This is a genomic window from Rhizobium sp. NZLR11 (assembly GCF_019685115.1).
Classification (GTDB): Bacteria; Pseudomonadota; Alphaproteobacteria; order Rhizobiales; family Rhizobiaceae; genus Rhizobium.
Genome location: NZ_JABDWD010000004.1, coordinates 245,896 through 358,098 on the forward strand (window position 1 = coordinate 245,896; position 112,203 = coordinate 358,098).

At 61.6% G+C, this 112,203-nt stretch carries 105 protein-coding genes, 1 tRNA gene, 1 other RNA gene, 3 pseudogenes and 1 riboswitch (1 of these 111 only partly in view); of the genes and pseudogenes, 52 read left to right on the top strand and 58 right to left on the bottom strand.

The genetic code is table 11. The annotated features are described in order from the left end of the window. From HJB83_RS09790 to HJB83_RS09805, 4 genes are all read left to right on the top strand, one after another. Positions 1-868: methyl-accepting chemotaxis protein (locus HJB83_RS09790; protein WP_259671313.1), on the top strand; the 868-nt coding region annotated here is incomplete at its 5' end. Then, complete coding sequence (locus HJB83_RS09795) at positions 865-1,347, top strand: chemotaxis protein CheW (protein WP_207581720.1); 483 nt, start codon at positions 865-867, stop codon at positions 1,345-1,347. The genes HJB83_RS09790 and HJB83_RS09795, both read left to right, overlap by 4 nt. A 30-nt stretch (positions 1,348-1,377) precedes the next feature. After that, entirely contained in the window at positions 1,378-2,235 is an 858-nt protein-coding gene (locus HJB83_RS09800; RefSeq protein WP_207581719.1) for a protein-glutamate O-methyltransferase CheR, read from the top strand. Positions 2,236-2,242: 7 nt separating this feature from the next. Beyond that, complete coding sequence (locus HJB83_RS09805; RefSeq protein WP_207581718.1) at positions 2,243-3,340, top strand: chemotaxis response regulator protein-glutamate methylesterase; 1,098 nt, start codon at positions 2,243-2,245, stop codon at positions 3,338-3,340. A gap of 72 nt (positions 3,341-3,412) precedes the next feature. Here the strand turns inward: HJB83_RS09805 and HJB83_RS09810 are convergent, their stop codons facing one another. Together HJB83_RS09810 and HJB83_RS09815 are read right to left on the bottom strand one after the other, a co-directional pair. Further along, positions 3,413-4,153 carry a 3-oxoacyl-ACP reductase family protein gene (locus HJB83_RS09810; protein WP_207581717.1) on the bottom strand — a complete coding sequence of 247 codons (741 nt, stop codon included), beginning with the start codon at positions 4,151-4,153 and terminating at the stop codon, positions 3,413-3,415. Positions 4,154-4,227: 74 nt separating this feature from the next. Further along, positions 4,228-4,806: a TetR/AcrR family transcriptional regulator gene (locus HJB83_RS09815; protein ID WP_207581716.1), complete on the bottom strand. Its 579-nt coding sequence runs from the start codon at positions 4,804-4,806 to the stop codon at positions 4,228-4,230. A 214-nt stretch (positions 4,807-5,020) separates the two neighbouring features. Between HJB83_RS09815 and HJB83_RS09820 the strand changes: the two genes are divergently transcribed. From HJB83_RS09820 to HJB83_RS09830, 3 genes are all read left to right on the top strand, one after another. Beyond that, positions 5,021-5,821 (top strand): inositol monophosphatase family protein, encoded by an 801-nt coding sequence (locus tag HJB83_RS09820; RefSeq protein WP_207581715.1) that lies wholly within the window; start codon positions 5,021-5,023, stop codon positions 5,819-5,821. A gap of 112 nt (positions 5,822-5,933) precedes the next feature. Further along, positions 5,934-7,031 (top strand): flagellar motor protein MotA, encoded by a 1,098-nt coding sequence (locus HJB83_RS09825; RefSeq protein ID WP_207581714.1) that lies wholly within the window; start codon positions 5,934-5,936, stop codon positions 7,029-7,031. 3 nt (positions 7,032-7,034) lie between these two features. Beyond that, positions 7,035-8,066 (top strand): peptidoglycan -binding protein, encoded by a 1,032-nt coding sequence (locus HJB83_RS09830; protein WP_207581713.1) that lies wholly within the window; start codon positions 7,035-7,037, stop codon positions 8,064-8,066. Here the strand turns inward: HJB83_RS09830 and HJB83_RS09835 are convergent, their stop codons facing one another. The 5 genes from HJB83_RS09835 to HJB83_RS09860 form a co-directional block, all read right to left on the bottom strand. Then, entirely contained in the window at positions 8,067-9,317 is a 1,251-nt protein-coding gene (locus HJB83_RS09835; protein ID WP_207581712.1) for an RNA polymerase sigma factor, read from the bottom strand. It lies immediately after the preceding gene. Positions 9,318-9,324: 7 nt separating this feature from the next. Beyond that, positions 9,325-9,663: a YciI family protein gene (locus tag HJB83_RS09840; RefSeq protein WP_207581711.1), complete on the bottom strand. Its 339-nt coding sequence runs from the start codon at positions 9,661-9,663 to the stop codon at positions 9,325-9,327. Between the two features lie 268 nt (positions 9,664-9,931). Next, positions 9,932-10,120 (bottom strand): YegP family protein, encoded by a 189-nt coding sequence (locus tag HJB83_RS09845; RefSeq protein WP_007631484.1) that lies wholly within the window; start codon positions 10,118-10,120, stop codon positions 9,932-9,934. 155 nt (positions 10,121-10,275) lie between these two features. Then, positions 10,276-11,268: a tripartite tricarboxylate transporter substrate binding protein gene (locus HJB83_RS09850; protein ID WP_207581710.1), complete on the bottom strand. Its 993-nt coding sequence runs from the start codon at positions 11,266-11,268 to the stop codon at positions 10,276-10,278. Positions 11,269-11,572: 304 nt separating this feature from the next. Continuing rightward, the gene (locus HJB83_RS09860) at positions 11,573-12,454 is read right to left on the bottom strand and encodes an NmrA family NAD(P)-binding protein (protein ID WP_221131776.1); all 882 of its coding nucleotides are present in this window, start codon (positions 12,452-12,454) and stop codon (positions 11,573-11,575) included. A gap of 228 nt (positions 12,455-12,682) precedes the next feature. On the opposite strand from HJB83_RS09860, the pseudogene HJB83_RS09865 reads away from it, so the two are divergent. After that, positions 12,683-13,583, top strand: a pseudogene (locus tag HJB83_RS09865) (LysR family transcriptional regulator). A 37-nt stretch (positions 13,584-13,620) separates the two neighbouring features. On the opposite strand, the gene HJB83_RS09870 reads toward HJB83_RS09865, so the two are convergent. Further along, complete coding sequence (locus HJB83_RS09870) at positions 13,621-15,423, bottom strand: ABC transporter transmembrane domain-containing protein (protein ID WP_221116404.1); 1,803 nt, start codon at positions 15,421-15,423, stop codon at positions 13,621-13,623. A 193-nt stretch (positions 15,424-15,616) separates the two neighbouring features. On the opposite strand from HJB83_RS09870, the gene rpmE reads away from it, so the two are divergent. Continuing rightward, complete coding sequence (gene rpmE, locus HJB83_RS09875) at positions 15,617-15,838, top strand: 50S ribosomal protein L31 (protein ID WP_003542805.1); 222 nt, start codon at positions 15,617-15,619, stop codon at positions 15,836-15,838. Positions 15,839-15,982: 144 nt separating this feature from the next. Here the strand turns inward: rpmE and HJB83_RS09880 are convergent, their stop codons facing one another. The 3 genes from HJB83_RS09880 to HJB83_RS09890 form a co-directional block, all read right to left on the bottom strand. After that, positions 15,983-16,498 carry a DUF1465 family protein gene (locus tag HJB83_RS09880; RefSeq protein WP_003542804.1) on the bottom strand — a complete coding sequence of 172 codons (516 nt, stop codon included), beginning with the start codon at positions 16,496-16,498 and terminating at the stop codon, positions 15,983-15,985. A 389-nt stretch (positions 16,499-16,887) separates the two neighbouring features. Beyond that, complete coding sequence (locus HJB83_RS09885; RefSeq protein WP_207581706.1) at positions 16,888-17,079, bottom strand: DUF1192 domain-containing protein; 192 nt, start codon at positions 17,077-17,079, stop codon at positions 16,888-16,890. 145 nt (positions 17,080-17,224) lie between these two features. Continuing rightward, the gene (locus HJB83_RS09890) at positions 17,225-18,523 is read right to left on the bottom strand and encodes an MFS transporter (protein WP_221131777.1); all 1,299 of its coding nucleotides are present in this window, start codon (positions 18,521-18,523) and stop codon (positions 17,225-17,227) included. Between the two features lie 173 nt (positions 18,524-18,696). Here HJB83_RS09890 and HJB83_RS09895 point away from each other — a divergent pair, with 173 nt between their 5' ends. Beyond that, positions 18,697-18,861 carry a hypothetical protein gene (locus HJB83_RS09895; RefSeq protein ID WP_207581704.1) on the top strand — a complete coding sequence of 55 codons (165 nt, stop codon included), beginning with the start codon at positions 18,697-18,699 and terminating at the stop codon, positions 18,859-18,861. A 44-nt stretch (positions 18,862-18,905) separates the two neighbouring features. Here the strand turns inward: HJB83_RS09895 and HJB83_RS09900 are convergent, their stop codons facing one another. The 8 genes from HJB83_RS09900 to tkt form a co-directional block, all read right to left on the bottom strand. Beyond that, a complete protein-coding gene (locus tag HJB83_RS09900; RefSeq protein ID WP_221131778.1) occupies positions 18,906-19,829 on the bottom strand; it encodes a PhzF family phenazine biosynthesis protein in 924 nt (307 codons plus the stop codon). Positions 19,830-19,974: 145 nt separating this feature from the next. Continuing rightward, a complete protein-coding gene (locus tag HJB83_RS09905; RefSeq protein ID WP_207581702.1) occupies positions 19,975-21,000 on the bottom strand; it encodes a class I fructose-bisphosphate aldolase in 1,026 nt (341 codons plus the stop codon). A 224-nt stretch (positions 21,001-21,224) separates the two neighbouring features. Further along, complete coding sequence (locus HJB83_RS09910; RefSeq protein WP_207581701.1) at positions 21,225-22,427, bottom strand: phosphoglycerate kinase; 1,203 nt, start codon at positions 22,425-22,427, stop codon at positions 21,225-21,227. 69 nt (positions 22,428-22,496) lie between these two features. Continuing rightward, complete coding sequence (locus HJB83_RS09915; RefSeq protein ID WP_207581700.1) at positions 22,497-24,371, bottom strand: potassium/proton antiporter; 1,875 nt, start codon at positions 24,369-24,371, stop codon at positions 22,497-22,499. 396 nt (positions 24,372-24,767) lie between these two features. Next, positions 24,768-24,947 carry a hypothetical protein gene (locus HJB83_RS09920; RefSeq protein ID WP_221116401.1) on the bottom strand — a complete coding sequence of 60 codons (180 nt, stop codon included), beginning with the start codon at positions 24,945-24,947 and terminating at the stop codon, positions 24,768-24,770. Positions 24,948-25,123: 176 nt separating this feature from the next. Then, on the bottom strand, positions 25,124-25,438 hold the full coding sequence (locus HJB83_RS09925; protein ID WP_207581698.1) for a hypothetical protein: 315 nt from the start codon (positions 25,436-25,438) through the stop codon (positions 25,124-25,126). Positions 25,439-25,680: 242 nt separating this feature from the next. Then, positions 25,681-26,691: a type I glyceraldehyde-3-phosphate dehydrogenase gene (gene gap, locus HJB83_RS09930; RefSeq protein WP_207581697.1), complete on the bottom strand. Its 1,011-nt coding sequence runs from the start codon at positions 26,689-26,691 to the stop codon at positions 25,681-25,683. A gap of 82 nt (positions 26,692-26,773) precedes the next feature. Then, on the bottom strand, positions 26,774-28,747 hold the full coding sequence (tkt, locus tag HJB83_RS09935; RefSeq protein ID WP_221131780.1) for a transketolase: 1,974 nt from the start codon (positions 28,745-28,747) through the stop codon (positions 26,774-26,776). A 333-nt stretch (positions 28,748-29,080) separates the two neighbouring features. Between tkt and HJB83_RS09940 the strand changes: the two genes are divergently transcribed. The 3 genes from HJB83_RS09940 (at position 29,081) to ssrS (ending at position 30,088) form a co-directional block, all read left to right on the top strand. Then, a complete protein-coding gene (locus HJB83_RS09940; protein ID WP_037078920.1) occupies positions 29,081-29,356 on the top strand; it encodes a DUF4164 domain-containing protein in 276 nt (91 codons plus the stop codon). A gap of 127 nt (positions 29,357-29,483) precedes the next feature. Beyond that, positions 29,484-29,870, top strand: a complete 387-nt coding sequence (locus tag HJB83_RS09945; protein WP_207581695.1) for a cell division protein ZapA — start codon at positions 29,484-29,486, stop codon at positions 29,868-29,870. A 59-nt stretch (positions 29,871-29,929) separates the two neighbouring features. Next, positions 29,930-30,088, top strand: a non-coding RNA gene (gene ssrS, locus HJB83_RS09950) — 6S RNA. Positions 30,089-30,168: 80 nt separating this feature from the next. Here the strand turns inward: ssrS and HJB83_RS09955 are convergent. The 3 genes from HJB83_RS09955 to HJB83_RS09965 form a co-directional block, all read right to left on the bottom strand. Continuing rightward, positions 30,169-31,656, bottom strand: coding sequence for an esterase-like activity of phytase family protein (locus tag HJB83_RS09955; protein WP_221131781.1), 1,488 nt, complete (start codon positions 31,654-31,656; stop codon positions 30,169-30,171). Between the two features lie 166 nt (positions 31,657-31,822). Then, positions 31,823-32,806: an NAD(P)-dependent oxidoreductase gene (locus HJB83_RS09960; RefSeq protein WP_221131782.1), complete on the bottom strand. Its 984-nt coding sequence runs from the start codon at positions 32,804-32,806 to the stop codon at positions 31,823-31,825. Between the two features lie 145 nt (positions 32,807-32,951). Beyond that, positions 32,952-33,284, bottom strand: coding sequence for a helix-turn-helix transcriptional regulator (locus HJB83_RS09965; protein WP_207581692.1), 333 nt, complete (start codon positions 33,282-33,284; stop codon positions 32,952-32,954). Positions 33,285-33,355: 71 nt separating this feature from the next. Here HJB83_RS09965 and HJB83_RS09970 point away from each other — a divergent pair, with 71 nt between their 5' ends. The 3 genes from HJB83_RS09970 (at position 33,356) to HJB83_RS09980 (ending at position 37,306) form a co-directional block, all read left to right on the top strand. After that, positions 33,356-33,883, top strand: a complete 528-nt coding sequence (locus HJB83_RS09970) for an SRPBCC domain-containing protein (RefSeq protein ID WP_221131783.1) — start codon at positions 33,356-33,358, stop codon at positions 33,881-33,883. An 83-nt stretch (positions 33,884-33,966) separates the two neighbouring features. Further along, entirely contained in the window at positions 33,967-34,998 is a 1,032-nt protein-coding gene (gnd, locus tag HJB83_RS09975; protein ID WP_221131784.1) for a phosphogluconate dehydrogenase (NAD(+)-dependent, decarboxylating), read from the top strand. Positions 34,999-35,194: 196 nt separating this feature from the next. After that, positions 35,195-37,306, top strand: a complete 2,112-nt coding sequence (locus HJB83_RS09980; RefSeq protein ID WP_221131785.1) for a mechanosensitive ion channel family protein — start codon at positions 35,195-35,197, stop codon at positions 37,304-37,306. Positions 37,307-37,311: 5 nt separating this feature from the next. On the opposite strand, the gene HJB83_RS09985 is transcribed toward HJB83_RS09980, so the two are convergent. Continuing rightward, positions 37,312-37,689 (bottom strand): DoxX family protein, encoded by a 378-nt coding sequence (locus tag HJB83_RS09985; RefSeq protein WP_221131786.1) that lies wholly within the window; start codon positions 37,687-37,689, stop codon positions 37,312-37,314. Positions 37,690-37,926: 237 nt separating this feature from the next. On the opposite strand from HJB83_RS09985, the gene mprF reads away from it, so the two are divergent. Together mprF and HJB83_RS09995 are read left to right on the top strand one after the other, a co-directional pair. Beyond that, a complete protein-coding gene (gene mprF / locus HJB83_RS09990) occupies positions 37,927-40,530 on the top strand; it encodes a bifunctional lysylphosphatidylglycerol flippase/synthetase MprF (RefSeq protein ID WP_221131787.1) in 2,604 nt (867 codons plus the stop codon). Next, positions 40,527-41,909, top strand: coding sequence for a virulence factor family protein (locus HJB83_RS09995; RefSeq protein WP_207581686.1), 1,383 nt, complete (start codon positions 40,527-40,529; stop codon positions 41,907-41,909). The genes mprF and HJB83_RS09995 overlap by 4 nt, the downstream gene beginning before the upstream one ends. On the opposite strand, the gene HJB83_RS10000 is transcribed toward HJB83_RS09995, so the two are convergent. The 10 genes from HJB83_RS10000 to ruvC form a co-directional block, all read right to left on the bottom strand. Beyond that, the gene (locus tag HJB83_RS10000; protein WP_207581685.1) at positions 41,906-42,469 is read right to left on the bottom strand and encodes a DinB family protein; all 564 of its coding nucleotides are present in this window, start codon (positions 42,467-42,469) and stop codon (positions 41,906-41,908) included. The genes HJB83_RS09995 and HJB83_RS10000 overlap by 4 nt on opposite strands. Positions 42,470-42,624: 155 nt before the next feature. Beyond that, positions 42,625-43,131: an NUDIX hydrolase gene (locus tag HJB83_RS10005; RefSeq protein ID WP_207581684.1), complete on the bottom strand. Its 507-nt coding sequence runs from the start codon at positions 43,129-43,131 to the stop codon at positions 42,625-42,627. A 6-nt stretch (positions 43,132-43,137) separates the two neighbouring features. Beyond that, the gene (locus HJB83_RS10010) at positions 43,138-44,040 is read right to left on the bottom strand and encodes a metallophosphoesterase (protein ID WP_221116393.1); all 903 of its coding nucleotides are present in this window, start codon (positions 44,038-44,040) and stop codon (positions 43,138-43,140) included. Continuing rightward, the gene (gene ruvB, locus HJB83_RS10015; protein WP_130678301.1) at positions 44,041-45,081 is read right to left on the bottom strand and encodes a Holliday junction branch migration DNA helicase RuvB; all 1,041 of its coding nucleotides are present in this window, start codon (positions 45,079-45,081) and stop codon (positions 44,041-44,043) included. It abuts the gene before it with no gap. Further along, entirely contained in the window at positions 45,078-45,482 is a 405-nt protein-coding gene (locus HJB83_RS10020) for a PIN domain-containing protein (RefSeq protein ID WP_221131788.1), read from the bottom strand. The genes ruvB and HJB83_RS10020 overlap by 4 nt, the downstream gene beginning before the upstream one ends. Then, the gene (locus tag HJB83_RS10025; RefSeq protein ID WP_207581681.1) at positions 45,479-45,763 is read right to left on the bottom strand and encodes an AbrB/MazE/SpoVT family DNA-binding domain-containing protein; all 285 of its coding nucleotides are present in this window, start codon (positions 45,761-45,763) and stop codon (positions 45,479-45,481) included. The genes HJB83_RS10020 and HJB83_RS10025 overlap by 4 nt, the downstream gene beginning before the upstream one ends. Positions 45,764-45,837: 74 nt before the next feature. Further along, entirely contained in the window at positions 45,838-46,452 is a 615-nt protein-coding gene (gene ruvA / locus HJB83_RS10030) for a Holliday junction branch migration protein RuvA (RefSeq protein ID WP_221131789.1), read from the bottom strand. Positions 46,453-46,465: 13 nt separating this feature from the next. Continuing rightward, a complete protein-coding gene (locus HJB83_RS10035) occupies positions 46,466-46,879 on the bottom strand; it encodes a type II toxin-antitoxin system VapC family toxin (protein WP_207581679.1) in 414 nt (137 codons plus the stop codon). Continuing rightward, the gene (locus tag HJB83_RS10040; RefSeq protein ID WP_221131790.1) at positions 46,879-47,130 is read right to left on the bottom strand and encodes an AbrB/MazE/SpoVT family DNA-binding domain-containing protein; all 252 of its coding nucleotides are present in this window, start codon (positions 47,128-47,130) and stop codon (positions 46,879-46,881) included. Before HJB83_RS10040 ends, HJB83_RS10035 begins: the two co-directional genes overlap by 1 nt. Positions 47,131-47,187: 57 nt before the next feature. Further along, complete coding sequence (ruvC, locus tag HJB83_RS10045) at positions 47,188-47,697, bottom strand: crossover junction endodeoxyribonuclease RuvC (RefSeq protein WP_207581677.1); 510 nt, start codon at positions 47,695-47,697, stop codon at positions 47,188-47,190. 243 nt (positions 47,698-47,940) lie between these two features. Between ruvC and HJB83_RS10050 the strand changes: the two genes are divergently transcribed. Beyond that, a complete protein-coding gene (locus HJB83_RS10050) occupies positions 47,941-50,256 on the top strand; it encodes a methyl-accepting chemotaxis protein (RefSeq protein ID WP_221131791.1) in 2,316 nt (771 codons plus the stop codon). Between the two features lie 126 nt (positions 50,257-50,382). Then, positions 50,383-51,384 (top strand): LLM class flavin-dependent oxidoreductase, encoded by a 1,002-nt coding sequence (locus tag HJB83_RS10055; protein ID WP_221116437.1) that lies wholly within the window; start codon positions 50,383-50,385, stop codon positions 51,382-51,384. A gap of 111 nt (positions 51,385-51,495) precedes the next feature. Here the strand turns inward: HJB83_RS10055 and HJB83_RS10060 are convergent, their stop codons facing one another. Continuing rightward, complete coding sequence (locus HJB83_RS10060; RefSeq protein ID WP_207581675.1) at positions 51,496-52,242, bottom strand: YebC/PmpR family DNA-binding transcriptional regulator; 747 nt, start codon at positions 52,240-52,242, stop codon at positions 51,496-51,498. Positions 52,243-52,381: 139 nt separating this feature from the next. Between HJB83_RS10060 and HJB83_RS10065 the strand changes: the two genes are divergently transcribed. Next, positions 52,382-52,885 carry a pyridoxamine 5'-phosphate oxidase family protein gene (locus tag HJB83_RS10065; RefSeq protein WP_207581674.1) on the top strand — a complete coding sequence of 168 codons (504 nt, stop codon included), beginning with the start codon at positions 52,382-52,384 and terminating at the stop codon, positions 52,883-52,885. Positions 52,886-52,933: 48 nt separating this feature from the next. Here HJB83_RS10065 and HJB83_RS10070 read toward each other — a convergent pair whose 3' ends face one another. From HJB83_RS10070 to HJB83_RS10100, 7 genes are all read right to left on the bottom strand, one after another. Beyond that, positions 52,934-53,779, bottom strand: coding sequence for an MBL fold metallo-hydrolase (locus HJB83_RS10070; RefSeq protein ID WP_207581673.1), 846 nt, complete (start codon positions 53,777-53,779; stop codon positions 52,934-52,936). A gap of 230 nt (positions 53,780-54,009) precedes the next feature. Then, on the bottom strand, positions 54,010-54,834 hold the full coding sequence (locus HJB83_RS10075) for a TIGR00282 family metallophosphoesterase (protein ID WP_164008083.1): 825 nt from the start codon (positions 54,832-54,834) through the stop codon (positions 54,010-54,012). A 3-nt stretch (positions 54,835-54,837) separates the two neighbouring features. Beyond that, positions 54,838-55,425: a 5-formyltetrahydrofolate cyclo-ligase gene (locus HJB83_RS10080; protein ID WP_221116386.1), complete on the bottom strand. Its 588-nt coding sequence runs from the start codon at positions 55,423-55,425 to the stop codon at positions 54,838-54,840. Between the two features lie 116 nt (positions 55,426-55,541). Then, the gene (locus HJB83_RS10085; protein WP_221131792.1) at positions 55,542-56,240 is read right to left on the bottom strand and encodes a hypothetical protein; all 699 of its coding nucleotides are present in this window, start codon (positions 56,238-56,240) and stop codon (positions 55,542-55,544) included. Between the two features lie 46 nt (positions 56,241-56,286). After that, positions 56,287-57,204: an NAD(P)-dependent oxidoreductase gene (locus HJB83_RS10090; protein ID WP_207581670.1), complete on the bottom strand. Its 918-nt coding sequence runs from the start codon at positions 57,202-57,204 to the stop codon at positions 56,287-56,289. Beyond that, a complete protein-coding gene (locus HJB83_RS10095) occupies positions 57,201-58,037 on the bottom strand; it encodes a glycosyltransferase (protein WP_221116384.1) in 837 nt (278 codons plus the stop codon). The genes HJB83_RS10090 and HJB83_RS10095 overlap by 4 nt, the downstream gene beginning before the upstream one ends. 8 nt (positions 58,038-58,045) lie before the next feature. Then, on the bottom strand, positions 58,046-59,266 hold the full coding sequence (locus HJB83_RS10100; protein ID WP_221116383.1) for an NAD-dependent epimerase/dehydratase family protein: 1,221 nt from the start codon (positions 59,264-59,266) through the stop codon (positions 58,046-58,048). 119 nt (positions 59,267-59,385) lie between these two features. Between HJB83_RS10100 and ybgC the strand changes: the two genes are divergently transcribed. The 13 genes from ybgC to serA all read left to right on the top strand — a co-directional run bounded on the left by ybgC (position 59,386) and on the right by serA (position 74,973). After that, entirely contained in the window at positions 59,386-59,841 is a 456-nt protein-coding gene (gene ybgC, locus HJB83_RS10105; RefSeq protein WP_012758853.1) for a tol-pal system-associated acyl-CoA thioesterase, read from the top strand. A gap of 376 nt (positions 59,842-60,217) precedes the next feature. Continuing rightward, positions 60,218-60,937 carry a protein TolQ gene (tolQ, locus tag HJB83_RS10110; RefSeq protein WP_221116382.1) on the top strand — a complete coding sequence of 240 codons (720 nt, stop codon included), beginning with the start codon at positions 60,218-60,220 and terminating at the stop codon, positions 60,935-60,937. Between the two features lie 18 nt (positions 60,938-60,955). Further along, positions 60,956-61,411, top strand: coding sequence for a protein TolR (tolR, locus tag HJB83_RS10115; protein ID WP_207581667.1), 456 nt, complete (start codon positions 60,956-60,958; stop codon positions 61,409-61,411). A gap of 8 nt (positions 61,412-61,419) precedes the next feature. Further along, positions 61,420-62,565, top strand: coding sequence for a hypothetical protein (locus HJB83_RS10120; RefSeq protein WP_207581666.1), 1,146 nt, complete (start codon positions 61,420-61,422; stop codon positions 62,563-62,565). Positions 62,566-62,674: 109 nt separating this feature from the next. Continuing rightward, positions 62,675-63,982, top strand: a complete 1,308-nt coding sequence (gene tolB, locus HJB83_RS10125) for a Tol-Pal system beta propeller repeat protein TolB (RefSeq protein ID WP_207581665.1) — start codon at positions 62,675-62,677, stop codon at positions 63,980-63,982. Positions 63,983-64,134: 152 nt separating this feature from the next. After that, positions 64,135-64,668 (top strand): peptidoglycan-associated lipoprotein Pal, encoded by a 534-nt coding sequence (gene pal / locus HJB83_RS10130; RefSeq protein ID WP_207581664.1) that lies wholly within the window; start codon positions 64,135-64,137, stop codon positions 64,666-64,668. A gap of 159 nt (positions 64,669-64,827) precedes the next feature. Then, the gene (gene ybgF, locus HJB83_RS10135; protein ID WP_221131793.1) at positions 64,828-65,811 is read left to right on the top strand and encodes a tol-pal system protein YbgF; all 984 of its coding nucleotides are present in this window, start codon (positions 64,828-64,830) and stop codon (positions 65,809-65,811) included. 11 nt (positions 65,812-65,822) lie between these two features. Next, positions 65,823-67,190, top strand: a complete 1,368-nt coding sequence (tilS, locus tag HJB83_RS10140; protein WP_207581662.1) for a tRNA lysidine(34) synthetase TilS — start codon at positions 65,823-65,825, stop codon at positions 67,188-67,190. Between the two features lie 97 nt (positions 67,191-67,287). Further along, on the top strand, positions 67,288-69,216 hold the full coding sequence (gene ftsH / locus HJB83_RS10145; protein ID WP_207581661.1) for an ATP-dependent zinc metalloprotease FtsH: 1,929 nt from the start codon (positions 67,288-67,290) through the stop codon (positions 69,214-69,216). 243 nt (positions 69,217-69,459) lie between these two features. After that, positions 69,460-70,812 (top strand): phosphoglucosamine mutase, encoded by a 1,353-nt coding sequence (glmM, locus tag HJB83_RS10150; RefSeq protein ID WP_003582103.1) that lies wholly within the window; start codon positions 69,460-69,462, stop codon positions 70,810-70,812. A gap of 283 nt (positions 70,813-71,095) precedes the next feature. Then, positions 71,096-71,932 (top strand): outer membrane protein, encoded by an 837-nt coding sequence (locus HJB83_RS10155; protein WP_221131794.1) that lies wholly within the window; start codon positions 71,096-71,098, stop codon positions 71,930-71,932. Between the two features lie 183 nt (positions 71,933-72,115). Beyond that, positions 72,116-73,294 (top strand): phosphoserine transaminase, encoded by a 1,179-nt coding sequence (locus tag HJB83_RS10160; RefSeq protein ID WP_221131795.1) that lies wholly within the window; start codon positions 72,116-72,118, stop codon positions 73,292-73,294. Between the two features lie 83 nt (positions 73,295-73,377). After that, positions 73,378-74,973 carry a phosphoglycerate dehydrogenase gene (gene serA / locus HJB83_RS10165; protein WP_221116375.1) on the top strand — a complete coding sequence of 532 codons (1,596 nt, stop codon included), beginning with the start codon at positions 73,378-73,380 and terminating at the stop codon, positions 74,971-74,973. Positions 74,974-75,052: 79 nt separating this feature from the next. Here serA and HJB83_RS10170 read toward each other — a convergent pair whose 3' ends face one another. Beyond that, positions 75,053-75,316 (bottom strand): hypothetical protein, encoded by a 264-nt coding sequence (locus HJB83_RS10170; RefSeq protein ID WP_207581657.1) that lies wholly within the window; start codon positions 75,314-75,316, stop codon positions 75,053-75,055. Between the two features lie 231 nt (positions 75,317-75,547). Here HJB83_RS10170 and HJB83_RS10175 point away from each other — a divergent pair, with 231 nt between their 5' ends. The 5 genes from HJB83_RS10175 (at position 75,548) to HJB83_RS10195 (ending at position 80,435) form a co-directional block, all read left to right on the top strand. Then, positions 75,548-77,632 (top strand): bifunctional diguanylate cyclase/phosphodiesterase, encoded by a 2,085-nt coding sequence (locus HJB83_RS10175; protein ID WP_221131796.1) that lies wholly within the window; start codon positions 75,548-75,550, stop codon positions 77,630-77,632. 132 nt (positions 77,633-77,764) lie between these two features. Further along, positions 77,765-78,115, top strand: coding sequence for a helix-turn-helix transcriptional regulator (locus HJB83_RS10180; protein ID WP_207584371.1), 351 nt, complete (start codon positions 77,765-77,767; stop codon positions 78,113-78,115). Then, complete coding sequence (locus tag HJB83_RS10185; RefSeq protein ID WP_207581655.1) at positions 78,115-78,606, top strand: SRPBCC family protein; 492 nt, start codon at positions 78,115-78,117, stop codon at positions 78,604-78,606. Before HJB83_RS10180 ends, HJB83_RS10185 begins: the two co-directional genes overlap by 1 nt. 417 nt (positions 78,607-79,023) lie before the next feature. Further along, positions 79,024-80,223: a tRNA 2-thiouridine(34) synthase MnmA gene (mnmA, locus tag HJB83_RS10190; protein WP_221116372.1), complete on the top strand. Its 1,200-nt coding sequence runs from the start codon at positions 79,024-79,026 to the stop codon at positions 80,221-80,223. A 135-nt stretch (positions 80,224-80,358) separates the two neighbouring features. Continuing rightward, positions 80,359-80,435, top strand: a tRNA-Met gene (locus HJB83_RS10195). Between the two features lie 104 nt (positions 80,436-80,539). Here the strand turns inward: HJB83_RS10195 and HJB83_RS10200 are convergent. From HJB83_RS10200 to pobA, 3 genes and pseudogenes are all read right to left on the bottom strand, one after another. Continuing rightward, positions 80,540-81,373 (bottom strand): VCBS domain-containing protein, encoded by an 834-nt coding sequence (locus tag HJB83_RS10200; RefSeq protein ID WP_221116371.1) that lies wholly within the window; start codon positions 81,371-81,373, stop codon positions 80,540-80,542. 356 nt (positions 81,374-81,729) lie between these two features. Beyond that, positions 81,730-81,867 (bottom strand): annotated as a pseudogene (locus tag HJB83_RS34700) (ABC transporter ATP-binding protein); the annotation flags it as partial. Between the two features lie 52 nt (positions 81,868-81,919). Then, positions 81,920-83,092 carry a 4-hydroxybenzoate 3-monooxygenase gene (gene pobA, locus HJB83_RS10205; RefSeq protein WP_221116370.1) on the bottom strand — a complete coding sequence of 391 codons (1,173 nt, stop codon included), beginning with the start codon at positions 83,090-83,092 and terminating at the stop codon, positions 81,920-81,922. Positions 83,093-83,208: 116 nt separating this feature from the next. Here pobA and HJB83_RS10210 point away from each other — a divergent pair, with 116 nt between their 5' ends. Next, positions 83,209-84,099, top strand: a complete 891-nt coding sequence (locus HJB83_RS10210; RefSeq protein ID WP_207581644.1) for a helix-turn-helix domain-containing protein — start codon at positions 83,209-83,211, stop codon at positions 84,097-84,099. Between the two features lie 34 nt (positions 84,100-84,133). Here the strand turns inward: HJB83_RS10210 and HJB83_RS34060 are convergent. Further along, a pseudogene (locus HJB83_RS34060) lies at positions 84,134-84,451 on the bottom strand (acetate/propionate family kinase); the annotation flags it as partial. A 138-nt stretch (positions 84,452-84,589) separates the two neighbouring features. Here HJB83_RS34060 and HJB83_RS10220 point away from each other — a divergent pair. Beyond that, positions 84,590-86,191, top strand: coding sequence for an inorganic phosphate transporter (locus HJB83_RS10220; protein WP_221116368.1), 1,602 nt, complete (start codon positions 84,590-84,592; stop codon positions 86,189-86,191). Positions 86,192-86,258: 67 nt separating this feature from the next. Here the strand turns inward: HJB83_RS10220 and HJB83_RS10225 are convergent, their stop codons facing one another. Both HJB83_RS10225 and HJB83_RS10230 read right to left on the bottom strand, forming a co-directional pair. After that, positions 86,259-87,830, bottom strand: coding sequence for a bifunctional diguanylate cyclase/phosphodiesterase (locus tag HJB83_RS10225; RefSeq protein ID WP_221131797.1), 1,572 nt, complete (start codon positions 87,828-87,830; stop codon positions 86,259-86,261). A 452-nt stretch (positions 87,831-88,282) separates the two neighbouring features. Continuing rightward, a complete protein-coding gene (locus HJB83_RS10230; protein ID WP_221131798.1) occupies positions 88,283-88,837 on the bottom strand; it encodes a histidine phosphatase family protein in 555 nt (184 codons plus the stop codon). Between the two features lie 77 nt (positions 88,838-88,914). Next, positions 88,915-89,057, top strand: a riboswitch (adenosylcobalamin (AdoCbl) riboswitch). Between the two features lie 13 nt (positions 89,058-89,070). Between HJB83_RS10230 and HJB83_RS10235 the strand changes: the two genes are divergently transcribed. The 3 genes from HJB83_RS10235 to HJB83_RS10245 are packed head-to-tail and all read left to right on the top strand — an operon-like array spanning position 89,071 to position 90,724. Next, positions 89,071-89,280, top strand: a complete 210-nt coding sequence (locus HJB83_RS10235) for a CbtB domain-containing protein (protein WP_065692515.1) — start codon at positions 89,071-89,073, stop codon at positions 89,278-89,280. Positions 89,281-89,293: 13 nt separating this feature from the next. Beyond that, positions 89,294-90,040 (top strand): CbtA family protein, encoded by a 747-nt coding sequence (locus HJB83_RS10240; RefSeq protein ID WP_221131799.1) that lies wholly within the window; start codon positions 89,294-89,296, stop codon positions 90,038-90,040. A gap of 51 nt (positions 90,041-90,091) precedes the next feature. Further along, positions 90,092-90,724: a hypothetical protein gene (locus tag HJB83_RS10245; protein WP_207581638.1), complete on the top strand. Its 633-nt coding sequence runs from the start codon at positions 90,092-90,094 to the stop codon at positions 90,722-90,724. On the opposite strand, the gene HJB83_RS10250 is transcribed toward HJB83_RS10245, so the two are convergent. Then, positions 90,709-91,371 (bottom strand): sulfite oxidase-like oxidoreductase, encoded by a 663-nt coding sequence (locus HJB83_RS10250; RefSeq protein WP_207581637.1) that lies wholly within the window; start codon positions 91,369-91,371, stop codon positions 90,709-90,711. The two genes, HJB83_RS10245 and HJB83_RS10250, sit on opposite strands and share 16 nt — an antisense overlap. 191 nt (positions 91,372-91,562) lie before the next feature. Between HJB83_RS10250 and HJB83_RS10255 the strand changes: the two genes are divergently transcribed. The 8 genes from HJB83_RS10255 to HJB83_RS10290 all read left to right on the top strand — a co-directional run bounded on the left by HJB83_RS10255 (position 91,563) and on the right by HJB83_RS10290 (position 100,454). After that, positions 91,563-93,356, top strand: a complete 1,794-nt coding sequence (locus tag HJB83_RS10255) for a sensor histidine kinase (RefSeq protein ID WP_259671316.1) — start codon at positions 91,563-91,565, stop codon at positions 93,354-93,356. Further along, positions 93,353-94,711 (top strand): sigma-54 dependent transcriptional regulator, encoded by a 1,359-nt coding sequence (locus HJB83_RS10260; RefSeq protein ID WP_221131800.1) that lies wholly within the window; start codon positions 93,353-93,355, stop codon positions 94,709-94,711. Before HJB83_RS10255 ends, HJB83_RS10260 begins: the two co-directional genes overlap by 4 nt. A gap of 156 nt (positions 94,712-94,867) precedes the next feature. Continuing rightward, positions 94,868-95,191 (top strand): helix-turn-helix transcriptional regulator, encoded by a 324-nt coding sequence (locus HJB83_RS10265; protein WP_207584368.1) that lies wholly within the window; start codon positions 94,868-94,870, stop codon positions 95,189-95,191. 167 nt (positions 95,192-95,358) lie between these two features. Further along, positions 95,359-95,808: an SRPBCC family protein gene (locus tag HJB83_RS10270; protein ID WP_207581635.1), complete on the top strand. Its 450-nt coding sequence runs from the start codon at positions 95,359-95,361 to the stop codon at positions 95,806-95,808. 211 nt (positions 95,809-96,019) lie between these two features. Next, positions 96,020-97,003 carry a tripartite tricarboxylate transporter substrate-binding protein gene (locus HJB83_RS10275; protein ID WP_207581634.1) on the top strand — a complete coding sequence of 328 codons (984 nt, stop codon included), beginning with the start codon at positions 96,020-96,022 and terminating at the stop codon, positions 97,001-97,003. Positions 97,004-97,215: 212 nt separating this feature from the next. Next, a complete protein-coding gene (locus HJB83_RS10280) occupies positions 97,216-97,677 on the top strand; it encodes a tripartite tricarboxylate transporter TctB family protein (protein ID WP_221131801.1) in 462 nt (153 codons plus the stop codon). 9 nt (positions 97,678-97,686) lie between these two features. Beyond that, a complete protein-coding gene (locus HJB83_RS10285; RefSeq protein ID WP_207581632.1) occupies positions 97,687-99,192 on the top strand; it encodes a tripartite tricarboxylate transporter permease in 1,506 nt (501 codons plus the stop codon). A 92-nt stretch (positions 99,193-99,284) separates the two neighbouring features. Then, complete coding sequence (locus HJB83_RS10290) at positions 99,285-100,454, top strand: M20 aminoacylase family protein (RefSeq protein WP_221116360.1); 1,170 nt, start codon at positions 99,285-99,287, stop codon at positions 100,452-100,454. Positions 100,455-100,598: 144 nt separating this feature from the next. Here the strand turns inward: HJB83_RS10290 and HJB83_RS10295 are convergent, their stop codons facing one another. The 9 genes from HJB83_RS10295 to HJB83_RS10335 form a co-directional block, all read right to left on the bottom strand. Further along, on the bottom strand, positions 100,599-102,386 hold the full coding sequence (locus HJB83_RS10295; RefSeq protein ID WP_221131802.1) for an adenine deaminase: 1,788 nt from the start codon (positions 102,384-102,386) through the stop codon (positions 100,599-100,601). Beyond that, complete coding sequence (locus HJB83_RS10300) at positions 102,383-103,303, bottom strand: nucleoside hydrolase (RefSeq protein WP_221131803.1); 921 nt, start codon at positions 103,301-103,303, stop codon at positions 102,383-102,385. Before HJB83_RS10300 ends, HJB83_RS10295 begins: the two co-directional genes overlap by 4 nt. A 4-nt stretch (positions 103,304-103,307) precedes the next feature. Further along, entirely contained in the window at positions 103,308-104,333 is a 1,026-nt protein-coding gene (locus HJB83_RS10305) for an ABC transporter ATP-binding protein (RefSeq protein WP_207581628.1), read from the bottom strand. Continuing rightward, positions 104,326-105,105: an ABC transporter permease gene (locus HJB83_RS10310; protein ID WP_207581627.1), complete on the bottom strand. Its 780-nt coding sequence runs from the start codon at positions 105,103-105,105 to the stop codon at positions 104,326-104,328. The genes HJB83_RS10305 and HJB83_RS10310 overlap by 8 nt, the downstream gene beginning before the upstream one ends. Next, positions 105,102-105,929, bottom strand: coding sequence for an ABC transporter permease (locus HJB83_RS10315; RefSeq protein WP_207581626.1), 828 nt, complete (start codon positions 105,927-105,929; stop codon positions 105,102-105,104). The genes HJB83_RS10310 and HJB83_RS10315 overlap by 4 nt, the downstream gene beginning before the upstream one ends. Positions 105,930-105,996: 67 nt before the next feature. Next, positions 105,997-107,019 (bottom strand): ABC transporter substrate-binding protein, encoded by a 1,023-nt coding sequence (locus HJB83_RS10320; protein WP_207581625.1) that lies wholly within the window; start codon positions 107,017-107,019, stop codon positions 105,997-105,999. A 1-nt stretch (position 107,020) separates the two neighbouring features. Next, entirely contained in the window at positions 107,021-108,064 is a 1,044-nt protein-coding gene (locus HJB83_RS10325; protein ID WP_221131805.1) for a LacI family DNA-binding transcriptional regulator, read from the bottom strand. A gap of 173 nt (positions 108,065-108,237) precedes the next feature. Further along, positions 108,238-109,677: an efflux transporter outer membrane subunit gene (locus tag HJB83_RS10330; protein WP_221116350.1), complete on the bottom strand. Its 1,440-nt coding sequence runs from the start codon at positions 109,675-109,677 to the stop codon at positions 108,238-108,240. A 151-nt stretch (positions 109,678-109,828) separates the two neighbouring features. Then, on the bottom strand, positions 109,829-112,203 hold the 3' portion of the coding sequence (locus HJB83_RS10335) for an efflux RND transporter permease subunit (RefSeq protein ID WP_221131806.1). 736 nt of this gene lie beyond the right edge of the window; only the last 2,375 of its 3,111 coding nucleotides appear in the window; its start codon lies beyond the right edge, outside the window; the stop codon is at positions 109,829-109,831.

Genomic DNA, 112,203 nt, shown 5'->3' on the forward strand with positions numbered 1-112,203 from the left:
ACTGTCTTCGAGCTCCGAGCAGGTTTCGCAGGGCGCGAGCGAACAGGCCGCTTCGGCCGAAGAGGCTTCCGCTTCGATGGAGGAGATGGCCGCCAACATCAAGCAGAACGCCGACAACGCGGCGCAGACCGAAAAGATCGCCCGCCAGTCGGCCAAGGATGCCGAGATGAGCGGCGAAGCGGTGACGCGTGCGGTCGACGCCATGCGCACCATCGCCCAGAAGATCGGCATCGTCCAGGAGATCGCCCGCCAGACCGATCTGCTGGCTCTGAATGCCGCCGTCGAAGCTGCCCGTGCCGGCGAACATGGCAAGGGTTTTGCGGTGGTCGCCTCGGAGGTGCGCAAGCTTGCCGAACGCAGCCAATCGGCGGCCGCCGAAATCAGCTCGATGTCGGGCGATACGGTCAAGGCCGCTCAGGAAGCCGGCGACATGCTCGGTCGGCTGGTCCCCGACATCCGCAAGACGGCCGAGCTGGTCTCCGAGATCAGTGCCGCCTGCCGCGAACAGGATATCGGCGCCTCGCAAATCAACGAAGCGATCCAGCAGCTCGACAAGGTCACGCAGCAGAATGCCGGCGCCTCAGAGCAGATGTCGGCAACCTCCGAGGAGCTCGCCTCCCAGGCCGAAGAACTGCAGGCGTCGATCGCCTTCTTCAAGGTCGATGCCGCTGGCAACCGTCCGTCCCGCATGCCGGCTGCCCGTATGACGGTCCGCAGCCCGGCTCCCGTCGCCGGCCGCAAGCCCAGCGCTAAGAAGTCGGCCGCCAACAGCATCTCTGGCCAGCAGGCGCGGCTGAAAGGTTTCGCTCTCGATCTCTCCATGGGCGGTCCCGATGATGGGGACACCGAATTCAAGGAAAGCGCATGATCATGGCCACGACATCTCTGGAAGCGCAATTCGTGACCTTCAGCCTCGGCGAGGAGATCTTCGCCGTGCCGGTAGAGGTGGTACGGGAAATCCTCGACTATGCGGAAGCTTTCAAGATTCCGAATGGTCCCGACTATCTGCTCGGCCTGCGCGATGTGCGCGGGCAGGGCGTGCCGACGATCGATCTTCGATTGAAGCTCGGCATGGCCAAGACCGTGCCGACGCCGCACACACGGGTGCTCGTGCTCGACGTGCCAATGGAAAGCCGGCTGCTGACGCTCGGCCTTGTCGCCGACCGCGTCTTCGAGGTCACGCCGTTCCGGCGCGAGCAGATCGAGGCGGCCCCCGACATCGGCGTGCGCTGGCGCTCGGATTATATTGCCGGCGTCGTTCGCCGCGAAAACGGCTTCGTCGTCATCATCGATCTTGCCCGGTTGCTGTCGCGCGAGGACGCCTCGGCGCTGCAATCGGCCGCCTGACCGCGTTATCAACTTGGAGTACGGCGTTCTATGAGTATGGCAGCAGCGGTGGAAACCCAATTGCCGGGCGACCGGATCAGCAAGCGCAATTTCGACAAGCTTGCCCGGTTCATTTACGACTATAGCGGCATCAAGATGCCGCCGACCAAGCTGACGATGCTCGAAGGGCGGCTGAGGCGCCGCCTTCGTGCGACCAACCATTCGACCTTCGATGATTATTGCGACTTCCTGTTCGATCATGACGGCCTCGCCCAGGAAGCCGTCTACCTGATCGATGTGGTCACAACCAACAAGACCGACTTCTTCCGCGAAGCCAAGCATTTCAACTATCTGCAGACAGTGGCGTTGCCGGCGATCGCCAATAGCGGCGTGCGAACCATCCGCACCTGGAGTTCTGCCTGTTCGACGGGGGCGGAGCCCTATACGATGGCGATGGTGTTGGCCGAATTCGCCGAAAGCCGCAGCGACGTCTCCTACAACGTGCTTGCCACCGACCTTTCCACCGACGTGCTGCAGACGGCGCGCCGAGGCATTTATCCGGAGGATTTGATCGCGCCCGTGCCGCGCGACCTGCAGCGCAAATACGTGCTGACAGCCAAACAGCCGGGTCGGCGGGAGGTGCGCATCACGCCGAAACTGCGCAGCAGGGTGGGTTTTGCCCGCATGAACCTGATGGACGAGAAATACCCGATTGGCGAGGCGATGAACATTATCTTCTGCCGCAACGTGCTAATCTATTTCGACAAGCAGACCCAGGCCGGCGTGCTCAACCGCCTCTGCAACTGCCTGGCGAAGGGCGGCTACATGTTCATCGGTCATTCCGAATCGATCACCGGCTTCGACCTGCCGTTGAAGCAGGTCTCGAACACGGTGTTTCAGCGTATCTAGAGGCTTCATGGCTAAGAAAATCCGCGTACTGATTATCGACGATTCCGCCAGCATCCGCCAGACGCTGGCGCATGTGCTGGAGCAGGATCCCGATATCGAGATCATGGCGGTGGCATCCGACCCGTTCATGGCGGCGCGGAAGCTGCAGGAGGAGATCCCCGATGTCATCACGCTCGATGTGGAGATGCCGCGCATGGACGGCATCACTTTCCTGCGCAAACTGATGGCGCAGCGGCCGATCCCGGTCGTGATGTGCTCGTCGCTGACGGAAGCGGGCTCGGAAACGCTGATCCAGGCGCTGGAGGCCGGTGCCGTCGACGTCATTCTGAAATCGAAGATCGGGGCCGCCGACGGCCTCGCCGAAGATGCCATGCGCATTCGCGAAGTCGTCAAGAGCGCCTCGCATGCGCGGCTTTCCAACGCGCGGAGGGCCGCCGGAACCATCCGCTCGGCTGCCGCGGAGGGGCCGGCCAAGAAGCTGACGGCGGATGTGATGCTGCCGCCGCCGACGGGGCGGGCCATGGCGAAGACGACGGAGATGGTGGTCTGCGTCGGCGCTTCCACCGGCGGCACCGAAGCGCTGCGCGAGTTCCTGGAAGAACTGCCGGCAAATGCGCCTGGCATGGTAATCGTCCAGCATATGCCGGAGAAATTCACCGCGGCCTTCGCCAAACGGCTGAACGGTCTCTGCGAGGTCGAGGTCAAGGAAGCCGTCGACGGCGATCCCGTGCTGCGCGGCCATGTGCTGATCGCACCTGGTGACAAGCACATGCTGCTCGAACGCCAGGGTGCGCGTTATTATGTGAGCGTGAAGACCGGGCCGCTGGTGTCGCGGCACCGGCCTTCCGTCGACGTGCTCTTCCGTTCGGCAGCGCGCTCGGCCGGTTCGAATGCCATGGGGATCATCATGACCGGTATGGGCGATGACGGTGCGCGCGGCATGCTGGAAATGCATCAGGCCGGCGCCTACACGGTGGCGCAGGACGAGGCGAGCTCCATTGTTTTCGGCATGCCGAAGGAGGCGATCGCCAAGGGCGGCGTCGACCGTATCCTGCCGCTCGATCAGATCGCTCGCGAAGTGCTGATGACGCAGCAGAAGTTCTGAGGTCCGTTTCGACCGAACGCGAAAAAGCCGGCGATATCGCCATGCCGCCGGCTTTTATGTGCTCCGTCCGGATCAGGCGAGATATCCTCCATCGATCGTCAGGCTAGCGCCAGTGACGAAGCCGGCTTCCGCGCTTGCGAGATAGGCGGCAAGACCGGCGATCTCGCGGTCTTCGCCCAGTCTGCCGAGCGCCATCAGCGGTTTGAGGCGCTCGTGATCATCCTCGTGGGGGTTCATATCGGTTGCGGTTGGGCCGGGCTGGATATTGTTGACGGTGATGCTGCGCGGGCCCAGATCGCGGGCAAGGCCGCGGGTCATCGAGGCGATCGCGCCCTTCGTCATGCTGTAGACCGAAGATGTCGGAAAGCCGCTGCGATCGGCGGTGACGCTGCCGATGGTGATGATGCGGCCGCCCTCCTTCATGTGCTTAGCCGCTGCCTGGATGCCGACGAAAGCGGCCCGGACATTGACGGCGAACATGCGGTCGAAATCCTCGAGCGAATATTGGTCGAGCGGGTTGAGGATGAGGATGCCGGCATTGCTGACGAAAATGTCGAGCCCGCCAAAATGCTCGGCTGTCAGTGCGACTGCGTCCTGCACGGCTTTCACATCGGCACTGTCGGCCCGGATCGACAGCGCCCTGCTGCCGGCAGCCTCCAGCTCGGCGACGATCGCCTTCGCCTTGTGCTCGGAACTCGAATAGGTGAAGGCGACGGCTGCGCCATCAGCGGCGAGCCTTCGGACGATGGCGGCACCGATGCCGCGTGCGCCGCCGGTAACGAGGGCGATCTTGGTTGAAAGAGATTGAGACATGCAGGTTTCCTTTGTTTTTAGATCGATCAGTCTAGAATTGATCATGGAAAAGTCACCTCGGTGGTGCCCTTTCGTCAGCGGAGGCTTCTGATTGCCATGCGTGCGATGCCGCGAAGTATATCGGGTGAGGCGCCGTTTCGGGCGCTGATTTTCATGCCCGACAGAGCAGAGCCGAGAAATTGAATGGCGTCGGCGATATCGATATCGGTTCCGAGTTCTCCGGCCCTTTGAGCCTCGTCGAGAAGGCTCTCGATCGCCGAGTGAAGCGCGTGGCCGGCGCTGTCGGTAAGAGCTGCAATCTTGGCATCGGTGCGGCCGAATTCGCAGATGGCGCTGACGCCGAGGCAGCCGCGCCGCGCCTCGGCGGCGGGGCGCGAGGCGAAGGCGACGAGCGCGCCTTCCAGTGCCTCGATTGGCCGGCCTTCGCGGTGAAGATCGGCCATGATCTTGCCGGTGCTTTCGGTATTGTAGCGTGTCAGCGCTTCCAGATAGAGACCGCGCTTGTCGCCGAATGTGTCGTACATGCTTTGCCGGCTGATCTTCATCGCCGTCAGCAGTTTCTCGGTTGAGGTGCCTTCATAGCCGTGCTCGGAAAATACGCCGATTGCGGCGTGAAGTGCGATGTTGCGATCGAATTCCTTGTGTCGTGCCATGTCAAAGCTTTTACCGTTATTGGACTGATCTGTCCAGAATAAAATTGATGGTTTCTGGCGCCGCAGGGCAGCCATGCGTGTGTCCCCTTGAAATTTCCCTGATTTTGTGGTCTTGAGGCCGCCAATCTTTGCAGCGCTGCCTGTCATGCATGTTCAGGGACACTTCCCGCCCCTGGCAGCGCGCACCCCGTATCAGTCCCAAGGAAATGCGCCAATGGCCCGTTCAGCTCTTCTCAATGTCATGGTTCAGGCTGCCCTCAAGGCAGGAAAATCGCTGGGACGTGATTTCGGCGAAGTGCAGAACCTGCAGGTTTCCGTGAAGGGACCGGGCGACTTTGTTTCCACCGCCGACCGCAAGGCCGAAAAGATCGTCAGAGAAGAGCTGCTCAAGGCGCGTCCGACCTATGGTTTCCTCGGTGAGGAAAGCGAGGAGATCAAGGGCACGGACGGGGCGCATCGCTGGATCGTCGACCCGCTCGACGGGACGACCAACTTCCTGCACGGCATCCCGGCCTTCGCTGTCTCGATTGCGCTCGAACGCAACGGCGAGATCGTTGCCGCCGTCGTCTTCAATCCGGCGACCGACGAGCTCTACACCGCCGAGCGCGGCGGCGGCGCCTTCCTCAACGACCGGCGCCTGCGCGTCGCCGCGCGCCGCGCGCTGTCGGATTGCGTCATCGGCTGCGGCGTGCCGGCGCTCGGCAAGCGCAATCACGGCAAGTTTCTGGTCGAGCTTCGCCACGTGATGGGCGAAGTGGCGGGCATCCGCCGCCTCGGTTCGCCGACGCTCGACCTCGCCTATGTCGCGGCGGGGCGTTTCGACGGTTTCTGGGAGGTGGAGCTTGCGCCCTGGGACGTGGCAGCCGGCATCCTGCTCATCCGCGAAGCCGGTGGGTTTGCCACCGATTGGGACGGTGGGACGGCCATTCTGGAGAGCGGAGCGATCGTCGCCGGCAACGAAGCTATCCACAAGGCGTTGATCGAAGTCGTCAAGCGACCAATTCCCGCCAAGTAGGCGAACGAAAATCTGGCTGTTGTAAAGTCACGGTTTTCGCCCCGGCATACTTCAATTCGGCACAATGTTGCTCTAGTCTCCGCCAGCAATGACTCCGGAGGCAGCGGACCCTATGGAAAATGTGAATGTGGCGGAGATCGGCTCCACCGAAAAGACGGCCGGCGGTTATGCCTACAGGCTTTCGAGCCCCATGCCGTTTCTCTGGACGATGCTGCTTTTCCTCGTCATCGTCGGCTTTATCGCCGCCATCCTTTTCCGCCAGACGCAGACCGCCTTCATGCACAATCCGGGCCTCAACGGCCTGATCGTCGGCGTTCTCGCGGTCGGAATCATTCTTGTTTTCAACCATGTACTGGCGCTTCGCCCCGAAGTGCGCTGGTTCAACTCGTTCCGCGCCGCCGGCAGCGCCGACAAGGTCAACCGCAATCCGCGGCTGCTTGCGCCGATGCGGGCGCTCATCGGCAGCCGCAAGTCTGCGCTGTCTACGACGACGCTGCGCTCGATCCTCGATTCGATCGCCACCCGCCTCGACGAATCGCGCGATGTCTCGCGCTACCTGATCGGCCTGCTTGTCTTCCTCGGCCTGCTCGGCACCTTCTGGGGCCTCATCGGCACGATCGGTTCGATCAGCATCGTCATTCAGTCGCTCGATGCCGGCTCGAACGGGACGGGGGACGTGCTCTCGGCGCTGAAGGAAGGGCTTTCCACGCCGCTTTCGGGCATGGGCCAGGCCTTCTCCTCCTCGCTGCTCGGCCTCTCCGGTTCTCTCATTCTCGGCTTCCTCGACCTGCAGGCCGGCCGCGCGCAGAATCGGTTCTACATGGAGCTGGAAAACTGGCTCTCATCGGTCACCGATGTCGGTTCCGATCTGGCACCCGCCCTCGAGGCCGTTTCCGGGGCTTCCTCGGAGGACATGCGTGAGCTCTCCGATTATCTGCGCAAGGTCTCCGAAGAGGGCGGCGCCGGCAGCCAGCGCTCCGTCGCTGCCATGGCGAGCCTTGCTGAAGGCATTCAGGGTCTCGTCAAGAACATGCGCAACGAGCAGCAGATGCTGCGCGACTGGATCGAGGCACAGCAGGACGAGGCGAAGGCGATGCGCCGCACGCTCGACCGACTGGCCGAACGCATTGGCGTGCAGGAGCGTGCGGGCGACCGGGGCGAGCGCATGCGCGACCGCGCCAGCCAGACAGAAAAGAGCGAGGGCAAGTAAGCCATGGCTCTTGCCCGCAACCGGCGCCGTGAACGCACGGTGGATTACTGGCCGGGCTTCGTCGACGCGCTGTCGACGCTGCTCATCTCAATCATGTTCCTGCTGACGGTGTTCGTCGTCGGACAGTTCATCCTCAGCCGCGAGATTACCGGACGCGATGAGGTGCTCAGTCGCCTCAACAGCCAGATCAACGAGCTGACGCAGCTTCTTGCGCTCGAAAAGGGCAGCAACCAGGACCTCCAGGATTCGGTCGCCAATCTGCAGGCCTCGCTTGCCAGTGCCGAGGGCGATCGTTCGCGGCTGCAAGCATTGCTGAGTGCCGGATCGGGTGGCCAAGATGCGGCGCAGAAGCGGATCGGCTCGATGACGCAGGAGCTCGACGAGCAGAAGCAGGTGAGCGAGCGGGCGCTCAGCCAGGTCGAACTGCTGAATCAGCAGATCGCCGCGCTTCGCAGCCAGATCGCCGCCGTCGAAGCCGCCCTTCAGGCGTCGGAGCAGAAAGACCGGGTGTCGCAGACCAAGATCGCTGATCTGGGCAGCCGCCTCAATGTTGCGCTCGCCGCGCGCGTCCAGGAGCTGAACCGCTACCGCTCCGACTTCTTCGGCCGTCTGCGCGAGATCCTTTCCGACCGCGAGAATATCCGCATCGTCGGCGATCGGTTCGTCTTCCAATCGGAAGTGCTGTTTCCCTCGGGCGGCGCCGATCTCAACCCGGAGGGGCAGGCCGAAATGGCAAAACTTGCCGCCGCCCTTCTCGACCTTGCCAAGGAAATTCCGCCGGAGATCAACTGGGTGCTGCGCGTCGACGGCCATACTGACAATGTGCCGCTTGGCGGAACCGGCCGCTATCGCGACAATTGGGAACTCTCTTCGGCTCGCGCGATTTCGGTTGTCAAGTTTCTGATCGCACAGGGTGTGCCGGCCGACCGGCTTGTTGCCGCCGGCTTCGGCGAGTTCCAGCCGATCGCGCCGGGCGAAACACCGGATGCACGCGCCACCAACCGCCGCATCGAGCTGAAGCTGACCGAAAAGTGATCAGCTTGGCATGGACTGCCGCGCCTCCTTCAGCCGGTCGGCGAGAAAATCGCGCACCGCGGGGCTGTCGCTGAGGCCGATCGCCGCCATGTAAGCGTCGGCTGCGGCGGCATCGTCGCCGGTCCGTGCCAGAAGAAAGGCTCGCACGGCCCAATAGGGCTGATATGCCGCAACGTCGCGCGGGTCGAGCTTGTCGAGCTGTTCCAGGCCGGCGGCGGCGTTCGAGGCTCTGCCGATCACCGCAGCCTGGCTGACGCGTGCGCCGAGCGTCGGTTTCATCATCACCAGTGCCGCGTAGAGTGTCGTCAGCGCCTGCCAGTCGGTCGTTCCCGAAAGCCGGCGCGCCGCATGCACGGATTGGATCGCCGCCTGGCACTGAAAGGGGCCGAAATGGTCGAAACCTCCGGCCTTGCGCAGCAGGGCATCCGCTTCGGCTATCATGATCGCGTTCCATGCAGCCGTATCTTGCTCGTCCAGCGGCACATATCGGCCATCGCTGTCGCGCCGGGCCTTGTGGCGGGCCTCGCACTGAAGCATCAGCGACAGGAGGCCGATCGCCTCCGGCTCGTCCGGCAGCACCGTCAGAAGCGCCCGGCCGAGCCAGATCGCTTCGCCGGCAAGCGAATGGTGTTCTTCTACGCCGTCGAGACCGTCCCATCCGAGGCCGTAGGCGGCGTAGATCGCCGAAAGCACGGCGGCGAGCCGCCCTGCTAGAGCCGGGCGAGGCGGGATGGCGAAGGGAATGCCGGCATCGCGGATCTTCACCTTGGCCCGCACCAGCCGCTGGCTCATCGTCTCCGGCGAAACGACGAAGGTCCGTGCGATGGTTCTCGCCTCGATGCCGAGAACGGTCTGCAGCATCAGCGCCGTATGCACGGAGCTGTCGATGGCGGGATGGGTGCAGGCGAAGAGCAGCTTCAGCCGCTCATCGGGAAAGACGGCGTGGCCAGCATCATTCATACGTTCCTCCGCCTCCTCGAAGGCGAGCGATATCGTCGTTTGCGCATTGGTCTCGACGGTACGGTGGCGGGCCGCCTGCATGAGGTTGCGGCGCGCGGCCACCAGCAGCCAGGCTTCCGGGTTGCCGGGAACGCCGCGCTCCGGCCAGACACGAAGGGCCGAAGCCAGCGCTTCCGACAATGCGTCTTCCGCCGCCGGCATGTCGCGCGAGCGGGCGGCGAGGAAGGCGATCAGCTTGCCGTAGGACTGTCGCGCTACCTTTTCGGCAGCGCGACCGGCATCGGACGGCATTACCGCCTCACATCTGCAGGCGCGGGCGCACCTCGACCGACCCCTTGTCGGAGATCGGCACGCGGGTCGCCCATTCGAGTGCGGTGTCGATGTCGGGAACGTCGATCAGATAGAAGCCGCCGAGTTGTTCCTTGCCTTCCGGATAGGGTCCGTCTTGAACATCGTGTTCCTGACCTTTGCGACGCACGATCGTGCCGGTCTCCGGGCCTGTCAGCCCGGCGCCTCCGGTCATGATCCCAGCCTGGGCGAGCGCCTTGCTGTAGGCGACCCAGCCGTCGCGATAGGCGGGATCGCTGCGACTGGCGAAATCCTCGGCGGCTTCGCGAATGATAAGAGCATATTGCATGAAAAACTCCTGATCTCGTTGTGGCGTTGATCCGGGCATCGCGATATCGGGAACATCCCGACAGCCGTGACTCCCGGAGGAGCGGTTCAGCCGTTCCGAGACAATGAGGCGCGGCCAACGGCCATTTCGACATGGTTTTCAAGAAATCTGCAAAAAAGAGAAGTGGCGCGGAGATCACAAGCAAATAGGCCGGGCTCGAGGCGCCAGCGCTGCTTATCGGCCGCGCGGAGAGGCAGGGCGGCGTTTCACGCCGCCGCTGCCATCCTGTTCAGGCTTCGGCCTTCGTCTGGTCGATGACGTCGGCACCTGGCGTGTTCTTCTTGATCGATTCGATAGCACTCATGGCGGACGCCTTCGCCTTGTAGCCTTCGGACGAGAACATGGCTTCCCCGTTCGATGCCTTGAAGCGGAAGCGGAACTCGCCGGCCTTATCCTTATAAACTTCGAATTTATACATGGATGTCTCCCGAAACGCTGAATTGCAACCATCAGCGTCAGGGAGGCTAGATCAAAATGGCGAGCTTTTCCACTGCCTTAATTAGAATTGGCTGCTCAGCGTCCAATTGCCACGATTTCCATCGGACGCAAGCGAAAGCGTCTGCGCCGCCGCCGTCACTCCATCTGGATGTTCGCGCCCTTGACCACCGGTCCCCATTTGGCGAGCTCGGCCTTCACATGGGCGCCGAGTTGCTCCGGCGTCGAGCCGACGATGGTGGCGCTGAATTCCTTCATCCTTTCGGCAACGGCGGGGTCTTTAAGCGCCTTATTGGCCGAGGCGTTGAGGCGCATCACGACCTCGCTCGGCGTCTTAGCCGGAGCGAAAAGCGCATTCCAGGTATAGGTCTCGTAACCTGCTATGCCTGACTCGGCGATCGTCGGCACGTCGGGAAAGGAGGGCGCGCGCTCGGCCGTGGTCACTGCCAGCGCCCGCAAAGTGCCGGCCTTGATGTGGCTCGACGAAGAGGGCAGGTTGTCGAACATAATCGGCACCTGATTGCCGATGACGTCGTTCAATGCCGGTCCGGCGCCCTTATAGGGAATGTGCTGCATGCTGACGCCAGCCATGGCTTTGAAGAGCTCGCCGGAAAGATGCAGCGGCGTGCCGTTGCCCGACGAGGCATAGCTGTATTTGTCGGGCTCGGCCTTCAGCAGCGCGACCAGTCCCTGCACGGTCTTTGCCGGCAATTCCGGATTGACGACCAGCACGTTCGGCACGACGACAAGCAGTGAGACCGGCGCGAAATCCTTCTCGGGATCATAGGGGGTCGACTTGAGGATCAGCGGATTGAGCGCGTGGGTCGCGACGGTGCCCATCAGAATGGTGTAGCCGTCAGGTTCAGCACGGGCGACGTTATCCGCGCCGAGATTGCCGCCGGCGCCAGCGACGTTTTGGACGATCACCTGCTGGCCGAGATCCTCCGACATCTTCTGCGCGACGATGCGGGCAACGACATCGGTCGAGCCGCCGGCCGCGAAGGGCACGACCATGGTGATCGCACGATCGGGAAAATCCGCGGCAGCGGCTGATGTGCCGGCGGCAAGGGCCGCAAGCACGCCGAAACCGAGCGCAAGGCCCGCACGTCGCGTCATATCGAAAGGCGCCATTCCTATCTCCTCCCAAGAATTTCGATAGCGATATTCCCCACCCCGGGGAATGTAGAGCTTAGGGCAGGAGGCACGAAAGACAACCGCAGGGAGGTGCGGGGGAGCCAGACTTTATGGGTATTCGGCGACACGTTTCCCGCTCGCGCATCGTCGGACGCTCAGCCGAGAGCATCCCAGTCCGGGGCAAACGGTGGCCGAACGAAGCGTTGATCCTTCAGCAGCGCCGCGACGGCTGCGCGATCCTCGTCGTCGAATCCGAGCTTGCGCAGCCCCACCGATGCTTCTCCGGCGAGGCTGGCCGCTGTCAGTCGGCCGCCTCGGGGCGGCTCTGGCCGACCAGTTCCGCGATGACGCTTGCGAGTGTCACGGTGCCCTTGACCGCCGACTTGCCCTGGTCTTGGAAGGCGATCCAGCCCTCGTTGAAGCCGTCGAGCATGCGGATACGGGACTGCGGGTTCCGAGCGCCCTGAGCGCGGAAGATCTGCTCCCAGCTGTCGCGCGCCAGAATCTCGACCCCGACGGGATGTCCGAGGGCTCTCGTGAAGGCGAAAGCGATGTCTTGCGGCGATACGCGGGCCGGCCCTTCCAATTCGACGACCCGCGTCCCGCTCCAGTTCTCGCGCAAGAGTGCGGCCGCCGTGCGCCCGACATCTTGCGTCGCGACCATCGGAAAGGTTTTGTCGGCCGGCTGCAGGAAGCTGCGCAGGACGCCTTCGTCACGCGCGGCTGGGATGTCCCACAGGGCATTCTCCATGAACCAACTGGGCCGCAGGAAGGTAATCGGCAAACCGAGTTCGCCGAGAGCCTGCTCCAGCAGCGTGCGCTGGGTCAAAAGGTTCTCATGCGGCGCGTCCACCCCAATGGCCGACAGGCAGACGATCTTGGCGGGACGCGCCTCGGTCAGAGCGGCCACCAGCGCCTCGACCACGCTCCGCGCTTCGGGAAAGCAGGGTTTGGGATCGAATTCCGATGGCGGCAGGATGAAGACGCCCTCGGCACCGCGGAAGGCGGCGGCGAGACTCACCGCATCGTCCATCTCGGCGAGTGCGACCTCGCAGTTCATCGCCGACCATTCGGCCGCCTTGGCCCGGTCACGCAGGACGGCGCGGACGGGCAGCGTGTCGGCAAGCAGGGCGCTAGCGAGGGCGCCGCCGACCTTGCCGGTGATTCCGGTGATTGCGTACATGTCGGTTCTCCTGAAGTTGGGGCTCGCGCGGTGATCAGGCGAGCCCGGCGCGGGGATCGCAGGAAAGCCGGCTGGTAGCCGCTTGCCCACGATGGCGTTGTGGTCCCGCTTTTGTACGCCGCATCATGGAGTGATTCACGCGCATTAATATCAATGTTATAGTGATTAAAAATCACCATCATATCGGGAAGCGTCCTTCCGACATCGACGCTGGCAAGGAGGGATAGAATGGCTTTCGACACGCGGCTTCTAACCGGCGTCGGCGTCCTTGCGGCTGTCACGGAGGCTGGAAATTTCGCGCGGGCGGCCGAGATGCTCGGCCTCACGCCGTCGGGGGTGAGCCGGGCGGTGGCGCGTCTGGAGGCGCGGGTCGGCCCGCCTCTTCGACCGCAACCCGCGCGAGGTCAGCCTCACCGAGGAAGGACGGCGCTTCCACGCGCAGGTGATGCCGCTCCTTGCCGGTCTCGACGAGGCGGCGGCAGAGGCGGCGGGCGCTGCGGCGGTCGTGCGTGGCCGACTGCGCGTATCCGTTGACCCCTGGTTCGCCCGAATGGTCCTCGCGGCGACGCTCCAGCAGTTTCTGGTGCGTTATCCGCTTCTGTCGGTCGATTTGTTCACCAGCAACTACCGGGAGGAGATGATGGCGGGCGTCGATGTGGCGGTGCGCTTCGGGCCACCGGATGGGTCATCGCTCATCGTGCGCAAGCTCCTCGAAACACCGATCCTGACGGTTGCCGCGCCGGCTTATCTCAAACGCCATGGCCAACCGCGGTCGCCCTATGATCTCGCCCACCACGAGGCGCTCCGCTTCCGCGATCCACAGACGGGATTGCCGTTTCCGTGGGAGTTCCACCGAGGCGGCGAGCTCGTCGAGGTCAAGATGTCCAGCCGGCTGGTGTTGGATGATCCTTCCGTCGCGGTGTCCGCCTGTGTGGCGGGCCAGGGGGTGTTCCAGAGCCTCGCCGTGGGTCTTGCACCCTTCCTGGCACGTGGTGAACTGGTGCGGATCCTTCCGGACTGGTCGGAGGAGCTTTATCCGCTCTATGCTTATCAGCCCTCGCGCCATCTCCCTCCGGCAAAGGTCAGAGCGTTTCTGGACTTCATCCAAGAGATTGCGGCCGGATTGTGAGGCGCTAGTCGTTCATGCGCCCGGAAAACGCGAGTGGCTATTTCGTGGCAGCGAGCACATCCTCGTTGGCGGCGTCGAATTGCAGCCGCGCCAGCCGCGCATAGATGCCGCCATGGCGGATCAGGCTCTGGTGGGTGCCCTCCTCGACGATGCGGCCCTGATCCATGACGAGGATGCGGTCGGCCTTCAATACGGTTGCTAAGCGATGGGCGATGACGAGCGTCGTGCGGCCGTCCACCAGGCCGTCGAGTGCCTTTTGCACCAGCGTCTCGCTTTCGGCGTCTAGCGCGGAGGTCGCCTCGTCGAGCAGCAGCACCGGCGCGTTCTTCAGGATGGCGCGAGCGATGGCGATGCGCTGGCGCTGGCCGCCGGAGAGGGTAATGCCACGTTCGCCGACCTCGGTCTGGTAACCCTGATCCAGCCGCGTGATGAATTCATCGGCCTGGGCCGCAAGGGCTGCTGCGCGGATCTCGTCATGCGAGGCTCCGGGACGGCCGAAGGCGATGTTATCATGGATCGAGGCGGCAAAGATGGTGACATCCTGGGGTACGATGGCAATGCGCTGGCGCAGCTCGTCCGGCGTCGTAAGCTGAGCGTCGACATCGTCGATTTTCACGCTGCCCAGCTGCGGATCGTAGAAGCGCAGCAGCAGCGAGAAGACAGTGCTCTTGCCGGCGCCGGAAGGGCCGACGATGGCGACCGTCTCGCCCGGCGTGATGGCGAAGCTCAACCCATGCAGCGCCGATTTGCCGGGGCGCGAGGGATAGGCAAAGTGCACATCGGCAAATTCGACGCGGCCACGGCCGGGCGAAGGAAGAGCCTGAGGGCTGGCGGGGGCGGCGATCGGCGAGACTTCGTCGAGAAGCTCGGTCAGCCGGTCGGCAGCACCGGCTGCCTGCGAGAGTTCGCCCCAAACCTCCGACAGCGCGCCCAGCGAACCGGCGGAGATGACGGCATAGAGCAGGAACTGGCCGAGCGTGCCGGCCGAAAGCGTCCCGGCGAGCACGCTGTGGGCGCCGACCCAGAGCACGGCGACGACGCTGCCGAAGATCAGCGTGATGGCGATCCCGGTCAGCAACGCGCGCGAGCGGATGGCGGCGCGGGCAGCCTCGTAGGCGGATTCGACGGCGGTGCCGTAGCGCGTCGCTGCGGCATCTTCGCCGTTGAAGGCCTGGACAGTGCGGGTCGCGGCGATCGTCTCGTTGGCGAAGGCGGAGGCACCGGCAAGCGTATCCTGGGCAGCGCGTGAGCGCTTGCGCACCGAGCGGCCGAAGGCGACGAGCGGGAAGACGATCAGCGGGATCGCTCCGATGACAAGGCTGGAAAGCTTCGGCGAAGTGACGATCATCATGCCCATCGCGCCGAGACAAAGGATGAGATTTCTGAGCGCCACCGAGGCTGTGGCGCCGACGGCGGATTTGATCTGCGTCGTATCGGCGGTCAGGCGCGAAACGATTTCGCCGGACTGGTTGACGTCGAAGAAAGAGGGCGACAGCCTCGTCACATGGGAAAAGACATCGCGGCGAAGATCGGCGACAATGCGCTCGCCGATGGTGATGACGAAATAATAGCGCAACGCGCTTGCGACCGCGAGCACGACAGCCATGATCATCAGCATGGCGAAGTAGCTGTTGATGAACCGACCGTCGGACTGGGTGAAGCCATGGTCGATCATGCGACGCACGGCGAGCGGCAGCGCCAGCGAGGTGATGGCGGCAAGCGCCAAGGACATCAACGCGCCAGCCACCAGGCCGCGATACCGTATGACGTAGGGCGTCAGCCTGCCGAGCGGCCGTAGCGACCGCCTCTTGTTTTCCTCAGCCCGTGCCTGCTCTGCCAACTCGTCTCCGATCGCCCGCAGGACCCGCTCAATGCGGCCTGCTGGCTCTTGTTATCTAGGCGTCCTTCATGTATAGGCACCGCATCCTAATGGGAAGCCGTAGCCATCATGACTGCGGCTTCATTTATTCAATCGGTTCTTTGGCCGCAACTGCATGCGGCAAATTGAACTCCGGTAGCGCAGGAAGATTGTTATGAAGGCAGGCATCCATCCCGAATATCACATGATCAAGGTGGTCATGACCGATGGCACCGAATACGAAACCCGCTCGACCTGGGGTTCGGAGGGTGCTGTCATGAACCTCGAAATCGATTCCAAGTCGCATCCGGCCTGGACCGGCGGCAACCAGCAGCTCATGGACCGCGGTGGCCGCGTCTCCAAGTTCAACAAGCGTTTCGGCGGCCTCGGCCTCTAATCGCTTTTGCTCGATGGAATTGAAGAGAGCCCGGTTTTGCCGGGCTTTTTTGCGTTCTCGATGTTCGGAAATAGCTGAGTTAGCAAGCAAATAAAAAACCGGCCGCAGACGCGGCCGGTTTTTATCGAATTCTCGCAGATACGGTCAGTTGTTGCCGAAAGCGGTCTGGAGCAGGGAAAGCTGGGCCTGGACGCTGTTCTGATTGTCATGAACGATCACAGCTTCGGACGGGCGGTAGATCTCGCGGTCGAGCAAGGCGATACGGTTCTGCAGACGCAGCGAGCGCTCAACGAGGTCGCGGAAGGATTCCGGCAGGTCGCCCCAGCCCGGCGCGGCGCGGTCGACGTTGAAGCCATCGAGACGAACCTTGTTCTTCTCGGCCAGCACCTGGTCGCGAGACATTTCGCCATTGTTGACGGCGCGCTGCAACAGCAGCCAGGAGGCCATCTGCATGAGGCGGGTGGTGAGACGCATCGATTCTGCGGCGTAGAGAACCGAAGCCATCCGCGGCAGAACCTTGGAAGCGGCGCGGCCCTGGCCATCCAGATAGGCGGCAGTCTCTTCGACCAGCGACATGCCTTCCGCATAAAGTGCCTTGAACTGCGAGGATGCAGCGGCGCGACCTGCAAAACTGATCGTGTTCAATCCAACTTCCGACATCGCAATAGTCCCTGTTGCACGCAGCTACATATATTCAGGTAACGCGGGCACCGACGGAAAAGTTTCCGAGCCCGGTCTTTATGACTTTAAGATGGTATCATTAGCCCAAATGCGCAAGCCGTTTCTTAAGAAAGGGTTAATCTCCACAGTTTCGTGGAGAAGCGCCGGCCAGAGGAAAAAGAAGAGCCGCAAAAGCGGCTCTCAAGGTAAAACAGGGAGAAAAATCAGACCAATTCACCGCTTGGAAAACTGTCTGAGATCCAGAGAAAATCCGGATGAGTACAGTAATACCTTATAAAGCTTAATAATTTATTAACATTGTGCCGAAGTAAGACTTGAGGCGAACTCGTTTATCCGCCTACAGCTTTGATTTTCGGGGTTTTATCGGACTATGAGCGGAAAAGGCTTTCCGCTGCCTGCCGCCCGGAAGCCTTGCGGGCGGCTTCGGCCTCGAGACGGGCGATCTCCGCCTTCAGCAAATCCACCCGCGCGTTCAGTTCGTCCACCGAAAGCATGGAGAGATCGGCGCCGATCTCGTGGGCGGTCTTCTTCTGCGGCCGGTCGTCATCGATGAAGCTCATGGGTTCTCCTCCGTTGCTGCCTGAAGCATCCCGCCGAAAAGTTACGGAATCGGAATTTAGGCCGATCCGGCCTGAATTCATCCTCAACTTTGATTTTATGCGTGTCGCTATGCCGGAACCGCTGCACCCTTTCGGGCGACCTGCATTAGCCGAACTTTACAGCGGAATCACCGCTTTCGGGAGACTTCCCGGTTTCAGGCGGCTTGCCAGCGCCGCGATCGGCAAGCGACATGCTTTGCGGTGTCAGCATCGGCGAGGTGCCGGTCGGGATCGTCGTGTAGGCGTCACGATCGCTGGCCGGGACGGCGGCGCGGATGCGGCTCCGGATGATCGCGTAAACGGTGATCAGCACGTGGGCGATGGCGGTGACGAGGAAAAGCGCATGCGGAGTGATCACCGACATGACGGGACCGCCGATCGTCGGGCCGATTACCGTGCCGACGCCGTAGAGCAGCAGCAGTCCACCGGAGACCTTGACGAAATCCTCCGATGCCGCGAAGTCGTTCGCGTGGGCGACGGCGATCGGATAGAGCGTATTGGCCACCGCGCCGTAAAGGACCACGAGCCCAATCAGCAAGGCGGGCGACGTCGGGTGGAGCAAAAAGATCAGCAAGCCGGCAAGGGCGGCGACCCCGGACATGGCAGCGAGCACATAGCGCCGGTCGATGCGATCGGAAAGCCGGCCGGCCGGCAGCTGCATCACGGCGCCGGCGAAGATGGTGGAGCTCATCATGATGGCGATGCTGGTGTCGGAGAGCCCGGCGCCTGCGCCGAAGACGGCGCCGAGCGTACCGTAGGCGCCGTTGGCGATGCCGACGAGCAGAATGCCGAGGCAGGAGACCGGCGAATTGCGATAGAGCGCCGGCAGGTCCAGGCGCACCGCCTTCAGCGGCTGCGGCGAAGCGGCGGTCGAAAGCGTCGTCGGCAGCATGGCAATGCAATAGAAGATGCCGCAGATCATGAACAGCACCGGCGTGCGCACATCCTCGAGCGGGATCATCATCTGGCCGCCGACGACGCCGAGTAGCGTGATGCCGATATAGAGCGAGAAGATCGCGCCGCGGCTTTCGTTGCTGGCGCGCTCGTTCAGCCAGCTTTCGATGATCATCGAGGTGCCCGCCGTGGAGAAGCCGGTGACGGCGCGCAAGACGACCCACCAGACCGGATGGATGATGATGCCGCTGACCAGGGCGATGATGGCGATGATCGAGATAAAGCCGGAGAAGGCGCGCACATGGCCGACGCGGCGCACCAGCTTCGGCGCCACCAGGCAGCCGATGACGAAGCCTCCGGCCCATGAGGTGCCGAGCAGGCCAAGTGTCGTCGTGGCATAGCCTTCGAGATTGCCGCGCACGGGAAGCAGGATGCCCTGCAGGCCGTTGCCCATGAAAAGGAAGAGCGTGCCAAAAAGCAGCGCGGCGACGGACAGAAGGTTTCTCTTCATTTCCCCAGACTCGGTCTCAGTGATTTTGAAATAGACATAAGGCACGACCTGCGTCAGCCCAGCCTCAAGATGATTGATTGTGCCCCGGAATGTCTTTACGGCGTGTGGAGATCCTGTGTTCGCGCGGAAAAATGTCCGTCCTGTGACATTCCGAAAAATGGAAAAAATAAAGCATGACAAAGCTGATAGCCTTGCTGCTCATCCTTGCCATGGCGATACAGGTGATCAAGCCGCTCGGGTTTCCCGGCCTCAGGCGGCGGATGGATTTCTGGAAGATCGCGCTGATCGCTTTCGCCGTCTGGGCATTGGCATTGCTTTCGCGCGACTTCCTGATGTAACCCCTCGATCACATGAACCGGAGGTACGGCCCAAACTGCGGTCGCTAGTCCTGCAGAATAATTTCTCCACGCATGACGGAAACGCAGCGTCCCGAGATGACGACATCGGTGACGATGCCGCCCGATTTCACGACATCGAGGGTGATGACGCTGCGGCGGCCCATTTCGACGCCCTGTTCGACGGTGATGCGGACGTTCATATCGGCGGCCGGCGCAAGCGAAACGAGATAGGCGCCGAGTGCGGCCGAAGCGCTGCCGGTTGCCGGATCTTCGGGCACATTGTCGAGCGGTGCGAACATGCGGGCGCGGATAGTCCACGGATCGTCGGATGCGCGGACATAGAGGAAGAGCGAGAAGTCGTGGCCGCTCGTCGTCTGCCGGCCGGCAGCCGCTTGGAAACCGGTAAGGTTCGGGCGGGCGGCGGCCAGCGCTTCGAGCCCATCCAACTCGGCGACGGCGAAGTTCAGCCCGACGGACGCAAAGACCGGGGCGTGGACGGTGCTGACGACGACGCCGGGTTCGAGCGAGACGCAGCCGGCGATGGTTTCTTCGGCAATGGTCTCGCCGATCGCCAACGGCTGCGGCGCGCGGATGGCGGTGGCCTCGATCCGTCCGTTGTTGCGTTTCAGGCTGACTTCGACGATGCCGGCCTTTTCCTCGAAGCGCAGCTTCTCGCCGACCGGCTTGCCGAAGATCGCCGTCCGCTGGCCGAGCACATAAGCGGTGCCGACATTCGGATGGCCGGCGAAAGGCACTTCCATCGTCGGGGTGAAGATGCGCACGCGGGCGGAATTCTCAGGGTCTTCGGGCGGCAGGACGAAGGTGACTTCGGAATAGTTGAACTCGGTGGCGATCTTCTGCATCGCCGCGTCGGTCAGGCCGCGCGCATCGGAGATGACGGCAAGCGGATTGCCCTCGAAGCGGGTGGAGGTGAAGACATCGACGGTGACGTAGGAGAGGGTGTCCATGGCGGCTCCTGCTGCAGTTGCCGCTATGGATAAGCACGATCTTGCGGCGAGGCGAGCCGCTTTCTTGTCGCCGTGACAATGCAGGAAGGGGCGGCAACATGGTGTTGCCGCCCCTTCTTTATCGGAGTTAAGGCTGCTGAAAAAATCAAGCTGCCTTTTCGAGGTCCTTCTTCCAGCTGCCCTTGGCCGCGAGGCTGTTCATCTCGGCACGGTGGGTGAATTCGCGCTGGCCGGCGGCGACGTTCTCAGGCTTGCCGTTCCAGGCCTTGAGGGCGCTGTCCTGCAGGGCGCGGCCGTAGGAGAAGGTGACGAGCCAGGGCAGGTCGGCACTGGAATTGATGGCGGAAAGATGCGCCGTCGCTTCTTCGGTCGTCTGGCCGCCCGACAGGAAGGCGATGCCGGGGACGGCGGGCGGAACGGTCGCCTTCAGAACCTTGACCGTGCGCTCGGCAACTTCCGCGACCGAGGCCTTGCGGGCGTTCTTGCCGTCGATGACCATGTTTGGCTTCAGGATCATGCCTTCAAGGTTGACGCGGGCATCGGCCAGTTCCTCAAAAACGATGCGCAGCGTCGATTCGGTGACTTCGGCGCAGCGGTCGATCGTGTGGTCGCCCGGTTTCCCGTCCATCAGGCATTCCGGCTCGACGATCGGAACGATCCCGGCCTCCTGGCAGAGTGCGGCATAACGAGCAAGCGCCTGAGCGTTGGCGCGGACGGAACCGCGGGTCGGCAATGTCGACGAGATGGCGATGACACCGCGCCACTTGGCGAAGCGGGCGCCGGCTTCATAATAGCGGGCAAGGCGTTCGCCGAGGCCATCGAGGCCTTCGGTGATGGTTTCCGCAGGATATTTCGCCATCGGCTTGGCGCCGGTGTCGACCTTGATGCCGGGAATGGCACCTGCAGCGCGAATGATGTCGACGAAAGGCGTGCCGTCCGCGGCCTTCTGGAAAAGGGTCTCTTCGAAGAGGATGACGCCGGAGATATATTTCTTCATCGCCTCGTCGGAGCGGAAGAGCATCTCCCGGTAGTCACGACGGCTGGTTTCGGTCGATTCCAGGTTGATGGTGTCGAAACGCTTCTTGATGGTGGAGGTCGATTCATCTGCCGCAAGCAGTCCCCGGCCGCCTGCAACCATCTGCACTGCAATGTCTTCCAGTCGTTCGCTCATCTCGTTCTCTCCACAGCATTAAACATCGGCGATTTAAGAATATAGGACGGCGATAACAGAAGTTGATAGTGAGGAAAATGGAAGGCTAAGTCATTGAAACGATTGAAATCAATTCAATCGTTTGAATATCTGGGATTTTTTCCACCGGCTGAGCAAAAGACCGCGGAAGGCGCTCTCGCCGCCGCGGTCTATCCACATGTAAAACCAGTCGAATCGGCGTGTGACTATCTGGCGGCGTTGAGGACGGCGACGCCGGGAAGCTCCTTGCCCTCCATCCATTCGAGGAAAGCGCCACCGGCTGTGGAGACATAGGTGAACGCGCCGGCAACGCCGGCATGGTTCAGCGCCGAGACGGTGTCGCCGCCGCCGGCAACGGAGGTGAGCTTGCCGGCTGCAGTGCGCTCCGCGGCGTATTTCGCGGCAGCGACCGTGGCGGCATCGAAGGGCTCGATCTCGAAGGCGCCGAGGGGGCCGTTCCAGACGAGAGTCGAAGCGCGCTCGATCCAGGCGTTGATGGCCTCGACGGATTTCGGCCCGACATCGAGCACCATGGCATCAGCGGGAATGGCGTTGATATCGACTGTCTCATTGGCGGCACCCGCCTTGAACTCCCGGGCAATCACGCCGTCTTCCGGCAGGATGATGGCGCAGCCGGCGGTCGCGGCCTCGATCATGATCTGCTTGGCGGTTTCGGCGAGATCATGTTCGCAGAGCGACTTGCCGACATTGGTGCCGCGGGCGGCGATGAAAGTATTGGCCATGCCGCCGCCGATGACGAGCGCATCGACCTTCTTCACGAGGTTCATCAGGAGGTCGATCTTGGTCGAGACCTTGGCGCCGCCGACGATCGCGACGACAGGGCGGGCGGGATCACCCAGACCCTTTTCCAGCGCCACCAGTTCGGCCTGCATGGTGCGGCCGGCATAGGCCGGCAGGTGGTGGGCGAGGCCCTCGGTCGAGGCATGGGCGCGGTGGGCGGCGGAGAAGGCGTCGTTGACATAGATGTCGCCGTTGGCAGCAAGCGACTTGGTGAAGTCGGGGTCGTTCTTTTCTTCGCCCTTGTGGAAGCGGGTGTTTTCCAGAAGCAGGATATCGCCGTCATTCATCGCCGCGACGGCGGAGGCGGCCGCCTCGCCGATGCAATCGGACGCCGTCAGCACGGCATGATCGAGCACTTCCTCGACCGAAGGGGCGATCAGCGACAGCGACAGGTCCGGCGAAGGGCCGTCCTTCGGCCGGCCGAAATGAGCAAGCAGGATCACCTTGGCGCCCTTCTCGGACAGTTCGAGGATCGTCGGCGCCACACGCTCGATGCGCGTCGTATCGGTGACCTTGCCATCCTTGACCGGGACATTGAGATCGACGCGGACGAGAACGCGCTTGCCGCGGATGTCGGAAAGATCGTCGAGGGTCTTGAAAGAAGGCATGGGGAAATCCAGTCTTGGTTGGCGGAAGTTGCGGCGACCATAGCAAGGATCATTTGAGACGCAAGGCGTTCAACGGCCGTTTTCGCGTGTGCCTTCGTCACGTCGGGGCGGTGCTTTCGCCGCGATTTCGGAGGCGGCGGTTTCGCGGCTTCGGCGCCCTTTCAGCCGGTCGCGGATGCGTTGGATGATGTCCTTGAGATTGATGAAGATTGGCAGCGTGATCGCTGGTTCGACCGCTTCGAGCGACATTCCGACGGAGGTGATGTGGTCGTGCTCGTCGAGATCGCGGACGATGAGAATGATGGAGCCGAGACGGACGCGGTCGGCATAATCGGCCTTACCGCCGAGGCGCTGACGCATCAATTCGGCGATCGTCAGGCCCTTTTCCGTTTCGTTGAGCAGGCCGGGGCCATAGGCGGCGTCGAGATCGGCGGCGGGGCGGGCAGGTGAGAGCGCGAAGGCTCCGAAAAAATCGGCATCGTCCTCATCCACTGGCGCACGGCTGGCGAAGAGCCGGTCGAGCAGGCGGGAGTAGCTCGGCACGATGAAGAGGTAGACGAGATCGTTCTCGCGCAGCCGCCCGGCATATTGGTAGCGCATCGACTTGCCGTCGCGGATCACCAGCGAAGGCGTCGCCCAACGCGGGATGCGTTCGCCACGCAGCACTGGACTATCCTTGATGACGCGGTAGGAGAGCAGTTCGTGGTTGGCCGCGCCCGGCAGGTCGACCTCGACCTTATCGACGGCACCGATGCGCGGCGGAATGATCAGGCCGAGCTTCTTGGCGACGGGCTTGATCGTCCAGCCCTGGAGGAGCAGCGAGACCAGCACAATAATGAAGGCCGTGTTGAAATAGATTTGTCCGTTCTCAAGCCCGCCGAGGATGGGCATGATGGCAAGCAGAATGGAGACGGCGCCACGCAGGCCGACCCAGGCAACGAAGCCGATTTCCTGCTGCGTGTAATCAAACGGGAGCAGCGACAGCCAGACCGCCAACGGCCGGGCGACAAAGGTCAGGAAGAGGGCAAGCAGAATGGCGGGCACGATGATGACCGGGAATTGCGACGGCGTCGCAAGCAGGCCGAGCACCAGGAACATGATGATCTGCGCCAGCCAGGTCATGCCGTCCTGGAAGCGTTTGATGGTGCCGATCGCCTGCATCTTGCGGTTTCCGGCGTAAATGCCGGCGACATAGACGGCGAGGAAGCCGCTGCCGCCGACCGCGCCGGTGAAGGAGAAGACGAGAAGGGCAAGCGCCAGCACGAAGATCGGCGTCAGGCCGCGATCGGTGTCCAGCTTACTGACGATCAGCACGATCATCATGCCGCCGAGCAGGCCGAGGATGACGCCGAGGCCCATCTGCTGCACGAACATGGCGAGCATGCCGATATTGATGCCGGCGGAACGCTCGCCGCTCGCCAGCACCTCGACAAGGGCGATGGTGAGGAAGATCGCCATCGGGTCGTTGGTGCCGGATTCGACCTCCAGCGTTGAGCGCACCTTGTCGCGGATGTTGATGCCGCCAATGCGCAGCAGGAAGAAGACGGCGGCGGCATCCGTCGATGCGACGATCGAGCCGAGCAGCAGACCTTCCAGCCAGGTGAAGTTCAAAAGCCACATCGCCGCGAAGGCAAAGAGCGAGGCGGTAATCAGCACGCCGACCGACGCGAGTGCCAGCGAGGGAACGGCCGCCAGGCGGAAGGCCTGCATCGGCGTGCCAAAGCCGGAATCAAACAGGATGACGGCCAGCGCGATAGAGCCGAGAATATAGGCGAGGTAATTGTTGCTGAACTCAATGCCGAGCCCGTCGACGCCGGCGGCAAGGCCGATCATGAGGAAAAGCAGCAGCAGGGGGGCGCCGAAGCGGAAGGCAAGCAGGCTCGAAAAAGCGGCAAGAAGCACGAGCGCCGTCGAGACCAGCACCACGATATAAAACGCTTCCATGCCCACCCCTTTCCATCGACTGCTTGACGAATACAGCCGCCCCGGCCGATCCGCCTTACTCCAACCCCTCCTCACCCGCGGCGGTCCAGTAAACGGCAAAACGTCAGAGAAGGGTAGGCCTTGCGGCTTAACCTCGTCGCGACGCTGCATCATGCTACTGAACGGCTGCCGGACGGCCAACCGACACGGAATGCTACGGGAGAAATTGTCTATAAGGAATGTATCGGAAATTCAGGCGAGAGCAGGGCAAAAGAGACAGGCACGGATTTTTCCTGCCGGTATCTGCGAACGACAACAGGCCAAGCCACGTTTTTGCGTTCACGCGGTGCGTCTGCCTTCTCAATGATGGGAAAAGGGATTGCAGGCGCGCATGCAGAGAGCGGGGCCGCTGCTCTGCTATCCCAACACCGCCTGAAAAATGACGATGGCGAGAAACGAGAGACCGATGAACGCGGCGACCCAGATAACCAGGCGATTGGCCTTTGCAAGCACCGCAGGTCGGACGTCCCGCTTGCGGTGAAACCGCTGCCGCCGCTTGAGCGCGGTGTGGGACAAGCGTTTTTGTGCCTCTGCCATTAATCGCCTCCACTTGGATTATCTTCGCCATTGCGCGGCGCTATGCATCTCGGCAATCTATCACGCTTTGCCAGCGGATTGCCAAGTGATCAATCCTTGCCTGCGGACGGCAACGCCACACCGAACCCGTCGCTTCGGTGTGGCTTTCGAAATCGGAAAACGATGCAGATCGTCGGTCAGTCTTCTGAGTCCTCGCCCACGTCGGTCAGATCCGCGACCGGGACCAGGAAAACGACGAACTCGTCCTCGATGGTCCGTTCCGGATCATCGTCGAATTCATAGGCGTGCTCGACTTCGCTGGCCTCCTCGGCGGTTGCCTTGCGCAGGCTGAGCACCGCTTTACGGTCCCACAGGGGTTTGCCTTCGGATTCCAGGATGGTCAGATCGTCACGAAAGTCTTCCGCCTCGAAGAAATGGGTCGCTTCCTCGTGATTTTCGGAGCGAAAGCTGGCAACGGCACGGCCGGCGATTTCTACGGTAAAGTAATCCATCCATCTCTCTCATATCAGCGACACTGCTGCCGCACGGTATTGGTGTTCCGCGCCTGGCCGGTGGCCGATGCGGCGCGAGGAAACTGGGCATTTTGGAATGTCCAGGCGAGTTATCCTAACAGATCTCATCTCTGCAATGGACGAAAAGATACCAGTGCGGAAAGGTTGGTTTCGTTTGCGGCATGGCAACAAAAAGCGGCCCGGTTTCCCGGGCCGCTTGCATGTCGATGCCTTAAGCGCGCTCAGATGAGCTTGGCAAACGCAACAGCCGTGTCGGACATGCGGCTGGAGAAGCCCCATTCATTGTCGTACCAGGACAGGACGCGCACGAAATTACCTTCCATGACTTTAGTCTGATCGGTTGCTAAGATCGAGGAGTGGCTGTCGTGGTTGAAGTCACGGGAGACGAGCGGCTCGTCGGTGTAGCCGAGGACGCCCTTCAGCTTGCCATTTGCGGCAGCCATGATGGCTTCGTTGATTTCGCCAACGCTGGTGGCCTTCTTGGCGACGAACTTGAAGTCGACGACGGAAACGTTAGGGGTCGGAACGCGGATCGAGGTGCCGTCGAGCTTGCCCTTCAGATGCGGCAGAACGAGGCCGACTGCCTTGGCAGCGCCTGTCGAGGTCGGGATCATCGAAAGAGCGGCGGCGCGGGCGCGATACAGGTCCTTGTGCATCGTGTCGAGCGTCGGCTGGTCGCCGGTGTAGGAGTGGATCGTCGTCATGAAGCCGTGGTCGATGCCGACGGCGTCGTCGAGGATCTTTACAACCGGCACCAGGCAGTTTGTCGTGCAGGACGCGTTGGAGATGACCATGTGCTCCTTGGTGAGCTGGTCATGATTGACGCCGAAGACGACAGTCAGATCGGCGCCGTCTGCAGGTGCCGAAACGATGACGCGCTTGGCGCCGGCCGTCAGGTGGGCGGCAGCCTTGTCACGGGAGGTGAAGATGCCGGTGCATTCCATCGCGATGTCGACGCCGAGTTCGCGGTGCGGAAGTGTCGCCGGATCCTTGATGGCGGTGACCTTGATCGGCTTGCCGTTGCCGACGATGATCGAGTCACCCTCGACTTTCACGGTGGCCGGGAAGCGACCGTGGATCGAGTCGTAGCGCAGCAGGTGGGCATTGGTTTCGACGGGGCCGAGGTCGTTGATGGCGACGACTTCGATGTCGGTGCGGCCGGATTCGACGATGGCGCGAAGGACGTTGCGGCCAATGCGGCCGAAGCCGTTGATGGCAACCTTGACTGTCATGTTCATTCACTCCCGATAGAGTAGGGCCCGATACAGCCGGGCCTGGAATTGAGGAGATGGAGAGCGCCTCAAGGCGCCCTCATTAAAGCTTTGCTTCCGCGGCCGCAACGACGGCGTCGGTGGTGATGCCGAAATGCTTGTAAACGTCCTTCACCGGGCCGGAAGCGCCGAAGCCCTTCATACCGACGAAAGTGCCTTCCGGTCCGATAAAGGCATCCCAGCCTTCGCGGACGGCGGCTTCGACGGCAATCTTTACCGGTGAGTTGCCGAGGATTTCCTTGCGATAGGCGTCCGGCTGCTCGAAGAACAGTTCCGTGCAGGGAACCGATACGACGCGCACCGTGACACCCTTGGCTTCAAGGGCTGCGCGGGCGGCGACGGCGATTTCGACTTCTGAACCGGAGGCGAAGATCGTCACTTTGGCGTCGGCATTGCCGGCCAGCGTATAAGCGCCCTGTTCGCAGAGGTTCTTTTCGCTGTATTCGGTGCGAGACGCAGTGAGGTTCTGGCGCGTCAGAGCAAGGCCCGAAGGACGGTTGTGCGTCTTGATGGCGATCTGCCAGCATTCCGCCGTTTCCGTGGCGTCGGCCGGACGGAAGATCATCAGGTTCGGGATGGCACGCAGACCGGCGAGCTGTTCGACCGGCTGGTGCGTCGGGCCGTCTTCGCCGACGCCGATCGAGTCATGCGTCAGGACATGGATGACACGGATGCCCATCAGCGAAGCAAGGCGGATCGGCGGGCGGCAATAATCCGTGAAGATCAGGAAGCCGCCGCTATACGGGATCAGTCCGCCGTGCAGCGCAATGCCGTTCATCGCAGAGGCCATGCCGTGCTCGCGGATGCCCCAATGCATGTAACGGCCGGCGAAATCCGTCGGCGTGATCGAGTGCATCTGGCTGGTTTTGGTGTTGTTCGACGGCGTCAGGTCGGCGGAGCCGCCGAGCGTTTCCGGCAGGAAGCCGTTGATGACCTCGAGCGCGTCTTCCGAAGCCTTGCGAGTGGCAACGGTCGGCTTGGTCTCGGCAAGCTTCTTCTTGAAGGCGCTGATTGCGGCATCGAAGCCTTCCGGCAGCTCGCCTGCCATGCGGCGGGTGAATTCGGCCTTGGCCGGAGCCTTGGCCAGACCCTGTTCCCAGGCGTTGACGAGATCGACGGAGCGGGCGCCGGCTGCACGCCAGGTATCCAAGACGTCCGACGGGATGACGAAGGGCTCAGATTCCCAGTTCAGCGCCTTGCGCGTGGCGGCGATTTCCTCGGCACCAAGCGGGTTGCCGTGGACCTTATGGGTGCCCTGCTTGTTCGGGGCGCCGAAGCCGATGATCGTCTTGCAGGCGATGAAGGTCGGCCGGTCGGACTTGTGGGCAGCCTCGATCGCTTCGGCGACGGCAGCCTGATCGTGACCGTCGATCTCGATCGTGTTCCAATGAACGGCCTTGAAACGGGCGACCTGATCGGTGGAATCCGAGAGAGACACGGCGCCGTCGATGGTGATCGAGTTGTTGTCCCAGAACAGAACGAGCTTGTTGAGCTTCATGTGGCCGGCGAGCGCGATGGCTTCGTGGCTGATGCCCTCCATCAGGCAGCCGTCGCCGCAGATCGCATAGGTATAGTGATCCTGAAGATCGGCGCCGAATTCCTCGCGCATCTTGCGTTCGGCAATCGCCATGCCGACGGAATTGGCAATACCCTGGCCGAGCGGACCGGTCGTCGTTTCGATGCCGGTCGCGTGACCGTATTCCGGATGACCGGCAGTCTTCGAGCCGAGCTGACGGAACTGCTTCAGATCTTCGATAGTCATGTCAGGATAACCGGTCAAATACAGCAGCGAATAGAGCAGCATCGAGCCATGGCCGGCCGAGAGTACGAAGCGATCGCGGTTCGGCCAGTGCGGCTTCTTCGGATCGAACTTCAGATATTTGGTGAACAGGACCGTTGCCACATCAGCCATGCCCATCGGCATGCCGGGGTGGCCGGAGTTCGCTTTTTCAACGGCGTCCATGGCGAGAAAACGGATTGCATTCGCCATCCGGTCGTGTTGTTCGGGAGAGGTCATGGCTTTTCCGCAAGTTCCGGGTGTCGGGGGATGGCCTCGAGCCTCCAAGACCATCGAGTGAAAGCGGCAGAGACATAGCAGTTGGGGCGGGCAAGTCAATAAATGGCAAGCCAAATCCGGGCGGGCAATGGCAATTTTTGACATTTGATCGCTCGATTGTACAAATGACAAATCACCTATCGTCGGCATGTGTAAAACGCTCATCCACAGGATAGGCCGGTAGGCAAGTGACAGGATTTATTGACGGGCCGTCGGCGAGCTGCATATCCTTTTTAAATCGCAGGATCGGCGCGGCGTGCCGATTCGCGGATCCTGCGCGGGAATTGGGAAGGCATGATGCCCACAGGCAAAACCATGGAAGCAGCGCTCAACGAATTGAGACAGGCGATTTCGGGCCTCGAAAATGCCGTCGACATGCGCGTCGAGCGGCAGCGCGAGCAGGGCGAGATCGAGGGCGAGGTGCGGCGCGTGCACGCCGACCGTTCGCGGCTGGCGCAGGAGCTCGACCAGGCCGAATTCCGCGCAAACCGGCTTGAGGAAGTCAACCGCGAGGTATCGCGGCGGCTGGTGACGGCCATGGAAACGATCCGCGCGGTTCTGGATCGCTAGAACAGGATGATTTTAGGGCCAAGTTGGCCCAAAATCTGAATCCTGTTCTCATTTAAGCGTTAAGCATGATGTCGTCCGAAAACCGCTCATACCTTTCGGCATCATGCTCTCGTAGAAAGAGTTTGGCATGGCGCAGGTGACGGTAACGATCGACGGCAAGGCCTATCGCATGGCCTGCGAGGAAGGGCAGGAGGATCACCTGACCGATCTGGCGACCAGTTTCGACCGCTATGTCGGCCATCTCAAGGGGCAGTTCGGGGAAATCGGCGATCTCAGGATCACCGTCATGGCCGGTATCATGATCATGGACGAGATTTCCGAGTTGACGCGCCGCGTCGCCGGGCTCGAATCCGAGCTCGAGTCGCTGCGCGGCAACCGCGACACGGTGCTTGCGGCCACCGCCCGCACCGAAGAAAATCTCGCGGCGGCGCTCAGCGAGGTTTCAAGCCGGATTCGCGGAATCACCGACAAGCTGAACGGACGGCCCCCCCCGAACTCAATGGATCTGAATTAAATAACGACTGCGTGCCGCCGCCACTGGCGCGCTGGCGCAAACGACCTTATATATCGCGATGCGGTCTGCGCCTCTCGACAGGAACCACAATCCCTGGGGCCATACTCGATCCAAAGGGAGCTGTCCCTGGCTAGGCCCGTGGGCCTGGACACACGGCGCCCACCTACGTTTGTAGGCACCCAGGATCGTAAACATCCATCGGTTGTCGTGGATCGCACCTTTCCCTTCCCTCCCCTTCGACGGCGCCGGACCGACCGGGCGAACGCGGTTTACGCGTCCGCCCGGTTCAGCGCGTCCGCTATTTTTTCAGACCTGGAAGGGTGATCTGGAAGACCTGGAACAACGTGTCGACATCGGCACCGCCGTCCGCTTTGTAAGCCGCACCGACTTGGAAACCATCCTGTGTCAAGAAGTCGTTGTCATTGGCGAGGAACAGGAAGTAGTCGTCCGGCAGGTTCGGGTCGAGAACGCTTGCAAGACCCATGGCTTCCCATTTTTCCGACAGGTTGTTCTTGTCGTTCGGCGCACCGTTGTGCAGGCCGAAGCGAGCAAGGTCGGCCTTGTTGTTGATGTCGATGAAGGGCGTCAGCGTCGCCGTCGTCAGCGAGGGATCGACGACGCCCTTCGGCGCGATCGGCTTGTCGGCATCGAAATCGCTGCCGGCGATATCGGTCGCATCGGAGAGGTCGACGATGTTGATCTTGCGGTAGAGCGAGGTGTCGCCCTTCAGGCCCTGGCCGTTGCCGCTGTCGCGGGCGAGCATCAGGAAGGTCTTGTCGGACAGGGCGACGATTTCGCTCTCGGCGGCGATCACCGTCTTGTCCTTGGCATCTTTGAAGACCGGCAGCGGCACAACATATTCATGCACCAGCTTCAGATGATCGGGATCGGCGGCGTCATAGATCATGGCGCGGGTATTCTGACGGGTCGAGCTGGAATCGCCGCCGTCCTGGCGGGTGGCCGACTGCAGCACTGATATGATGAACTTGCCGTCCGGCGTCATTGCCATGCCTTCGAGCCCCTGGTTGTTCTGGCGTCCGGTCTCCGGATCCTTCGGATCAGGAGCGGAGGCGCCGGGGCCGGGATTGTTGGAGGCGAAGCTCAGCGCGCCCTTGCGCATCGGCAAAAGCGCCTTCGGCGGCTGGGTCGCCGAGAGCAGGTGGCCGTCGGCTGCGAAGCGGTAGATATAAGGGCCGTATTCGTCGCTGACGAACATGGTGCCGTCGGCCATGCGGATGATGGCTTCATTGTCGAGCGCGATCTTGCCGTTTACAGCCTGCGGCAGCGGCGGAAAATTGCCGGCAGCGACGCGCACGCCGGATTCCGGATCGAGACCGGTCATGTCAGCGCCCTTGTCATCGACAAAGAGCATGGAATCGACAAGCTTTGCGTCGACGCCGGACTGCTCCTTGCCGGCCTCGGGTGTTGCGCCCGGAGCAACCGGCGTGAGGCCGATCGCGATGGTGTTCAGGCGCGGGCGGTAGTCGACTGTGCCGGTGACATTGTAACCCCGGTCGGGCAGCAGGTAGAGCATGCCCTTGTAGCTGGCGCCGTCGCGGCTCCAGGCGGTTGGATCGATCGCCATGCCAGAGCCGGAACCGAAGGTCTCACCGAATTTGTCGCGTTGGTTGGCCGGGATGCGGCCGATGCTGACCAGGCCTTTGTTGATGAAGGTGAGGCCGCCGGCGGTGGCGGAATTCTCGGCCATTGCGACGGCCGGAACGGCGGCGGATGCGGCAAGAACCGCGGCGAACAGCCGCGATGCATATGGTCTGACGTTTTTCATGAAAATACCCTCTCGGTCAAAAGCGCTCTCGAAACGGCTTCCGCCGGCAGGCCGGACACCGCAGACGGTCTATGACGGGATCATGATATCTGGATGACGCTTTGCAGCGAAAAGGCCATGCCGAGAGAATGTCGGGCATCCGCGTGTCCGCATTCCAGTTTGCTGCTTACCCGGCCGGATAAGGCCCTTCGGCAAAGACCTCGTCGTGGTAGAATTTCGAGCCGACGTCCAGCGCCAAGGGGCTGCGCCATTCCCTGTTGTCGCGCAGGCAATCGAGTACGAGTTGGAAATCATATCGGGGCTGCCAGCCCAGTTCCCGCCTTGCGCGGGCGTTGACATAGACACGGTCGAGCGTCGGGGACATCGTCCACCCGCGTGATGCATAGAGAGCGCCTGCACCCGGAAACAGTCGTTCGACGACAAGAGACGCGTCGTGCCGGATCGCGACGAGATCGGTCGCCGAAAACGGCGTCGTGGCGGAGACGATGTAGCGGCCGAAGCCGATTGCCGGCGCCTTGTCGAGCGCCAGCAGATGGGCGCGGACCACATCGGCGATATCGACGCGGCGGTGAAGAAGCTCGTTGGCATGGGCATTCTCTGCCGAATAGCCGCCGCGAATGTGAGGATCGTCGTCGATTTCGGGAAAGAAGCGCGATGTCCTGAGAATGACGACCGGCAGGCCGGAGTTGCGGGCGAAGAATTCGCACAGACCTTCGGCGGCGAGTTTCGTCACTCCGTAGATGTTTTTCGCGACTGGAAGCATGTCCTCGGTCACCCATGCCGCCGGTTCGCCGGCGGCCGGCGTCAATGCCGCACCGAAGGCGCTGGTGGTGCTGGTGAAGACGAAGCTTGCAACGCCCGCGGCGACCGCCTCTTCGAGCAGGTTCAGCGTGCCGCCGACATTGGTGTCGAGGAAATCGCGATTGCCGTGGGTCGCCACATGCGGCTTGTGCAGTGTGGCGGCATGGACGACGTGGCGGATGTCCGACATCGCCTGCCGGATGAAAGCGCGATCAGCGATCGAGCCGACCATGTCGGTGGACGCTGAGGGTTTGATATCGATTCCGCGCGCCGTCCGGTCTTGCGCTCGCAGGCTGCGCATCAGCGCCTCGCCGAGATGGCCGGCGCTTCCCGTCACCAGTATCGTCATTGCATCCTCTCCTTCGGCGGCGGAGGCTATAAAGACTGACGTTTGCGGACAACGCATGATTTATGCATGAGCATGCAGGAAAGCTGCAGGCTCAGCCGATGCTCTGACAAAGGGCCGGGAAGCAAGCTGTTCGACCGCCGGATCATTATTCCGTCTGGCCTTCGAGATCGCTCCTCAACCGGTCGAGGATCGATAGAGCGTGGCCGGCGTAAGCGCTGATCCAGCGGTCATGGATGTGCTTGATCGGCAGGCTGTTCAGGTGGTTCCAGCGTTCGCGGCCTTCCTTCCGGGCGATGACCAGATCGGCTTCCTCCAGCACTTTCAGATGCTGCATCACCGTGCAGCGGTCCATTTGCGGAAACATCTCGCAGAGCGTCCCTGTGGTGCGGGGGGCATCCTTGAGCAGGTCGAGGATTTCGCGGCGGCGATGATGCGCCAGCGCCTTGAAAACGGGGTCGTCGGTCGATTCGCTTGACATGTTATGTTTTTATAACATAATGGATCCGAGTACAATGGAATACGAGCATAATGGAGAAGAGGAGAAGTGCCATGTCTCTCGGAATCCGTGTTTCCGGCCGCATCGGCCGTCCCGTCGCAGAGGTATTTGACGCCGTCGTTAACCCAAAGAAGCTCAGCAGCTATTTCACCACGATCGGCGGGGCGAGCGCACCGCTCGTCAAGGGCACGACGGTGACCTGGTGGAAGGACGCCCAAGTGGAGGTGGTCGAACTCGTGCCGGAAAGCCGCATCGTGCTCCGCTGGGATGGCGGCACCGACGACGACAAGACGACCTATAAGACGTCGGTGGAGATGAATTTCAAGCCGCTGGAGGATGGCGGCACCTTGGTGACCATCGCCGAGACCGGCTGGCGCGAGGACGATGCCGGCCGGCGCGGCAGCTATCTAAACTGCGAGGGCTGGACTCAGATGCTCTGCTGCATGAAGGCTTTTATCGAATATGGCATCAATCTGCGCGAGGGCATGTTCCTCAGCGAAATGAAGGGAGAGCCGGCCAGCGCGCCGGAGTCTGACGAACCTCAAGGAGATCGGCGGCGCAATCGTCGCATTCGCCCATAGGAGCCAGACTTCGCTTGCCTGTCACACTGCGGGTGTTAATTTCCGGATTCGATACTTCATCTCGATTTCCAGGAGATTTTATTATGCAACTTGGCATGGTTGGTTTGGGCCGCATGGGCAACTACATGGTCCAGCGGTTGATGCGGGGCGGTCACGAATGCGTCGTCTACGACGCCAGGCCGGAAAGCGTTGCCGAACTCGCGGGCCTCGGTGCGACCGGCAGTGCTTCGCTCGAAGAATTCGTCTCGAAGCTCACCCATCCCAGGTCAATCTGGCTGATGCTGCCGGCGGCGATCGTCGACAAGGTGCTGGCGAGCTTGATGCCGCTGCTGCAGAACGGCGACATCGTCATCGACGGCGGCAACTCGTATTACCACGACGATATCCGCCGCGGCGCCGAACTTATCACCAAGGGCATCCACTATGTCGATGTCGGCACCAGCGGTGGCGTCTTCGGCCTGGAGCGCGGTTATTGCCTGATGATCGGTGGCGAAAAGGGCACCGTCCAGCATCTATCCCCAATCTTCGCGACGCTGGCGCCCGGCGCCGGCACGACGGAAGCATCGCCGAACCGCACCGCCGAAGCGGCTGCGGCCAGCACCGCTGAACAGGGCTACCTGCATTGCGGCCCGCATGGAGCCGGCCATTTCGTCAAGATGGTGCATAACGGCATCGAATATGGCCTGATGGCCGCCTATGCCGAGGGTCTCAATATCCTGCAACACGCCAATATCGGCGCTGCCTCGCATGTGGCCGACGCGGAAACCGCGCCGCTTGCCCATCCCGAACATTTCCAATACGACTTCAACCTGCAGGATGTCGCCGAAGTCTGGCGCCGCGGCAGCGTCATCACCTCCTGGCTGCTCGATCTGACAGCCGATGCGCTGCATGCCGACCCCTCGCTGTCGAAATATGCCGGCCGCGTCTCCGACAGCGGCGAGGGCCGCTGGACGATCATGGCGGCAATCGACGAAAGCGTGCCGACGCCGGTGCTGAGTGCTGCGCTCTACGGCCGCTTTTCCTCGCGCGACAACGACGAATTCGCCAACAAGGTGCTGTCGGCGATGCGGGCGGGCTTTGGTGGCCACGTGGAAAAGCCGGCCGCCAAATCGTGAAGTCAGGCGTCGTGCGCGCCCGTTTCGCATTGTGACCTGGTGTGGCGAGGGCGGCGGCCATAAAACTGCCGGCCTTTCCTCACGGTCTTCGCCTTCGCCCTCCTTGCTGCCGGCATCGGTCGCGGCTATTCCATTGCTATCGGGAGACGTCCGCCTCGCCTTGTGTCGGCGGCCGGCGCTCCATCGGAGGGCGGCAATGAAGCGTGACATGGCAGGGATATTCAGGGTCGCCCTATTCTGGACAATGGCGCTGTCGACGCTTGCTGCGGCAGTTTCCCCAGGAGCGGCGCAGAGCCCATCTTCGGCTCCTGCCGCAGCAGGTCCGCCGGCCGAAGTGCGTGAGATGATGGAGCTCATGCAGAAACCTGAAGTCAAGCAGTGGATGTCGAACCAGATGGCGACAGCACCTGCGGGCGGTTCCGCGGCTGCGGATCAGATGTCGGTGCTGTCAGGCCTATTGCAGCATGCCCGCCGGCACGTCTCGATGGTCTCCGATGCAGCGATGACGCTACCCTTTCAGATCGGCAATGCATCCTCGCTGTTCTTCGGTGAGATCGCCGCGAACGGCTGGTCGCGCATGGTGGCGCAGTTCCTGGCGATCTTCCTGCTCGGCGCTATTGTCGAGAGCATTGCCCGTTATGCCTTCCGCCGTCGCCGGCGTCGCCTGGCTGAGATGGCCGGCATGCATTTGGCGCCGCGCGTCATCCCGGCGTTGATCTTCGCGGCGGCAACGGTGCTTGCGCTTCTCAGCCTCGGCTGGCCACCGCTTAGCCAGAGCATCGCGATCGTCTGCGTCGTCGCGCTCATCGTGCAACGCTTCACGATCTGCCTCGGCGGCGTGCTGGTCGATCTCATCGGGCTGGCGCGGGCCGAAGAAGAACGACAGGGCATCACCGCCCCGACGATGCCGGGGCGTGCCCTTGCGCTCTTCTGGTACCGCCGTTGCGCGACCTTCGTCATCTATTTCATGCTTGGCTGGGCGGTGATCCAGTCGATGGAGCCGCTTGGCTATTCCGCGAGTGTGCGGCTCCTCGTCGGTTATATCCTCGGCATCGGCCTGCTGTTGATTGCGATCGAAGCGGTCTGGTCGCGGCCGCACAAGGATGAGAAGCGCGGTCACGGGACCTCCTGGGCGCTCATCGTTTATTTCCTGTTGCTCTGGAGCCTCTGGGTCGCAGGCTTCAATTGGCTGCTCTGGCTCGGCATCTATGTGCTGCTGCTGCCGCGCGTGCTTGCCGTCTCGACGATTGCGGTAAAATCGCTGCAGCAGACCGAAGCAAGCTTCCTGGCCACGCGCCGCATTGCGGCCGTGTTGCTCGACCGCGGTGTGCGGGCGCTGATCATTGCCATTGCCGCCATCTGGCTCGGGCGCATGCTCGGCGTCGGCGCCGATACGATGGCCGCCGGCGACACCATGGTCGACAAGATCGCGCGCGGCGTCATCGGCGGCATCGTCATCCTGCTTGCCGCCGATCTTCTCTGGCATGTCATAAAGGCCTATATCGACGGCAAGCTGCTCGATTCATCCGTGGATGGCGGAGCAACGGACGAAGAGAAGGCCAAACGCGCACGGATACTGACGCTGCTGCCGATCTTCCGCAATATCCTTGCCGTCGTCATCGCCGTCATCGCCGCTTTGATGGTGCTCTCCGGCCTCGGCATCGAGATCGGGCCGTTGATAGCCGGCGCGGGCGTCGTCGGCGTCGCGGTCGGCTTCGGTGCGCAGACGATCGTCAAGGACGTCATCAGCGGCATGTTCTATCTCTGGGACGATGCCTTCCGTATCGGCGAATATATCGAAAGCGGCAGCCACAAGGGCGTGGTCGAGGCTTTCAGCCTGCGCTCGGTGAAGCTCAGACATCATCGCGGGCCGCTGACGACGGTGCCATTCGGCGAACTCGGCGCGGTGAAGAACCTCAACCGCGACTGGACGATCGACAAGATCAGCCTCAACGTCAAATACGACACCGATCTGGTCAAGGCGAAGAAGGTGATCAAGCAGATCGGCCAGACGCTGCTCGAAAATCCGGAATTCGGCCCTCATATCATCGAGACTCTGAAGATGAAGGGTGTCGAGCAGTTCGGCGAATTCGCGATCGAAATCCGGCTGTCGATGATGACGAAACCCGGCGAGCAATTCGTCATCCGCCGCAATGCGCTGGCGATGATCCGCAATGCCTTCAAGGAGAACGGCATCGAATTCGCCGTGCCGACGGTGCAGGTGGCGGGTGATCGCGATGCGGAGGTCGATGCTGCCGTCGCCCGCTACGCCGCCCATGCGCGGGCGAATGGCGAGCCGGCGGCATAGCCGCCTCACATTGCACCGGCGGCTGTAATCAACAGGCCGCCGATGATCGCCATGTTGGTTTTCCAGGTGTTGATCGCGCTATCGCGGGCCGTTCCCTGCATATCCCAGAAATTCAGCAGCATGATCGTGGCGGCAAGAGTGAAGAGGATGAGACCGAATGCCGCTGCCGTGACGAAGAGGCCCAGCATCAGCAGGAGGCCGGCAACGATCTGGAACATGCTGCCCGAGAGCAGCACCGATTTCGCAAGAGGGACGCCGCGGGCCTCGATCGCGTCGCTCAGCGGCACGATGACGAAAAAATGATGAATGCCGCCAGCGACATAGATGCCGCCCAGCAACAGACGGCCGAGGACGATCATCATCAGCGCCGGGCCATCATGCATATCGAACTGTTCTCCCGCATCTCAAATCTCCGGCAAGGGTCAAGCTCGCCCGAAGCTTACGAAAATGCAATGTGCCGTCACGCTCGCCTGCGCAAATTCGCCCCAATTGAGGGTGATGGAGGCCAAGGCGGCGGGGCTGGGGTAGCGGCGGCACGGCTTCATGGAGCTTATATGCCTGTCATGTTACGTCTTTCAAAAATGATTCCCGCCGAGCTGGCAATTGCAGCAGGATAAGAGATGTCGGGTCACGACAATTTGAAAGAGATGGAAGACGCGGACGGATTTTCTTTTCGCGGATTGTTCAGGCGTTACAGAACGCCGCTGACGGCAGCGGCGACACTCCTGGTCTTCTGCCTCGTCGGTTATGCGATCATGCAGCTCACCAACGAGGTGCGCTATGACGACGTTGTCGATGCGCTGGCGGCGACCAGACCGAGCGCTATCCTGCTTGCGTTGTTCTTCACGGCCCTAAGCTTCCTCTCGCTGATCTTCTACGATCTCAACGCGATAGAATATATCGGCAAAAAGCTGCCTTTCCCGCATGTGGCGCTGACGGCGTTCAGTGCCTATGCCGTCGGCAATACCGCGGGCTTCGGCGCGCTTTCCGGCGGCGCGATCCGCTATCGCGCCTATACGCGCCTGGGGCTTTCGCCCGAAGATATCGGCCGCATCATCGCCTTCGTCACACTCTCCTTCGGTCTCGGGCTTGCGGGGGTCGGGGCGATCGCCCTCATCATCATCGCCGATGAGATCGGTCCGCTCATCGGCGTCAGCCCCTTCCTGTTGCGGTTGGCCGCCGGTTCGATCGTCGCCATTCTGGGCGCAGTGATGATCATCGGCCGTGACGGGCGCGTGCTCGACCTCGGCCCCGTGGCAATCCGCCTGCCGGATTCGCGCACCTGGTCGCGGCAGTTCCTCGTCACCGCCTTCGATATCGCCGCTTCGGCGTCGGTGCTCTACGTGCTGCTGCCGCAGACGGCAATCGGCTGGCCGGTCTTCCTTGCCGTCTATGCGATCGCGGTCGGTCTCGGGGTGCTCAGCCACGTTCCGGCCGGGCTCGGCGTGTTCGAGACCGTGATTATCGCGTCACTCGGCAGCGCCGTGAACATCGATGCCGTGCTCGGATCGCTGGTACTTTACCGGCTGGTGTACCATGTGCTGCCGCTGCTGATCGCCGTGCTCGCGGTGTCGGCGACGGAGCTACGCCGTTTCGTCGATCATCCGGCCGCTTCCAGCGTGCGGCGCATCGGCGGAAGGCTGATGCCGCAGCTGCTGTCGGCTCTCGCCCTGCTGCTCGGCGTCATGCTGATCTTTTCGAGCGTCACGCCGACACCGGACCAGAACCTCGAATTCCTCTCCAACTATCTGCCGCTGCCGATGGTGGAAGGGGCGCATTTCCTTTCCAGCCTGCTGGGGCTTGCGCTCGTCGTTGCGGCGCGCGGCCTCGGCCAGCGGCTCGACGGCGCCTGGTGGGTCGCGGTGTTCTCCGCCCTTGCCGCACTGACCTTGTCGCTGCTGAAGGCGATCGCGCTGGTCGAAGCCGCGTTTCTCGCCTTCCTCATCTTCGGGCTCTTCGTCAGCCGGCGGCTTTTTACCCGCCATGCCTCGCTGCTCAACCAGGCGCTGACGGCGTCCTGGCTGATGGCGATTGCCGTCATTGTCGTCGGCGCCGTCGTCATTCTGCTCTTCGTCTATCGCGATGTCGAATACAGCAACCAGCTCTGGTGGCAGTTCGAATTCACTGCCGAAGCGCCGCGCGGACTGCGCGCTGTTCTCGGCATCACCATCATCTCGTCGGCGATCGCCGTCTTCAGCCTGCTTCGGCCGGCGACCTTCCGGCCGGAACCGGCGACGGAGGAGGCGCTAGAGCGTGCCGTCGAGATTGTCGCCAAGCAGGGCAATGCCGACGCCAATCTGGTGCGCATGGGCGACAAGAGCATCATGTTCTCGGAAAAGGGTGACGCCTTCATCATGTATGGTCGGCAGGGCCGGTCCTGGATCGCGCTGTTCGACCCGGTCGGCGAACATCGCGCCGTGCAGGAGCTCGTCTGGCGTTTCGTCGAAGCGGCGCGCGCCGCCGGCTGCCGGGCCGTGTTCTATCAGATTTCGCCGTCGCTGCTTTCTCCTTGCGCCGATGCCGGCCTTCGCGCCTTCAAGCTCGGCGAACTGGCAGTGACCGATCTGAGGGCCTTCGAGATGAAGGGCGGCAAATGGGCGAACCTTCGCCAGACGGCAAGTCGTGCCCAGCGCGACGGGCTGGAATTTGCCGTCGTCGTCCCTGAGGATGTGCCCTCGGTCATCGATGACCTCTCCGCCGTTTCCACGGCCTGGCTCGAGCATCACAACGCCAAGGAAAAGGGCTTTTCGCTCGGCGCCTTCGATCCTGACTACGTCTCCTCCCAACCGGTCGGCATCCTGAAAAAGGACGGCATGATCGTCGCTTTCGCCAATATCCTCGTGACCGAATCCAGGCAGGAAGGCACGATCGATCTCATGCGCTTCTCGCCGGATGCGCCGAAGGGCTCGATGGACTTTCTCTTCGTGCAGATCATGGAATATCTGCGCGGCGAGGGTTTCACCCACTTCAATCTTGGCATGGCGCCCCTTTCGGGCATGTCGAAACGCGAGGCGGCGCCTGTCTGGGACCGCATCGGCAGCACCGTCTTCGAACATGGCGAGCGCTTCTACAACTTCAAAGGCCTTCGGGCATTCAAATCAAAGTTTCATCCGCACTGGCAACCGCGCTATCTTGCGGTCTCTGGAGGGGGCAATCCGATGATCGCGTTGATGGACGCGACATTTCTGATCGGGGGCGGATTGAAAGGGGTAGTGAGAAAATGATCAGGACATTCCTTCTTGCCGCAGCATGCGCCTGCATGCTCGCGGCCGCACCAGCTGACGCCGCCGAGGAGACCACGCAGAGCTTTGAAACCGGGCTCATCCCGTCACCGCACATCTTCCTTCCGGAAGGGGAGGTAAAGGGCACGGTGATGCTGATCTCGGATGCCGCCGGTTGGGGCGACTATGAGAAGGCGGAGGCCGACAGGCTGGTCGCCGAAGGCGCCGTCGTCATCGGCGTCGACTTTCCCTCCTATATCCAGGCGCTCAGCCAATATGACGTCAGCCTCAACGATGGCTGCGTCTACATGGTTTCGGACATCGAATCTCTGAGCCAGCAGGTCCAGCGCGCGACCGGCAACAATGCCTATCACCTGCCGATCGTCGCCGGCATCGGCGAGGGCGGGGCCTTAGCGCTGGCGATTGCCGCGCAGACACCGGATGCGACGATCGGCCAGACACTTGCCGTCGATCCGGTCGCCGGCATTCCGCTTGCCAAAGAGCTTTGCACGCCGGCTTCCAAGAAGGTCGTCGGCCAGCGTATCATGTATGGCCTCAGCGACGGTGCCCTGCCGGATCCGATCGTCACCGTCTTCACGCCCAATGCCGCCAAGGATGGCAAGGCGCATGCCGAAGCGCTGAAGAGGGTCCATGCCGCGATCGAGATCCGCGATTCCACCGACGATGCGCAGACGGTGTTTGCCGATACGCTCGACGATCTCGTCACCGCTTCCGGCGCCTTCGGTAATCCGCTCGGCCTGCCGCTTGCGGTCCTTGAGGCGACCCCCGCCCTCGATACGATGGCGGTGATCTATTCGGGCGACGGCGGCTGGCGCGACATCGACAAGGAGGTCGGCGGCACGCTGCAGAAGGAAGGCATTCCGGTCGTCGGCGTCGATTCGCTTCACTATTTCTGGTCGGAACGCAAGCCGGATGAGACCGCCGCCGATCTTTCGAAGATCATCGATTTCTACCGCAAGCAGTGGAAGGTGAAGCATGTGCTGCTCGTCGGATATTCCTTCGGCGCCGATGTCGTGCCGGCGACCTACCAGCTTCTCAAGCCAGCTGAAAAATCGGCGGTGGCGCAATTATCGCTGCTGTCGCTCTCGCACCAGGTCGACTACGTCATCTCCGTTCTCGGCTGGCTTGGCCAGAAAACGGATGGTGCCGGAGGCGATCCCGTCAGCGATCTGAAGAACGTCGATCCAAAGCTCGTGCAATGCATCTACGGCAAGGACGACGATGACGATGTCGCCTGTCCGGCATTGAAGGATAGCGGCGCCGAGGTCATCGAACTGCCCGGCGACCACCATTTCGACGAGAATTACGACCTTCTTACCAAGACGATCATCGACGGTCTGAAAAGACGCCTGCAGGATTAACGCATCAGCTTCGCTTCGCTCCAGCCAAGTTCGGCGAGTTCCTCGCCGCGAAACCGCGCATCGTCGGCGACGATGAATTCGTCGAGCTGTGGCGGAGCAACGCTGGTGCCGGAGAGCATCGCATGCACCTGGCCGCGATGATGCGTCTGGTGCTGGAAGAGGTGAGCGAGCACGTCTTCCATCCGCTCTTCCTGGATGCGGGCGCCGCGATGGAGGCTGATGGTCGAGGTGAGCCTCTCCGGCGTCAGAGCCTCGCAAAGTGCGGTGAGGCGCTGATCAACCTTGGCCTGCGCTTCGGTCAACGATGAAACGTCATCGAAGGGTTCATCGACCTCGAAGGCCTGGTAGCCGAGCGTGCCGCCTTCCAGTCCGTCGACATAGAACCAGTCGACCGTGATATTGTGGTTCAAGGTTTCCTTGATCGAGGGGAAGAAGCTTGTGCGCGGCGCTTCGAATTCGCCGGGCTTCAGTGCCGCGCAGGTCTGAAGCAGACGGTGGTTGGCAAGGGCGTTGTTATAGCCAAGTTTGCGGAATGCCCTGACGGGATCGAAGGTCGGCATCGGCAGCTTTCCTCTTCAAGTGCTTCTAGAACAGGATGGTTATAGGCCCGGTCGGCCTAAAATGATCCTGTTCTGCATTAAAGAGTTAGAGCGTGATGTGATAAGAAAACCGCTCACACTTTTCTGCATCACGCTCTGGAACGGTTGCCTCAGTCTCAGTCATCGAGGTTGCCGTCGCGCCAGACGAGATGACGGGGTGCTAGGGGCAGGTTCTCGATTTCATTGGCGATGAAATAGGGCGGAATGTCGAGCGCGGTCAGGGCCGTGCGCGTTGCCGCCACCCATTTGAATTCGAGATGATTGTCGCCGTCTTCGACGCGATGAATGATTTGGTGTGGCTGAAACGGGAATTCCGGCGGGATGTCCATCAGGTAATAGAAGCCGAGTTCATGCCAGTTGCGGTGTTCGTAGCGGAAGAAGTTCTCGACGATCCAGAGCAGGCGGGAAATTGAGACTTCGACGCCCAGCTCCTCCACCATCTCGCGTTTCAGCGTTTCTTCCGAGGTCTCGCCGATTTCCGCCCTGCCGCCCGGAAAGGTCCAGAAGGGTTCATGCACGGCGCGATGGACGAGCACGTGGCCATCGCGGAAGCCGAGACCGGCGATGCGATAATTGAATCGCTCGGCGCCCGCATTCAGGCGGATGAGAGTGCGCTTGGTCATGCTATTCTATCCGAGATCGATCACGACAATTTCCGGCGGGACGCCGAAGCGCACCGGTGCGATGGAGCAGCCGAGGCCGCCGGACACGATGATATTACGACCCTCCTCGACCATATGGCCATATGCGTAACGATTGCCGTAACGCGAGGGGACGATCGGCGAACGGCCGAGGAAACGGATCTGTCCGCCATGTGTGTGGCCCGATAGCGTCAGCGAGACGCGCTCGGGCACCCGCGGAAAGATATCGGGCTCATGGGCGAGCAGGATGACGGGTGCATCGTCGGTCACCTGAGCCATCGTTCCATCGAGATCGTCGAGGCCGAGCATATGGGTGCGGCCCCACTTTTTGCCGGGCAGCAGCGCCAGCTGATCTTCGAGGCCTGCCAGCCAGAAGCCGCGGCCATCCTTTTCGACCCGAACGGCGCGGTTGCCGTAGACCGGGATTCCGACGTCGGCAAGCGCCCGGTGCCCGAACGTTTCCATGCCGCCGTTTTTCTGGGCCGACCTGTCTTCCCACCAATCGTGGTTGCCCATGATCGCATGGACGCCGAGAGGGGCCCGCAAGGTGGCGAGCGCCTTCGACCATTGGCTCGAATGCACATATTGCGTCACCATGTTCATGCCGGCAGCATAATCGCCGAGGAGAACGGTGACATCGCCTTCGAGTTCATTGGCTCTGTGGCAGATCGCGGTGATGCGGCTTGCCGACATCCACGGTTCGCAGGCATGAAGATCGGCGAGCGCGACGATGCGGAGCTTGAGCCCTGGCGTCCATCCGGGCGGGGTCAGCCGGTAGCGGGTGATGGCGAGCCTTGCCAACGGTTCATAGGCAAAGGCGTAACCGCCGAGGGACATGACGCCTGCGACACCGCCGCCAAGAACCTTGAAGAATCCGCGGCGGGTGATCACTCAGTTGTCCTCCTGGAACAGCCGGAACTGCGCAGCCTCCATATCCTTGGGCGGTTGCATTCCCAGATGTTTCCACGCGATTGCGGTCAGAACACGGCCGCGCGGCGTGCGCTGAATGAAACCCTGCTGGATCATGTAGGGCTCGATGATGTCTTCGATCGCGTCGCGCGGCTCGGAAAGCCCGGCGGCGATGGTCTCGATGCCGACCGGGCCGCCGCCGAAATTGACGGCGATCATGTTGAGATAGCGTTTGTCGAGCTGGTCGAAGCCGACATTGTCGACCAGCAGGCGGGTCAACGCCTCGTCGGCAATCTCGCGGGTGACGGATTCGGCCCTTGCCACCTCGGCGAAGTCGCGCACACGCCGCAGCAGCCGGCCGGCGATGCGCGGCGTGCCGCGGGCGCGTCTTGCAATTTCGCGGGCGCCTTCCTCGGTAATCGGCAGGTTCATCAGCCGCGCGCCGCGGCGCACGATCAGTTCCAGCTCCTCGACGGTGTAGAAGCTCAGGCGCACCGGAATGCCAAAGCGGTCGCGCAACGGCGTCGTCAACAGGCCGAGGCGGGTGGTGGCCGCCACCAGGGTGAATTTCGAGAGATCGATTTTCACCGAACGAGCGGCAGGGCCTTCGCCGATGATAAGGTCGAGCTGGAAGTCTTCCATGGCCGGATAGAGGATTTCCTCGACGGCGGGATTGAGGCGATGGATCTCGTCGATGAAGAGCACGTCGCGCTCCTCGAGATTGGTAAGCAGGGCCGCGAGATCGCCGGCCTTGGCGATCACTGGACCGGATGTCGAGCGGAAATTGACGCCGAGCTCCTTCGCCATGATCTGCGCGAGCGTCGTCTTGCCGAGGCCGGGCGGGCCGACGAAGAGCACATGGTCCAGCGCCTCGCCGCGGTTCTTCGCCGCCTCGATGAAAACTTTCAGATTGGCGCGCGCTTCGGCCTGGCCGGTGAATTCGTCCAGCGATTGCGGGCGCAGGGTGATATCGAGATCTTCGCCCCGCTTTTCCGGCGATATCAGGCGGGCGGGTTCGCTCATGAAAGAAGCTCCATGCCTGGCACGGTCTCGAATACGTGCCGGTCAAATGTCTTAGTCGCCTGACATCCCTCAGCCGCGGCGCGATAACCAATCAAGGCATCGGCAAAATCGGCATTGCGCGTTTCCACGGCTCTTAGCGCCATGATAACGAGGGTTTGGTTTTCGATGTCCAAACCTCTGACGCGTGTCAATTTGCCGATTGCATCGACGACGTCCTTTTTCTTGAAGCCGAACCGCGCGCGCAATGCCCAATCCAGTTCCAAAAGGTTCAGCAGGGAGAGAAATCCACGATAATCCCTGCCGATACCCTCGCCGAATTTCAGTGCAGCCGCCCTTTGCTCCGGATCATCGTCGACGATGAGTCTCAGCAGGACGTTGGTATCTACGCCATAGGCGATCATGCTGCGATATCCGATTTCGATCGTCTGGCTTCATCGACCACGTCGCTGCCCGCAGCATCGGTGACGGCCACGTCGATCTCCTCCAGCGAGGCACGACCATTCGGAGGCGCTCCGAGAAGGCCTGCAAGGTCGTTGAAGTTGATCGATTTCGGTGTCATCACGACTTCTCCGTCGATGACGGAGAAAACCAGTTGATCGCCAGGTCGAAGGCCGAGAGCATCCCGCAAGTCTTTGGGGAGCGTGATCTGACCTTTGGGCGAAAGCGTAAATTCTCCCCACATCGTTCGGAAATCCTATTTTCGTGCGGCAGTTGGAATGCTTGCAAACTGGCAGAAAAGTGACAGCTTATCCTACTTTATCGCGCCAATTCTTTCAATCCCAACCTAATCAACTTTGCGCTGTCGGCGCCGTCGCCCGCCGCCTTCATCGCCGCGGCAATGGCATTTGCCGCCTGGTCGCGGGAATAGCCGAGGTTCGTCAGTGCGGAAACCGCATCGGTAACCGGTGCGGCCGCGACACCTTCGCCGAGTTCCTGCTTGAGGGCAATATTGATCCCTTCCCCGGCAAAGGCCGGCGCCCGGTTCTTGAGTTCGGTGACGAGGCGCATCGCCACTTTCGGGCCGACCCCCGGCGCGCGGGAGACGGCGGTGCGGTCCTGCAGAGCTATTGCATTGGCGAGTTCGCCCGGCGTCAGGGTCGAGAGTACGGCAAGCGCCACCTTGGCGCCGACGCCCTGGACGCTCTGGAGCAAATTGAACCATTCCCGCTCCAGCGCCGTCATGAAGCCGAAGAGCTTCAATTGATCCTCGCGCACATAGGTCTCGATGAACAGCATGCAGGCCTCGCCGGCCGAGCCAAGCTTGGAGAGGGTGCGGGCGGAGCAATGGGCGACGTAGCAGACGCCGTGCACATCGACGAGTACATAGTCTTCGCCGATCTCGTCTATGGTGCCTTTCAGCTTGCCGATCATGGGTCGCGGTCTTTCAAGGGTGCGTTTCGGGTGTGATAAGTTCCACGGAGGGAAAGTAAGACCGGTATCCGCCGGGATCGCGGGTCAAAATTTTGTAACCCCTGATCGTCGCATGGGCGCCGATGAGGAAGTCGGGCAATATCCGTTCGCGTCCTCCGCCGGCACGACGGTAAAGCCGGAAAGCTTGAGCAGCGGCAAATACAGCCGGCCAAGGCAGGTTCTCGCGGCGGAATTCATCCTGCGGAAGCAGTTGCTCAACTTCATCCATATCGTCGTAGCGAACGGAAAATTCGGAATAGATAATCGGATTTATGAGCACCGGCCCATCTCTGAAGACGTCGAGCAATTTCCGACGCGACCAGCCATGCCAGTCCGAACTGACCACGGCCAGGTCGACGAGGATGTTTGTATCGACAAGCGTCGCCATCAGCGATCACGGGTCATCGACATGAGGTCTTCGGCATCGATCTCCTGATCACCGGTTCCTTCGAGACGACGGATCGTCTGCAGGAACCGGTCGAGCCGACCTCTATCCTCGATCTCCTGCCTGCCATTTTTCGGCGAGACAACCAGCTTGCCGTTCTCGATCGAGAAGATGACCTCGCTGTTGGCCTCGATGCCGGCAAGCTCCCTGAGATCGCGAGGGATGGTGACCTGGCCTTTGGACGTGACGCGCATCTTGCTGCTCCTTCAAAGTAAGAATTATCCTTACCATCGGAACAAGTCAAGAACAAACTAGCCGGCCAGTGCCTGCCGCATCCGGTTGCTGCCGCGATTGTGGGCATGGCAGATGGCGATCGCCAGGGCGTCGGCGGCGTCATCGCCCTTGAATTCAACTTTCGGCATCAGGATTTTCAACATCATATGGATCTGGCGTTTTTCGCCATGGCCGACGCCGATGACCGCCTTCTTCACGGCATTCGGAGCATATTCGGAGACCTGCAGTCCGGCGCGGGCCGGCACCAGCATGGCGATGCCGCGGGCCTGGCCAAGTTTCAGGGTCGCCACAGCATCCTTGTTGACGAAGGTCTGTTCGACGGCGGCTTCATCCGGCGCGTAGCTATGGACGACCTCCGCCAGGCCATCGTGCAACTGGCAGAGGCGAGAGGCGAGGTCCATGTCTCCATCGGAGGTCACGGTTCCGGAGGCCACAAACCGCAGGGAATTGCCCAGCGTGTCGATGATTCCCCAGCCGGTGCGGCGAAGCCCGGGATCGATGCCGACGATGCGAATCGTATTTTGCATGGTTCAACCTATAGCGACTGCGAAATAACTGCCATCGATATGTGAACAAAACAAAAACATTCTCGGATTTAAGCCGCTCCATTTACCGCGAATTAAAACAGATGCTTGAATTCTAGTGTCAAATACGAAGGGGGTCTCGTGTCGCAAGGAGATAAGCCCCCCGATGTTCGGTTTAAAGATCGGTCGATCAGGCATGCGCTGCGTGCCCACGCCGGCAGGCGTGTCAGAAGGGGTTCGTCGTACATGGCTCAGAGATTTCAGTCCCTGTCCTTCAAGGTCATTGCCACATTCATTCTGCTGACCGTGCTATCGATCGCCGTGATCGACGTGCTTGCCTATTTTGCGAGCAGCCGGATCTCCGACGAGCAAGCGCTGAAGGCTAAGGAGAGCGTGCTGATCTTTCGCGGCGACATGCTGCAGGACCAGCTGACGCAGCTTGAAAACCAGGCAAATTCCATCGCGCGCATCGAAGCGTTGCAGATGTCGATCACCAGCCTGAAGAGCGGCTGGAAGACGATCGAGAAGACCTCGGGCGATGCCCGCGCCGAATTGAAGAAGGTTTTCATTGCGGGCAATCCCAACCCGGCCGACCAGCGGGAGAAGCTGATGAAGCCGGAAGGACCGAGCGGCTTTTATTATTCGAACCACGAGAAAACGCAGGGCGAAGTTGCCCGCGATCTCGAGGGTACCGCCTTCAGCGATCTGCTGATTGCCGACCTCGACGGCACGGTCCTCTATTCCTACAAGAAGCAAGACGATTTCGCCGAGAACCTCAAGTCGGACGCGTGGAAGACCACCGGCGCCGGTATCGCCTTCGCCAAGGCGATCGAGAATACCGCCAAGGCGACCGATGACGCCGCGCCGACGGGTTTTTCCGGTCTTCGCGTCGATACCGCCAGCAGCAAATCGGCGATCTTCTATGCCGTACCGATCATCAAACTCGGTGCGGCCAAGGGCATCATCCTCTTCAAGGTGCGCGACGACATCGTCACCGGTATCCTTGGCAAGGGCATCGTCCAGGGCAGCACGGCGCAGGCAGCGATCGTCTCCAGCGATGGCTCCGCCGTCGGTCTCGACGCGAGCGGCAAGCTTGCGACGCTCGATGCGGCTCCTTTCACCTTCATCAAGAACGCGCTTGCCAGTTCGGCGATGACGGTGGCCGACTTCAGCCGGGCGGACGGCGCGGCCCGCGCCTATGTCGGCGGTATCGACTATCGTGGCGACCGCTTCCTCGTTGTCGAGAGCGTGCTTTTGAGCGAGCTTAATGCCGGCTCGATCGAGATCGCCACGCTGCTGACGATGATCGGCATCGGCGTGCTCGTCGTCATGGCGGTCGCGACCGGCCTCGTCACCAATTTGCTGTTTTCGCCGCTTGCGCGGCTTGCCGGCGTCACCCGTGATGTTGCCGACGGCAAGCTCGACAGCGAGATCGGCAGCCAGAACCGCAAGGACGAGATCGGCACGATGGCGAATGCGCTCGCCCGCTTCCGCCAGTCGCTGATCGAAAGCCGCGAACTCGAAGCCGCCAGCGAAGAAACGCGCCTGAAGGCCGATCACGACCGCCAGCAGAACCTGGCTGAGCGCGAAGCCGAGGCGAAGAGCCTGCAGCACGTCGTCGAAGCGATCGATGAGGGTCTGCATCATCTGGCGACTGGCGATCTCGCCTACCAGATCGATACCCGTTTCCCGAATGAGCTTGAAAGCCTGCGCGTCAATTTCAACGAGGCGCTGGCGACGCTGAGTGAAACAATGACGGCTATCGGCGGCAACTCGATGGCGGTGCGTGCCGGCTCAGAGGAGATGCGCACCGGCGCCGACGAGCTTGCAGGGCGCACCGAGCGTCAGGCCGGCTCGATCACCGAGACGGTGAATGCGATCAGCGCCATCACCCAGTCCGTCCGCCGGCAGATCGAGCGAGCCGAACAGGCCGAGCGCATCGCCCGCGACGCCAAGAAGGAGACGACTGGCTCCGGCCAGATCATGCGCGAGACGATTGCAGCGATGGAGGCAATCCAGACGTCTTCGCGTCAGATCAACACGATCATCTCGGTCATCGACGACATCGCTTTCCAGACCAACCTCTTGGCGCTCAATGCTGGCGTCGAGGCGGCGCGTGCCGGTGAATCGGGCAAGGGCTTCGCCGTCGTCGCCATGGAAGTGCGCGAGCTGGCACAGCGCTCATCGAGTGCGGCAAAGGAAATCTCCAGCCTGCTGCAGAAATCGACATATGAAGTCGAAAGCGGCGTGGCGCTTGTGGAAAAGGCTGGCGTTGCGTTGACCGGCATCGGCGCCCACGTCGAGGCGATCAACGGACAAATCAATGAGATCATGGGTGCGACCCGCGAGGAAGCCAATACGTTACGCGAGATCAACAGTGCCGTCGCCGAACTCGACGCGATGACGCAGCAGAACGCGTCGATGGTCGAGGAGACGACGGCGGCGATCCACAGGCTGGCAACGGAAGCCCTGGAAATGGATCGCCAGCTCGGTAATTTCACGCTGCCGCACGGAAACCACCACCCAAGCGCCGAAGTGCATGTGCTGCGCCGTCACCGGTAAACCGTGGCTTCTGAGAGCTGACACTGGGTCGCGCTCGCGCGGCCCTTTTGTTTGGGTGCATGGTTTGGAATGGCTGGGGCGGCAACCTACATAGACGGCATCGTTCAACTGCCCGGTAGGTTTCCCATGGTTCCCTTCTCCATACTCGACCTTTCCCCCGTTGCCGAAGGCAGCAGCATCCGCCAGTCTCTCGAGAGCTCGGCGCGGATGGCCGGGAAGGCCGAGCAATTCGGCTACAAGCGCTTTTGGCTCGCCGAGCATCACGGCATGCCGGGGATCGCCAGCGCCGCCACTGCCGTCGTCATCGGCCATGTCGGCGCCGCAACAACGCGCATCCGTATCGGCTCCGGCGGCATCATGCTGCCCAATCATTCGCCGCTCGTCATTGCCGAGCAGTTCGGCACGCTCGAGGCGCTCTTCCCCGGCCGCATCGATCTCGGCCTCGGGCGCGCGCCGGGAACGGACATGCGCACGGCACAGGCGCTGCGGCGCAATCTCGAGGCCGGTGCGAACAGTTTCCCGAACGACGTGGTGGAACTGCAGCAACTCCTCGATACGCCAGTCGAAAACCAGACGATCCTTGCGGTTCCCGGCAATTCATCGCATATCCCGATCTGGCTGCTGGGCTCCAGCCTCTACAGTGCCCAGCTTGCTTCCATGCTCGGACTTCCCTATGCCTTCGCTTCGCATTTTGCGCCCGACATGCTGCTTGATGCGATCGCGATCTACCGGGACCGCTTCCAGCCCTCGTCGACGCTCGACAAACCTTATGTGATGGTCGGCGTGATGGGCGCGGTGGCTGCGACCGACGAAGAGGCGCGGTACCATTTCACCTCCGCCGAGCAGCAGTTCGTCAACCTGCGCCGCAATGTCCGCGGCCCGTTCCCGCGCCCGTTGGCCGATATGGAAAATTTCTGGTCGCCGATGGAGAAGATGAACGTCGAACACACGCTGCGTTACGCCGTGGTCGGATCGCCGACGACGGCGGAGGCGAAACTGACGGAGTTTCTCAAGGAAACGCAGGCCGACGAGGTGATCATCTCGATGCCGATCCACGACATCGAAGCGCGGTTGACGTCGGTGGAACTGTTTGCGGGCTTGGGAAATTTCATGCGGGCGGCCGCGTAGGCTTGCCAAGCTGCGCCTCGAGGGCGGAACATCGCGAGCGCTGACCGTCCATCGGCAGCAGAAACCCGGCATCGCGGCCGGGTTTTCCATTGATGATCGTTCTGAGGAAATTCAGGCCGAGAGTTTCGCCAGCACTTCTTCCGAGACCTCGAAGTTTGAGTAGACGTTCTGCACGTCGTCATCGTCTTCTAGGCTGTCGATGAGCTTCATCAGCGACTGGGCCTTTTCTTCGTCCACCGGCACGTTGTTCTGGGCGCGCCAGACGGCTTTGACAGTCTCGGCGTCGCCCAGGCTCGCTTCCAGCGCTTTTGCCACCTCTCCGAGAGCTTCGAATCCGCAGGTGATGTAGTGGCCGTCTTCGTCGGTCTCGACATCGTCGGCGCCGGCTTCGATCGCGGCTTCCATCACCTTGTCGGCATCGCCGACGGACAGCTTGTAGGTGATTTCGCCGACATGGTCGAAGGAGAAGGAAACGGAACCGGTTTCGCCAAGCGCTCCGCCAGCCTTGGTGAAGATCGAACGGACGTTGGAGGCGGTGCGGTTGCGGTTGTCGGTCAGAGCTTCGACGATGATCGCCGTGCCGCCGGGGCCATAACCCTCATAACGGACTTCATCGTAGTTTTCGCCGTCGGCGCCAGCTGCCTTCTTGATGGCGCGGTCGATATTGTCCTTCGGCATGGACTGGGCCTTAGCGTTCTGGATCGCCAGGCGAAGGCGGGCGTTCATCGTCGGGTCGGGCAGGCCGGCCTTGGCGGCAACGGTGATTTCGCGCGCAAGCTTGGAGAACATTTTTGACCGCACGGAATCCTGACGGCCCTTGCGGTGCATGATGTTTTTAAACTGTGAATGGCCAGCCATGGCACCCCTGTCCACGTCATATTGTTCGGAATGGGCCGCCTTATAAGAGCGAAACGGTACCCGTTCAAGGAAAAAGCAGTTTGGAACAAAGGCGGGGGGATGACGTTTCAGGAACTCCATCCAACGGAAAGGAACGGTCATGGCAAGTCTCAGCGATGCGCAGGAACAGCCAGCACGTCAGCTCTGGGATCAGGTCAACGATGTTCATGCCGGCATGCTCGGGATTTCCGGGCTGGACATGCACATGCAGCCGATGGCGCCGCATGCCGATCCCACCACCAACACGATCTGGTTCTATACCAAGACCGATGCCGACATCGTGCGCGCCATAAAACCGGGAAGCCGCGCGCATTTCTGTGTTATCGGCAAGGATCACGACTATCACGCCTGCCTTGCCGGTGTGATCGACGTGCGCCCTGACCCTTCCAAGATCGAGGAATATTGGACTTCGATTGTCGCGGCCTGGTATGATGGCGGCAAGAAAGACCCCAAGCTCACCATGCTTTCCCTCCATGTCGACGATGCCGAGATCTGGGTTTCCACAGGCAACAAGCTGAAATTCGGCTGGGAGATCGCCAAGGCCAATCTTGACGACGACAAGATGCCGGATGTCGGCATCAAGCGCCACCTGCAGTTCGCTTGATGATTTGAAGAGTGTCGCTTTAGGCCCGGGGAAAATCGCCGGGCCTTTTTACTGCACACCCTTCAGTACATAGATCAGCGGCCTTTTCGGCAGGGTGCGCATGGAGATGGTGATACTGTCATCGGGCGCATTGACGACGTCGAAATCCTTGCCGAACATTGACACGAAGGCTTCGACCGGCGGGCCGCGCCGGTGCATCGGCAGAATCAACGACGAGCGTAGCCGCTTGATGACGCGGCTCATGCTGTCGGCGCCCATGGTCAGGCCACCATCGACTGGGACCATGACGATGTCGAGGCGGCCGATCTCGGTGTAATGGGCATCCGTCAGTTCATAGTGCAGGTGGCCGAGATGGCCGATGCAAAGGCCGGCGATTTCGAAAATGAAGATGGAGTTGCCGTTTTCCTGCGAGCCGCCAAGGCCATAGCTGAAACGGATATCCGTCGGGACATTGCGGATATAGGCATCGCCAATGACGAGATTGATGTTGGCCTTCTCGCCCGGAACGTCGCTCCAGCCATGCAGCACATGCTTGATCTCAGGATCGGGCGTCAAGGTAAAGTGGCTCGTGTGCGCCTTGTTCATGGTCACGACATCGGGCATCGTTCCCGGCTTGTACCAGCCGTTATAATCTGTCGCGATGACGATGCCGCCGGGCGTGTCTATCTCGAAGGTGGAATGGCCGAGGAAGGTGAATTTGACGTCTTCGCCCTCGGAGACGGCAGGCGTTAGCGGCGTGGCGCCGGAAAAGCTTGCGAAGGTTGCCTGCGGGACGTTCTGCGCGATCGCCTGGCAGTGGCTGACGGGCGGTCGCTCACCCTGTGCCCCGGCAAGACCTGGCGCGGCGAAGGCCGCAAGGCATGCGATAGCAAGGACAAGATATTGCGGCTTCATGCCACCCCCCTCCGGCGCTCTATCACTTTGAATTGGCGGCGGAAGGATGCGGCATGAGGTCGCAGCGGTCCAGACTAGGATGCTCACGATTGCGTGTGGGTCTGCGTATCGGCGCGGGGGCGGCGGGCTTAGAGCATTTCCGTTTTTCTCCAAACCACGGAAATGCTCTATCTATTTGTTCTAACACAGTTCCGGACGCAAAACTGTTGCTCACTTTTGCTGGAATTGCTCTAGCGCCAGAACTCCGGCACCGTCTCGGCCAGCCGCGGCCCGAGCCGAAGCGGCGCGATCTTTTCGGCCAGGCCGGTTCTATCGGAAATCTCCACGCCGACGCCGCAGATCGTCGCCGGGCCGTTCGCGGCTTCCATGCGGCCCTTCGGCATCTTGGAGATGAAGCGGTTGAGCGGCTCTTCCTTATCCATGCCGAGAGAAGAGTCGTAGTCGCCGCACATGCCGGCATCCGACATATAGGCGGTTCCGCCGTTCAGGATCTGTGTGTCGGCGGTCGGCACATGCGTGTGGGTGCCGACGACGAAACTGGCGCGGCCGTCGACGAAATGGCCGAAGCATTGCTTCTCGCTGGTCGCCTCTGCATGAAAATCGAAGATGATCGCATCGGCCTGCTCCTTGAGCGGGCAGGCAGCGAGGATCACTTCCGCCGATTTGAACGGGTCGTCGAGTTCCGGATGCATGAAGACCCGGCCCATGACGTTGGCGACGAGCACGCGCGCGCCATTCCTGGCATAGAACAGGCCGGAGCCGCGGCCGGGCGTGCCTTGCGGATAGTTGGCCGGCCGCAGAAATTGATCGTGCCTCCCGGCAAAGGCCACGGCTTCCTTCTGGTCCCAAACGTGATTGCCCGTCGTCACCACATCGGCGCCGGCATTGATCGTCTCCAGAAAGATGTCCTCGGTGATGCCGAAGCCGCCGGCGGCATTCTCGCCGTTGACGACGACGAAATCGAGCTTGAGGTCGGAGATCAGGCCGGGAAGGCGCTCCCAGACTGCCGTGCGTCCCGTCTTGCCGACCATGTCACCCAAAAAAAGCAGCCGCATTCCCTATCCAATCCAAGAGGCAAAAAAGCGAAGGCCGCTTTCTGTCAGGATGGCATCCAGGCTTATGTCGTGCGGCTCAGCGGGCACATGTGCCACTTCCTGGCAGTCGAATGCAATGCCGATCAGCTTCGGATGCAGGCCTTTTTGTCTCAGCCGGCTGATGGCGCGGTCGTAGTGGCCGGCGCCGTAACCGATGCGGTGGCCGCGGGCATCGAAGGCCGAAAGCGGCACGAGCATGATTTCCGGATTAAGAATGGCGGCATCCGCGCCAGGGCCGACCGTGCCGAAACCGGTATCGACAAGCGGCGCACCCTCCGCCAACTCGCGAAAGACGATGGTCTGTCGATCGAGGATCGCCGGCACGCAGAGCCGCGCACCGCGCACGGCAAAGCGCGCCATCAGCGGCCTGAGATCAGCTTCCGAACGGATCGGCAGGAAGCCGGAGACAATTGTGCCCAGCGCAAAACCAACCGCTTCGCCTGCATGTTCAGCCATTGCGAGACTCTTGGAGGCGCGTTTCTCGCCCGGGATGGCGTCGCGTGCGGACAGCCGTTCGTTGCGCAGCTGTGCTTTCAGTTGTTGAGCGGTCATTCGATCTACCGGTATGAGAGATTGACCGAGCATAGACGCCTGGATGTCCGATGCAAATGCCGGATGCGACCGTGCTGCGCCCGTTTCACGCCCTGTCGGCGGGATGCGGCCGGAGGTCAGATGACGATGCTTGTCGGTATTGTCGCGGTGCCGGTGGATAAGCCTGCCATATCAGGCACGGCGTTGGCCCCGCCCTGCCAGTCCTGCTGCCGCAGGTCGTGCATCGCCTTTTCGAGCAATTGCCTGAGTTCGCGCACGACCGCCTTGAACGCTTCCATCGTTTCTCGGTCATCGGACGAGATGCCCGAGGATTTTGGCGCGTCCTCGGCGGTGCTCTCATAGGCCTCGCGGGCCTGGGCGGCGTCGACCGGTTCCTGCAATCCGGTCGCGGTTTTTTCTGAGACATCCGTCAGTGCAGCCTCAGTCCCGCTCGTCGCGGCGGCTGTTGCATCCGTGGTTGCGTCCACCGGAGCGACTGCGGCAGGGCTGCCGGTCGCGGCGGCCGATGCGAATTCTGAAGCGGCGGTGCCGACCTTGCGCGCCAGTTCGGCGGCCAGACGGGCGACCACCTCGGGCGGCATATTGGAGCTGCGCAGCATCTCCAGCTGTTGCTTTGCCTCGTCGAGCTTGCGTTGTGCCTTTGTCTTGGCTTCGTCCCCGGAATTCGCCAAGGTCTGCCGCATCTGCTGCAGCGTCTGGGTGCTGCGCTGCAGCTTCAGCACACCCTGATCGGTCTCGTTTCCGGCGGCAGACATTGCTGCAGCAGAAGGCGTGCCGCGCAAGATGATGGAGGCAGACGTAGTTGCGACCTGCATGAACAATCCCCGACAGCCCGATTGCAATTCGGCGCATCCTGCAACGTCAGACTTGCGTGGACCTGTGTTCTGGGGCCGCCCGTAGGGCCGCGGCGAGCCGTTGCATCGTTTCTTCAAACAGCGTTGCTCCGCCCGGCAACCAGCCGAGCGCGCGGATTTTCGCCGTGCTCATGCGATTGAGCGCCACCCTGTCGGCGGGGGGCGGCAGCACGTGCCGACAGCCGGTCTCGCGCCGGATAGGCGAAAGAATATCGCGCGTGTCGACTGATATGTCCGAGACGTTGAAGACCTCGCCGGAGATGCGGGTGCTTTCCGTCTCCAGCATCAGCCGTACCGCACGCCCGAGGTCGCGGCCGTGAACTTCCGTTCCTACACGCGAAACAACCGCCCGGCCGGCGAGATAATCGGCGGTAAGCCCGTCCCATTTGTTCGGCGAGAGATCGCCGTAGATCCCGGTCGCCCTCAGGCTCACGCCGGCAAAACCCGGCGTGGAGAGGTGGGCAAGCGCGCGTTCGGCATCGAGCTTGACCTGGCCGTAGAGCGTTTCGGGCTTGGCCAGCATGGTTTCCGCCAGCTCGGTTCCCTCGGGATGTTCGCCATAGGCGGCGCGGCTGGACAGGAAGACGCAGCGGCGTGTGCCGGCGCGTTTGGCGGCTTCGAAAAGCCGGACGGTGCCGTCGAGGTTCAGCCTGTGGAAATTCTTCGGATCGTCGCCCTCGCCGCCGCGATATTTGCCCGGAACATGGCTCAAGGCGGCGTGGACGAAGAAATAGGCATCGTCGAAAACACCGATCTGATCCTTGTCGGGATCGAGCGAAAGCGCTGCGAAATCGACCGGGCGCGAGAAGAGGCGGGGCAGCGGCGCACAGCGCCCTCCGACGATCACCTGATATCCGCCAGCCAGCAGCTCCTCGACGACATACCGGCCGACGAGACCCGTTCCGCCAGATACCAGTACCTTCATGCTGCCCCTTCCGGATTATCCAGCGCCGTGATCTCGGGCACATCGCCGTCATCGTGGAAACGGTGCCACAAATCGATCAAGGGTTGTAGTCGCGCTGCCTTGGGATGATCCTTTTCCCACGGTTTTTCATATTGGTAATGCAGGATCGAAATGTTCTTCCAGTCCCAAAGCTCGGGCATGGTGAACCATACATATTGCAGCATGTTGAAATAAACAGGCAGGCCGTGCCAATCCGGGAAGAAAGTCTCGAGAAACGTCTGATCGGTGCGCCGCCAGAAAACGTCTGCCGTGTCGAGCCTTTCGAGCATGTGCCGGAATGTGTCATGCGACGGCGTGGCGACGAAGACGCCGGAATTCATGCGGCGAAAGTCGGCGAGGTTTTCATAGACATTCGGGGCGGCGGAGAATTCCGGATAGTGGAAGAGCCTGTCGACGTTCTTCAGTACGAGGGCGTCTGCATCGATGAAGACGCAGCGCTCATATTCGACAAGCTGCCACAGCCTGAGCTTGCAGAAATTGTCGAGCGGCGAATGAAAATCCGGTTTGCGGCCCTTGGTGAAGGGGGCCGCCGAATGGAGCTGGCCACGGGCATGGCGTTCGTTGAAGGCAGCTGACAGCGGCAAATGCTCGACCTCGATCAGGCGGCAGTCGAGGGTTTTGAGCGGGACGAGGGCGGTGGCATCGACGCCGCCGGTGTGGAGAACGACGATGTCGGCGGTGGTGTCGGTGCGGCGCAGCGAATTCGCCAAGGCGGTGGCGCCCATGGCGTAGTCGGCGTTGGTGACGAGGGTGATATAGGCGAAATGGGCTGGTTTTTCGCTGGCGCTCGTCATGTCGCCGCTCATGATACCGACTTCAGCCGCTTGCCTTCGGGATCGTGATTGATCGTCGCGGCGATGTCCTTGGTCCAGGCGGAGACGGCCGGCACGCGCGAGCGGTCGACGCGATAGGCGAATTTCTTCGCGACATCGACGATCTCGCCGAGCAGGCCCGCTTCCAGCGTGATCGGTTCGAGGCCGAGATCGCGGAATTTTTCGTTCCGGACGATCAGCTCGTTCTCGGCAGCTTCCTTGCGCGGGTTGGGCAGCCAGGCGATCTCGGCGCCGCTGATCCCCGCGATCATCTCTGCGAGGTCGCGCACCCGGTGGGTTTCGGTCATCTGGTTGAAGATCTCAACGCGCGCGCCGCGAGCCGGCGGGTTCGCAAGCGCCAGCTCGATGCAGCGCACCGAATCCTGGATGTGGATGAAGGCGCGGGTCTGGCCGCCGGTGCCGTGTACCGTCAGCGGATAGCCGATCGCCGCCTGGATCAGGAAGCGGTTCAGCACCGTGCCGTAATCGCCGTCGTAGTCGAAACGGTTGATGAGCTGTGCGTGGCGGCGCGTCTGTTCGGTATGGGTGCCCCAGACGATGCCCTGGTGCAGATCGGTGATCCTGAGACCATCATTCCTCGCATAGAACTGGAAGAGAAGCTGATCCAGGCACTTGGTCATGTGGTAGATCGAGCCGGGGTTGGAGGGATAGAGGATCTCCTGGCTCACCGTCTCGCCGCCTTGAGTTTCGATGCCGACCGGCAGGTAGCCCTCTGGGATGGCAGCGCCGACCGTCGAGTAGCCGTAGACGCCCATGGTGCCGAGATGGATGAGATGGGTATCGAGATTGAGCTCGGTCAGCGCGTTCAGCAGGTTGTGCGTGGCGCTGACATTGTTGTTGACCGTGTAGTTCTTATGGCGGTCGCTCTTCATCGAATAGGGTGCGGCCCGCTGCTCGGCAAAATGGATGACGGCATCCGGACGGTGTTCGGAAAGCCAGTTCTTCAGCAGTTCGTAGTCCTTGGCGAGATCGATCAGATTGAAGTGGATGCGGCGTCCGGTTTCGACATGCCAGATGCGGGTGCGCTCCTGGATCGAATCCATCGGTGTCAGCGACTGAACGCCAAGTTCCGTGTCGATCCAGCGGCGTGAGAGATTGTCGAGGATATGAATGTCATGTCCGGCATCGGAGAGATGCAGCGACGTTGGCCAGCCAATGAAACCGTCTCCGCCCATAACCGCAATCTTCATCACATCGTCTCCTTATCGGTCACTCAATGTCGGGAATAGTTAGGAATTATGACAATCATTCAATGCTTGCCTGTCAGGAAGCGTTGCGCCAAAGAGGGCACCTCAGTTTGGAGAAAATTATGACGGAGCGCCCTTTTTCCATTTCGGGAGAGCTGACCGAGGCCGGGCATCGCCTTGTCCAGCGGGTCTATTATGAAGATACGGATTTCTCCGGCCTGGTCTATCACGCCCGCTATCTGCATTTCCTGGAGCGTGGCCGCACCGATTATCTGCGTTGCCTCGGCGTCGAGCAGCGCGAACTCGTCAGCGCCGACGAGGAGGGCCTGGTCTTCGTCGTCCACCGCATGGAGATCGACTTCAAGAGCCCGGCGCGCATGGACGATGTGCTGACGATCCTGACGCACACGGAAAAGGCCGGCGGCGCCAAGATGGTGCTCAATCAGCAGATCCGATCCGGCGAGACGCTGCTGATTGCCGCCAAGGTGATCATCGCCGTCATCAACGCCAGAGGGCGGCCGCGGCGGCTGCCGGAAACGCTGGCGGTGAAATTCCTGGAAGGCAGCACGCCGCTATAGCCGCGAATCGCCCGGAATTCGGGCTTGTAAAAACTTGATCTTTATGTGAAGGAATTCCCCGCGCCGCAGGATGAGCGCTCTTTCGGCAGCCGGATCTTGCTCCGGTCAAGTAGTCCATGGGATGAAATCTTCCAAACACAGGCTTGCTGTCACAGTCCGGCACTAACGATCTATTAACCATAATAGTGTCTTACTGGGAAAGTCGGAGTTTGTGCGGTGCACGCCTTCCTTTGACCAAATTTGACGGCAAGAAGGCGGAAGATGAGCTTGGAAGCTTGACCAGGGCTTTGGGCGGCGGCCACCGGACACTTCTTGCGAGATCAATTTGTGCCGCCCGGTCCAGCACCGGGCGTTTGGATTCGGGGATTTTGGATCAATGGAACAAGTAGGATTGGCAGCAGCAACGACGGACGTCAGCCTCTGGTCGCTTTTCATGCAGGCCGGAATCGTCGTCAAGCTCGTCATGCTCGGGCTTATCGCAGCCTCGGTGTGGACCTGGGCGATCGTTATCGACAAATACCTGGCCTATGGCCGCGCACGGCGCCAGTTCGACAAATTCGAACAGGTGTTCTGGTCGGGCCAGTCGCTGGAAGAACTCTATCGCTCGCTGTCGGAGCGCAACAATACCGGGCTGGCATCGATTTTCGTTGCGGCCATGCGGGAATGGAAGAAATCCTTCGAACGCGGCGCCCGCTCACCGATCGGCCTGCAGATGCGTATCGACCGGGCGATGGACGTGACGCTTGCCCGTGAGACCGAATTTCTCGGCGCCCGCCTTGGATCGCTGGCAACGATCGGTTCGGCCGGCCCGTTCATCGGTCTCTTCGGCACGGTCGTCGGCATCATGACCTCGTTCCAGGCGATCGCAGGTTCGAAGTCGACCAACCTTGCGGTTGTCGCACCCGGTATCGCCGAAGCGCTGCTTGCCACCGCGATCGGTCTCGTCGCCGCTATTCCGGCGGTTATCGCCTACAACAAGTTCTCTGCCGATGCCGGCAAGCTCTCGGGCCGCATGGAAGGTTTCGCGGATGAATTCTCCGCCATACTTTCGCGCCAGATCGACGAGAAGCTACAGCCGCGCGCTGCCGCTCAGTAACCAACGGAGTATACTGACATGGGTATGGCTGTTGGAGGCAATGACGGCGGGGGCGGCAGACGCCGACGTCGCGGCGGTCGGAACAGGGCCGTAATCTCCGAGATCAACGTGACGCCGCTCGTCGACGTCATGCTCGTGCTTTTGATCATCTTCATGGTCGCGGCACCGATGATGACCGTTGGCGTGCCGATCGACCTGCCGGAGACGCAGGCCAAGGCGCTGAATTCCGAGACGCAGCCGATCACCATCTCCGTCAAGAACGACGGCGAAGTGTTCCTGCAGGAAACGGCGATTCCGGCCGCCGAGATCGCCGCCAAGCTCGAGGCGATCGCCACCACTGGTTACAACGAACGGATCTTCGTGCGCGGCGACGCGACAGCGCCTTACGGCGTCATCGCCGACGTCATGGCCCGTATTCAGGGCGCAGGCTTCAAGAATATCGGCCTCGTGACGCAGCAGAAGAAGGACCAATAGCGTTCAAGATGAAGACCAGCGTCGTCACATCTGCTGTTCTGCACTGCCTGGTGCTTACCTGGGCGATGGTGTCGCTCAGCGCGCCGGAATCCTTCAAGGTGGAGGATTTCGAGGCGATGCCGGTCGATCTGGTGCCGGTGGAATCCATTACCCAGATGCAGCAAGGCGACAAGAAGGCTCCGAAGAAGGAGACTTCCGCACCCGTGCCGACGACACGTCCGCCGATCGCGCAGCCGGCCGAGAACGCCGGCGACAACAATGTCGACCTGAAGACGCCGCCCGTTCCGAACGCCAAGCCCAGCAATAGCGAGGCTGCCGCGGCGAATTCGAGCGACAAGCCGATGCCGAAAACCGATCCAAAGCCGAATGATGTCAAGGATATCGTCAAGGAGGAAACGGAGGTCGAACAGCCGAAGGAGGTCGCTTCCATTCCGCCGCCGAAGCCCGTCGAAGTGACGCCGCCGAAGCCCGAGGAAAAACCGCCGGAAGAGCAGGCCAAGCCGGAGGAGCCGCCGAAGCCCGATGCCGAGGCGCTGCCGGACAATGTGCCGACACCTGTCGCCAAGCCGCAGGTGAAGCCGCCGGAACCGCAGAAGCCGGCCGAAAAGCCGCCGGAAAAGACCCCGGACCAGCCGAAAACCGCCGACACGCCGACCGACAAGAAGAAGGCGGACAAGAAACAGGAAACAGCGAAGTCCGCTTCATCGATGAAGAGCGACTTCAATGCCGACCAGATTTCGATCTTGCTGAACAAGACCGATCCTTCTGCCGGGGGCGCCAAGCGCTCGACGCAGGAAGCATCGCTGGGCGCGAAGAAGAGCAACGGCGGCTCGAAACTCAGCCAGAGCGAAGAAGATGCGATGCGCAGCTTGATCGAGGGCAATTGGCTTGTCACGCCCGGAATGGAAGGCCTTTCCGGCTTGGTTGTTACGGTGCATTTCAAGCTGGGCAGAGACGGCAACATCATTGGTGAGCCGGAGATAGAATCGTCTGGTGGGAGCAGCAGCGATTCGACGCGTCGTGCGCTGGAAAGCGCTGCTTACCGTGCCGTGATGAAATCGGCTCCCTCGTTTTCTTCGACTCTTCCGATGGACAAATATGAAGCTTGGAATGAGGTCGTTCTTAACTTCGATGCGAGCAGCCTGGGAATCTAGATGCCTAGGAGCCGAGCTTCCAAAGATAAATACAATGCTTGGAAGGAAGTTATCTTGCACTGTCCTACTAGCAAACTGAATTCATGAAGTGCTGAAAGGCTTATTTGATATGGTCAAGTGTTCCCTCATCCGCGCTCTGATGGTCATTGCAGGCCTGTTTGGGGTCGCAGCCTTTACGACTCCGGCGAACGCGGTGCTTACCCTCGATCTTCGAAAAGGTAACGTTCAGCCGTTGCCGATCGCGGTGACCGACTTCCAGGGCGATATGGGCGCGCAGGTATCGCAGGTGATCGCCGCCGACTTGCAGCGGTCCGGTCTCTTCGCACCCATCAACAAAACCGCCTTCATCGAGAAGATTTCTAATCCCGACGCTTCGCCGCGCTTCGAGGACTGGAAGGTCATCAATGCACAGGCGCTGGTCACCGGCCGGGTTACCAAGGAAGCGGATGGCCGTCTTCGCGCCGAATTCCGGCTCTGGGACCCGTTCGCCGGGCAGCAGATGACCGGTCAGCAGTTCTATACGCAGCCGGAGAACTGGCGCCGCGTGGCTCACATCATCGCCGACGCGATCTACAAGCAGATCACCGGGGAAGAAGGTTATTTCGATACCCGCGTCGTCTTCGTCTCCGAATCCGGCACCAAGCAGCAGCGCAAACGCCAGCTGGCGATCATGGATCAGGACGGCTTCAACGTGCGTATGCTGACGGATGGCAGCGATCTCGTGCTGACGCCGCGCTTCTCGCCGAGCCGGCAGGAAGTCACCTACATGTCCTTTGCCAACCAGCAGCCGCGGGTCTATCTGCTGCAGCTGGAAACCGGGCAGCGTGAGGTCGTCGGCAATTTTCCCGGCATGACCTTCTCGCCGCGCTTTTCGCCGGATGGCCAAAAGGTGATCATGAGCCTGCAGCAGGACGCCAATTCCAACATCTATACAATGGACCTGCGCTCGCGCACGACGACGCGCCTGACCTCGACGGCTGCGATCGACACTTCGCCGTCCTATTCGCCTGACGGCGCGCGCGTCAGCTTCGAAAGCGACCGCGGCGGAAAACCGCAGATCTATGTGATGAATGCAGATGGCTCGGGCCAGACCCGTATTTCCTTCGGCGACGGTTCCTATTCGACGCCGGTCTGGTCGCCACGAGGCGATCTCATTGCCTTCACCAAACAGGCCGGCGGCAAGTTCTCGATCGGCGTGATGAAACCGGATGGTTCGGGCGAGCGCATTCTGACGACCGGCTTCCATAACGAGGGCCCGACCTGGGCGCCGAACGGACGTGTGCTGATGTTCTTCCGGCAGGCGGCAGGTGCCGGCGGTCCGCAGCTCTATTCGATCGATTTGACCGGCTACAACGAGCAGCTTGTGAAGACGCCGAGCTACGGTTCCGACCCCGCTTGGTCGCCGCTTATGGAGTAGGCAATGCGCTTCTGCCTTCATGTCGTCCCAAAGTCATGGAATCGAGCGACCAAGGGACAAATCAGTAATTCGTTAACCACAATTTTTGAGGGGCGGTTAACCGAGTGCGGTTACTGTCCGGAAACCCTGATGAACCCGCAAGGAGACCGGCCATGAGCCGAATTCATACCCCGGCAATGAGCCGCATGCAGAATTTCGCCCGCAACCCCGTCATGATCGCGCTTGTCGCCGGTCTCGCGCTTGCGAGCTGCGCCAAGAAGCCGCCGAACAGCGCCGGCGATCTCGGCCTCGGCTCCGGCGCGGGTGGCTCCGCAACGCCGGGCTCGGCCCAGGACTTCACGGTCAATGTCGGCGACCGCATCTTCTTCGATACCGACTCCTCGTCGATCCGTGCCGATGCTTCGCAGACGCTCGACCGTCAGGCCCAATGGCTCGGCCGCTACCCGAACTACCAGATCACCGTCGAAGGCCATGCCGACGAACGCGGTACGCGCGAATACAACCTCGCGCTCGGTGCCCGCCGTGCGGCCGCCGCCAAGGATTATCTTGCTTCGCGGGGCGTTCCGGCGCAGCGCCTGAAGACGATTTCCTACGGCAAGGAACGTCCGGTTGCCGTCTGCGACGATATTTCCTGCTGGTCGCAGAACCGCCGCGCAGTCACGGTTCTCGGCGGCGCCGGCATGTAATTGCCGACTTAGTTCGCTTTCGGAAGGCGGTCCCATCAGGGGCCGCCTTTTCTTTTTGACCACACTTTGGCCAGACTCCGTTGCTTTTTGACAGCAATTGGAAAAATCTCCTGCTCGTGTCATCGAGGCGCGAAGAATCACTGGGACAGGACGATACATATGAAGAAACTTGTCGTGGCAGGCATGCTGTGCCTCGCGGCCGTGACCGGGAGCGAGCGGATGGCCTATTCGGCCTCGTTCTTCGGGCTGCATCTCGGCGGTCGATCCGCGGAAAACCCGTCGGCGCTGCCGGTCGTCAAGGTGCAGAGCGGCGATGCCGAGGTCCGCGTGCAGCAGCTCGAAGAGCAACTGCGGCAGCTGAACGGCCGGATCGAGGAGATGAGCTTCCAGCTGCTGCAGATGCAGGAGACGATCCGCAAGCAGCAGGAAGACAATGAATTCCGCTTCCAGCAGTTGGAAAAGACGGGTGCCAGCGGCGGCGGTGCCAAGGCTCCTGTCAAGAAGAGCGAGACCGACGTCGCTCCGGCAGCTTCCGGCGGCGATGACATCGCCAAGGTGATCCAAGCACCGCAGGGAGCCGAAACGGCTCCCTCCACCGACGTGCCTGCCAATAGCGGCCTCGGCCAACCGCCGAAGGAGCTCGGCTCGATCGATTTCGATCAGAAGGGCAATGCGATCGGCGGAAGTGTCGATGAAAATGCGGGGATCGGCTCCGGCCCGGTTCCCAATACCGCTAATCCGCAGCAGACCGCATCGCTCGGTGGTGAAGCGGACCAGTACAAGTCGGCCTATGGTCACGTCTTGTCCGGCGATTACAGCACGGCCGAACAGGAATTCACCCAGTACATCACCCGCTACCCGAGCAGCGCGCGGGCGGCGGACGCCAATTTCTGGCTTGGCGAAGCGCTCTATTCGCAGGGCAAGTACAATGAGGCGGCCAAAACCTTCCTCAATGCACATCAGAAATACGGCACATCAGAAAAGGCGCCTGAAATGCTGTTGAAACTCGGCATGTCGCTTGCTGCGCTCGACAATACCGAGACGGCCTGTGCGACGCTGCGCGAAGTCTCGAAGCGTTATCCCAAGGCTTCGCGTGCCGTCATAAGCAAGGTTGCGAGCGAACAGAAGCGCCTCGCCTGCTAAGGTCTTCCGGCATGTCTCCGGAAGTCCGATCGCCGCAAGAGGCGATCCTCCAGTTTCTCTCGTCCCTTCAAAGCCCTGCACGCATTCTCGTCGCGATATCGGGCGGCAGTGATTCCACCGGCCTGCTTCTCCTCCTCGACGAAGCCGTGAAGGCCGCGCCTCATCTCAAAATATCCCTATGCGCTGCGACCGTCGACCATGCGTTGCGCGCCGGCTCCGCAGACGAGGCGCATACAGCTGCAGCCCTCTGCACATCACGCGGCATTCCCCACACCATCGCGACCTGGCAGGGCGACAAGCCGAGAACCGGCATCATGGCCGCGGCCCGCGAGGCGCGTTACGGCCTTCTGGCCGAAGCGGCGGCAGCGTTTGGCGCCGATCTCATCGTCACCGCCCATACACTCGACGACCAGCGCGAAACACTTGCCATGCGCGGCATGCGAACGGAGCAGGCCTCGACCGGCATTGCCGATGCGGTGCTCTTCAACCGGCATTTTTGGGTCCTGCGGCAGCTTCTCTTTTCCAGCCGGGCGGATATCCGCTCTTTCCTGAAAGAGCGGGGCGTGCCGTGGATCGACGATCCGAGCAATGAGGATGTGAAGTACGAGCGCGTGCGAATCCGCCGGCAGCTGTCGGCCGGTGCGGGTCCGGAGAAAAATATCCGCAGGGCCTGGGAAGAGCGACTGGCGCTTTCGGCCAAGGCCGCGGAATGGCTGGACCGTCATTTCAGGCTTCACGGCGGCCTGCTCGGGCAGGTGATGCCTGACGGGTTGCGGCGGGATCGGGCAGTCCTCGACTATGCGCTCGGCCGTCTGACAGGCGTTTTCGGCGGGCAGCCGTTTGCCCCGGGGAGGGCGCATATGGAGCGTATCCTTGCATTTGCCACCGGCAGCCAGCCGGCACGGATGACCGCCGGCAGGGTGGTGTTCGATCTCAGGCGTGACGGGCTTTATCTCACACGCGAAAGCCGGGGGATTTTGCCGCTGGTGTTGCGGCCGGGAGAGGCGGGTGTTTGGGATGGGAGGTTTTTTGTGCGCAACGGAGTGGCCAGACCAATCGTCGTCGAGGCCGCATCACACTCCCCCTCATTCCTGTCCCTCGGGTCAAGCCCGAGGACAGGAATGAGGGAACATCATTTTGAGCACCTTCCCAAGGCGGCATGGAACCGCGCCATAGCCTCAGCACCGGCTTTATCCGCCGAAGGAGCGCTTTTATCTCAGGAATATGCCCGCATGGTCGACCTCACGCCCTATTTCGCACCGTTCGACCGCTTTTTGACACGATTTGATTTCATCTTTGCCGATAGGCTTTCGGCGGTTTTCGTAACGGCGCCCTATCCGAGGCCTCCTTTAAGAAGTATTGACGGAAAAACCATCTGACCTGGGGGATCGCCTTGGCAATCGCACGGCGCAACCCTATGTTAGAAGCGAATAAGACGGTCGCCATGAGGCGGCTGTTCCAGTGCTGGGGAGTTCAATGAACCCTAACTTACGTAATTTCGCCTTGTGGGCGATCATAGCGCTTCTGCTGATCGCCCTTTTCAGTATGTTCCAGACGGCGCCGGCGCAGACGGGCTCCCGCGAAATCCCTTATTCGCAGTTTCTGCGTGAGGTCGATGCGGGCCGCGTGAAGGAAGTCGTGGTCACGGGGAACCGTCTCTCCGGAAGCTATGTTGAAAATGGCACCACCTTCCAGACCTATTCGCCCGTAATCGACGACAGCTTGCTTGATCGCCTGCAGTCTAAGAACGTCCTGGTTTCGGCCCGTCCTGAAACGGACGGTTCATCGGGTTTCCTCAGCTATCTCGGCACGCTTTTGCCGATGCTTCTGATTCTGGGCGTCTGGCTGTTCTTCATGCGGCAGATGCAGGGCGGCTCGCGCGGCGCGATGGGCTTCGGCAAGTCGAAGGCCAAACTGCTCACCGAAGCGCATGGCCGTGTGACCTTCGACGACGTCGCCGGTGTCGACGAAGCCAAGCAGGATCTCGAAGAAATCGTCGAATTCCTGCGCGATCCGCAGAAGTTCCAGCGTCTCGGCGGCAAGATCCCGCGCGGCGTGCTGCTCGTCGGTCCTCCGGGCACCGGTAAGACGCTGCTCGCCCGCTCGGTTGCCGGCGAAGCCAACGTGCCGTTCTTCACCATTTCAGGTTCCGACTTCGTCGAAATGTTCGTTGGCGTCGGCGCCAGCCGTGTACGAGACATGTTCGAGCAGGCGAAGAAGAATGCGCCCTGCATCATCTTCATCGACGAAATCGATGCCGTCGGCCGTCATCGCGGCGCCGGTCTCGGCGGCGGCAATGACGAACGCGAGCAGACGCTCAACCAGCTGCTGGTCGAGATGGACGGCTTCGAGGCAAATGAAGGCGTGATCCTGATTGCCGCCACCAACCGCCCTGACGTCCTCGACCCGGCGCTGCTGCGTCCCGGCCGTTTCGACCGTCAGGTCGTCGTGCCGAACCCAGACATCGTCGGTCGCGAGCGCATCCTCAAGGTACATGCCCGCAACGTTCCGCTGGCACCCAATGTCGATCTCAAGATTCTTGCCCGCGGCACGCCCGGGTTTTCCGGCGCCGACCTGATGAACCTCGTCAACGAAGCCGCACTCATGGCCGCCCGCCGCAACAAGCGCGTCGTAACCATGCAGGAATTCGAAGACGCCAAGGACAAGATCATGATGGGCGCCGAGCGCCGTTCCTCGGCAATGACCGAGGCGGAGAAGAAGCTCACCGCTTACCATGAGGCCGGACACGCCATTACCGCGCTCAATGTCGCGGTCGCCGATCCGCTGCACAAGGCGACGATCATTCCGCGCGGCCGTGCACTCGGCATGGTCATGCAGCTTCCCGAGGGCGACCGCTACTCGATGAGCTACAAGTGGATGGTTTCGCGTCTTTGCATCATGATGGGTGGCCGCGTCGCCGAAGAGCTTACCTTCGGCAAGGAGAACATCACGTCAGGTGCCTCCTCCGACATCGAACAGGCGACCAAGCTTGCCCGCGCGATGGTCACGCAATGGGGATTCTCTGACCAGCTCGGTCAGGTCGCTTATGGCGAGAACCAGCAGGAAGTCTTCCTCGGCCACTCGGTTTCGCAGTCGAAGAACGTTTCGGAAGCAACCGCGCAGAAGATCGACAATGAAGTGCGCCGCCTAATCGACGAAGCCTATACCCAGGCCCGTACGATCCTAACAGAAAAGCACGACGAATTCGTTGCTCTTGCCGAAGGTCTGCTCGAATACGAGACGCTGACCGGCGAAGAAATCAAAGCGTTGATCCGCGGTGAGAAGCCGTCTCGCGATCTTGGCGATGATTCACCGCCAAGCCGCTCGGCTGTTCCGAAGGCCGGCGCACGGCCTGCCACCAAGGGTGATGAGCCCGAAGGCGGCCTTGAACCGCAGCCGCATTGAGCGGCTAGCACCATCTTGAACAGGGCCGGATTTCCCAAACGGGAGACCCGGCCTTTTCCATTGGTAACGGGATATAATCATTTTTCTTGCTAATTTACGTGCTGATAGCCTCATTTTGTGGCATTCCGCTGAATTGAGGCAAGCGTGAATCACGCTCCTGAATGAACGACATTCCATGGAAGCCGGATTCGCTTGGAACGGTGCGCTGCCTTGACTGGCGCGCGGAAAAACGCAGGAGTGCAGATGAAAAGACGCTATTTCGGTACGGACGGCATTCGTGGCCAATCCAACGTCTTCCCGATGACGCCAGATCTCGCTATGCGGGTCGGCATTGCCGCCGGCACGATCTTCCGCCGCGGCAACCATCGCCACCGTGTCGTCATCGGCAAGGATACGCGTCTTTCCGGTTATATGCTTGAGAACGCCATGGTCGCGGGCTTCACGGCTGCCGGTCTCGATGCCTTTATTCTCGGCCCGATTCCGACACCGGCCGTCGCCATGCTGACGCGCTCGCTGCGCTGCGATATCGGCGTGATGATCTCGGCCTCGCACAATCCTTACGAGGATAACGGCATCAAGCTCTTCGGTCCGGATGGTTACAAGCTTTCCGACGACCTCGAAGCCGAGATCGAGGACCTGCTGGAAAAGGACCTGAACGCCCAGCTCGCCAAATCCGACGATATCGGCCGCGCCAAGCGCGTCGACGGCGTGCATGACCGCTATATCGAACATGCCAAGCGCACGCTGCCACGCGACGTGACGCTGCAGGGCCTGAGGATCGCGATCGACTGCGCCAATGGTGCTGCCTACAAGGTGGCGCCCGCCGTGCTCTGGGAGCTCGGTGCCGAGGTCGTCACCATCGGCAACGAGCCGAACGGCACCAACATCAATCTCAATTGTGGCTCCACCAGCCCGGTCGCTCTGCAGAAGAAGGTCGACGAGGTGCGCGCCGATATCGGCATCGCGCTCGACGGCGATGCGGACCGCGTCATCATCGTCGACGAAAACGGTTCGATCGTCGACGGCGACCAACTGATGGCCGTCATCGCTGAGAGCTGGGCCGAGAGCCAGCAACTGCGCGGCAACGGCATCGTCGCCACGGTGATGTCCAATCTCGGCCTCGAGCGCTTCCTCGACGAGCGCGGTATGGCGCTTGCCCGCACGCGGGTCGGCGATCGTTACGTCGTCGAGCATATGCGCCAGCACAATTACAATGTCGGCGGCGAGCAGTCGGGCCACATCGTGCTTTCGGACTACGGTACGACGGGTGATGGTCTGGTCGCAGCGCTGCAGATCCTGGCCGCGGTCAAGCGCACCGGCCGGACCGTCAGCGAGGTCTGCCGCCGCTTCGAGCCGGTGCCGCAGCTCCTGCGCAATGTCCGCATCAGCGGCGGCAAGCCGCTGGAGGATATCCAGGTGCAGAAGGCGATCGCCGATGCCGAAGCCGAACTCGCCAAAAACGGCCGCCTCGTCATTCGCCCCTCGGGCACCGAGCCACTGATCCGCGTCATGGCCGAGGGCGACGACCGCGCTCAGATCGAGCGCATCGTCAACGAGCTGATCGGCACGATCTCGAACGTTCGAACCGCCGCCTGATTCTTTGTGGACATATCGGGCTCGACGGCAAGCTTGGCGACATGGTTGGGCCGATGCTCGGAGAATGGGCGACGAGTGCGCAACCCAGCCAAATCGTCTCGTCAGATCACTTCAGAGACTTTTACTGCGGCAATCCATGTTTCCTCTACCGGAAGCTTCAAGATCTCCGGTAAATAATCGTGGTTAAGTAGCTTTTAACGTTTCCCATTCATTATCCATCCGAAGCGTATCGGTTTGGCAGCGACTTGAGCCTGCCGACTCAACGAATTTTGGAGTGGGATCCATGAAAAGAAGCTTGTCCGGCATCTTCGCCGCATTATTGATCGCGACAAACGCCTATTCCGCCGACCTCGCCCCTGCCGAGCCTATCCCGGAACAGCCGCCCGAAGTGACGGTCAGCGAAGCGACCGGCTGGTATCTGCGCGGCGATGTCGGTTATGCCTTCACCGATCTGCGCGGCGCACGCTATTTCCAGGGCAGCAATGCCAGCGAGGTCGATTTCGACCGTGCCGACCTGGACGATGCATGGACGGTCGGCGGCGGTGTCGGTTATCAGATCAACAGCTATCTGCGCACCGATCTGACGTTCGACTATCTGACGCAGGCTGATTTCAAGGGCTCGACGGTCGGGCAGTGCGGCTTCCCCTTGGTGGATTGCACTTCCAGCGACCGCTCTTCGCTGACTGCCTACACGCTGCTCGCCAACGCTTACGTCGATTTTGGCACCTATGGTTACGTCACGCCTTATGTCGGTGCCGGTATCGGCGGTTCCTATGTGAAGTGGAAGAACCTGCGTAACGTCGCCTGCGCCGATGACGGCAGCTTCTGCGACGACCAGGTCACCCATGGCGGCAAGGGCAACTGGCGCTTCACCTACGCTCTCATGGCCGGCGCCTCGATCGACGTCACCTGCAACGTCAAGGCCGATGTCGGCTACCGCTACCTGCATATCGACGGCGGCAACATGTTCGGTTATGCCGAAAACGGCGGCCCCGGCCGCGACAAGGGTCTCAGCGTCCACGAAGCCCGCGTCGGCGCCCGCTATCTGTTCGGCGGCTGCGCCCAGGCGAGCTATGAACCTCCGCCGGAAATCCCGCTGCAGCCGGCGGTCTACAAGTAAGCGCAATTCGCCTAGATCAGAGAGCCGCCCATCCGGGCGGCTTTTTGCTGCGTCAAGCGTGTCTGCGTCAAAATATCCTCTCTCTGCGACACTTCTATCTTGACTATGACGCCTGCTACCCATAGACACGGCGGCGGGACACCCTTCCCCAACGAAGGGCTTTCTATCTGAGAGGATAGCATCATGGCGAAGACCGCAAAGCCGGACATCCGTCCGCACAATACTCATTTTTCGTCTGGCCCTTGCTCGAAGCGCCCCGGTTGGTCGCTCGACGCCCTTTCCGACGCGGCTCTTGGCCGTTCGCATCGCGCGAAGGTCGGCAAGGCCAAGCTCAAGCAGGCCATCGACCTTACCCGTGAAATTCTCGACGTGCCGGCGGATTACCGCATCGGCATCGTTCCGGCGTCCGATACGGGTGCCGTCGAAATGGCGCTCTGGTCGCTGCTCGGCGAACGCGGCGTCGACATGCTCACCTGGGAAAGCTTCGGCGCCGGCTGGGTCACCGATGTCGTCAAGCAGCTGAAGCTCAAGGACGTGCGCAAGCTCGAGGCTGGTTACGGCGAGCTTCCCGATCTCTCCGCCGTCGATTTCGATCGCGATGTGGTCTTCACCTGGAACGGCACTACTTCGGGCGTGCGCGTGCCTAACGCCGATTTCATCTCTGCCGACCGCAAGGGCCTGACGATCTGCGACGCCACTTCGGCCGCTTTCGCGCAGGAACTCGATTTCGCCAAGCTCGATGTCGTCACCTTCTCCTGGCAGAAGGTTCTGGGCGGCGAGGGCGCCCACGGCGTCATCATCCTTTCGCCGCGCGCCGTCGAGCGTCTGGTCACCTATACGCCGGCATGGCCGCTGCCGAAGATCTTCCGCATGACCTCTGGCGGCAAGCTGACCGAAGGCATCTTCCAGGGCGAAACGATCAACACGCCGTCGATGCTCTGCGTCGAGGACTATATCGACGCGCTTGTCTGGGCCAAGGGCCTTGGCGGCCTCAAGGCACTGATTGCGCGCGCCGATGCCAATGCCAAGGTCATTCATGACTTCGTCGCGGCAAACGACTGGATTGCCAATCTCGCCGTCAAGGCGGAAACGGCCTCCAACACCTCGGTCTGCCTGAAGATCGTCGACAAGGATATCGCAGCGCTCGACGACGACGGTCAGGCGAATTTCGCCAAGGGGCTGGTCGGCCTGCTCGAAAAGGAAGGCGTCGCCTATGACGTCGGCCATTACCGCGACGCGCCGTCCGGCCTGCGTATCTGGGCCGGCGCTACGATCGAGGCATCCGACATGCAGAAGCTGATGCCCTGGCTTTCCTGGGCCTTCGAAACGCAGAAGGCGCAGCTCGGCCAGGCTGCCGCCTGACGTGATCGCATCCGGCTCCGCCCCAGGGCGGAGCCCAGCATTCTAATTTCATCCATCGCTGAACACTTTTGAAGGAGGCCACAATGGCACCTCGCGTTCTCGTATCCGACGAATTGTCGGAAACCGCCGTCCAGATCTTCCGCGACCGCGGCGTCGAAGTCGATTTCGAACCGCAGCTCGGCAAGGATAAGGACCGTCTGCTCGAAGTCATCGGCAAGTATGATGGTCTGGCCATCCGCTCCGCCACCAAGGTGACGGAAAAGATCATCCAGGGGGCGACGAACCTCAAGGTCGTTGGCCGCGCTGGCATCGGCGTCGACAATGTCGATATCCCGGCTGCCTCGCGCCGCGGCATCATCGTCATGAACACGCCCTTCGGCAACTCGATTACGACAGCCGAACACGCGATTGCGCTGATGTTTGCCGTCGCTCGCCAGCTTCCGGCAGCCGATACCTCGACGCAGGCCGGCAAATGGGAAAAGTCGAAGTTCATGGGCGTCGAGATCACCGGCAAGACGCTCGGCGTCATCGGTGCCGGCAATATCGGCTCGATCGTCTGCGCCCGTGCCATCGGCCTGAAGATGCATGTCGTCGCCTATGACCCGTTCCTCTCCAAGGAGCGCGCCGAGGAGATGGGCGTCACCAAGGTCGAGCTGGAGGAGCTTTTCGCCCGCGCCGACTTCATCACGCTGCATGTGCCGATGACCGACAAGACGCGCGGCATCCTCAACAAGGAAGCGCTGGCAAAGACTAAGCCGGGGGTGCGTATCATCAACTGCGCCCGTGGCGGCCTGGTCGATGAAGCAGCGCTTGCCGAAGCCATCAAGTCCGGCCATGTCGCCGGTGCCGCCTTCGACGTGTTCGAGGTCGAGCCCGCCAAGGAAAGCCCGCTCTTCGGCCTGCCGAACGTCGTCTGCACGCCACATCTCGGCGCCTCGACGACCGAGGCTCAGGAAAACGTCGCCCTGCAGGTGGCCGAACAGATGGCGGATTACCTCGTCAAGGGTGCGGTCTCCAACGCCATCAACATGCCGTCGATCACCGCTGAGGAAGCGCCGATCCTGAAGCCCTTCATCCGCCTTGCCGACGTTCTCGGCGCCTTCGTCGGGCAAGTCACCGAAGAGCCGATCAAGGAAATCGAGATCCTCTACGACGGCATCACCGCCAACATGAACACACGGGCGCTGACGAGTGCGGTGCTTGCCGGTCTCATCCGCCCACAGGTCGCCGACGTCAACATGGTTTCGGCGCCAATCATGGTCAAGGAAAAAGGCGTCGTGCTTTCCGAGGTCAAGCGCGACAAGACCGGTGTCTTCGATGGCTATATCAAGCTGACGGTGACGACCGAAAGCATGACGCGTTCGGTCGCCGGCACCGTGTTTTCGGATGGCAAGCCGCGGTTCATCCAGATCAAGGGCATCAACCTCGATGCCGATGTCGGCTCGCACATGATCTATATCACCAATACCGACGTCCCCGGCATGATCGGCTTCATCGGCACGACGCTTGGCGGTGCCGGCGTCAACATCGCAAACTTCCAGCTCGGGCGTGACAAGCAGGGCGGTGACGCCATCGCGCTGCTCTATGTCGATGGCAAGGTTGAAGACGCCGTGCTTGCGCAGTTGACGGCCAACCAGGCGATCCGCCAGGCAAAGCTGCTCACCTTCAACATCGACTGAGTTCGCCCTCCCAAGGCAAGACACGGAAAACCCGGCGCATAAATCGCGCCGGGTTTTCCTTATCAGGAACGGATGAGGCTTAGTGGTACCGGCGACGGCGGACGATCCTGCCGAGACGGGCGGCATCGTCTTCAGCCTTGGTGCGATGAAGGAAAGCGAGCCGGCTGCCGTCAAAACCCTGGAAGAATTCGTCCCAGGAAATTTCTTCCTGCGATTCCGAGGAAAAATCGACGCGGACGGTTTCGCTGTCCGGTGCGTTCTTGATACGGGCGGGATGGCCGCCGCGTTCTTCGATCCAATGTCTGATCCTGCTGTAATCCGTCGTTGCGCCCAACCTGCCCATGAAATCCTCCTCAGCAACGCAATTGCAACTTAGATCATCTGCAACGCACGATCGGCGGAATTGTTCCGGTTCATTCAAGTAAGTTTATCGAAGGCGGAAACCGCGATGGTAAACCCTCGGCTTTGCACATGCTGCAGGCGGAAGCCCAAAGTTTAAGTCTAGTATGATTCTGATTTTATTTAATTTTTCCTGGTATGCGCTTGGCATCGGCATCAACCGCGTGCGAATTCCATGGCCCCCTTGCAGAAGACCGAGCAGATCGAAGTACTGAACGACGACTTCCGGTCATTGTTTGCAACGCATCCGTCGCCGATGTGGGTCTACGATCCGATATCGCTGCATTTTCTCAGCGTCAACGAGGCGGCGGCAGCACTCTACGGCTACGGCGCAGACGAGTACCGGCACATGACGGTGCTCGATATCCGCCCCCAGCATGAGCGGGAGCGGATGATCGACGCCGTCAATGGCCGTACCGACATGGAAAAGGCAGAGCGTTTGGCTCACCTCAAGGCGAGCGGCGAGACCTTTGACGTGCTGACCTATGGCCGCGAAGTGCGTTTCGAGGGCCGAGCCGCGATCCTGGCGATCGTGCAGGACCGCACCGAGGTCAACGCAGCCAGACGTCAGATCAGCGATACGCGCTCGCTTCTCGACAGCATCGTCGACAACTTGCCGGTCGGCGTTTTTGTCAAGGACATGGAAGCGGACGGGCTTTACCTTCTTTTCAACGAGGCCTGCGGTGAAATTGTCGGCATGAGGGCGCAGGAGGTGGTCGGCCGAACCGACCGGGCGCTGTTTCCCGCCGGTCAGACAGATGCCTTTCGCGAGCAGGATCGCCGGGCCTTCGACGCCGATACGACGATCAGCTTCGAGGAGACTATGCTGCGCGCCGATGGCGTGCCACGCATCCTGCGCACCGTCAAACGCGCCTTGCCGACGCCGGAGGGCCGTGCACCGCGCTACCTGCTCGGCATCTCGCAGGACGTGACGGAGGAGCGCGCCGTCGAGGCAAAGCTTGCCCATCTTGCCATGCATGATTCCCTGACCGGCCTGCCGAACCGGGCAGCCTTTTCCAATCATATCAGCCAGCGCGCGGTCGAAGCGACCGCCGACAGCCCGATCGCGCTGCTCTATATCGACGTCGATCATTTCACGCTTATCAACGACAGCAAGGGACATGCCGCCGGCGACGCGCTGCTTTGCCAAGTGTCGGAGCGGCTGCTGCGGCTGGCTGAGGAGGGCGATCTTGTCGCCCGTCTCGGCGGCGATGAATTCGCCATCGTGCTGGAGCTCGGCGAACCGGAGCGGGCCGGGCGTTTCGCGCAAGGGCTGTTGCAGACGCTTGCCGGCGCCTTCGATCTCGATGGCGTCCGGGAGCATGTCACCTGTAGCGTCGGTATCGCCCTGGCGCCCGCTCATGCCCGCGATGCAGACGTGCTGATGCGACACGCGGATCTGGCGCTCTATGCCGCCAAGGAGAACGGGCGTTCGACCTATCGTTTCTACGAGACGGAGATGCGGCTTGCCGCCGAGCGCCGGCATATGATGACCGCCGAGCTGTGGGAGGCGCTGGAGAAGCGCCAGTTCGAGCTGTACTACCAGCCGATCGTACAGCTCGACAATGACGACATCGCCGGCTTCGAGGCACTGATCCGCTGGCGCCACCCCAAGCGTGGGTTGGTTGCGCCGATGGAATTCATTCCGATCGCCGAGGAGACCGGCCTCATCGTGCCGATCGGCGACTGGGTGATCCGGGAAGCCTGCCGCGCGGCAGCCGGCTGGCCGACCCATTTGAGGATCGCCGTCAATCTCTCCGTCAGCCAGTTTCGACATGCAAGCCTGCTTTCGACAGTGGTCGCGGCGCTCAACGAAACGGGCCTCAATGCCGACCGGCTTGAAATCGAAATCACCGAGTCCGTGTTCCTGGCTGATGCCGATCAAAGCCTGCCGCTGCTGCGCGCACTGAAAGAGCTTGGCGTACGCATCGTCATCGACGATTTCGGCACCGGTTATTCGTCGCTGAGCTATCTCAGGTCGTTTCCGTTCGACAAGATCAAGCTCGACCGCAGCTTCGTTTCGGGCATTGAGACGGATGCCGGCAATCTCGCCATCGTCCGCGCCGTCGTCGGTATCGGTTCCGGCTTCAACGCGACGACGCTGGCCGAAGGGATCGAGACGGAAGAGCAGTTGCAGAAACTGCGCGCCGAAGGTTTCAGTGAGGTGCAGGGTTATCTGTTGGGCCGGCCGATGCCGCAGCACGACGCCGAGGTGCTGATCCACGGCCGCGCGCTGAGGGCCGCTTCGTCACGTTCATGATTTCCAAGCAGGCTTCGATGACGCCGCGACATTTGCAAATCTCGCCGCGCTCGATAGGGCGTGGTTCAGCGTCTGCGTGAATAGTTAAGTGATGACTTGACAATTGAACGTCACGACGCAATACTCAAGCCCATGCTTAACTATTCGACCATTGACGATATTCTGAAAGCCCTCGTCGAGCCGACGCGGCGGCAGATCGTCGAGCGGCTGAGCCGTGGCCCGGCCAGTGTCAGCGAGCTGGCGCAACCCTTCGACATGTCGCTTGCGGCGATCGTCCAGCATTTACAGGTGCTGGAGGAAAGCGGCCTGATCCGCAGCGAGAAGATCGGACGGGTTCGCACCTGCCGCATCGAGCCATCCGGCCTCGATCGGATCGCCGGCTGGGTGGCCGAGCGCAGAAGCCTGATGGAGCGGCGGTTCGATCGCCTGGGCGACATGCTTTCACAGCCGGCCGTAAATAACCAACGAGAGGGAAAAGAGTGATGACCGAGCAGTCCACGCAATCGACGGCCGCCGAACCAGCCGTTTCCCACGCCACCTTCGCCGTGGAGCGTGCCTATCCCGTGCCACCTGAGCGCGTCTTCTTCGCATTTGCTGATCTTGACAGCAAGCGGCGCTGGTTCGCCGAAGGCGAAGGGTGGGAGGTGCTGGAATTCACCTCGGATTTCAGTGTCGGCGGCGCCGAGTTTTCGCGCTTCCGCTTCGGTGATGGACCGGAGATCACCAACGACACGCAATACCAGAATATCGTGCCGGACGAGCGCATCGTCATCTCCTACCGGATGGCAGTGGGCGGAGTGCCGATCTCGGTCTCGCTGGCGACCATCGAATTCAGTCCCTCCGGCAGGGGCACAGTCATGACCTATACGGAGCAAGGCGTCTATTTCGACGATGCCTCGGCGGGCGCCAACCGCGAAATCGGCTGCCGCGAGCTGATGGAGGCCCTAGCAAGGGAACTTGATGTGGCCGCCTGAGAAGCAGGCATGCGGCCGGATGCCATCAAGCATTCGTCATTTTGAGAAAGGCGGGCGAAGCCGCATAATTGTCGTGGGCTGGATAGGAGGATGTGTATGAAACACTTTTCATTCTCGACGATCGGACTGGCGTTCGTAACCGCCATCATCGCCAATCCGAGCATCGCATTCGCCTGCAACAAGCTGATCGGCACCTGAGCCGCACCCCCGCTCCAAGGCGCGGCTTCGGCTGCGCCTTCTCTTCAGGCGGGAATGCGAAATATCGGTACCCGAAGGCTGCCCCTTGCGTCCACGGACAATCCTTTCTATATCGGTCCTTCATCGAGAGACGGCGGCCGATCCCGCCGAATATCGGCAAATCCGCCGCAATTGCAGCGCAAGGGCGGATCGTGACCCAAGCAGAATTTGGCACCACCGTTGAACACACTGGATTTTGACAAGCAGCCGGAAGATACCCGTGTCGTCGTCGCCATGTCGGGCGGCGTCGATTCATCGGTCGTCGCCGGCCTTCTCAAACGCCAGGGTTACGACGTGCTCGGCATTACGCTGCAGCTTTATGATCATGGCGCCGCCGTTCACCGCGCCGGTTCCTGCTGCGCCGGCCAGGATATCGACGATGCGCGTCGCGTCTGCGAAACGCTCGGCATTCCGCATTACGTGCTCGATTACGAAAAGCGCTTTCGCGAGACGGTGATCAATCCCTTCGCCGAAAGCTATGTGGCGGGCGAAACGCCGATTCCTTGCGTTTCCTGCAACCAGACCGTCAAGTTCGCCGATCTTCTGGCAACCGCCAAGGAGCTTGGCGCCGATGCGCTGGCGACCGGCCACTATATCCGCTCGGGCCTGAACCCTTCGCCCGAAAATCCCGGCCGCCGCGCGCTTTTCCGCCCGGCCGACGCCGATCGTGACCAGAGCTATTTCCTGTTCGCCACGACCCAGGAACAGATCGACTACCTCCGCTTTCCCTTGGGCGGCCTGCCGAAGGCCGAGACCCGCAGGCTCGCCGAAGAAATGGGCCTCGTCGTCGCCAAGAAGGCCGACAGCCAGGACATCTGCTTCGTGCCGCAGGGCAAATATTCCGACATCATCACCAAGCTGAAGCCGAATGCGGCACTCGCCGGTGAAATCGTCCATCTCGACGGCCGCGTGCTCGGAAGCCATGAGGGCATCCTGCACTTCACGATCGGCCAACGCCGCGGCATCGGCATCGCCACCGGCGAGCCGCTCTACGTGGTCTTTCTCGACGCCCGTTCGCGCCGCGTCATCGTCGGGCCGAAAGAGGCGCTGGAAACGCACCGCGTCTACCTGCGCGACGTCAATTGGCTGGGCGACGAGACGCTTGCGCAAGCCGCCTCCGGTAAAGGCTTCGCCTGTTACGCCAAGGTTCGCTCGACACGGGCGCCGGCACCCGCCGTGCTGCATATCAATGCGAACGGCACTTATGTCGACCTCACAGTCGGTGAGGCGGGTATCGCCCCCGGCCAGGCCTGCGCGCTTTATTCCGCACCCGGCGACAACGCCCGCGTTTTCGGCGGGGGTTTCATCGAGCGCTCCGAACGCGAACCTTCGGCGGAAGCTTCGCTGAAGGCCCTCTTGACCAGCCCCGTCGCCGCCTGAAACCGATAGGGAACAACAGGTGGTAAACCCACCGTTTTTCTCGATCATGCGCTTGACACAAAGCCGAAGCGCACCTTATAAGCCGCTCATCCCACGAGCCCGCTGCGCTTCGCGAGCAGGTGTCGTTTGGCCAGTGGCGGAGTAGCTCAGTAGGTCAGAGCAGAGGAATCATAATCCTTGTGTCGGGGGTTCAAATCCCTCCTCCGCTACCAGTCTTATCACGGACATTTCGACAGGCTGGACAGGAGCGCTTTGCTCGGTCTCGTTTTGGTCTCAGCTTTCCGGCGCGGGAAACCCCGCGCCGTCCAGGCACCAGTCAAACGATGAAATGAAAATCGTCGTATCGCGCACCATAATAATCCGGACCGCTCGTTTCTGTAATGACGGGCTCGGTGTCGAGCACAAGATAGTCGATTTTGCCCCAGGCGCTGAGATCGATCACTTGTGGTGCGTCCATGCTGTCGGCGGTCACGTTAACCGTGGTCGAGAACACGATATTGCCATTGAGATGACCTTCGATCGTCAGAACGTTGTCATAGTCCGACGTGCCGTTTGCGACGCTGAATTGCTCGATCTGGAAGGTTCCGCCATCGGCGGATAGAATGGGTGTCCAGAACACGCCGCCCGACAGAACATGGTTGCCGTCGGCTTCTTTCTGAACCGTGGCGTCGTCACCATCTCGCCAGGCGCCCCAATCGAAGCCTTTATAGCCGGTCGGGAAGTCGTATTTGCCGACATCCTCAAAATTGACGAATACGTCGCCACGTTCCGGCAAGTCGACAGCGATATTGAGCAAGCCGAAGTCCGTGGCGCCTTTGCCATCGGAAATCTTGAAATTGAACTGGTCGACGAGTTGATCCCCTGGGCCGAGCGCTGATACCACCGGGTTGGAATGATCGAGCGCATAAGTGTAACCACCGTCGGAATAGACAGTCAGCGTGCCGTATTTCCCCTCGATCGTCGTGCTCGTGGCGGGCCCGTTCGGATCGGCGGGTTGGGGAATTCGTTGTCCATTGACGAAGTTCAGGCGCACCCGATCTCCATCGACATCGGTGGAACTGGTATTTTCGAGGATGTCGCCACTGATCGGATCGTTGATATCGAAAACAGGCAAGTATACGTCAACTGCGACCGGCTTGTGGTTTGCCATTTCTACCTCCCTTGTGATGTTGTGTTCGACTATGCAACCCTGTCGGGTGGCTTGGCAATGTAAATTGCCGGAGCATGAGATTAATTCGTCTACTCCAGCCGGCAAATTCGACTGGCTGCAGCTCCCGGCACCAAATAAAGAAGGCGGCGATGACGTCGGTCCTGCTCGTAATTCAAGTGTTGGTGCTGCTGCGGTCTCGTCGGCCGTGGCAGAAGCATTCCTGGCGGGAAATAATGACCGGCCAACAATGACGTCGTCATGACGATATACCGAATGAGTTGCTGACGTACGAAGCGCAACCTTTGTGACGGAACGAGGGAATAACCGGGAGGGCCTACGGTTCTGCGATCGTCTCATTAGTGCAGCCCGCCGACCACGAGCAATGTCTCGACAGCATCATGAGCGCTGAAGAGACTTTCCAATGTTCCCGTCCAGGCCAGTCTGCCTCGCTCGAGAATGACGACCTGATCGGCGAAATCGAGCGCGCTCCGGATGCCTTCAAAACGCAGACCTCTATGGCTCGCGCACCAGTCTCAAATCTTCATATCAGAATGGCAATCCCACATAGTTCTCCGCGAGCGCCGTCGAGGCGGCGCGGGAATGAGTGAGATAATCGAGTTCCGCCTCCTGGATCTTCTGGTCGAAATCGCCGGTATCGGGAAAACGATGCATCATCGTCGTCATCCACCAGGAAAACCGCACGGCTTTCCACACACGGGCGAGTGCTTTCTGCGAGTAGGCGTCGATGCCGTCATCCGAGCCTTCGCGATAATGCTCGATCAGCCCGGAGAATAGATAATGGACGTCGCTGGCTGCAAGGTTCAGCCCCTTGGCGCCGGTCGGCGGAACGATATGGGCGGCGTCGCCGACCAGGAAAAGCCGGCCGAAACGCATCGGCTCGGCAACGAAAGAGCGTAAAGGAGCGATTGATTTCTCGAAGGACGGCGCAGTCGTCAACGCCTCGGCGTGATGCGCCGGCAGGCGCCGTCTCAACTCGTCCCAGAAGCGGTCGTCGCTCCAGTCTTCCGCCTTCTCGTCGCGCGAGCATTGGATATAATAGCGGCTGCGCGTGGCCGAGCGCATCGAACAGAGCGCGAAGCCCCTTGGATGGTTGGCGTAGATCAGCTCATGGCTGACAGGCGCCACGTCGGCAAGAACGCCCAACCAGCCGAAGGGATAGACCTTCTCGAAACGCCGGATCGCCCGTTCGGGGACGGCCTTGCGGCTGGCGCCGTGAAAGCCGTCACAGCCGGCGATGAAGTCGCAATCGATGCGCCCGGCAGCGCCGTCCTTTGTGTAGGTGAGGAAGGGAGCGCGGCCGTCGAAATCATGCGGCGCGACATCGGCGGCATCGTAGATCGACAGGGCGCCGCTTGCTTCGCGCCGCTCCATGAGATCGCGCGTCACCTCGGTCTGACCGTAGACCGTCACGCGCCGGCCGCCTGTCAGTTCATGCAGGTCGATGCGATGGTCGCGTCCGTCGAAGGCGAGTGAGAAACCGTCATGCGGCAGGCCTTCGGCATGCAGCCTCGCTGCCGCTTTGGCTTGATCCAGCAGTCCGACGGTGCCTTCCTCCAGAACGCCGGCGCGAACCCGGCCGAGGATGTAATCCTTGTTCACGCGATCGAGAATGACATTGTCGATGCCGGCCTCGGTCAGAAGCTGACCGAGCAGCAGGCCGGATGGCCCCGAGCCGATGATGGCGACCTTGGTTCGCAAATGCGTCCTCCCTGCATTTTTGCGTTTTGCCAGATTCTGCCCCGTCGCCCTTGCTGCAGCAATGGACATCCCGGCCTTAAAATTGCACTAATCGAACATTAGTGCGGGAGAGCCCGATGAGCAGACATGTCCCGACCTACGAGCTCTACGGTGAGAATACTGGGCGAGAGCCGGATTTTTGGTTGCATTGCGAAACAGTTCGCTCCCGCAGCAGCTTGCATCAATGGGAAATACGCCCGCACCGTCACGAGAGTTTCTTTCAGATATTGTACATCAAAGCGGGTTCCGGCGATGCGATCTTCGGCGAGGAGAGGCATGCCATCCGGCCGCCGGCAATCGTCACCGTGCCGCCCGGGCTCAATCACGGCTTTCGGTTTTCACGCGATATCGACGGCATTGTGATCACCCTATTGCGATCCCATCTCAGCCATCTGCCCGGCGAGCGGAGCCAGCTCGGCGAATGGCTGGCGACGCCGCATCTGACGCCCCTCGATCCTGATAATGCCGAAGCTGTGTATGTCATGCAGACGGTGCGGCGACTGGGCGACGAATTCGAAAATCGCCGCAGCGGCCGCAACGAGACGCTGGGCGCCTACGTGGCTCTGGTGCTGCGGCTGACGGCGAGGATTTCACAGGAGGGAAACAGTGACGAACTTGCGTCGAATGAGAACGAGCGGCGCATGGAAAAGCTAAACGAGCTTCTTCAGCAGCATTTTCGATCGCACAAGCCCGCTTCCTTCTACGCCAGAGAACTCGGAGTTTCGCCGACACATCTCACCCGGATCGTCCGGTCGATGACTGGCAGCACCCCGCACGCTTTGATCGCCGGCAAACTCGTCGACGAGGCGAAACGCCAGCTCGTTTTCACGCTTGGCAGCGTTCAGGAAATCGGATTTCGGCTCGGCTTTGCCGACCCCGCCTATTTCTCGCGCTTCTTCCTGAAATATACGGGAGAAACGCCGCGGGTCTGGCGCATGAGGGAGAAGGTTCGGCTTGAACGCGCGTAGGGTTTCGGCATTCGGCTACGCAATCGCAGGTCTCGGAATCATTGACGGCATCGTCGAGGGTGATTGCGCGGGTGAAACAGTTGCCGCCGTGCACGACGCGGTGGCCGGCGGCGCGGGTGGCGGCCATGTCGAAATGATCGCCGAGATGCGCAAAGGTCTCATCGATGACGCCGTGCAGGTCTTTCATCACCTCGGCCTTCAACGGCATGTCGAATGTCTGCGATCCCCGGTTTAGTCCGAGTAAGAGCGGCTCGGCGCGGAAATCGATCACGCCCTTGCCGAGGCGCCCCGCTTTGGCGCCATCAATCGCGAAGATATCGATCTTGCTGGGATTGTGACGCCGCATGTTCATGGACGCGCCGGCCGGATATCGGTGACGGTCTATCGTCCGATGTCAGTGGCTCACGGGCCAGACAGGCGTCATGAGAGCTTCACGCGGCGGAATTATTAACAAAAGGCAAATTTGCAAAACGGAATAAGGAACTATGCCATGGCCGATATTGCCCCCAGCCAGGTTCATAGCGACGCTTCCCACCCGCTCCACAGTTCGAATTCGGCCGGCAAATGGTTCTTGCCGGTATTCGGGCTGGTTCTGGTCTGCGGCCTCGGATATGTCGCCTATGCACTCGGACGCGACCTGACAACCGCAGTTGCCGTTCCCTGGATTCTCTTGGGCCTTGCACTGCTGATTGCGCTCGGCTTCGAATTTGTCAACGGTTTCCACGATACGGCCAATGCCGTCGCCACTGTCATCTACACCCGTTCCATGCCGGCGGAATTCGCCGTCATCTGGTCCGGCTTCTTCAACTTTCTCGGCGTACTGACCTCGAGCGGCGCCGTCGCCTTCGGCATTCTGGCGCTGCTGCCGGTGGAACTGATCCTGCAGGTGGGCTCCGGCTCTGGCCTTGCCATGGTGTTTGCGCTGCTGATCGCCGCGATCGTCTGGAATCTCGGCACTTGGTATCTCGGCCTGCCGTCGTCGAGTTCGCATACGCTGGTGGGATCGATCATCGGCGTCGGCCTAGCAAACCAGTTCCTGGCACCAGCCGGCACTGCGACCAGCGGCGTCGACTGGTCGCAGGCGACCAATATCGGCCTGTCGCTGCTGATCTCGCCGCTGATCGGCTTCGGTCTCTCCGCGGTGCTTCTGCTGGTCATGAAGCTTCTGGTGCGCAACAAGGCGCTCTATGCCGAACCGAAGGGCAACCAGCCGCCGCCGCTCTGGATCCGTGCGATCCTGATCTTCACCTGCACCGGCGTCAGCTTCGCCCACGGTTCCAATGACGGCCAGAAGGGCATGGGCCTCATCATGCTCATCCTGATCGGCCTCGTGCCGACAGCTTTCGCACTAAACCGCACGCCCGATGTCAACTATCTTGAAGCCTACAAGTCGGCATCGGTCCAGGTGGAAGCCGCGCTCGGCAAATATGTGAAGCCAGGCGTGACCGTCACCGACTACAAGGCCGAAGTCAGCAACGCCGTCAAGAACAAGACCTGGACGGATGCGACGACGCCGGCCCTGCAGCAATATATTCATCAGACGAGTGCCGAAGTCGCTGGCTTCCCGACGCTCGAAGCGGTGCCGACCAATCTCGTCGGCAACGTCCGCAATGACATCTACTTGATTGGCGAGGCGCTGAAGCTGATTGACAAGCAGAAGCTGTTGCCGATGGATGCCGGCGATCTCCTCGCGGTGACGAACTATCACAAGGCGGTCGACAACGCGACGAAGTTCATCCCGCTCTGGGTAAAGGTGGCGGTCGCGATCGCGCTTGGCCTCGGCACGATGGTGGGCTGGAAGCGTATCGTCGTCACCGTCGGCGAGAAGATCGGCAAGACGCATCTGACCTACGGGCAGGGAGCGGCAGCCGAAGTCGTCGCGATGATCACCATCGCCTCGGCCGATCAACTCGGCCTGCCGGTCTCGACCACGCATGTGCTGTCGTCGGGCGTCGCCGGCACCATGGCGGCGAACGGTTCCGGCCTGCAATGGTCGACCGTGCGCAACATGCTGATGGCCTGGGTGCTGACGCTGCCGGCCTCGATCGCAATCGCCTTCGTGCTCTTCGTAATCCTGCGTCAGGTCTTTTAGAGCAAATTCCAGGAAAAGTGCGAAGCAGTTTTCCGTCCGGAATTGCGTCAAAAAGGTAGGCATAACGTCAGGCCGTTGAGGCTAGACTGGCATTACGATCGCTGATGAAGATGCCCGCCTCGGCGGCGGGCATCGCCTTACCTAAAAGATAGCCTTGGCCGATGTCGCAGCCGAGCTGCAGCAGGAAGGCGAGCTGGCCGTGCTCCTCGACGCCCTCAGCGGTCGTCTTGATGTTGAGGCTCCTGCCGAGTCCGAGCATGGCGCGGACGATTTTTTCCTGACGTTCGTCGTCGCGATAGGTGGCGATGAAGCTTTTGTCGATCTTGATCTTGTCGAAACGATAGCGGGCGAGCTGGGCCAGGCTCGAATAGCCCGTGCCGAAATCGTCGAGTGCGATCTGGATGCCGGCGGCGTGCAGTTCGTCGAGAATCACGGCGGCGATGGCCGGATCCTGGATCAGCGCGTTCTCGGTGATCTCGACTTCCAGGCGCTGCGGCGGCAGCCGGCTTGCCGAAAGCACCTTGAGAATGCGCGAGGTCAACAGCCTGTCTTCCATCTGGACCGGCGAGACGTTGAAAGACAATGTCACATGCTCGGGCCAGGTGAGTGCATCGCTGCAGGCCTGAGCAAGGAGATCCTCGAACAGCGCAGTGATCATGCCGGTTTCCTCGGCGATATCGATGAAGACCGGAGGCGGAATGTTGACGCCATCGTCGCCGATCCAACGCGCCAACGCCTCGAAGCCGCAGAGCTGACCGGTCTTCAGGTCGATCAGCGGCTGATAGAAGGGTTTGATCGCCTTATTGGCGATTGCCGCGCGCAGCCGGGTTTCCAGTGCAGCGCGTTCCGTTACCTTGTCCTGCATTGCAGGTTCGAAAACGAAATAGTGGTTGGGTCCTCGAGATTTCGCCTCGTACATGGCGAGGTCGGCACGATGAGCGGCATCTTCCAGCGGTTCGGCTCGCTCGGCCCAACGGTCATAGCCGACGCTGGCGCCGACTTCGACGGCAAAACCATCGATATGGATCGGCCGGGTGACGGCTTGGATCAGCAGCCTGGCAAAACGCTCCTCGCGCTGCGCCGTCAGAGCAAAGGCGACAATGATGAATTCGTCGCCGCCGAAGCGATAGACGCAATCGGCGTTGCCGAGCGCGCAGATCCGTCTGGCAACCTCGATCAGCAGAACGTCGCCGCCCTTGTGACCGACGAGATCGTTGACCTTCTTGAAGCCGTCGAGATCGACGGAGAAGATGGTGACGTTGCGGCTCCACTCTTCGACCTCGTACTCGTCGTCCTTGACTGGCCGTGAGAGAATCTTGCGCTCGAAGGCGTAGCGGTTCGGCAGTTTGGTCAGATGGTCGTGGGTGGCGGTCCAATCGGCCTTCGCCTGAGCGGCGGCGCGCAGTTCGGTTTCCTTGCGCAGGTCGGCGATGCGCAGCACCGAATAGATGAAGCTCATGGCGCCGGCGATACCGAGCGCCAGAACGAGCTTGTCGGCGCCGTATTCGCCGAAACCGGTCATGAAGAAGACAAGGCTGTCGTCAAGCTGCAACAGCGCGCCGAGGAGCCAGAGGGTTATCCCAAGCCCGACAATCGACACGCATTGCCTTCCGGCCTTGCTTTGGAAAAACACCGGCATATGGTCTTCTCCGACTCCACCCGCGCCGAAGTAATCATGAAAGTCTGAAATGTTCGTTGAAACCAGAAGGCGAATTATCAGAGGGGCAGCCTATGGCTGTGCCGTGGAGGGACTGAGGGCGCTTTCGCGGAACCGGGTAAAACGCTGAGCGCGATCGTCGTCGTGGTTGCAGACCGGCAGGCGGGGGAAAGAACGAAGGCGAGCGTGCCGTGGCACCGCTCGCCCTTTTCGTGCTTCAGGCGGTAACGATCAGCAGCGGTACGCTGACGATGAGACCGACCAGAACCGCAATTGTGGCGACACGCACCAAACGCAGGCGCCGCGTGCGCTCCCCACTCCAGTCATATGTCATGTCTTCCATCTCCTTGGGACAAGGAAGTAGTCCCGGTAGAACCGGGTTCAATAGAGATGACGCGATTTGCTTGTGTAAGGCTGGATAAAATGAGGGATCGCTAATGCTGGAATCGCAGAGACCAGCGCCGTCCATTGCTGGTCATGCGAACAATGCCAAGCGGCTCGACGTCGACGAGCCAGAAGGAGGAGAGCGGCGCCTGAAGTACGTACGCGATCGCCGCTCGGATGACGGCCGCGTGGCTGACGGCGATCACATGGCCTCCGAGAGCGGATTCATTGTCCATCCAACCGCCGACACGTGTTCTGAGATCAACAAGGCTCTCGCCCCCGTGCGGAGCCGCTTCAGGATCGCACATCCAGGCCATGAGGTTCTCCGGCTCTTCTGCCTCGATCGCTGCGATCGACCTGCCGGCCCAGCGCCTGTGATCGCAGTCGCGAAGCGCCTGATCTATCCGGGCGTCGAGGCCGAGGGCTTCGGCCGTCTGGCGGGCGCGCAAAGCCGGGCTGGTGACAATACGATCGGCGCGGGGCAGGGTGGTCATCCTGGCCGCTTCTTCCGCGGCCTTGTTGTCCAGCGGTTCATCGAGCGGGAACAGGGCCTTGCGGCTCGCTGCCGTCGCGCCGTGGCAGATCCAGATAAGACGCGTATTCACGGTCGTTGCGATCTCCGGATAGCGGTGGGAACAGCCCTTCTCCGCTTCATGAAGTTTCGTTGACAGGCTCTTCGGCCTGCAGATATAACCGTGCTGTTGCGGGTTTGGAAGCCGGTGTAAATCCGGCACGGTCGCGCCGCTGTGACCAGCGTGTCGAAGGTTCTTCGCGCTGGAAGTCAGACCCTGCCGCATAAGCACTCTTTCGACTGAACGCGTCATTCCCGGAGGAATACATGTCTGACACCACTTTTGCGCCCGTCGCGGCACCGGCGCCAATCCCGGTAGGAGAAATCCTGCCTTGGGCGATCTTCGGCGGCCTGTTGATGCTGATCGCCATCTATTTCGTCGGCACCGAGGAAGGCGCGATGGCGCTGTTCAACGGCATGTATGTGCACGAATTCGTGCATGACGGCCGTCATCTCCTCGGCTTTCCCTGCCACTAAGGGGGATCCTGACATGGTCGGAAATCTTCTACTTCGCGGCATGCTCGCGGGGCTGATCGCTGGCATTCTGGTTTTTGCTTTCGCGCATATCTTCGGCGAGCCGCTGGTCGATGCGGCGATCGCCTTCGAGGAGGCGAGCGCCCAGGCGGCGGGCGAAGCTGCCGAACCTGAGATCGTCAGCCGTGCCACGCAGGCCGGTCTTGGCCTCTTCACCGGCGTCATGGCGTACAGCATTGCCGTCGGCGGGCTTTTCGCGCTCGCTTTCGCTTTCGTGCACGGCCGCATCAGCAGGCTTTCGGCACGCGGCACCTCGGCGGTCATCGCCCTTGCCGCCTTCGTGGCGATCGTCGTCGTTCCCGGCATCAAGTATCCGGCCAATCCGCCGGCGGTCGGCAATCCCGATACGATCGGCGTCAGGACCGAGCTGTTCTTCCTGATGATCGTCGTCTCGATCGCTGCTTTGATTGCCGCGGTGGCGCTGTCGCGGCGCCTTTCCGAGCGTTTCGGTCTGTGGAACGGGGCGATCATCGCCGGCATCACCTATCTCCTCTTCATGGGCCTGGTGCTCTATTTGCTGCCGTCGATCAACGAAGTGCCGGAGAAGTTCTCGGCGATGGTGCTCTGGCGTTTCCGCACGACCTCGCTCGGCATGCAGGTGATCCTCTGGGCAACGCTCGGTCTTGGCTTCGGAGCGCTGGCGGAAAAGCTGCTTGCCGTGAAGGGCGGGCAGCGGGCTCGACCGGCACCGGCATTTCACTGAACGCATCGAGGGGCGCCGCCTTGCCGGCGCCCTCAAGTTTTTCGAGCGAGTATGAAAAGCAGCAAAACCATATCGATTCTGTCGACGGCGTTTGCCGCCGCCGCTTGGTTTTGTGCGGTTGGCGAAAACGCGCTTGCCCATAGCCGCAGCGTCGGCGGCAGCGATACCGGCCTCGATATCCCGGAAATCTCGCATGGCGAGATGGCGGTGATTTCAGACTACCGCGGCGAAATTATCGGGTTGGCGTCACGCGCGACTGATACAAACGAGCTGTTCCGGCGCGTTCTGAACTATGCCGAAATCCAATATTCCTATTGTCTCTGGGGGCGGATGCCGGGCAGCGTGAGCGACGAGGAGAGCCCGTTCAACGAATGTGCTCATGCTTATCTCGCGGCGGCCAAGGCGGTATTGCTTGAGATGCGTGAGATGCCGCGGGAGGCCGTTGCGGCTAATGAAATCATTTCCGCGGTCGATGCCGACATGGTGCGGCGCAGCCTGGCGCTCATCACTTGCAGGTTCAGCGGCGAGGCCTTCAACACAGCCGATGTCGTCAAGCCGCGCTGGAGCAAAGTGCCGTTTCATCCCGCCAGCATGGCGTCGCTGACGGGGCTCGCCGCTCTGTTCGCCCTTGTGACGTTTGCGCTGGGCCGCTTTCTGCGGCCGAAGGCTCAATCGTCGGAATAGCGCTGCTCGCGCCACGGATCGCCATAGATGTGGTAACCGTTCTTTTCCCAAAAGCCGGCCTGGTCGGCGGGCATCAGCTCGATGCGGCGCAGCCATTTGGCGCTTTTCCAGAAATAGAGATGCGGTACGACGAGGCGCATCGGGCCGCCGTGATCCGGCGTCAGCGGCAGGCATTCCCACGATGTCGCAAGGATCGCATCCTCGGCGGCGAAATCGGCAAGCGGCAGGTTGGTGGTATAGCCGTCATAACTCGTCAGCATGACGTAACCGGCTTCGGGCTTTGGCATGGCGCGATCGAGCAGATCGCGGGTCGAAACGCCTTTCCATTTGTTGTCGTAGCGCGACCAGGTGGTGACGCAGTGGATATCGCTGACCTTGGTGCTCTGCTCGATCGCCTGGAAGTCGGTCCAGGTTAGGGTGAGCGGCGTTTCGACGAGGCCGCGCAGCTCGAGACGCCAGCTATTCGTGGAGATGACGGGCTGCTGGCCGAGATCGAGCACCGGCCAGTTTTTGACGAGGTGCTGGCCGGGCGGCAGGCGCTCAGCTTCGGGACGGCTGATGCGGCCGGTCAGGAATTTACCTTCAGCCGCCCATCGACGCTTGGAGCTGGTGAGCTTGCTGTCGGCGGGCGTCTGGTCGTCGCTCATGATCGGGTTCCCTACGATGCCGCAATAGGACATCGGCCTTTGCCGGGTGTCAAGTTTCGACGGGCCCTTGGAAATCACTGTGGGTATTATTAGACTTGTGCCGTCGGGTATGCCTCACTGGGGAGTGGAGGCAGAAAGGGGAGGAGCAGGATCTGTCTTCGAGATATCGTGCGATAGCGGCGCTGCTGGTGATGCCGCTGATCATCTTCGTCTTCTTCACCTATGGAGGCGCGATCGCGACGCGCGCCTATATGGGGGAAGCTTCGGCGCAGGCGAGAACGGCGCTGCGCCTTGCCGTCTCGGCGCTCAGCGGTCATCTCAACCGCTACGAGGCGCTTCCGGCGCTGATCGCCGATCACGACGATATCAAGGAACTGGTGAGTGCGCCTGAAGATGCAGCACTGCGCGGCGCGGCCAATCTCTATCTCAAGGAGATCAACGGGCTGCTGAAATCCTCCGACATTTATGTGGTCAAGCCGGACGGAGAGACGATCGCGGCGAGCAATTACGATGGACCGGGAAGCTTCGTCGGACAGAATTTCAGCTATCGGCCCTATTTCCAGGAGGCGATCGAAGGCCGGCAGGCGCGGTTCTATGCGCTCGGCACCACCTCGCTGAAGCGGGGCTATTATTTCGCTGCGCCGATCCGGGCCGGCGCGGATATTCGCGGCGTCATCGTCTTCAAGGTCGATATCGACATGATCGAATCCTCCTGGGGCGGCGGCGAATACAAGATCTTCGTCTTCGATCCGGAGGGCATCATCTTCATGTCCGGCAGCCCGGAATGGCTCTACGGTGCAATCCTGCCGCTGACGGCCGACCGCATAGCGCGAACGGAAGCGTCGCGGCGTTATGCCAATGCCAGGCTGACGGCACTGCCAGTGACCCGCCAGCGCCTTGAGCCGCACGAGCTGATGACGCTCACTGGCGAGCGCGGTTCGAGCGAATATCTGGTGCTGTCGCACTACATGCCGGCCGAGGACTGGACGGTGAACGTGCTGATGGAGACGAGTTCCATCCGCACCCAGGCGCGCACCGCGCTTGCGGCGGTTTTTCTCGTCCTCTGCATTGCCGGGCTCGCGGTTGCTGTTCTGCGGCAGCGGAGGGCGCGCTTGGCCGAGCGCATGCAGATGCAGGCTGAAGCTCGCAACGAGCTGGAGCGGCGCGTCGAGGAACGCACGGCCGATCTTGCCCGCGTCAACAGCCGCATAGAAGAAGAGATTGCCGAACGGCGTCTGACCGAGCAGCAGCTCCGTCAGACACAAGCCGATCTCATCCAGGCGGGCAAGCTTGCCGGCCTCGGGCAGATGTCAGCTGCGCTGTCGCACGAGTTCAACCAGCCGCTCGCCGCCGCCAAGACCTATACGGACAGCGCCTCCGTTCTCATCGATCGCGGTCGGACGGAGGAGGCGGGGGACAATATCCGGCGGATCGGCGGGTTGATCGACCGCATGGCCGCAATCAGCCGGCACCTGCGCAATTTTGCGCGCAAACCGAACGAGAAGCTCGGGTCGGTTTCTCTCGACGAGGCGATGCATGATACGCTCGAGATCATCGCCTGGCGGCTGAAGGCGGCCGATGCCGAACTCAGGCTTGATTTGGGTAGCCGACCGCCGATCGTGCGCGCCGGTTCGGTGCGGCTGCAGCAGGTGCTGGTGAATGTGATTTCCAACGCGGCCGATGCGGTCGAAGGGCTGGATGACAGACGCATCGAGGTTTCGGCCTTCGAGGCGGCCGGCAAAGTGGTACTGACCGTGCGGGACCATGGGCCAGGTGTACCGGCGGCCATCGCCGAGCGCATCTTCGATCCCTTCTTCACGACGAAGGGCGTTGGCAAAGGGCTCGGTCTCGGGCTTTCGATCTCCTACAACATCATCAAGGATTTCGGCGGCAGCCTTACTGCTGCCGATCATCCCGAAGGAGGCGCGGTATTCCGCATCGAGCTACAATCGGCGGCACGGCTGATGCCGGAGGCGGCGGAATGAACGATGCGAAGATCCTTTTGGTCGACGATGAGGAGGAACTGCGCCGCTCGACAGCGCAGGCGCTGGAGCTTTCCGGCTTTAGTGTCGAGACCTTTTCGAACGGCGATCATGTGCTGGAGCTGATCGGCTACAGCTTTCCCGGCGTCGTCGTCAGCGATATCCGCATGCCCGGCATGGACGGCATGACGCTGATGCAGAAGATCCGCGAACTCGACCCAGAGGTGCCGGTCATTCTCGTCACCGGCCACGGCGACGTTCAGCTTGCGGTGAAAGCGATGCGCGAAGGCGCCTATGATTTCATCGAGAAGCCGTTCACCCCCGAGATGCTCGCCGGCGTCATCCGCCGGGCGATGGAGCGGCGCGGCCTCGTGCTCGAAAACCGGCTGCTGAAGGCGGTCGCCGGCAAGCGCGACGATATCGAGGCGCGGCTGCCGGGGCGCACGCAGGTGATCGTGGATCTGCGCTACCGCATTCGCGCGATCGGGGCGACCGATGCCGATACCCTTATCGTCGGCGAGACCGGGGCCGGCAAGGAGGTGGTGGCGCGGGCGCTCCATGATATCAGCGCCAGGGCGAGCCGGCCGTTCATCGCTATCAATTGTGCCGCGCTGCCGGCGAACCTGATCGAGAGTGAGCTTTTCGGCCATGAGGTGGGGGCCTTTCCGGGCGCGGTGAGGCCGCGTCACGGAAAATTCGAACACGGGCGCGGTGGCACGATCCTGCTTGACGAGATCGGCTCGATGCCCATCGACCTGCAGGCGAAGTTCCTGCGGGTGCTGCAGGAGCGGGTGATTTCGCGGCTGGGCTCGAACGAGGTCGTGGCGCTTGACGTACGCTTCATCGCCACGAGCAAGGTCGACTTGGAGGCGGAGGTGGCGGCCGGACGCTTCCGGGCCGACCTCTTCTATCGGCTGAATGTCGCGACGCTGCATGTGCCATCACTGTCGCAGCGGCGGGCGGATGTTCCGCTGCTCTTCCTGCAGCTGGTGCGGGAGGCAGCTGCTCGCTACGGCCGCGACGAGATGGTCGTGCTGCCTGATGTGATCGCCGACATCGCCCAGCGCGACTGGCCGGGCAATGTGCGCGAATTGAGAAATGCCGCCGATCGTCTGGTGCTCGGCCTCGATGGCGGTGGGCGGCAGGCGGGCGAGGCGGTGGGGCTGGCCGAGCGCGTCGCCGAATTCGAGCGCGGCGTGATCGCCAGCGCTCTCGTTGCTCATGGCGGAAGCCTGAGGCCTGTTTATGAATCGCTCAGCATCTCGCGGAAGACTCTCTACGAGAAGATGCAGAAATACGGGCTCGACAAGAAGCTGTTGGCGACGGAGATATCCGGCGAAGTCCAGCGCGAGCCTTGAGCCGAGCGCGGCGTGGTTGCCGGACGAGGTTTCCCGATTTCAATTTCACTGTCCAGCGTCGGCGGGTGGTTCGCAATCGATAAATCGCCGCTTGACAGGCAACTGTTTGGTTGCCTATAAACAATAACAGGCAACCAGATGGTTCCGTATAAAGACATGGATGACGATGCGGTTTTTCGGGCTCTGGCGGATGCGAGCCGGCGGCAATTGCTCGACCGGCTGCATGCCAGAAGCGGCCAGACGCTGGCCGAGCTCTGCCAAGGGCTCGCCATGACGCGCCAGGCAGTGGCCAAACATGTCGCGATCCTGGAGGAGGCGAGCCTCGTTTCGTCGCAGCGCCAAGGTCGGGAGAAGCTGCATTTCATTAATCCCGTGCCGATCAACGAGATCGCGCAACGCTGGATCAACAAATTCGAGCGGCAGCAGCTGAATGCGCTCGCCGATCTGAAGAAGACCCTCGAAGGCAAGGGCGGCAACTAGATCCGCGGCCTGGCCATCGGGAGTACTTAGACCACGATGCCGAAAAGTGTGAGCGGTTTTCGGACGACATCATGCTCTAACTATCTAATTGAGAGCAGGATTCAGATTTTAGGCCGACCCGGCCTAGAATCATCCTGTTCTTGTCCTGGCCACAAGGGAGTATCATCATGGCTGGCAGTACATACAACTATGTCACCTTTATCCGCACGACGCCCGAGCAGCTTTGGGCGGCGTTGACGACAGCCGAATTCATGAAGAAATTCTGGCTCGGCGCACATTTCGACACCGAGTGGAGGGCAGGTGCTGCCTGGAAGCTTCTGTTTGAGGACGGATCGGTCGCCGACACCGGCGAGATCCTGGAATGCGATCCGCCGAAACGGCTCGTATTGAAGTGGCGGAACGAGTTCATGCCCGAGCTGAAGGCCGAGGGCTATTCGCAATGCGTGATGGAGATCGAGCCGGTCAATGATACGGCCACCAAGTTGACGGTCACCCATTCCATCGCAGTCGAGAACTCCAAGCTCATCGATGCCGTTTCCGGCGGCTGGCCACGCATTCTCTCCAACCTCAAGTCGCTGATCGAGACCGGTGAAGTCGTGCTGCCTCCCAAAAAATAAGCCGGTGGTCATGGTGCAATGGGTGGATTTCCACCCATTGCGCAGGCCGTTTGTTTCCAAATGGACCCATGCCGCATCGCACTATCGCAAAATCGTCTTTCGAAAGCGTTGGCGATGATTGCAGGTCGATTTTTCCTGGCGGCAAATGAGTGATCCGAACCGGCGCGGAGGATGCGGCGGCGGGCTTGCTTATTTCATCAGGGAGGAAACGATGAAAATCCAGAAGGCCATGCTCGGCCTGACCGCGGCTGCCGCGGTCTCTCTTCTCGTCAGCGTCGCTTCGGCGCAGACCTATCCCGAGCGCACCATCACCATGGTCGTGCCGTTTGCGGCCGGCGGCCCGACGGACACCGTGGCGCGCCTCGTCGCCGAATCCATGTCGAAGGATCTCGGCCAGCAGATCGTCGTCGAAAATGTCGGCGGCGCCGGCGGCACGCTCGGCGCCGGCCGCGTGGCGAGTGCCGATCCCGACGGTTACACCGTCCTGCTGCACCATATCGGCATGGCGACCAGCGCCACGCTCTACCGCAAGCTCGCCTATGACCCGCTCGGCGCCTTCGATTATGTGGGCCTCGTCACCGAGGTGCCGATGACGATCGTCGCACGCAAGGACTTGGAGCCGACAGACCTCAAGGGGTTGATCGATTACATCAAGGCCAACAAGGACAAGGTGACGGTCGCCAATGCCGGCATCGGTGCGGCCTCGCATCTCTGCGGTATGATGCTGATGAGCGCCATCCAGACACCGCTGACGACCGTGCCCTACAAAGGCACCGGCCCTGCCATGACCGATCTGCTCGGCGGCCAGGTCGACGTCATGTGCGACCAGACGACCAACACGACGAAGCAGATCCAGGGCGGCACCATCAAGGCCTATGCCGTGACCTCGCCCAACCGCCTCGACGTGCTGAAGGACGTTCCGACTGCAGTCGAAGCCGGCCTTCCGGGTTTTGAAGTCGGCATCTGGCACGGCATCTACACGCCGAAGGGCACGCCGGCCGCGATCAACGAACGTCTGTCGAAGTCGCTGCAGGTCGCGCTGAAGAACGCGAATGTCGCCGCACGCTTCGCCGAACTCGGCACGGCGCCATCCTCGGATGCCGATGCGACGCCGGCTGCGCTGAAGGCCAAGCTCGAAAGCGAGATTGCCCGCTGGAAGCCGGTGATCGAGGCTGCCGGCGAATATGCGGACTGAGACTTGTCTCGTCCAGGACATGCCGGATGAGCCCCTCACCCTAATCCTCTGCCCGCACGCGGGGAGAGGGGACTTGCCCATTACAATGGTGGCAAAGCTGAGAGGTTTGCGGCATATCCCCTTCTCTCCGCTTGCGGGGAGAAGGTGTCGGAAGGCGGATGAGCGGTAATTGCTGCAGTAACGACGCTCCATCTCCAATTCCAGGAGACACCATGAAATCCATCAGTTTCGATACCACCAATGCGATCTGCGGAGCGCTCTTCGTCGCGACCGGCGCCTTCTTCGCCCTCCAGTCGCTGGGGCTCGACCTCGGCACGGCAGTGCGAATGGGGCCGGGTTATTTTCCGCTGGTGCTTGCCTGCGTGCTCGTGCTTCTCGGCGCCGTCATCTTCATTCAGGCCCTCCGGGTCGAGGGTGAGCCGATCGATCCCTTCGCCTGGCGCGGCATGCTTTTCATCCTGCCGGCGCCGGTGTTCTTCGGGTTGACGGTGCGCGGGCTCGGATTTGCGCCGGCGCTGTTCTTCGCCGCATTCGTCGCCTGCTTCGCATCGCAAAAGATGAATGTGTTGCTCGCTATCATTCTTTCGCTGCTGCTGACGGTTTTTTCGGTGGCGGTCTTCAGCTACGGGCTCGGGCTGCCGTTCGAGCGCTTCGGCCCCTGGGTCCGGTTCTAGGAGGCGATGATGGATCTTTTCAGCAATCTCGCGCTCGGTTTTGCGACAGCCGGCACTCCGGAAAACCTGCTCTTCTGCCTGATCGGCGTGCTGCTCGGCACGCTGATCGGCGTGCTGCCCGGCATCGGCGCAACGGCGACGATCGCCATGCTCTTGCCTATCACCTTCCAGCTCGAACCGGTCTCCTCGCTGATCATGCTCGCCGGCATCTATTACGGCGCGCAGTATGGCGGCTCAACCACGGCGATCCTCATCAACATGCCGGGTGAATCCTCCTCCGCCGTAACCGCGATCGACGGTTACCAGATGGCGCGCAAGGGACGGGCGGGGGCAGCGCTGGCCATCGCGGCGCTCGGTTCGTTCTTCGCTGGCACGGTCTCGACCTTCCTCGTTGCGATCTTCGCGCCGCCGCTGACCGCGATCGCGCTGCAATTCGGCTCGGCGGAATATTTCTCGCTGATGATCGTCGGCCTCGTTTCATCGATTGCTCTCGCGCATGGCTCGGTCGTCAAGGCGCTGGCGATGGTGGCACTCGGGCTGCTGCTCGGTCTCGTCGGCACCGACATCTATACCGGCACGCCGCGCTTCACGCTCGGCATCCGTGAATATGCGGACGGGTTGAACTTTGTGGCGCTCGCGGTCGGGGTCTTCGGGGTGGCGGAAATCCTGCGCAACCTCGAGGGCGAGTCGACACGCACGGTACTGATGGCCAAGGTGTCCAGCCTTTTGCCCTCTCGCCAGGAATTCAAGGAGATGATCGCGCCGATTATTCGCGGCACGGTGATCGGCTCGGCGCTCGGCATTCTGCCGGGCGGCGGCGCGATCCTAGCCTCCTTCGCCTCCTATACGGTGGAAAAGCGGATTTCGAAGACGCCGGCGGAATTCGGCAAGGGCGCGGTTGCCGGTGTCGCCGGACCGGAATCGGCGAATAATGCCGGGGCGCAGACCTCATTCATTCCGCTGCTGACGCTCGGCATTCCCGCCAATCCCGTCATGGCGCTGATGGTCGGCGCGATGATCATCCAGGGCATCGTGCCGGGCCCGAACGTCGCCACCGAGCAGCCGGCGCTGTTCTGGGGCATCATCGCCTCGATGTGGATCGGCAACCTGATGCTGGTCATCCTCAACCTGCCACTGATCGGGCTCTGGGTGAAACTCCTGACCGTGCCTTATTACGTGCTCTTCCCAATCATCATGGCCTTCTGCTCGATCGGGGTCTACAGCGTCAACGCCAATGTTTATGACCTCTATGCCGTCGCCTTCTTCGGGCTCATCGGTTATGTGCTGGCAAAGCTTCGCTGTGAGCCGGCGCCGCTTTTGCTCGGCTTCGTGCTCGGACCGCTGCTCGAGGAGAATTTGCGACGTGCGATGATCCTGTCGCGCGGCGATCCAACGACCTTCGTCACACGGCCGATCAGCGCCACTCTTCTGGCCATCGCGCTTGCCGTGCTTATCATCGTCTTCCTGCCAAGCGTGAAGAAGAAGCGCGAAGAGGTGTTCGTCGAAGAGACTTGATGATTGAATTTGCGAACCGTTTGATAAACAAGGGATGATCTGACGCGGGCGCCGGTTGGGCGCCCGTTTCGCATGAAGGGATTTCCAGGCCCATGAGCATTCCCGCCCGGATCAAGGACGATCTGCCGTTCCTCACGGCCTTGCGCCGCGATCTTCATGCCCATCCCGAACTCGGTTTCGAGGAGGAGCGCACTGCCGGTATCGTCGCGCGACTTCTCGAAGAGGCTGGCATCGCCGTGCATCGCGGGCTGGCCGGTACCGGTGTGGTCGGCACGTTGCAGGTCGGCAACGGCACGCGCCGGATCGGGCTCAGGGCCGATATGGATGCGCTCGCCATGCCTGAAACGGCGGAGCGGCCCTATAGATCGACGGTGCCCGGCAAGATGCATGCCTGCGGCCATGACGGTCATACGGCGATGCTGCTCGGTGCCGCGCGGCATCTTGCGGCGACGCGAGGCTTCTCCGGCACGGTGCATTTCATCTTCCAGCCGGCGGAAGAAGGGCGAGGCGGGGCAAGGCGCATGGTCGAAGAGGGGCTGTTCAAACTTTTCCCCTGCGATGCCGTCTACGGGCTGCATAACATGCCTGGACTTGCGATTGACCAGATCGCCGTGGTCGAGGGGCCGCAGCTCGCCTCTTCCGACAGCTGGCGCATCTCTTTTCGCGGCATCGGCACCCACGGCGCCAAGCCGCATCTCGGCCGCGATCCGATCACGGCCGCCGGCACCTTCCTGTCATCGCTGCAGACCATCGTCGGACGGGTGGTCGATCCGCTGCAGCCGGCCGTCGTCAGCGCGTGTTCCCTGCAGGCCGGTGACCCGAAGGCGCTGAATGTCATTCCCGATATCGTGGAGATCGGCGGGACGGCGCGGGCCTATTCACCCGAGGTACGCGATCAGCTGGAGACTGAGATCGGTCGGTTGGCTCATGGCACTGCGGCTATGTACGCGGTTGCCGTCGACTACGTATTCGAGCGGCGGATTCCGCCTGTTATCAACGATGCGGATGCGACAGCGCGGGCGCTCGCAGCCGCCGGCCCGGTGTTCGGCGGGAAGGTGCGGACAAACTATCCGCCGTCCACGGCAGGCGACGACTTCGCTTTCTTCGCGCAGAATGCGCCGGGCTGTTACGTCTGGCTCGGCAACGGGCCAGCGGTGGATGGGGCGCTGCATCACAACACAGCTTATGATTTCAACGATGGGGCGCTTGGATATGGGGCGGCTTACTGGGTGGCGTTAGTGGAGCGGGAGTTGAGGATTTAACGCATGTCGCCCGGAAGTGTGCAGCGGTTTCGGGATAACGACATGCATAAAAACAAAGAGCTAAAGCGCGTCACATGAATCAAGTCTAATCCGACGCGCTTTAGACCCGCGCTTGCGGCCGCACGGCACTCCCTTCAATCGGCCCTACAAAACCTCCAGCACCGGACTTTCCAGCAGCTCGCCCGTCACCACATCGGCAATTCCCCGGTCCGTCTGGTGCGGGCCGACATTGCAGGCGAGCGTTGCGCCGAAGCAGGCCTTGAAGACCCGATAGGGCGGTTTCCAGTCGACGATTTTTTCCATGGCCTTGCGGATGCCGGCAAAGGCCGAAGCGGTGTCCTTTAGCGATGCGTCGGTCACTAGGCCCGAAAGCGGCAGCGGCAGGAGCGCCTCGATTTTTCCGTCTTTGGCGACGGCCATTCCGCCTCCGGCTGATATGACGGCGTTGGCGGCAAGCGCCATGTCGCGCGCATTGCCGCCGAAGACGGTGAGGTTGTGGCTGTCATGCGAGACGGTGGTGCAGAAGGCGCCGCGCCATTCACCCCAGCCGGTGAGGAAGCCGATGCGCGGGGTGCCGTCGGCTTTGCCGTGGCGATGGGCGACGGCGATCATGGCGCTGCCGGCCGGCGGTACGACGAACCCGTCTCTGACCTCTGTCTCCGCCTCACCCCATTGCGTGAAACGCGGGCGGTCGATGGTGGCGACACGGACGCGCTCGCAGCTCGACGGAATGCGGAAATCATCTTCGGCAAATTGCGGGAGCTTCACCGAATTTTCAAGCGGCGCCGGATCGAGCTGCTGGATGTCAACCTGCATGCTGCCGTGGCGGGCGACGACGCGACCGCTTGAGATGACCAGCCGCGACCGGAATTCCGTAAGGTCCTCGAAGAGCACGATATCGCCGCGGCGGCCGGGGGCGATGAGGCCGAGATCGGATCGCTTCAGCCGCTGTGCGGCGTTGAAGGTTGCGGCACGGATCGCCCACTCCGGCTTCATTCCGTAGCGCACCATCCGGCGGGCGACGTCGTCAAGGCCGCCGCCTTCGTAGAGTTCATCGGGAAAGACGTCGTCTGTGCAGAGTGTCACGGTCGGGGGCAGGTGGCCGAGACCATTCAGCACCTCGACGAATTCCTGGAGCAGATGGTCGTGCGATCCGCGCAGCTCGATCGTCAAGCCGGCGGCAAGCTTGGCCGCGAGGTCGCCGCCGGAAGTGAGTTCGTGGTCGGACGTGATGCCCGAGGCCATGAAGGCGTTGAGTTCGGGGCCTTTGAGGCCGCGGGCATGACCGCAGACGAGCTTGCCGGAGGCAAGGCCGGTATTGACGATGGCCATCATGCGCGGATCGCCGTCGATGACGCCACGCATGTTCATCACCTCGGCGACGCCGCCGACGGCGGAGGAGCGCAGTATCTCGGCGATGACGGAGGCATCGAAATCGGCGCCGGCAAGTTCCAGGCCGGGCGCCGACGGCACGCAGGAGGGAGCGAGCAGGATCATGCGCAGCGGCAGGCAGCGTGCCGCCTCGATCGCCCAGCGCACACCGTCAAGGCCATGGACATTGGCGAATTCATGCGGATCCCAAACGACCGTGGTGACGCCGCGCGCCAGCACGGCGCTCGCATATTCCGCCGGTGTCACCATCGAACTTTCGACATGCATGTGGGTGTCGATCAGACCGGGTGTTGCGATGCCGCCTGCCGCATCGATGATCTCGACCGCATCCGTGCGGCTTGCCGAGGTGTGGACGCTCGCAATCAGGGCGCCAACGAGGCCGATATCGGCCTCGCGGATCAGGCCCGTCACCGCGTCGAGCAGCCGGCCGCCGGTAATTAGCATATCGAAGGGAGCATCACCGCGTGCGGCGGCGACGGCCCGCGCGCGCATGGTGGGATCGTTGAGATCGCCGGGTTCCTGGTGAGGGATGGCGTTCATTTCCGGGCCTCGTTGACCAGGGCTTCAAGGATAATGACACGCGCCCTGTCGGCATCGATGTCGGCGGCAAATTGGGCATTGAAGGCTGCATGCGTAGCGCGGGTCTCGACGACGGTGCGGCCACGGGTCAAGGCGCCCTGCAGCTCGACGTCGATACGCGCGGGCCGGAAGCTGACGAGATCGGGAGCGACGAAGGCCACCGCGGCTGTGGGATCGTAGATCGCCATGCTCGGGCGGCCGCGGCTGGTGCCGATGCGGATATAACCCGCAAATATATCGGCGATCAGCTTGGCATTGGTGCCGCCGGCACTGCGCACCGGCTCGGCATCCTCCGGCCTTGCCAGCACCTTGCGGCAGAGATCGAGATCGACCATGCGCAGCGGCAAGCCATGGGCGATGACGATCGACAGCGCTTCCGGATCGGCGAGCGCGTTGAACTCGGCAGACGCCGTATGGTTGCCCGAGGTGACGCCGCCGCCCATCCAGACGAGTTCGCTGATACGGGCGGCAAGATCGGGGCGAGCGAGCGCCACGGCGGCGATATTGGTGAGGGGCCCGAGCGCCAGCATACGGTGCTGGCCCTGATCTTCCAACCACCGGCAAAGCGCTGCAAAGGCATCGCTTTCAGCAAGAGCGGGGGCCTCCGGCAGGCTCCTGCCGATGGTCGGGATGCCGGTTTCGCCGAGGATCGCCTGAGCGGTTTCGAGCTTGCCGAGAACAGGCATGGCGCGACCGGTGTGGATCGGGAATTTCCAGCCGAAGGCAATGGCAGCGGAGGCGGCATTGGTTTTCACCTGCGGCAGTGGCGTATTGCCGAAGACCAGCGATACGCCGTCGATGTCAAATTCCGATTGACCCACCACCAGAATGGCGGCGATGTCGTCGAAGCCCATGTCGGTGTCGATCCAGACGCCCATGATCTCACCCGAACCGCTTGAGGCTGGCCGCGCCGGCAACCGGCAGGTCGAAGGCGAGCGCGCTGCCGATCTCATGCGGCGGCAGACCGGCATCAATCTCGGCCTTGATCGGGCCGAGCGCGGTATCGAGGAGATATTCGCGTGTGTTGCCTGCGAAAGACGTGCCGCGCACGGTGCCTTGAAAGGTGCCCGAGCCGAGGATCACTTTGCGTGGCCGCCAGGCGAGGCCCGCCGCAGCTTGCGGTGCGGGGCCGGAAAGGGCGATCGGGCCGTTCGTTGTCACAAGCTTTCCATCCTTCAGCGGGAAGACATTCTCGAAGCCGACGAAATCGGCGACGAAGGCAGAGGCCGGATTGTTGTAGATCTCTTCCGGCGTGCCGATTTGTTCGATGCCCCCGTTCAACATCACAACGATGCGGTCGGCAAGCGCCAAGGCCTCCACCTGGTCGTGGGTGACGAAGATCATGGTGACGCCGGTCTCCTTCTGTACCCGCTGCAATTCGGCGCGCATCTCAAGGCGAAGGCGGGCGTCGAGATTGGAAAGCGGCTCGTCGAGCAGCAGAACTTTCGGCTCCATCACCATCGAGCGGGCGAGCGCCACGCGCTGCTGCTGGCCGCCGGAGAGTTCGGCGGGCTTGCGGCGGGCGAAAGCCGACAGGCCGACCGATTTCAAGCCGGAGGCGACACGGGCGTCGAGATCTGCGCCCGAGATACCCTTGAGGCGCAAACCGAAGGCGACGTTCTCATAAACCGTCAGATGCGGGAAAAGCGCGTAGGACTGGAAGACGAGCCCGACGGCGCGCTTGTTGGCCGAGACGCGGGTGATATCGGCTCCATCGAGGCTGATACGGCCGGAGGTAGGCCTCAGCAGACCGGCGATCGCCCGCATCGTCGTCGTCTTGCCGCAGCCTGAGGGGCCGAGAAGGGCAACGAGCTCGCCCTTGCCGATCGTAAGGTCGAGATTGCTGACCGCGACCGTGTCGCCATAGGTAAGCGTCAGCTTGTCGAGTTGAAGATAGGCATCAGACATAGCGCGAGAATCCCAGGAAACGTTCGGCGAGGAAGACGATGCCCATCGAGAGAAAGGCGAGGAGGGCGGAAAGCGCCGCGATCGACGGGTCGTAGGTGGTTTCCATGTAACCCAGCATGTCGATCGGCAGCGTGTGGACGCCGGGACCGGAGAGGAAGAGCGAGACGGGCACCTGATTGAAGCTGGTGACGAAGCCGAGGATGAAGGCGGCAAGGATGCCGCCGCGGATATTCGGCATCACCACGCGGAAAAAAGCGCCGAGTCTGGAGGAGCCGAGCAGGACGGCGGCCTCCTCGATGTCCGAGCGCAGATTGTCGAGGCTCGCCGAGACGACGCGCACGGCATAGGGCAGTACGAGGGCCGTATGGGCGAAGAAGAGTGCCAGCGTGATGTCGAAACCGAAGGGCACGACGAGATAACGCAGCAGCGACAGGCCGACGATGATGCCCGGCACGATAATCGGCAGCGAGACGATGGTGCGGACGGTCTCGGCCGCGGGCAGCCGGTAGCGGGAGAGCGCGTAGGCGGCCGGGATGCCGAGGACGAGGGCGGCGAGCGTTCCGAACACGGCGAGGAACATCGACATGGCGAAGCTGTCGCGGAAACTCTCGACGGTGAACACCTTCATGACCCACCGCAGCGACAGGCCTTGTGGCGGAAAGGCCAGCGTATCGCCGGCCGATAACGAAGCGGCAATGATGATCAGGAACGGACCGATCAGAAAGACCAGCAGCAGGAAAAGCACGATGGGCGAAAACAGGCGGAGGCTCATCGGCGGTTCCTCGCCGTCGCAAGACGTTTCAGCAGGATGTTGGCCGCAAAGCTCATGATGATCAGAATGAAGGCAATGACGCTTGCCGAGACGAAATCATTGGCGACGGAAACCTGCTGATACAGCAGCGTTTCCAGCATCAGCACCTTTGAACCGCCAAGCACGGCCGGGGTGATGTAGGCGGTCAGCGATCCGGTGAAGACAAGCGTGCCGCCTACGACGAGGCCTTCCGTGGTCAGCGGCAGGATGACCTTCCAGAAGACCTGGAACCAGTTGGCGCCAAGCACGCGGGCGGCGGGGATCGCATCCTTCGGCATGTTCTCGAGGGAGCTGATCAGCGACAGGATCATCAAAGGCAGAAAGAGTTGCAAGAGACCGATGAAGACGGCGGTTTCGGTGAACAGCAGCCGCAGCGGCTCGGCGCTGAGACCCAGGCGCGCTATCGCCTGGTTGACGATCCCGGTGCGGCCGAGAATGACGATCCAGGCATAGGTGCGCGCCACCGGAGAGATCATCAGCGGCAAGGTGACTAGGCCGATCATACGGCCCTTGCCATTCGGCGGCAGGTGGACGATGGCGAAGGCTGCGGCATAACCGATGACCGCCGAGACAGCTGTGACTTCGAGGCCGAGCCGGAAGCTGCGCAGGAAAACGGTGCGGTTCAGCGCCTCAGAGAAGAAACCGGCATAGGCCGACAGCGTCCAGCCGCCGCCGGCATGGAAGCCCTCCGAGAGCAGGATCGCGACGGGCAGCAGGAAGACCAGGGTCGCAAAGACGGCTGCCGGCAGGGCAAGCGCCAGGGCTTCTGCGCGGTTCTGGAACATGGGGCGCCTTTCGAGCGGACAGAGGATTGTCCCGGCAGAGGAGCCGGGACCGGTTCTCAGACAGGCCTTATTGGCCGACCTTTTCGTTCCATGTCTTCAGCCAGCCGGCGCGGTTGTCGAGGGCGACGGCGGAGGGGATCAGCTTGAGGCTCTTGGCGGTTTCCTCGCCATAGGTAAGGTTGTTGGCTGCTGCCTCGGAAAGCTTGACCTCGCGGTTGGCGGGGCTGTCGATCAGCTTTTCGGCGAGCTTGGTCTGGATATCGGTCGAGAGCCAGAAATCCATGAACTGCAAAGCGAGGTCCTGGTTCTTCGAACCCTTGGTCAGCACCAACACATTCATGCCGCCGGTCTGGCCCTCCTTCGGTGTCGCCCAGGCGACCGGCACGTCGAGCTTGGTGAAGCCGGCCCAGGAGAAACGGCCGATCGGGGCTGCCCAGATCTCCTCCTGCTGCATCAGCTGCACCAGTTGCGAGGATTTTTCATAGAAGGTGACGACCTCGTCCTTCTTTTCGCCCAGCGCCTCGATGGGTCCCTTCAGATCGGGCGTATCCTTACCAAGGGCCAAGCCCAGCATGTAGAGCGCCGGCGGGCCCTGATTGGTGGTCACGTTCGGAAAGGCTACGTGCCCGACATATTCCGGCTTCAAGAGATCGTTCCAGGAATCGATCTTCATCTTGTCGGACCGATAGGCGATCGAGGTGGCATAGAAGGTATAACCGACGCTCATGCCGTCGCCATTCGGGTCCTTGGCGACGTCGTAGAGTTTGGCAAAATTGGGGAGCTTGGCGGTGTCGATCTTGTCGATCAGGCCGGCGCGCGAGGCGGCCAGCGCATCGGCCATGGAAACGGCGGCAAGATCTATGACGGGATTGGCCTTGTTGGCTTCCAGCTTGGCCAGACGCTCGACGCTGTTGCCGGTCTCGACCACCAGCTTGCAGCCGCATTTGGCCTCGAAGGGATCGTAGACCAGCGTCTTGAAATCGTCCTGTGCAAAGGCATAGACGGAAATGGTCAGCGTGCGATCGGCTGCGGCCGCTCCAAGCGGAGACAGGGCAGCGAGCGCTGCCGAGGCAATGAGAGCTTTTTTCATCTTACGTGTTCTCCATCTCTGAGGTTTTTGGTGCCGGGTGCGCAGGCCCGGATGATTGGCGGACGATCAGCTGCATCGCGACGCGATTGATCTCGGCGGTAACCAGCATGCCTTGCCGCATGCTGCTTTTTCTTATGGTATCCACCAGCGCCGACACGGCAATCCCGGCAATAGCGTCCATATCCATACGAACCGTCGTCAGCGACGGCGTGACGACCGGCGACCAAATGAGGTCGTCGAAGCCGGTGACGCTGACGTCGGCCGGAATGTTGATGCCGGCCTGCTGCAGCTCCGTCAGCGCGCGCAGCGCCTGCAGGTCGGAGAGTGCTGCGAAGGCGGTGAACCCCTGCCTGACTTTTTCGGCGAGACCGAGCGGGCAGCCGCTGCCGCCATCCTGCTCCAGTCTCTCGATCCACAGTGTTTCCGAATGCAGGCCCGGGCGCATGCCGGAGCGGATGCCGCCGGCGCGGTCATTCTGGACGTTGGATTCCTGATTGTTGCCGATGATGAGGATGCGGCGATGGCCGAGGCTGGCGAGATGGCCGGCGATTTCGCACCCGCCCTGCCAATGGTCGGCGGCAACGGTATTGCCTGGCGTCGACGCGGTGTCGATAACGGCGACCGGGCAGGCGGCGGCGGAAATGCGAGTGGCGCGGCGGGGAATGATGACCATGCCGTCGACGCCGCGCTCGACCAGCCGATTGATCGCCTCGGTCTGCTTGGCGACATCGCCGCGGGAATCGGCGATCAGCACGCCGTAACCGGCGGCGGAAGCGGCGAATTCGATCGCCTGGGCAATTTTCGGGAACAGCGGATTGGCGATATCGGGCAGCACCAGGCCGAGAACGCCGCTGCGGCCGGTCCTCAGGGCCCGCCCGGCCTGGCTCGGGACATAACCGAGTTCGGCCGCATGCTCGCGGATCCTTTCAACCAGTTGGCCCGATACCCGACCCTTGCCGGACAACGCATTGGAGACGGTGGCGACGGACACGCCGAGCGACGTCGCTATCCTGCTGAGGTTCGGTCCCGAACGCGATGAAGCCATGATCGACGGCGCTCTTGATTAATCGTTTAATCAAGCTTTACCCTAGCTCTTTTCGCTTGTCGATTCCCAATTCATCTTATGTGGGTTATCCGGATACAAAATTTGGTCGACATGAAAAAAGCCCCGCGAGACGATCGCGGGGCTCTGTATGTCAGACGGCACAAGGCAGCCGATCAGGTCTTCGCGGGCTTCACCACGACCGTGGTGTTGGCTACGGTCGTCTTGCCGCCGGGGGCAAAGCCGCCGCCGACCGCGACGTTCAGCGAGACATAGTCCTTGGCCATCTGCTGGACGGCTGCGGCAAGGCTTGCTTGGGCAAGCGAAACCTGGCGCTGGGCGTCGAGAACGTCGAGCAGCGAGGAAGCGCCGTCCTTGTAGGATGCTGTGGAAAGTTCGAGCGTCTCCTGCGTGGTCTTTACCTGTGCCTGGAGTGCCGAGACCGTGCGGGCGTCACGCCGGACGGCCGAAAGCGCGTTCTCGACCTGTTCGATCGCGGTCAGCACGGTCGATTTCCAGTTGAGATAGGCCGTAGCAGCATCCGACTGTGCCGATTTGACGTTGGCGCGCAGGCGGCCGCCATCGAGAATCGGCAGGTTGAGGGTCGGGCCGAAGGACCAGGGCGACAGGCCGCCATGGATGCCGCGCTGATTAATATAGGCCGGCGAAATCGAGCCGCTGAGCGAGATGCTTGGATAAAGCTGCGCCTGGGCAACGCCGATATTGGCCGTTGCGGCAGCGAGGTCACGTTCCGCTACGCGAATATCAGGACGGTTACGGATCAGGTCCGCGGGGATGCCGGAGGTGATGCTGCCGCGGAACACAGGCTGACCGGCGCCCCTTAGCAGCTCATCGACGAGAGCTGATGCCGGCAGGCCGAGCAACGTGGCGATGTGATGGGCGGAAATGCGGATATTGGTTTCGAGGCCGGGAATTTCGGCGAGCGTCGACTGTACCAAGCCTTCCGCCTGAACGACGTCGAGACGCGAGGCGGCACCAGCTTCAAGCTGGAATTTGGTGAGTTCGTAGGTCTCCTGGCGAGACTTCAGGTTAGCCTTGGAAAGCGCCAGGCGCTGCTGGAAATAGCGGACGTCGATATAACTCGAGACCATGTCCTGCACGAGAGTGAGCTTGGCAACGTCCGCGGATGCGTAAGCGGAATCGAGCGAAGCGAGAGCGCCTTCCGTGCTGCGTTTGTAGAGGCCGAAGATATCGAGCAGCCAGCTCAGCTGTGCTTCGCCGCCGCTGGTGTTGCGTGTGTCAAACTGCGTGCGCAACTCACCCTTCTGGCCGCTGATCGTGTGCGAGGCGCCGACCGTCAGGTTCGGCAGGCCGCCGGCTCCTGCTACGGTAACGTTGGCGGAAGCCGCATTGATGCGTTCGATCGCCTGCTGGATTGACAGGTTCTGGTCGAGGCCGCTCTGGACATAGCCGTCCAGCTTGCGGTCGTTGAACGCATTCCACCAGGCCACAGTGGTGACATCGCCGTCGCTCTTGGTGTTGCCCTCTCCGAATTTGGCGGGCAGTGGCATCTCAGGAGGAACATGATCCGGGCCAACAACGCAGCCCGACAACAATAACAATAATGCCGGTGTGGCAATACGAAGAGATACCATTCATTTCTTCCTGTACTCGAGCAAGTCAATTCTTGTCCGAAGCTTCATGCTTCACTAACGGCCGTCGCGCCTCGCCCTACCAAAAAACACCATGCCGAAGCAGTCGGCCGCAATGTAGCAACGAGAACCGCATTATCACAGTGCATTTATATCACACTCCCGCCGCATTTTTTCCGCGTGTGGCAAAGATGCGTCGAATGACGACAAAGAAGGACGGTACGAAGAAGATTCCGAGCATCGTCGCCGCCAGCATGCCGCCGAGAACGCCGATACCGATGGCGTTTTGTGCCGCCGAACCCGCGCCTGTCGCGATCGCCAGCGGCACGACGCCCAGAATGAAGGCAAGCGAGGTCATGATGATCGGCCGCAGGCGCAATCTCGCTGCTTCCAGCGTCGCTTCGTAGAGGCCCATGCCGCTTTCCATGCGGTCCTTGGCGAATTCGACGATCAGGATCGCGTTTTTTGCCGCCAGGCCGATGGTTGTGAGCAGGCCGACCTTGAAATAGACGTCGTTGGCCTGACCGAACAAGGTTGCTGCCGTCAGCGCCCCGAGAATACCGACAGGCACCGCCATGATCACCGAGAAGGGGATCGACCAGCTTTCGTAGAGTGCTGCAAGGCAGAGGAAGACGACGAGAACGGAGATCGCATAGAGCATCGGCGCCTGCGAACCGGAAAGGCGCTCTTGATAGGAAATGCCCTGCCAGGCGACGGTATAACCGCCGCCAAGCTGTTCGGTCAGCGCTTCCATTTCGTTCATTGCATCGCCGGAAGAAATCCCGGGTGCGGAAGCTCCGTCGAGCGGAATGGCGCTGACGGCGTTGAAGCGGGCAAGCGAGGGCGCACCTTTCACCCACTCAGTCCGGGTAAAGGCGGAGAATGGCACCATTTCGCCGTCATTGTTGCGTGCGTACCAGTGGTCGAGATCACTCGGCTGCATGCGGAAGGGCGCATCGCCCTCAACGTAGACGGGCTTGATCTCGCCGTTCAGGGTGAAATCGTTGACGTCGCGGCCGGTGAAGATGATCGACAGCATCGAATTGACCGCAGCGATGTCGACGCCCATCGCACCGATCTTTTCCTGATCGAGCACGATTCGCATCTGCGGCTCGACTTCCTTGTTGCTGCTGCGCAGCGCCACGATCTTGCCCGAGGTGTTGCCCATCTGGATCAGCCGCTTGGAGGCGGCCGTCAGGGCGTCATTGCCGTGGCCGCCGGTATCGACGAGATACATGGAGAAGCCGCTCGACACGCCGAGGCCCTGGATCGCCGGCGGCAGAAGCGCGAAAACCTGCGCCTCGCGGATCTTGAAGAAACTGCCAAGCGCACGGTTGACGACTGACTGGGCGCTCAGCGCCGGATCGGTACGCTGCGAGAAATCCTTGAGCTTGGTGAAGACGATGGCGCTGTTCTGGCCGGAGCCGTTAAAGCCGAAGCCGAGCGCGCCGAACACGGATTCGACCGCATCCTTCTCATTTTCCCGATAGTACTTCTCGACCTTTTCGACAACCGCCTGGGTCTGCTGAGTGGTCGAGCCCGGCGGCGTGGTGACGATGGTCAGCAGCACGCCCTGGTCCTCCTGCGGCAAGAACGAGCTCGGCAGGCGGGTGAAGAGATAGGCGCAGCCGGCGCCGACGAGCAGGAAGACCAGCATGACGCGTATCGGCCGCTTCAAGAGATAGCCGATGGTGCTGACATAGCCGTTGGTCGAGCGCGTGAAGTTGCGGTTGAACCAGTCGCCGACGCGGTGTTTCCTGTGTTCGCCGACCGGCTTCAGCATCGTGGCGCAAAGTGCGGGCGTCAGCACGAGGGCGACGAGCGCCGACAGCAGCATGGCCGAGACGATGGTGATCGAGAACTGACGATAGATGATGCCGGTCGAACCACCAAAGAAAGCCATCGGAATGAAGACGGCGGTGAGGACGAGGGCGATGCCAACAATGGCGCCGGTGATTTCGCCCATCGACTTTTCCGTCGCCTCGAGCGGCGAAAGCTTCTCTTCGGACATGATGCGTTCGACGTTTTCGACGACGACGATGGCGTCGTCGACGAGAAGGCCGATCGCCAGCACCATCGCGAACATCGTCAACGTATTGATCGAATAGCCGGTGACCGCCAGCACCCCGAAGGTGCCGAGCAGGACGACGGGAACGGCAATCGTCGGGATCAGCGTAGCCCGCAGGTTCTGCAAGAAGATAAGAAGGACCACGAAAACGAGCACGATCGCCTCGATCAGCGTGTGCACCACCTTTTCGATAGACAGCTCGACAAAGGGCGTCGTGTCGTAGGGATAGGTGATTTCCACACCGGCGGGCAGGCCGCGGCCGATGACAGCGAGCGCAGAGCGCACGCGGGCGGCGGTATCGATGGCGTTGGCGCCGATCGCCAGATTGACGGCAAAACCGGTCGAGGGCTGGCCATTGTAGCGCGAATTGCCGCCGTAGCTTTCCTGGCCGATCTCGATGCGCGAGACATCGCCTAAGCGCACCGTCGCGCCATCCTTTTCGACCTTCAGGATGATGTGCT

Bases quoted from the DNA above. Each gene is read 5' to 3' on its own strand.
- HJB83_RS09955 (WP_221131781.1), bottom strand. From the start codon at position 31,656: ATGAAAAACGTCAGACCATATGCATCGCGGCTGTTCGCCGCGGTTCTT.
- HJB83_RS10250 (WP_207581637.1), bottom strand. From the start codon at position 91,371: ATGAGCGACGACCAGACGCCCGCCGACAGCAAGCTCACCAGCTCCAAG.
- HJB83_RS10100 (WP_221116383.1), bottom strand. From the start codon at position 59,266: ATGAAGATTGCGGTTATGGGCGGAGACGGTTTCATTGGCTGGCCAACG.
- HJB83_RS10025 (WP_207581681.1), bottom strand. From the start codon at position 45,763: ATGTGGGGAGAATTTACGCTTTCGCCCAAAGGTCAGATCACGCTCCCC.
- HJB83_RS09820 (WP_207581715.1), top strand. From the start codon at position 5,021: ATGGCCCGTTCAGCTCTTCTCAATGTCATGGTTCAGGCTGCCCTCAAG.
- ybgF (WP_221131793.1), top strand. From the start codon at position 64,828: ATGAAGAAACTTGTCGTGGCAGGCATGCTGTGCCTCGCGGCCGTGACC.
- HJB83_RS10020 (WP_221131788.1), bottom strand. From the start codon at position 45,482: ATGATCGCCTATGGCGTAGATACCAACGTCCTGCTGAGACTCATCGTC.
- HJB83_RS10085 (WP_221131792.1), bottom strand. From the start codon at position 56,240: ATGCAGGTCGCAACTACGTCTGCCTCCATCATCTTGCGCGGCACGCCT.
- HJB83_RS09835 (WP_207581712.1), bottom strand. From the start codon at position 9,317: ATGCCGTCCGATGCCGGTCGCGCTGCCGAAAAGGTAGCGCGACAGTCC.
- HJB83_RS10055 (WP_221116437.1), top strand. From the start codon at position 50,383: ATGGTTCCCTTCTCCATACTCGACCTTTCCCCCGTTGCCGAAGGCAGC.
- HJB83_RS10040 (WP_221131790.1), bottom strand. From the start codon at position 47,130: ATGCGCGTCACGTCCAAAGGCCAGGTCACCATCCCTCGCGATCTCAGG.
- HJB83_RS10265 (WP_207584368.1), top strand. From the start codon at position 94,868: ATGGATGACGATGCGGTTTTTCGGGCTCTGGCGGATGCGAGCCGGCGG.
- HJB83_RS10295 (WP_221131802.1), bottom strand. From the start codon at position 102,386: ATGAACGCCATCCCTCACCAGGAACCCGGCGATCTCAACGATCCCACC.
- HJB83_RS10255 (WP_259671316.1), top strand. From the start codon at position 91,563: ATGCCGCTGATCATCTTCGTCTTCTTCACCTATGGAGGCGCGATCGCG.
- HJB83_RS09925 (WP_207581698.1), bottom strand. From the start codon at position 25,438: ATGGATTACTTTACCGTAGAAATCGCCGGCCGTGCCGTTGCCAGCTTT.
- mprF (WP_221131787.1), top strand. From the start codon at position 37,927: ATGTCGGGTCACGACAATTTGAAAGAGATGGAAGACGCGGACGGATTT.
- HJB83_RS10175 (WP_221131796.1), top strand. From the start codon at position 75,548: ATGGCCCCCTTGCAGAAGACCGAGCAGATCGAAGTACTGAACGACGAC.
- HJB83_RS09880 (WP_003542804.1), bottom strand. From the start codon at position 16,498: ATGTCGGAAGTTGGATTGAACACGATCAGTTTTGCAGGTCGCGCCGCT.
- HJB83_RS10075 (WP_164008083.1), bottom strand. From the start codon at position 54,834: ATGCGGCTGCTTTTTTTGGGTGACATGGTCGGCAAGACGGGACGCACG.
- HJB83_RS09995 (WP_207581686.1), top strand. From the start codon at position 40,527: ATGATCAGGACATTCCTTCTTGCCGCAGCATGCGCCTGCATGCTCGCG.
- HJB83_RS09890 (WP_221131777.1), bottom strand. From the start codon at position 18,523: ATGAAGAGAAACCTTCTGTCCGTCGCCGCGCTGCTTTTTGGCACGCTC.
- ruvC (WP_207581677.1), bottom strand. From the start codon at position 47,697: ATGCAAAATACGATTCGCATCGTCGGCATCGATCCCGGGCTTCGCCGC.
- HJB83_RS10305 (WP_207581628.1), bottom strand. From the start codon at position 104,333: ATGTCTGATGCCTATCTTCAACTCGACAAGCTGACGCTTACCTATGGC.
- HJB83_RS09940 (WP_037078920.1), top strand. From the start codon at position 29,081: ATGATGCCCACAGGCAAAACCATGGAAGCAGCGCTCAACGAATTGAGA.
- HJB83_RS09805 (WP_207581718.1), top strand. From the start codon at position 2,243: ATGGCTAAGAAAATCCGCGTACTGATTATCGACGATTCCGCCAGCATC.
- HJB83_RS10225 (WP_221131797.1), bottom strand. From the start codon at position 87,830: ATGCCGGTGTTTTTCCAAAGCAAGGCCGGAAGGCAATGCGTGTCGATT.
- HJB83_RS10285 (WP_207581632.1), top strand. From the start codon at position 97,687: ATGGATCTTTTCAGCAATCTCGCGCTCGGTTTTGCGACAGCCGGCACT.
- HJB83_RS09885 (WP_207581706.1), bottom strand. From the start codon at position 17,079: ATGAGCTTCATCGATGACGACCGGCCGCAGAAGAAGACCGCCCACGAG.
- HJB83_RS10240 (WP_221131799.1), top strand. From the start codon at position 89,294: ATGGTCGGAAATCTTCTACTTCGCGGCATGCTCGCGGGGCTGATCGCT.
- HJB83_RS10155 (WP_221131794.1), top strand. From the start codon at position 71,096: ATGAAAAGAAGCTTGTCCGGCATCTTCGCCGCATTATTGATCGCGACA.
- HJB83_RS09980 (WP_221131785.1), top strand. From the start codon at position 35,195: ATGAAGCGTGACATGGCAGGGATATTCAGGGTCGCCCTATTCTGGACA.
- HJB83_RS09830 (WP_207581713.1), top strand. From the start codon at position 7,035: ATGGCTCTTGCCCGCAACCGGCGCCGTGAACGCACGGTGGATTACTGG.
- HJB83_RS10290 (WP_221116360.1), top strand. From the start codon at position 99,285: ATGAGCATTCCCGCCCGGATCAAGGACGATCTGCCGTTCCTCACGGCC.
- HJB83_RS09985 (WP_221131786.1), bottom strand. From the start codon at position 37,689: ATGCATGATGGCCCGGCGCTGATGATGATCGTCCTCGGCCGTCTGTTG.
- HJB83_RS10315 (WP_207581626.1), bottom strand. From the start codon at position 105,929: ATGTTCCAGAACCGCGCAGAAGCCCTGGCGCTTGCCCTGCCGGCAGCC.
- HJB83_RS10095 (WP_221116384.1), bottom strand. From the start codon at position 58,037: ATGACGAGCGCCAGCGAAAAACCAGCCCATTTCGCCTATATCACCCTC.
- HJB83_RS10210 (WP_207581644.1), top strand. From the start codon at position 83,209: ATGAGCAGACATGTCCCGACCTACGAGCTCTACGGTGAGAATACTGGG.
- pal (WP_207581664.1), top strand. From the start codon at position 64,135: ATGAGCCGAATTCATACCCCGGCAATGAGCCGCATGCAGAATTTCGCC.
- HJB83_RS10200 (WP_221116371.1), bottom strand. From the start codon at position 81,373: ATGGCAAACCACAAGCCGGTCGCAGTTGACGTATACTTGCCTGTTTTC.
- HJB83_RS09910 (WP_207581701.1), bottom strand. From the start codon at position 22,427: ATGCCTTCTTTCAAGACCCTCGACGATCTTTCCGACATCCGCGGCAAG.
- HJB83_RS10270 (WP_207581635.1), top strand. From the start codon at position 95,359: ATGGCTGGCAGTACATACAACTATGTCACCTTTATCCGCACGACGCCC.
- HJB83_RS10310 (WP_207581627.1), bottom strand. From the start codon at position 105,105: ATGAGCCTCCGCCTGTTTTCGCCCATCGTGCTTTTCCTGCTGCTGGTC.
- HJB83_RS09920 (WP_221116401.1), bottom strand. From the start codon at position 24,947: ATGGCAGAGGCACAAAAACGCTTGTCCCACACCGCGCTCAAGCGGCGG.
- HJB83_RS09800 (WP_207581719.1), top strand. From the start codon at position 1,378: ATGAGTATGGCAGCAGCGGTGGAAACCCAATTGCCGGGCGACCGGATC.
- HJB83_RS09815 (WP_207581716.1), bottom strand. From the start codon at position 4,806: ATGGCACGACACAAGGAATTCGATCGCAACATCGCACTTCACGCCGCA.
- HJB83_RS09900 (WP_221131778.1), bottom strand. From the start codon at position 19,829: ATGGACACCCTCTCCTACGTCACCGTCGATGTCTTCACCTCCACCCGC.
- HJB83_RS09795 (WP_207581720.1), top strand. From the start codon at position 865: ATGATCATGGCCACGACATCTCTGGAAGCGCAATTCGTGACCTTCAGC.
- HJB83_RS10235 (WP_065692515.1), top strand. From the start codon at position 89,071: ATGTCTGACACCACTTTTGCGCCCGTCGCGGCACCGGCGCCAATCCCG.
- HJB83_RS10080 (WP_221116386.1), bottom strand. From the start codon at position 55,425: ATGACCGCTCAACAACTGAAAGCACAGCTGCGCAACGAACGGCTGTCC.
- HJB83_RS10065 (WP_207581674.1), top strand. From the start codon at position 52,382: ATGGCAAGTCTCAGCGATGCGCAGGAACAGCCAGCACGTCAGCTCTGG.
- tkt (WP_221131780.1), bottom strand. From the start codon at position 28,747: ATGACCTCTCCCGAACAACACGACCGGATGGCGAATGCAATCCGTTTT.
- HJB83_RS09915 (WP_207581700.1), bottom strand. From the start codon at position 24,371: ATGGAAGCGTTTTATATCGTGGTGCTGGTCTCGACGGCGCTCGTGCTT.
- HJB83_RS09845 (WP_007631484.1), bottom strand. From the start codon at position 10,120: ATGTATAAATTCGAAGTTTATAAGGATAAGGCCGGCGAGTTCCGCTTC.
- HJB83_RS10330 (WP_221116350.1), bottom strand. From the start codon at position 109,677: ATGGTATCTCTTCGTATTGCCACACCGGCATTATTGTTATTGTTGTCG.
- gnd (WP_221131784.1), top strand. From the start codon at position 33,967: ATGCAACTTGGCATGGTTGGTTTGGGCCGCATGGGCAACTACATGGTC.
- HJB83_RS10050 (WP_221131791.1), top strand. From the start codon at position 47,941: ATGGCTCAGAGATTTCAGTCCCTGTCCTTCAAGGTCATTGCCACATTC.
- HJB83_RS10070 (WP_207581673.1), bottom strand. From the start codon at position 53,779: ATGAAGCCGCAATATCTTGTCCTTGCTATCGCATGCCTTGCGGCCTTC.
- ybgC (WP_012758853.1), top strand. From the start codon at position 59,386: ATGACGGAGCGCCCTTTTTCCATTTCGGGAGAGCTGACCGAGGCCGGG.
- ftsH (WP_207581661.1), top strand. From the start codon at position 67,288: ATGAACCCTAACTTACGTAATTTCGCCTTGTGGGCGATCATAGCGCTT.
- HJB83_RS10220 (WP_221116368.1), top strand. From the start codon at position 84,590: ATGGCCGATATTGCCCCCAGCCAGGTTCATAGCGACGCTTCCCACCCG.
- HJB83_RS10180 (WP_207584371.1), top strand. From the start codon at position 77,765: ATGCTTAACTATTCGACCATTGACGATATTCTGAAAGCCCTCGTCGAG.
- HJB83_RS10160 (WP_221131795.1), top strand. From the start codon at position 72,116: ATGGCGAAGACCGCAAAGCCGGACATCCGTCCGCACAATACTCATTTT.
- HJB83_RS09810 (WP_207581717.1), bottom strand. From the start codon at position 4,153: ATGTCTCAATCTCTTTCAACCAAGATCGCCCTCGTTACCGGCGGCGCA.
- glmM (WP_003582103.1), top strand. From the start codon at position 69,460: ATGAAAAGACGCTATTTCGGTACGGACGGCATTCGTGGCCAATCCAAC.
- HJB83_RS10060 (WP_207581675.1), bottom strand. From the start codon at position 52,242: ATGGCTGGCCATTCACAGTTTAAAAACATCATGCACCGCAAGGGCCGT.
- HJB83_RS09825 (WP_207581714.1), top strand. From the start codon at position 5,934: ATGGAAAATGTGAATGTGGCGGAGATCGGCTCCACCGAAAAGACGGCC.
- HJB83_RS10275 (WP_207581634.1), top strand. From the start codon at position 96,020: ATGAAAATCCAGAAGGCCATGCTCGGCCTGACCGCGGCTGCCGCGGTC.
- HJB83_RS09905 (WP_207581702.1), bottom strand. From the start codon at position 21,000: ATGAGCGAACGACTGGAAGACATTGCAGTGCAGATGGTTGCAGGCGGC.
- HJB83_RS09970 (WP_221131783.1), top strand. From the start codon at position 33,356: ATGTCTCTCGGAATCCGTGTTTCCGGCCGCATCGGCCGTCCCGTCGCA.
- ruvA (WP_221131789.1), bottom strand. From the start codon at position 46,452: ATGATCGGCAAGCTGAAAGGCACCATAGACGAGATCGGCGAAGACTAT.
- HJB83_RS09945 (WP_207581695.1), top strand. From the start codon at position 29,484: ATGGCGCAGGTGACGGTAACGATCGACGGCAAGGCCTATCGCATGGCC.
- rpmE (WP_003542805.1), top strand. From the start codon at position 15,617: ATGAAGGCAGGCATCCATCCCGAATATCACATGATCAAGGTGGTCATG.
- gap (WP_207581697.1), bottom strand. From the start codon at position 26,691: ATGACAGTCAAGGTTGCCATCAACGGCTTCGGCCGCATTGGCCGCAAC.
- ruvB (WP_130678301.1), bottom strand. From the start codon at position 45,081: ATGAGCGAACCCGCCCGCCTGATATCGCCGGAAAAGCGGGGCGAAGAT.
- HJB83_RS10090 (WP_207581670.1), bottom strand. From the start codon at position 57,204: ATGAAGGTACTGGTATCTGGCGGAACGGGTCTCGTCGGCCGGTATGTC.
- HJB83_RS10035 (WP_207581679.1), bottom strand. From the start codon at position 46,879: ATGGCGACGCTTGTCGATACAAACATCCTCGTCGACCTGGCCGTGGTC.
- tolQ (WP_221116382.1), top strand. From the start codon at position 60,218: ATGGAACAAGTAGGATTGGCAGCAGCAACGACGGACGTCAGCCTCTGG.
- HJB83_RS10300 (WP_221131803.1), bottom strand. From the start codon at position 103,303: ATGGGCGTCTGGATCGACACCGACATGGGCTTCGACGACATCGCCGCC.
- HJB83_RS09840 (WP_207581711.1), bottom strand. From the start codon at position 9,663: ATGCAATATGCTCTTATCATTCGCGAAGCCGCCGAGGATTTCGCCAGT.
- HJB83_RS09860 (WP_221131776.1), bottom strand. From the start codon at position 12,454: ATGTACGCAATCACCGGAATCACCGGCAAGGTCGGCGGCGCCCTCGCT.
- HJB83_RS10325 (WP_221131805.1), bottom strand. From the start codon at position 108,064: ATGGCTTCATCGCGTTCGGGACCGAACCTCAGCAGGATAGCGACGTCG.
- HJB83_RS09960 (WP_221131782.1), bottom strand. From the start codon at position 32,806: ATGACGATACTGGTGACGGGAAGCGCCGGCCATCTCGGCGAGGCGCTG.
- HJB83_RS10260 (WP_221131800.1), top strand. From the start codon at position 93,353: ATGAACGATGCGAAGATCCTTTTGGTCGACGATGAGGAGGAACTGCGC.
- HJB83_RS10170 (WP_207581657.1), bottom strand. From the start codon at position 75,316: ATGGGCAGGTTGGGCGCAACGACGGATTACAGCAGGATCAGACATTGG.
- HJB83_RS10120 (WP_207581666.1), top strand. From the start codon at position 61,420: ATGAAGACCAGCGTCGTCACATCTGCTGTTCTGCACTGCCTGGTGCTT.
- HJB83_RS10000 (WP_207581685.1), bottom strand. From the start codon at position 42,469: ATGCCGACCTTCGATCCCGTCAGGGCATTCCGCAAACTTGGCTATAAC.
- tolB (WP_207581665.1), top strand. From the start codon at position 62,675: ATGGTCAAGTGTTCCCTCATCCGCGCTCTGATGGTCATTGCAGGCCTG.
- HJB83_RS10005 (WP_207581684.1), bottom strand. From the start codon at position 43,131: ATGACCAAGCGCACTCTCATCCGCCTGAATGCGGGCGCCGAGCGATTC.
- HJB83_RS09895 (WP_207581704.1), top strand. From the start codon at position 18,697: ATGACAAAGCTGATAGCCTTGCTGCTCATCCTTGCCATGGCGATACAG.
- HJB83_RS10280 (WP_221131801.1), top strand. From the start codon at position 97,216: ATGAAATCCATCAGTTTCGATACCACCAATGCGATCTGCGGAGCGCTC.
- tolR (WP_207581667.1), top strand. From the start codon at position 60,956: ATGGGTATGGCTGTTGGAGGCAATGACGGCGGGGGCGGCAGACGCCGA.
- HJB83_RS10185 (WP_207581655.1), top strand. From the start codon at position 78,115: ATGACCGAGCAGTCCACGCAATCGACGGCCGCCGAACCAGCCGTTTCC.
- HJB83_RS10320 (WP_207581625.1), bottom strand. From the start codon at position 107,019: ATGAAAAAAGCTCTCATTGCCTCGGCAGCGCTCGCTGCCCTGTCTCCG.
- HJB83_RS09850 (WP_207581710.1), bottom strand. From the start codon at position 11,268: ATGGCGCCTTTCGATATGACGCGACGTGCGGGCCTTGCGCTCGGTTTC.
- HJB83_RS09965 (WP_207581692.1), bottom strand. From the start codon at position 33,284: ATGTCAAGCGAATCGACCGACGACCCCGTTTTCAAGGCGCTGGCGCAT.
- serA (WP_221116375.1), top strand. From the start codon at position 73,378: ATGGCACCTCGCGTTCTCGTATCCGACGAATTGTCGGAAACCGCCGTC.
- HJB83_RS10245 (WP_207581638.1), top strand. From the start codon at position 90,092: ATGAAAAGCAGCAAAACCATATCGATTCTGTCGACGGCGTTTGCCGCC.
- tilS (WP_207581662.1), top strand. From the start codon at position 65,823: ATGTCTCCGGAAGTCCGATCGCCGCAAGAGGCGATCCTCCAGTTTCTC.